This window comes from Curtobacterium herbarum (assembly GCF_016907335.1).
Taxonomy (GTDB): Bacteria; Actinomycetota; Actinomycetes; order Actinomycetales; family Microbacteriaceae; genus Curtobacterium; species Curtobacterium herbarum.
This window is the reverse complement of record NZ_JAFBBT010000001.1, coordinates 1,702,668-1,815,239: the sequence shown is the minus strand read 5'-3', so window position 1 is coordinate 1,815,239 and position 112,572 is coordinate 1,702,668. Positions and strand designations below refer to the sequence as shown.

Here is a 112,572-nt window from a genome sequence, read left to right as displayed (position 1 = left end):
CAGCCCGGTGTCCGCGGCGCTCGGCGGCCCGGCCAGGTCGTCGACCCGGACGACCACGCGGTCCCCGCCGACGATCCGGTCCTTGCTCGTGGTGGTCGCGCCGGGGACGGCCACGAGCCAGCGGGTGTCGACCCCGGCGGCCTCCAGGCGGTCGCGGAGGACCCGGCCGGTCTCGTCGTCGCCGATCAGTGCGACCATGCGGACGTGCGCACCCAGGGCCCGGGCGTTGACGGCGGTGTTGGCCGCGCCTCCCGGGACGGCGATCGTCTCGGTGACCCGGACGACGGGCGCGGGTGCTTCGCGGGACACCCGTTCGGCCGCACCGACCGTCCACCGGTCCAGGATCACGTCGCCGACCACGACGACGACCGGCTCGGCCGCGGCGACGGCGTCGACGACGCGGCGGACCATGCGGACGTCGGCGGTCATCGGACGTCCTCGGCGGTCGCGGTGTCGGTGCCGTGGCTGCCGGCGGTCGCCGGGTCGACCACGGTGCCGGTGGCCGCCGCCGTCGTGCGACGCGGGGCGGCCTCGAGGTGCACGACGGTGGTCGTCGTCATCTCGTCGAGCAGGTGCGGGCCGTACCCGAAGCCGGAGCCCGACGCGCCGCGCGGTTCGGCGCTGCCGCCGGGCGCGCCACCGAACACGGCGTTGATCTTCACGGTGCCGACCGGCAGCTCCGCCGCGGCCTGCAGCGCGGTGGCGGTGTCGCCGGTCAGGACGGTCGCGGCCAGGCCGTAGCGGTCCTCCGCGGCGAGGCGCAGCCCCTCGGCCATGTCCTCGACGACGCGGATCGGGGCGATCGGGCCGAAGGTCTCCTCGGTCAGGACGAGCATGTCGTCCGTGCAGCCGGTGATCACGGTCGCCGGGTAGAACGTGCCGGCACCCTCGGGCACCGTGCCGCCGGTCAGGACCCGGGCACCGGCCGCGACGGCCTGGTCGACGTGCTGCTGCACGGTCGCCCGGAGCCGCTCGTCCACCAGCGGTCCGAAGTCGGCTGCCGCCGACGCGGTCTTCCGCTCGGCCGCGCGCACCAGGGCGGCGGTGAACTCGTCGGCGACGTCGCGGTGCACGTAGACCCGCTCGACGCTCGTGCAGATCTGGCCGGTGTTCGCGAACGCGCCGAGCGCGACCTGGTCGGCGGCCCACTCCGGGTCGACGTCGGCGTCCACGACGGCGGCGTCGTTGCCGCCGTTCTCGCGGATGACGTGCGCGCGGGTCCGGAGTGCGGCCTCGGCGAGCCGGTCACCGGTCGCGGTCGACCCGACGTGTGCGTAGACGGCGATGCCGTCCTCGGCCAGCAGCTGCTCCCCGGTCGTGGCGTCGCCGTCGACCCCGACGAGCACGCCCTCGGGCAGTTCGGCGGCGAGCAGGCGGTTGAGCAGGGCGATCGTGCCGGGACTCCGTTCGCTGCCCTTGTGGACGACGGTGTTGCCGGCGGCGATGGCTGCGCCGAGGATCCCGCACGCCACGGCCACCGGGTCGTTCCACGGGGTCAGGGCGAGGACGACGCCCCGGGGGTGCGGCACCGCGAAGTCGGCGGCACCGTGGTTGCCGCGCAGGGCCTCACCGCGGTGCAGCGGGCCGAGCTCGGCGTACTGGATGAGCGTGTCGATGCCCGCCGCGACCCCGCCGCGTGCGTCGCCCGGGACCTTGCCGGTCTCGCGGGTGTTCATCGCGGCCAGCTCGTCCGCGTGCTCACGCAGCCGTTCTGCCGCGGCCCGGAGGAGCGCGCCACGCTCGCCGGGCGCCGTCCGTGCCCACCCGGTCGCCGCTGCCCGCGCCCGCGCGACCGCGTCACGCACCTCGTCCGCCGTGCTGCGACGGGTCTCCGAGGCCACCTCGCCGGTCACGGGGTCGAGCACCGTGATCGTGTCCGCGGACGACTCGTCCGACGGGCGAGCGGTGGTGGTGGGGGCATCGAGCGTCATGTGTGTCCTTCTCGTGAGCGGGCCGGTCGCGTGCACCGGGGCTCCCCACGCTGCACTCCTGCTGCTGGACGCACCCACGGGTCGCGTCGTGGTGTCCACGGGGCGCAGCAGCACCGTCGGATCGGCACCCGCACGGGCGCCCGTCGGTAGGAACGAGGGGAAGGACCGACGGACTCGCGGGCGCCGTCGGACACGAGGAGGACGACAGGCGTGGTGCAGATCGGACGTGGCGGCGAACGGTTCGAGGGGGTCCGTGAGATCGCGGTGCTCCGGGGCGGGGGACTCGGCGACCTGATGTTCGCCATGCCGGCGATCGAGGCCCTGGCCGCCGCCTACCCGGAGGCCCGCGTCACCCTGCTCGGGACGCCGATGGCCCGGGCGCTGCTCGCCGGCCGCACCGATGCCGTGCACGCCGTCGAGGAGCTGCCGGTCTCGCCCGGGGTCCGCGACGGCGGCGAGGGCGCCCCCGACCTCGACGACTTCTTCGCTCACCTGCACGGCCGGTTCGACCTGGCGGTGCAGCTGCACGGCGGCGGCCGGAACTCGAACCCGTTCCTGCTCCGCCTCGGTGCCGCGCACTCGATCGGTACCGCGACCGAGGACGCCACCACCACGGAGCGCTGGGTCCGCTACGTCTACTACCAGCACGAGGTGCTCCGTGCCCTGGAGGTCGTCGGGCTCGCCGGCGCGGAACCGGTCACGCTCGACCCACGCCTCACCGTCACCGACGACGAACGTGCGGCCGTCCGGGAACGGCTCGGCGTCGCCGGCCGTCTCGTCGCGATGCACCCCGGCGCGACCGACCCCCGTCGCCGCTGGAGCCCGGAACGGTTCGCCGCGGTCGCGGTCGCACGGCTCGCGGCCGGCGACGACGTCGTCCTGGTCGGCGACGAATCGGACCGTCCGGCCGCCGTCGCGATCCGGGCATCGGTCGCCGAGGCCGTCGGACCCGAGGCCGCCGCACGTCTCCACGACCTGACCGGCACCCTGCCGCTGCCGGAGTTGCCCGCGGTGCTCGGCGCGGCCGACGTGATGGTCGGGGACGACTCCGGCCCGCGGCACCTCGCCGTCGCCGTCGGCACCCCCACCGTCGGCGTGTTCTGGTTCGGCAACGTCATCAACGCCGGACCGCTCGACCGCGGTCGGCACCGGGTCCTCATGAGCTTCGTCACCCGGTGCCCGGTGTGCGGGATCGACGTCACCCAGGTCGGCTGGACCGCCGAGCGGTGCGAGCACGACCCGTCGTTCGTCGACGAGATCACCGCGGACCAGGCGCTGGCGGACGTCGAGGACCTGCTCGCCACCACCTGACGGCGGCGGGTGGGCCGGCCGGCGGCCCGGTGGACGGTCACCGCAGACGGACAGGAGGCCCGGTACCAGCTGGTACCGGGCCTCCCGTCCGTCAGGCGCGTGCGCCGGGCATGCGCGCCGGGCGAGTGTCCCGATCAGGGCCAGCTGGGCTCCGTCGCCGGCATGATCGACAGCTCGCGGATCTCGCACCCGGCCGGCTGCGAGAGGGCGAAGATGATCGAGTTCGCGACGTACTCCGGCTCGATGAGCTGCGCGTCCGGGCCCGGCTTGTACTGCTCGGTGCGGTCGGCGAAGAAGTTCGTGCGCATGCCCGCCGGGATCACGTTGGTGACACCGACGCGGCCGGCGGTCTCGGCGGCCAGGGCCTGCGAGAACCCGCGGACGCCGAACTTCGACGCCGAGTAGGCGGTGCCGTGGCCGACGCCGCGCAGGGCGAGCGACGACGAGATCGTGACGACGCGGCCGTGGCTGGCCTCGAGCGCGGGCAGTGCGGCGCGGACGGTCGACGCGGTACCGATGAGGTTGACGCCGACGATCTTCTCCCAGTTGCCGGACGAGATGGCGTCGATCGGGGCGGGGGTGTCGATACCCGCGGCGGTGACGACGGCGTCGAGGCCGCCGTGGCGCTCGGCCGCCTCACGGACTGCCTGCTCGACGGCGTCGGTGTCCGAGACGTCGACCGCGACGGCGTCGACGCCCTCGGGGACGGCGTCGATGCGCAGGTCGAAGACGATCGGGGTGCCGCCGGCCTCGGTGACGGCGTCCACGACGGCTGCGCCGAGTCCGGAGGCGCCGCCGGTGACGAGGACGCGGCCGATGGGGGTGGTGGGGACGGGCATGGATGTCCTTTGCGTTCTGGTGCTGTGGAGAGGAGGGAAGACGGGGTGCGGTTCAGCCGACGCGTTCGATGGCGGCGGCGAGCCGGGTGGTGGAGCGGCCCGGGTGGAACGGCACGGTGACGACCCGGCCACCCCACTCGGCGAGCGTCACGGACTCGGGCAGTTCGTCGGCGGTGTAGTCGCCGCCCTTCGCCCAGACGTCCGGACGGAAGCGGCGGAGCGCCTCGTCGGGGGTGGACTCGTCGAACACCACGACGGCGTCGACGCAGTCCAGTGCGAGCAGGAGCTCGACGCGGTCGTCCTGGCCCATGATCGGCCGGTCGGGGCCCTTGAGTCCCCGGACGGACTCGTCGGAGTTCAGGCAGACGACCAGGCAGTCGCCGAGCGCCCGCGCTGCCGAGAGCGTGCGGGCGTGGCCGGCGTGCAGCAGGTCGAAGCATCCGCCGGTGGCGACGACCACCCCGCCGGCGGCCCGGACCTCGTGGACCACGCGCAGGGCGTCGCGGTCGGCGCCCGGGACGGCGATCGGTGCGGGCGGCGCACCCTCGACGAGCGAGGCGACCCCGCCGGCGGCGAGGTACGCGGACGCGGCCTCGACCCCCGCGGTGACGGCGTCGGCGACCTCCGCGCCGGCGGCCAGGGCGACGGCGACACCGGCGGCGAGCCGGTCACCGGCACCGCACGGGTCGCCCGCGGTGACGGACGGCGCGGGGACGAAGCGGGAATCGGCACCGCGCGGGGTCCGGCTGCCGACCAGGGCACCGCGGTCGCCCATCGTGACGGCGACGGCCTGGACGTCCCAGCGGGCGACGAGGTCTGCGGCGGCGTCGGTGGCGAAGGCGACCCCGCTGCCGGCGATGCCGGTGAAGCGGTGTGCCTCGCTGGCGTTCGGTGTGGCGACGGTGATGCCGGCGACGGGGGTGGCGCCCTTCGGGTGCGGGTCCCAGACGACCGGGGTGTGTGCGGCGACGGCGCTCAGCGCTGCCCGCATCTCGGCGGCCTCGGTGAGCCCGCGGCCGTAGTCGGCGACCACCACCGCGTCGGCGCCGTCGAGGGCCTGGCGCATCGCGGGCGTCACGGCGGGGACGGGCGGGGTGTCGCAGCCCTCGTCGATCCGGACCAGGGCGTGCTCGCCGACGCGGACCCGGGTCTTCACCGGGGTCGGTGCACCGGAGGGCCCGTCGACGATGCGGACGCCGGGCAGCAGCGAGCGGAGCTGGTCGGCCGGGGCGTCGTCACCGAGGACGGTGACGAGTGTGACGTCGTGGCCGTCCTTCGCGAGCATGGTCGCCACGAGCCCGGCACCACCGGCACGGCGCTGGTCCGAGCGGACGTCGACGACGGGCACCGGGGCGTCCGGGCTGAGCCGGTCGCTGGTGCCGCTGACGTCGACGTCGAGCAGGGTGTCGCCGACGACGACGATGCGGAGCTGCCGGTCGCTCATCGGGTGCCGCCACGGCGGAGTGCGGGCTCCATGGCCCGGCAGAGGGCGTGCACGAGGACGAGCTGCGCCTCCTGCACGTTGGCGGACGGGCCGTCGACGGCGATCACGTCGTCGACGGCGTGCGCGAGTGGGTTCGGCAGCGCACCGGTCATCGCGATCGACCGGGCTCCGGCGTCACGGGCGGCGGCTGCGGCGGCGAGCAGGTTCGGGCTCCTGCCGCTGGTGCTGAGGAGCACGACGACGTCGCCGGCGCGGGCGTGGGCGCGCACCTGACGGGCGAAGACCTCCTCGAAGCCGTAGTCGTTGCCGATCGCGGTGACGGCCGAGGTCTCGGCGTGCAGCGAGATCGCCGAGTACGCCGGACGGTCCCCGTCGAAGCGGCCGGTCAGCTCGGAGGTCAGGTGCTGCGCCTCGGCCGCGGAACCACCGTTGCCCGCGGCGAGCAGCCGGCGTCCGGCGACCAGGCGCGCGGCGATGTCGTCCGCCCACGCGGCGATGTGGTCGCCGTGGTCGACGAGGGACGCGATGACCGGCACGGAGGCGGCGATGTGGTCGAGCACCGTGCGGGTGCTCGTCGGGGTCTCGGTCGTGCCGATCCCGGTCTGCTCGATGGTCATCGGGCGTTCCTCTCGGTGGTGGGGACCGCGGCGTCGGCCAGCGCGTCCTCGGCGGGGCGGACGGCGTCCGGGATGCGGGTGGTGGTCGGCGTGACGGTGGTGCCGCCGACCGGGCGGACGGGACGGACCCGGCCACCGGCGACGAGCCGCTCGTAGACGCGCTCGGTGTCGGTGGTGACCTTCTGCCACGTGTAGCGGGACTCGGCCCGGCGGCGTCCGGCGCGGCCGTAGGCGGCCCGACGCTCGGGGTCGTCGAGCAGGCCGGCGAGGGCCACGGCCAGGCCGTCCTCGTCCCGGGGCTCGACGTGCAGCCCGGTGGCGTCCTCCACGACCGTGTCGATGAGTCCGCCGACGCGGGAGGCGACCACGGGCACGCCGCACGCCATCGCCTCGAGCGGGACGATGCCGAACGGCTCGTACCAGGGTGCGCACACGACGACGTCGGCGCTCCGGTACACGGCACCCATCGCCTCCTGGGCGAGCTGCCCGCGGAACGAGACGTGGTCGCGGATGCCGAGGTCGCGGGCGAGCGCGTCGAGGCGCTGGTACTCCGGGTCGTCCGGCAGGTCGGCACCGGCCGTGCCGGCACCGCCGACGACGACGAGTTCGACGTCGCGGCCGGCCGCGACGAGCTGCGCGACGGCGGCGATGGTCGTGCCGACGCCCTTCCGCTGCACGAGCCGGGAGGCGGTGAGCACGCGGAAGGTCCGCCCGCGTTCCTCGACGGGGCCGTCGGGTCGGAACAGCTCGACGTCGACGCCGCAGGGGACGACGGAGATGGAGCGGAGGGGGACGCCGAGGCTCTTCAGCTCGAACGCCTCGTCGGAGCACGTCGCCACGACCTGGTCGGCGCTCCGCCCGACGGCGGGCTCGAGCCACTCGCGCTCGGCGGGGCTCGTGTCGGCCGTGCCCTGGTGGCGACGCTTCACGACACCGAGTGCGTGGAAGGTCTGCACGACGGGGATGCGGGTGCCACCGGTGCGCGCCTGCACCTGGTTCACCGCGTCGACGGTCGCGTGGCCGGACATCCAGAAGTGCCCGTGCACGACGTCGGGTCGGTCGACGAACCACTCCGACGCCAGCACCTGCGCGAACGTGCTCATGTAGGGGAGCAGGTCGTCCTTCGGGACGTGCCGCGCGGGACCGGCGTCGACGTGCACGACGTCGACACCCGGCCGGAGCGGCACGCGGACCGGCAGCGAGGCGTCGTCACGACGCGTGTAGACGGTGACGGTGTGGCCGCGGTCGGCCAGGGCGGCGGACAGCGCGGCCACGTGGACGTTCTGACCACCGGCGTCGACGCCGCCGAGGGCCGCGAGCGGGCTGGCGTGTTCCGAGACCATGGCGATCTTCACCGGGCGCTCCTTTCCCGCGGTGCCGCAGCACCCGCACCGACGGTCGCGGTGCCGGTCGTCGACCGGTGTCGGGACCGGACGTCGTCCAGCAGCTCGTCCCAGTCGGCGAGGAACCGGGGCAGCGCGTGCCGCGCGAGCACGGCCTCCCGGGCGACGAGGCCGCGTCGGCGCGCCTCGTCCGGGTCGTCCAGCAGCGTCCGGGAGGCCCGCACCAGCTCCTCGACGTCGGTCCCGATCGCGCCGGCCTCCGCTGGCACGGTCCGGGCGGCGTCGGTGGTCGCGAGGACCAGCGCCGGCATCGCCATGTGCATCGACTCGATGAGCGAGAGACCGAGCGAGGTCCACCGGTTGGCGTGCACGTAGGCCCGGCGCTGCGCGAGGGCCGCGTGCATCGGGTCGGGCTTGACGTCGCCCAGGCCGACGAGCAGGTCGCCGTGGCCGAGTCCGTCGAGCTTCTCGGTGCCCATGCCGAAGACGTCGACCGGGGCTACGGCGCCGAAGCGGGGGAGCAGGTCGGTCCCGACGACGCGGTTCCGTCGGACGGGTTCGTTGATGACGGCGCCGAACCGCTCGAGCTCGCCGGTGTAGAGCGGGCCGGGGTCGACGACACCGTGTTCGACGACGGTGGTGCGGGTGGTGCCGCAGTCCCACATCAGGGCGTTCCAGTGCGTGACGTGGGCGATGGTCACGTCGTCGCGGTCCCGGAAGGGGTGCACGCTGTCCGGCACGTCGATGCGCGGGGCGTTGTGCTCGACGAAGACGACGGGCACGTCGCGACCGCCGAGCAGCTCGCGGGCGACGTCGAGTTCCTCGGGCCGCTGCAGGACGACCAGGTCCACGTCGGCGTCGGCGACGTCCTCGGGTGCGATCTCGATGGCGTTCGTGCCCCAGCTCCGGCCACCACGACCGAGGCCCCAGCCGTCACGGGCGGGGGTCGAGGGGATGAGGTAGTCGTGCGGGCCGCGGACGAAGGCGTCCATCCAGCCGCCGTGCACGTGCCACACGAGGATCCGCATGCACTGCCTTTCGGTCGCTGTCGATCAGGAGGAGAAGGAGAAGGAGAAGCAGTGCCGCACGCTACGCACGGGCTTCTGGCGCTCCTCGCAGGGAGTCGTCGTTCGTCCGCAGAGCGCATCCGGTGAGTCGTTCGTGGGCTGCGAGGACCTCGTCGACCTGCACGCCGGCCAGGCACGGGTGGCCCGGGACGGGGCATTCGCGGGCCCGGGAGAGCCGGCACGGGGCGTCCTGGTCGCCGAGCAGTTCGACGTGCTCGGCGTAGGGCGCCCACTTCACCGCGGGCACGACGGGGGAGAACAGCGAGACGATCCGGGCCCCGACGGCCGCGGCCAGGTGCGCGGGTCCGGTGTTGCCGACGACCACGACCTCGGCGCCGGCCAGGACGGTCGCGAGCACGGCGGGGCTCGTCCGACCGCCCAGGTCGATGCCGGTGGTGCCCGCGACGTCGGCGGTGAGGTCCCGCTCGCCGGGCGACCCGGTCACCACGACGGGGACGCCGAGCCGGTCGTACGCGGCCACGAGGGCACGGTGGGCGGCGGGCGGCCAGGAGCGGGCCTCCACGCTGGCGCCGGGGTGCACGACGACGTACCGGTCGAGCGCGGCCACCGCGTCGGGCAGCAGCGCGGTGTCGTCGTGGCGCACCCGGAGCCGGCCGTCGTCGTCCTCGGGCAACGCGAAGCCCGCGGCGGTGGCGATGCGGAGTGCCCGTTCGGGTTCGGGGAGGTCCTCGGGCAGGTCCTCACCGGGCCGGAGCCGCACGTCGAGCAGCGAGCCGGGGTGGTCGACCGAGGCGCCGGAGACCCGGGGGACCCCGGCGAGCCGCAGGAGCATCGCGAGGGGCAGCGGCGACTGGTGGAAGGACGTCAGGACGACGGCCTCGTCTGGTCGTTCCTCGGCGACCAGCGCGCGGAACTCGGCGAGCACGGCGTCGTCGAGCGGGCGGGCGGTCTCGGTGACCCACGGTGCCGCCCAGGTCCGGAGCGTGTCGACGCCCGGCAGCAGCGCCCCGGCCGGTGCCCCCTGCGGGCCGCAGAGCAGCGTCACGTGGTCCGCACCGGCGGCGACCGCCCGGACGGCGGGGCCGGCGACCAGGACGTCCCCGAACGAGTCGAGCCGGGCGACGAGGACCCGGCGGCCGGGGCGCACGGCCTTGTCGGAGCGGGTGCGGCTGCCGTTGCCGGTGCCGGCGCCGTCGGTCATGCGGGAGACCCCGCGGCCCGGGCGAGGACGAGCGCCACGGCCTCCTCGATCGAGCCCGCGACGGTGGCTGCCGCCGCGACCTCGGCGGGCATCGTCCGCGCGGTCGGCACGAGGATCCCCTGCGCTCCCGCGGCGACGGCCGCACCGACGTCGGCGCCGATGTCCCCGATGACGACCAGGTCCGCGGCGTCCAGCCCGAGTCGTTCGGCCGCGCTGAACACCATGCCGGGCCGGGGCTTCCGGCAGGCGCAGCCGTCGCCGCGGTCGTGCGGGCAGACCTCCCACACGTCGAACGGTCCGACGAGCTCGTCGACGCGGGCGTTCGTCGCGTCGACCTGGTCGCCGGTCGCCAGGCCCTTCGCGATCGCGGACTGGTTCGTGACGACGCCGACGGCCAGTCCGGCAGCGCGGGCAGCGGCGACCGCGGCAGACGCTCCCGCCACCGGCACCACGAGGTCCGGGTCGGCGTTGTAGGGGACGTCGACCACCAGGGTGTCGTCACGGTCGAAGAGGACGCCGCGGAGCGGACGATCGGAGAGGGCCACACCTCTCTCTACCGGCCGGGCCGCGTCCACGACCAGTCGGCACCCGGCCCGTGGCGCGCCGTGGACAGGGAACCGCCCTGCGGCGGACGCCGTGGTGCCGCGCCGGTAGCGTCGGGCCACGTGACCGCCGTACCCACCCTGCCCCCGTCCGACGGCCGACCCGAGCTCGTCGTGCTCCGGGCGATCAAGCTCGGCGACCTGCTCGTCGCCGTCCCCGCGCTGCACGCCCTCCGCCGGACCTTCCCGGGGCACCGCATCACCCTCGCGACGACCGCCTGGCTCGCCCCGGTCGTCGAGCTCGTCACCGACGTCGACGTGCACCTCGCCCAGCACGGCCTGGACCACCCGATCCAGGTGCCGACCGGCGTCGTCGACGTCGCCGTCAACCTGCACGGTGCCGGCCCCGAGTCGGGCGACCTGATCGACGCGCTGCAGGCACGCCGGGTGATCGGCCACGGCGCCCCCGACGGGCCCGAGTGGCAGCACGACGTCCACGAGCGGGTCCGCTGGGCCGGGCTGGTGACCGCCCACGGCATGCCCGCCGACCCGGACGACGTGTCGATCGCCGTGCCGGCCGTCCCCGCCGTCGTGGCGGGCGCCGCGGTCGTGCACGTCGGTGCCTTCCACGGAGCCCGGCACTGGCCGGTCGACCGCTTCGCCGACGTGGTGCGCGGACTCGTCGCCCGCGGGCACCACGTGGTCCTGACGGGAGGCGCGGACGACGTCGAGCGCGCCCTGGCCGTCGCCGAGCTGGCCGGCCTCGACGACGCTGCGGTCCTCGCCGGACGGCTGGACCTGCAGCCGTTCGCCGCGGTCGTGGCCGCTGCGAGCCTCCTGGTCACCGTCGACACGGGTGCGGCGCACCTGGCCTCCGCCTACGGGATCCCGTCGGTGGTCCTGTTCGGCCCGGCGCCGCCCGAGGCGTGGGGCCCGCCGGCGTCCGGTCCGCACGTGGTGCTGACCGACACCTCCGTCCGCCGCGGCGACGTGTTCGCGGAGGACCCGGACCCCGCGATCCTCGCGGTCAGCGCCGACGACGTGCTCGAGGCCGTCGACGGACTCGGTGTGGCACCCGCGGTCCCGGTCCACGACAGCGACCGGTAGCGCGCTCCACAGCACGAGTGGGTAGCGTCGTCCCGACGGCACGGACGGTCCGGCCGTCGGAGGGAGCCGCCGTGTTCGAAGCAGCCAACATCCGGGACTGGATCGGCCTGCCGGTCGTCGACGCCAACGAGGACAAGATCGGCAACCTCGAGAGCATCTACTACGACACCGCGACGCAGCAGCCGGCGTTCGGGTCCGTGACCACGGGTGTCGTCGGCAAGAAGCTCGTGTTCGTGCCGCTCGTCGGCTCGACCGTGGCGCCGAAGCACCTGCTCGTGGCGTTCGACAAGAAGACCGTCAAGGACGCGCCCTCGATCGCGACCGACGGCGAGCTCGACGCGGCCACCGAGCCGGAGCTCTTCCAGCACTACGGCCTCGACTACCAGGCGGGCTCCGGCGGCGAGCGCCGTCTCGGTCGTCGCTGAACCGGTCGGAGGACGGGTCGAGCGGGACCGGCTAGCCTGGTCCGCTCGACCCTGACCTCGGTACCCCGACCCGACCATCCCGGAGCCCACCCTGCGCCGTCCTTCCCGCGCTCGCCAGCGCGCCAGCCGCGTGCTGCACACGATCGTGGCGACCGTCGTGGTCGTCGGCGTCGCCCTGGTCGGCGGTCCGGGCGGGACGCCGTTCGCGCCGCAGGCCGCGGTCGCTGCGCCGCAGTGGCCGGTGCCGCAGCCCTTCCCGGCCACGGACGACCCGCCCGAGCGCCTCGCAGACCTGCCGCCCGGCAGCGAGTACGTGGCCCTCGGTGACTCGTACTCGGCCGGGTACGGCCTGGCGAACCCGACGGGCCTGCCCGTCGCCGCGTGTGCGCAGTCCGGCCGGGACTACCCGCACCGGATCGCCGCACGCTTCGGACTGGACCTGCAGGACGTCACCTGTGCCGGCGCGACCAGCGAGGACGTCCGCGACCGTACGCAGTGGCGGGGCGCTCCGCCGCAGATCGAGGCGCTCTCGGACCGTACCCGCCTCGTGACGCTCACCATCGGTGGCAACGACGCCGACCTGTTCGGCACCGCCGCCTCGTGCATGGCGCTGTCGTCGTCCGGACCGGTGTTCTCCGGCAAGAACGCGCCGTCGTGCCGGAGCACGCTCGACGTCGACGGGGTCGACACGCTCGGGGCGAAGATCGAGAGCCGGGTCGCACTCGGCATCGCGGACACCCTGGCGGACATCCGGCAGGCGGCACCGAACGCGACCGTCCTGCTGCTCGGGTACCCGGCGATCTTCCCCGACGCCGCGCACACGCCCGACCGCGGGTGCTTCCGTCCCGCCGTCGACCTCGGCACCCTCACCGGACAGTTCCCCTCGGACACCTACCCGTTCACGGACACCGACGTCCGCTGGCTGCACGGCATCCAGGAGCAGCTCGACGAGGTCGCACAGGACGCCGCCCGAGCCGCCGGGGTCCGGTTCGTCGACGTCTTCGCGACGACGCAGGCCCACTCGGCGTGCGCCCGGTCCGGCGCCTACGTGTCCGGGGTGTCCCTCGACTCGTTCGGCGGGTTCAGCAGCATCGACCTCGAACCGGGCGCGCTGCACCCGAACCCGGCGGGGGTCCGGTACCTGACCAGGCAGTTGGACGCGGAGCTCCGGGACCTGCTCGGCTGATCCCGGCTCGCGGGTCGACTCAGCCGCGCAGGACCGCCGCCAACCGGTCCAGCACCGACGGCACCGTCGACAGCACCGCGATGTGCCCGTCGTCCGGCCGCTCCTCGTAGGTCGCGCGCGGCATCGCCTCGGCCAGCGCCCGGCCGTGCGCCACCGGGACGACCCGGTCGCGGGTGCCGTGCACCAGGAACGTCGGGACCCGCACCGCGGACAGCGCGAATCCCCAGTCCGTCACGAACGCCACGTCGTCGTCCGCTGCGCCCTGGAGGCCCGGCCCACCCGCCGCCGCCGCGTCCTGACCCAGGGCGGCCCAGTCCCCGTCCAGTGCGGCCCAGTCCGTGTCGACGAACTGGGCCGGGTCGAAGTCCGCCGTCGCTGCCCAGGTGAGACGTGCCTCCCGTCCGACGGTCGCCGCGCGGAGGCCGCCGTCGTCCGCCATGCCGTCCCACCAGGCCGGCGTGTCGACGAAGGGTGCAGGGGAGGCGAGGGTCGCGAGCGCGGCGACCCGGTCGGGCAGCAACGCCGCAGCGGCGAGGGCGTGCGGGCCGCCGCCGGAGCCGCCGAACACGGCGACGCGGCCGATGCCGAGCGCGTCGAGCACCTGGTCGAGGTCCTGTGCGCCGTCCGCGACCGAGCGTCCCGGCAGCGGGTCGGCACCGCCGTAGCCGGGTCGGGTCACGGCGAGCAGGCGCAGGCCGCGGTCGGCGGCCATCGTGCGGAGTGGCTCGACGAGGACGCCGGTGTGCGGCGACTCGTGGTGCCAGACGAGTGTCGGTCGGTCCTCGGCGTCAGCACCGCCGGCTGTGGTGTCGTCGACCAGGACGACGCGGCCGTCGCGGAGCTCGATGGTCTGCATGCGCCGGAGGGTAGTCTCCGGCCGTGCCCCCTCGTTCGTCCGGTCTCCTGCTGCACCGCGGCACCGGACCGTCGCTCGAGGTCCTCATCGTCCACATGGGCGGACCGTTCTGGCGGCACCGACCGCGTGCGTGGTCGATCCCGAAGGGCGAGCTCGAGGCGGGCGAGGACCCGCTGACCACGGCGCTCCGTGAGTTCGGCGAGGAGATCGGCACCCCGGCGCCCGCGGGGACGACCGTCCTGCTCGGGGACTTCCGGCAGGCGTCCGGGAAGGTCGTTACCGTCTGGACCCTCGCCGCACCCGACTTCACGGTCGAGGCCGTCCGGAGCAACACCGTGTCGCTCGAACTGCCGCGCGGGTCGGGGCGCTTCGTCGAGGTGCCCGAGGTCGACGATGCCCGCTGGGTCCGGCTCGACGAGGCGAGAGGGCTCGTCGTCGCGGGACAGGTCGCGGCGCTCGACGCCCTGGCGGCACGGGACTGACGACGCGGCTGCCCGACTGAGTAGCCGTCCGACTGCGCATCCGTCCGACTGTGCGGTCCCGCGGCCGTCCGGCTAGCGCTCGCGGACCGTCCGCACCGAACCCGTGGCGGTCCGGATCGATCCGGTCGCAGCCCGGTGCACCGTGGCGACGGACCCGGTGATGGTCTGGATCGCCCGGCTGACGGTCGGGATCGAGCTCGTGACGACGGCGAGCGAGGAGGTGAAGACCTCGATCGACGACGTGCTGAGGTGCGGCTGCGCGGTGGCGTGCACCGGGAACCCGCGCTTGGCGAACGCGACGACGGACAGCCCGGCGACCAGGACGAGTGCGCCGGCGAACGGCAGCGTCTGCAGTCCCGACAGCCCGAGGACCTGGCCGCCGATCGCTGCTCCGCCCGCGATCCCGATGTTCGACGCCCCGTTTACCAGGGCGCCCGCGATCTCCGGGCTGACGCCACCGGTGCGGATCGCCGCGGCCATGAACAGCGTGCCGGTCGTGCCGTTCGCGGCCATCCAGATGCCGGCGACGACCATGGTGCCGACGAGCGAGCCGTGGGCGAAGGGCATCGCGACGAAGGCGGCGGCCATCGCGGCGATCGCCACGAGCAGCGTCTGTCGGGGTGCCCGGTCGACGAACATCCCGGCCAGCCAGAGGCCGATCACGCCGGTGCCGCCGAGGACGAGCAGCGCGCCGGACACCATGCCGGCGTCGAGCCCGGCGTCGATGACGTAGGGGCCGATGTACGTGTACACGATGTAGTGCCCGGCGAAGAGCAGCAGGTCGGCGACGACGACCGACAGCAGGCCGGTGCGCGCCCAGGCCTTCGGCGACCCGACGTGCGGCGAGGCAGCCCCACGGACGGCGGGCAGGCAGACCGCGGCGACGACGGCGAGCAGTGCGGCGCAGGCGGCGACACCGCCGACGGCCGGACGCCACCCGACGGACTGGCCGACTCCGGTGGCGAGCGGGACGCCGATCACGAAGCCGAGCGAGCTGCCGGAGTAGACGAACGCGATCGCCCGGCCGGCGAGGCGCGGCGGCACGATCCGGGTGGCGTAGGCCGACGCGACCGAGAAGAACAGGGCGTGTGCGATGCCGCCGACGACCCGGCCGACACAGACGACGGCGAACGACGGCGCGAGTGCGACCAGCGCGTTCGACACCGTGTAGCCGACGAGGGTCGCGACGAGCACAGTCTTCCGCGGCAGCTTCGCGGTGAGGGAGGTCAGGGGGAGGGCCAGCAGCGCGACGGCTGCCGCGTACACGGTGATGACGATGCCCATGGTCGACTCGGTGACGCCGAGGTCCTGGCTCATGGTGCCGAGCAGGCCGACCGGCATGAGCTCGGTCGTGATGGCGAAGAACGTGGCGAGGCCGAGGACGGCGATCCCGATCACCGACGACGTCGTGACGGTGATCGGCGTCGTGTGCGGGTGCACGGTTCGGTTGCTGGTGGTGGACACGGCGGCTGACCTCCTCGAGGACGTACGAGGAGCGCGCGGGAACGACGAACTGTTCGACCGGTCGGAGCGCGCTCGGGTGGTGGACTAAGGATGTGGAGATGTGGTTCTGGCCACTCCACGGCGAGTGCGCTTCATCCAGTGTTGCACGACGCACGGCGATCGCGCGAGGGCTCTCGGGCCGTTCTCGCGATGCTCTCAGGAGCGCTCCAATGCCGTCGTGGCGGGGAGCGGCCCGAACGGACGACCGCGGGTCAGTACAGCGGCGGCGGCGAGCTGGTCACGGTGCCGCGGACGGCCCCGCCGACGACCCGGATCCAGAGCGTGCCGCTCAGCGAGGTCGCGGACAACGACACCACGCCGTGCAGGACGTCGTCGCGGGGGTAGCAGGCGCTCGTGCCCTGCAGCCGGTCGGCCGTCGCCACCAGGCAGAGCGTCGAGGTGTCCCGGCCGACCCCGGCCCAGACGTTCCACGGCGTCGCGGCGTCGTCGCCCGCCAGCGACCGGTTCGTGAACACGAGCCGGGTGGTGTGCAGTGACACCGGCGCGTCGATCCCGCCGGGCAGCTGGTCGGCGTAGGTCTGCGGCAGGTCGAGCATCTGTTCGAGCGTCACGGTCCCGGCAGCGGGCGTCGTCACCGCGGACGCCGGCTCGGCCGTCGTGCGGGTGCCGATCGACAGACCGACACCGGTGCCGGCCACGAGGCCGATCACGACCGCGGCGCCCCCGAGCGCCCAGAGCACGGTCCGGTCGGTGTGCCGGATGCGCCCCAGCAGCACGCGCGTCCGACCCAGCACCCGCCGGCTGCCGGCCAGGAGGCCCGCCCCACCCCCGCCGGCACCACTCGCCTCGGGCGTCTGGTCGCCGTCCTCGACGCCACCGCCCGGTACGGGGTCGGGTCGGCTGTCCGGAGCGCCGTGCACCGGCTCGGCGCGCTCCACCGGCACAGCGGGCCCTACCGGCTGCGCCGATTCCTCCGGCTGCACTGGCGCCGCGGACTCCACCTCCGGAACGGACGACGCCGCACCTGCCCGGCGCCCGCGACGCGACCCCGCGGCGGCGGTGACGGCCGTGGCGGGCCGCGTGCGGGCCTCCCGGTCGAGGTCTGCCAGCGCGATGCGAGCGCGCGCCGCCTCGGCCGGGGACGCCCCTGCGCCCCAGGCGATGCGTTCGAGACGGGCTCGTGCTGCCGCGTCGTCGTCGGTCCGGCTCATCGCGCTCCTCGTCGTCACGCCTGCCCTCATGCTGCCACCGGTGCGGCGACGGCGCGCACCCAGACCGGGGGGAGTACGCCCGAGGGATGACCGATGCGCAGAACGACCAGGCCGCCGACCCGACCGACCCCGCCGACGCCGCCGACGCGACCCCGCACGAGGTCGACGAGGAGACGCTCGAACCGCTCAGCCACGACACCCAGTCCGGCGAGGCCGACTACGTGGCGACGAGCCCGGGCGGCAGCGGCACCGAGCGGCACGTCCCGCTGCCGGAGGAGGAGCAGGGCCGCGGCACCGAGTACGACCCGGTCGACCAGGGGCCGCAGCAGGAGGGCCAGGGCGGCTAGTCCGAGGACGAGCACCCCGACCGCCCCGCGCTACCGCAGCACCCGCCGCAGCACCGCCCGTTCGCCGAGCGTCCACACCGCACTCGTCACGACGTACAGCGCCGCGGCCAGCGGTGCGATCGCGGCGAACCCGACCGAGACGAACGGCACCCACCGGGCGATGCCGCTCACAGCCGCGGCGCCGGGCAGGCTCGGGTCGGTCGGCTCCGCGGGGACCGGGTTCCAGTGCAGCTGCGCCCGCCGGGTCAGCTCGACGACGACGGCCATGGTGGCGAGCAGCAGGAGCACCAGCCAGCCGTGCACCCACAGCGGCGAGGTGACGACCACCACCGCGGACTGCGCGAGCGGTATGCCCGCCAGGGTCGCCCGCAGCAGGGTGTTGACCGTCCCGTCGATGCTCGCGTGGGTGAACAGCGTGTACAGCAGCGACACGACCGGTGCCTGCGCGAGCACCGGCAGGCACCCGGCGAGTGGCGACACCCGTTCGCTCGTGTACAGCTCCTGCAGGGACCGCTGGAACCGGGCGGTGTCCTTCCCGGCCCGCCGCCGCAGTTCGGCGATCCGGGGCGCGAGGCGGCGCCGGTCCCGCTCCGCGCGCACCTGCAGGACGGCGAGCGGGACGAGCAGCACCCGGACCGCCAGGGTCAGCAGGACCACGGCGAGCGCCGCGGCGGCCGTCCCAGCGAGCGGGGTGAGCAGGTCGGTGAGGGTGGTGACGAGTGCGGTGCCGGCGTGCAGCAGCGTGCTGAGGCCGGGCAGGGTGGTGATGTCCATGACGGAGGTCCTTCGATCGCGGGTCGGGAGCGTCTGCGGCCCGACACCGATCGGTGTCAGACCGCCGGGACGGCTCCCGGTGCCCGCGGTCGCGGGTGCCCATCGGCGTCCGGGTCGCTCCAGGCGATCCGGGTCACGAGGTCCGGTGCCGTCCGGGAGGCCCGTCCCGCGTCCGCAGCGTCGGCTCCGGTCAGCAGGGCGACGAGTCGCAGCACGAGCAGCGCGGCGGCGACGGCCCCGACCGCGGCGACGGTGATGCCGAGCGCGCCGAGCCCGAGGGCCGCGATGGTCAGCCCGGGCAGTGAGCCGAGGGCGGCCGGGTCGAGGCCGTGCAGGGCGGAGACCCCGCGGAGCAGCACCTCGATGACGGTCATGGTGCGGCTCAGCGTAGCGCCCGCGAGCCTCCCGGGGCGGGACGGTCGGCCGGGGGAGGATCGGTGCATGAGCGCAGCATCCCCGAGCACCCCGGCGACGCTCGCACTGGAGCGGGCCGGCGTGCCCTTCACCCCGCACGTGTACGAGCACCACGAGAGCGCCACGAACTTCGGCGAAGAGGCGGCTGCTGCGCTCGGACTGCGCGAGGAGCAGGTGTTCAAGACGCTGGTGGTGTCGGTGGACGGCGACCTCGCGGTTGCGATCGTGCCGGTGGCCGACCGTCTCGACCTCAAGGCGATCGCGGCCGCCGTCGGTGGCAAGAAGGCCTCGCTGGCGGATCCGACCCTGGCGGAGCGTCGCACCGGGTACGTCGTCGGCGGCATCAGCCCGGTCGGGCAGAAGACCCGGATCCGCACGGTCCTCGACGCGTCGGCCGCCGAGCACGCCACGATCTTCGTGTCGGGCGGGCGCCGCGGGTTCGACATCGAGCTGTCGCCGGCGGACCTGGCCCGGGTCACCGACGCGAGCACGGCAGCCATCACCCGGAGTTGAGTCGGCCCGCCGCAACTTCTTCCGCCGAGCGGGAATGAGGACGGCACCCCTGCGTTGCATTGAGTCGAAGGCACTCAAGTTCCTCAGGAGGTCCCTTTGCCACAGACGTTCGGCCCGACCGGCGGCAACGACTCGTTCGACGAGTTCCTCGCTCGACTGCTTGCGGCTTCACAGAACCCCGGCCAGTCCCAGCGGTCCGTGCCGTTCGGGCGACCGGTCGACATCACCCGGCTGCTCAGCCGGCGGACCCACGAACTGCTCCAGCAGACGTCCGAGTACGCCGTCGAGCAGGGGCAGCACGAGATCGACGCCCTGCACGTGCTGCACGTGCTCGTCGGCACCGAGCCCTTCGCGGCCGTCCTGCGGTCCGCGGGCGCCGACCCGGAGCGCTTCGCCGCCGAGGTCGAGCAGCGCCTGCCGATGCCCTCGGGCGACACCGTCGAGGGCCGCCCCGCGCTGACCCCGTCCGCGCAGCGCATCCTGCTCGAGGCCACCCAGGCCGCGCGCGGGTTCGGCAGCACGTACACCGACCCCGAGCACGTCTTCTTCGCGCTCGTCACGGACCAGGATACCGTCGCCGGTCAGCTGCTCGCGAGTGCCGGCGTCACCCCGCAGGTGATGCAGTCGTACGCACAGGAAGCGGCCGAGGCCGCACGGGAGGGGCGTCCCGTGCCCGGCGCGACCGACCGGCAGGAAGAGCGGTCGGAGACCCCGACGCTGGACCAGTACGGCACCGACCTCAGCGCCCGCGCCCGCGAGGGTCGCATCGACCCGGTCATCGGCCGCGCGGACGAGATCGAGCAGGCCGTCGAGATCCTGCTCCGGCGCACCAAGAACAACCCCGTCCTCATCGGCGAGCCCGGTGTCGGCAAGACCGCGATCGTCGAGGGCCTCGCCCAGCGCATCGTCGACGGTGACGTCCCCACCCTGCTGCAGGGCAAGCGGGTCGTCGCCCTCGACCTGCCCGGCATGCTCGCCGGCACCCGCTACCGCGGGGACTTCGAGGAGCGCCTGACGAACGCGATGGACGAGATCGCCGCGCACGCGGACGAGCTCATCGTCTTCGTCGACGAACTCCACACCGTCGTCGGCGCCGGTGGCGGTGGCGAGGGCGGCTCGATGGACGCGGGCAACATCCTCAAGCCGCGTCTGGCCCGCGGGGACCTGCACCTGGTCGGTGCGACGACGCTCACCGAGTACCGCCGCATCGAGAAGGACGCAGCCCTCGAGCGCCGCTTCCAGCCCGTCACGGTGGGGGAGCCCGGTGTCGAGGACGCGGTCGCCATCCTCACCGGACTGAGCCCCCGCTACGCCGAGCACCACGGCGTGACCTACGCCGACGACGCCATCCGCGCGTCCGTCGAGCTGTCGCACCGCTACGTGACCGACCGGCACCTGCCGGACAAGGCGATCGACCTGATCGACCAGGCCGGTGCCCGCCGCCGTCTCGCCCGCTCCGGTGACGTCGACGTCGAGGCGCTCCGGGCCCAGGTCGCGGAGCTGAGCGCCCGGAAGGACCACGCGGTCGCCGAGGAGCAGTACGAGGCGGCGTCGGGCCTGCGCGACGAGATCGCCGGACTGGAGGCGCGGATCACCGCCGCCTCCACCGGTGACGCCGAGCGGGCCTCCCGTCCGGCGGCCGCGGACGACGTCATCACGGAAGCGGACATCGCCGCCGTGGTGTCCCGGGCCACCGGCATCCCGGTGGCACGCCTCGGCTCCGCCGACAAGACCCGCCTGGCCGCCCTGGAACCCGAACTGCACGACCGTGTGGTCGGGCAGGACGACGCGGTGCGCGCCGTCGCGAAGGCGGTCCGCCGCAGCCGCACCGGCATGGGGGACCCGCGTCGCCCAGTCGGCAGCTTCCTGTTCCTCGGCCCGACCGGTGTCGGCAAGACCGAGCTCGCCAAGGCCCTGGCGGCGTCGCTGTTCGGTGACGAGTCGGCGATGCTGCGCTTCGACATGAGCGAGTTCGGCGAACGGCACACGGTGTCCCGGCTGGTCGGTGCCCCTCCGGGGTACGTCGGCTACGACGAGGCCGGGCAGCTCACCGAGCGCGTCCGTCGGAACCCGTACTCGGTGATCCTGCTCGACGAGGTCGAGAAGGCCCACCCCGACGTGTTCAACCTGCTGCTGCAGGTGCTCGACGACGGGCGACTCACCGACGGGCAGGGGCGCACGGTCGACTTCCGCAACACGGTCGTCATCATGACCTCGAACATCGGCTCGGAGTTCCTGGCGTCCCGGACGGGTGCGCTCGGGTTCTCGGTGTCCGCGGACGGTGGGTACGCCGAGGACGACCTGCGCAACCGGGTGATGGGCAAGCTCCGCGAGTCGATGCGGCCGGAGTTCATCAACCGCATCGACGAGATCGTGCTCTTCCGCAAGCTCGAGCGCGGGCAGCTGCGGTCCATCGTGTCGCTGCTGCTGCAGGACACGGCCTTCCGGGTCGCCGCGCAGGGCATGGTCCTGTCGGTGTCCGAGGCCGCGACGGACTGGCTCGCGCAGCACGGCTACGAGCCGGAGTACGGCGCCCGTCCGCTCCGTCGGCTGATCCAGCGCGAGGTCGACGACCGGATCGCCGAACTCGTCGTCGACGGGTCGGCGCACGAGGGTGAGACCGTCCGGATCGACGTCGCCGACGACGAGCTCGTCGCGGTGGTCGACGCACCGGTCGTGGTCTAGTCAGCTGTTCCTCGAGAAGCCCCCGGTACTGCGGTACCGGGGGCTTCTCGTGTGTTCGCGAGTGCAATCTCGGAGAAATGCGGGAAAAGGGTTGCGCGTCTGTTCTCGACCTGGATAGTGTTCTCTCGACGCGAACGGATCGCCGATCCGCCGTCGAGAACCAGCAACCCGTGCCGAAAGGGGGCCGACAATGATCACCACGCAGACGCCGTTCCGAGCAGTCCGTGGGACCGCCGGCCTCTTCGCCCGGTCGTGCTGATGAACACCCCGTCCTGAACCACGACCAGGGCTGACCGGTTCGCCTGGCGAGCCAGGCTGGCTGGTCCGACAAGCTCGTCTGGTCAGCCAGGCTCGTCTCGTCAGCCAGGCTCGTGCCCCAGTCGACGTCGTGCCGCGGGCATCCGCGTTCCGCAGCCGGTTGCCGATCTGCCGCTCGTGTCCGACCCGCCTGTCCGTTCGGATGGACCGGATCGGCGCTCATCGGTCCGGCCGGGGCTCGTCGCTGGTGCGGCTCGTCGTCCACACGGGCTGGTCGGCCGCGCTGATTCCTCGGCCGCGCTGGCTCCTCGGCCGCGCTGACCGGGCGGTTCGTCACGCGACGGTTCCGCACCTTTCATCATTTCCGTCGAATGCGCACGCATTCATTCGGGCATTCATCCGAACGCATTTCCGCCTGCGCTTCGTCGCGGATCATCCTGTCGCGCCATCGATCGATCCACGGCGTGTCCCGGGTCGATCCGTCGACCCCGATTCCCGTGTTGTACGCCATTCTCCGAACAGGAAGACACCATGTCGTCGAAGACCCTCCTCCGCCCCGTACGGCCACCGACCGGACGACCCTCCCGGGTGTCGCTGCCGGACCGGATCGCCCTCCGGATCGGACTCGCCCTGATCGTGTGGAGTCGCCGCACCCGGCGCCAGCCGCACGAGATCGACCCCGCCGCCGAGCTCCGGCGGCACCGCGAAGAGCAGGCCCGCCTCGCCCGCGAAGCCGAGTGGGTGATCCTCGGCGCCGCCATGCACATGTGGCGGTGACCGACGTGGGCCCGCGCTCGCGAGCAGCGCCGGACGGCAGGCGCGGCACCGACCGGTGTCGCGCCTCCCGTCCGGCACCACCCGCACGCCCGCCCGCGGAACGGCGGGACCCGGTCAGCCCCGTACGGTTGAGGGCATGACCGACTCCGCCGCTGCCCTCGTCGAGCGCCTCACCACGATCGTCCCCGACTTCCCGAAGCCGGGCGTGCTCTTCCGCGACGTGACGCCGGTGTTCGCCGACCCGATCGCCTTCGGACGCGTGTGCGAGGCCCTCGCCGCGCCGTTCGCCGTGGGTGCCGGGTTCGCCGCCGTCGCCGGCATCGAGGCGCGCGGGTTCGCCCTCGCCGGCGGGATCGCCGCGCAGCACCAGGTCGGCGTGCTCACCGTCCGCAAGGCCGGCAAGCTGCCGGGCGAGGTCCTCAGCGAGCAGTACGCGCTCGAGTACGGTGAGGCCGAACTCGAACTCCGCCCGGGCCAGCTCGAGCCCGGCACCCGGGTGCTCGTCGTCGACGACGTCCTGGCCACCGGCGGCACCGCGGCCGCCACCGTGACGCTGCTCGAGCGCGCCGGGTACCAGGCCATCGGCTTCGCCGCGCTGCTCGAACTCGACGGGCTGTCCGGCCGCGAACGCATCGAGCCGCGCCTGCCCGTCACCACGCTCGGCCGCGTGCCCGCCTGACCCGGCCCGCCACTACCATCGACGTACCACCAGACCGAGGGAGCCCCACCATCGTGACCGAGTCAGTCGCCGCCGAGTCCGCCGAGCCCGACGCCGTGCCTCAGGCACCCGAGCCGCGCACCGCGACGACCACCACGACGGGCACCGAGCTGTTCGACGGCGTCCGCGGCGTCGTCGCCATCCGTGTCGACGGGGTCCTGAAGGACCTCGCCGCGGACGTGCAGGCGGGCGAGACCGCCGAGCCGGTGACGCTCGACGAGCAGGACGGCCTGGACATCCTCCGCCACAGCGCGGCCCACGTGCTGGCGCAGGCCGTGCAGCAGATCAACCCGGACGCCAAGCTCGGCATCGGGCCGCCCGTCACCGACGGCTTCTACTACGACTTCGACGTCGCCGAGCCCTTCACGCCGGAGGACCTCAAGGCGATCGAGAAGGGCATGGACCGCATCGTCAAGCAGGCCCAGCGCTTCCGCCGCAGGGTCGTGACCGACGACGAGGCGCGCGAACTGATGGCGGGGGAGCCCTACAAGCAGGAGCTCATCGGCCTGAAGGGCGCCGCGTCAGAGGGCGACTCGGGTGAGAGCGTCGAGGTCGGCGCCGGTGAACTGACCGTCTACGAGAACGTCGACCCGAAGTCCGGCGACGTCCTCTGGCAGGACCTCTGCCGTGGCCCGCACGTCCCGCACACCCGCTGGATCGGCAACGCCGCCAAGCTCATGCGCGTCGCCGCGGCCTACTGGCGTGGCTCCGAGAAGAACCCGCAGCTGCAGCGCGTCTACGGCACCGCCTGGCCCGACAAGGACCAGCTCAAGGCGTACCTCGTCCGTCTCGAGGAAGCCGCCAAGCGCGACCACCGCAAGCTCGGTGCCGAGCTCGACCTGTTCTCGTTCCCGGACGAGATCGGCTCGGGCCTGGCGATCTTCCACCCCAAGGGCGGCATCATCCGCCGCGAGATGGAGGACTACTCGCGCCGTCGGCACGAGCAGGAGGGCTACTCGTTCGTCTACACGCCGCACATCACCAAGGGCGACCTGTTCGAGCAGTCCGGCCACCTCGGCTGGTACAAGGACGGCATGTTCCCGCCCATGCACATGGACGAGGCACGCGACGAGGACGGCAACATCACCCGCCAGGGCGCGGACTACTACCTCAAGCCGATGAACTGCCCGATGCACATCCTGGCGTACCGGTCGCAGGCCCGCTCCTACCGCGACCTGCCCCTGCGGATGTTCGAGTTCGGCACGGTCTACCGCAACGAGAAGTCCGGCGTCATCCACGGCCTCACCCGGGTGCGCGGCCTGACCCAGGACGACGCCCACATCTTCACCACGAAGGAGAAGATGAAGGAGGAGCTCACCACGACCCTGCAGTTCGTGCTGTCGCTGCTCCGTGACTACGGCCTCGACGACTTCTACCTCGAGCTCTCCACGAAGGACCCGGAGAAGTACGTCGGCGACGACGACGTCTGGGACGAGGCGACGAACACCCTGCGCGAGGTCGCCGAGGAGACCGGACTCGAACTCGTGCCGGACCCCGCCGGAGCGGCGTTCTACGGCCCGAAGATCTCGGTGCAGGCCCGTGACGCCATCGGCCGCACCTGGCAGATGTCGACCGTGCAGCTCGACTTCAACCTGCCGGAGCGCTTCGGTATCGAGTACGCCGCTGCCGACGGCACCCGCCAGCGCCCGGTGATGATCCACCGCGCCCTGTTCGGCTCGATCGAGCGGTTCTTCGGCGTCCTCACCGAGCACTACGCCGGTGCGTTCCCCGCGTGGCTGTCGCCCGTGCAGGTCGTCGCCATCCCGGTGGCCGAGGAGTACGGCGACTACCTCGACCAGGTCGTCGCGAAGCTCCGTGCCCAGGGCGTCCGCGCCGAGGTCGACCACTCGGACGACCGCATGCAGAAGAAGATCCGCACGCACACCAAGGCCAAGGTGCCGTTCCAGCTCATCGCGGGCGGGGACGACCGCGACGCCGGGGCCGTGAGCTTCCGCTTCCGTGACGGCCGACAGGACAACGGCGTGCCCGTGGACGAAGCGGTCGAGCGCATCACCACCGCCATCCGCGACCGCGTGCAGGTCTGATGCCCGGCCCGCTCGACGACGAGGGCGACCCGCTGGAGATCCGGGACGCCGCCACCCAGGCGGCGGTCCCGGACGCCTTCCAGCGCCTGTGGAACCCGCACCGGATGGCGTACATCGACGCCGGCCGTGCGGGGGAGGGCCGCGGCCACCGCGACGACTGCCCGTTCTGCGAGGCACCGCGGAAGTCCGACGAGGACGCCCTCATCGTCGCGCGGGGCGAGCACGCCTACGTCCTGCTCAACCTGTACCCGTACAACAACGGCCACCTGCTGGTCTGCCCCTACCGGCACGTCCCGCTCTACGACGAAGCGACGCCCGAGGAGCTGCAGGAGATCGGCGAACTCACCCAGACGGCGATGCGGGTCCTGCGGGAGGTCTCGCACTGCGACGGCTTCAACATCGGCATGAACCAGGGTGAGGTCGCCGGAGCCGGCGTCGCCGCCCACCTGCACCAGCACATCGTGCCGCGGTGGCAGTCGGACGCGAACTTCTTCCCGATCATCGCCCGGACGAAGTCGCTCTCCCAGATGCTCGGCGACACCCGTCGACTCGTCGCCGAGGGGTGGCCGTCGGACTAGACTGAGGGGATCATGAGCGACAGCACCCCCAGCACCGTCAACGCCACTTCGACCACCGGGTCCTCGCGTGTCAAGCGCGGTCTCGCGGAGATGCTCAAGGGCGGCGTCATCATGGACGTGATCGACGCCGACCAGGCACGCATCGCCGAGGAAGCCGGCGCCACCGCCGTCATGGCCCTCGAGCGCGTCCCCGCCGACATCCGCGCCCAGGGTGGTGTCGCCCGCATGTCCGACCCGTCGATGATCGAGGAGATCATCGCCGCCGTGTCGATCCCCGTCATGGCGAAGGCCCGCATCGGCCACTTCGTCGAGGCGCAGGTGCTGCAGGAGCTCGGCGTCGACTACATCGACGAGTCCGAGGTCCTCTCGCCGGCCGACTACGTGAACCACATCGACAAGTGGAAGTTCACGACCCCCTTCGTCTGCGGTGCCACCAACCTCGGCGAAGCGCTCCGTCGCATCACCGAGGGCGCGGCCATGATCCGTTCCAAGGGCGAAGCCGGAACCGGTGACGTGTCCGAGGCGACGCGCCACATCCGCACCATCTCGAAGGAGATCGCGGCACTGCGCAACCTCAAGGAAGACGAGCTCTACGTCGCCGCCAAGGAGCTGCAGGCGCCGTACGACGTGGTGAAGGAAGTCGCCCAGACCGGCAAGCTGCCCGTCGTGCTCTTCACCGCCGGTGGTGTCGCCACCCCGGCCGACGCCGCGATGATGATGCAGCTCGGTGCCGACGGTGTGTTCGTCGGCTCCGGCATCTTCAAGTCGGGCGACCCCGCCAAGCGTGCCGCCGCCATCGTCAAGGCCGTGACCTTCCACGACGACCCCAAGGTCATCGCCGAGGTTTCCCGCGGTCTGGGCGAGGCCATGGTCGGCATCAACGTCGCCGACGTCCCCGCACCGCACCGCCTCGCCGAGCGTGGCTGGTAGGCCCTCGCCCCGGATCGGCGTCCTCGCCCTGCAGGGCGACTTCCGTGAGCACATCGCCTCGCTCACCGGACTCGGTGCGGACGTCGTCCCGCTCCGCCGCCCGGAGGAGATCGACAGCCTCGACGGTGTCGTGATCCCCGGCGGCGAGTCGAGCGTGATGGACAAGCTGTCCCGTGCGTTCGGGGTCGCCGAGCCGCTGGGCGCTGCCATCCGAGCAGGGCTGCCGACCTACGGCACCTGCGCTGGCATGATCATGCTCAGTGCGCGGATCACCGACGGCATCGCCGGGCAGCACACCCTCGACGTCCTCGACACCACGGTGCGCCGGAACGCGTTCGGCAACCAGAACGACTCGTTCGAGATCGACATCCCGATGCCCGACCTCGGCGCCGAGCCGGTGCACGCGGTGTTCATCCGCGCACCGGTCGTCGAGCAGCACGGGTCCGGCGTCGACGTCATCGGGGCGCTGCCCGACGGCCAGGTCGTCGCCGTGCAGCAGGGCAACGTGCTCGCGAGTGCGTTCCACCCCGAGGTCGCGGGCGAGGACCGGTTCCACCGCCGCTTCCTCGACATCGTCCGCCGCGCTTGACCAACCCTCCCGCAGAACGCAACCGTGGCGCTTGCCCGCCGGGTTGTACCGCTGCGAGCAGGCGCTGCCCTTGCGTCTTGCGGGGGAGCGCGCGAGGCGGACGCACACCGCGCCTCCCGGGCCGGTAAACTGTCGGAGACTTTCCGCACGACGCAAGGAGATCCGTGTCCGGGCATTCCAAGTGGGCGACGACGAAGCACAAGAAGGCCGTCATCGACGGTCGCCGTGCGAAGTCGTTCGCCAAGCTCATCAAGAACATCGAAGTCGCGGCCAAGATGGGCGGGGCCGACATGTCGGGCAACCCGACCCTCGTCGACGCGGTCCAGAAGGCCAAGAAGACCTCGGTGCCGAACGACAACATCGACCGCGCCATCAAGCGCGGTGCCGGCCTGACCGGTGAGTCGATCGAGTACACGACCATCATGTACGAGGGGTACGGCCCGAACGGCGTCGCGCTCCTGGTGGAGTGCCTGACCGACAACAAGAACCGTGCCGCGGCCGAGGTCCGGACGGCGATGAACCGCAACGGCGGCACCATGGCCGACCCGGGCAGCGTCGCGTACAACTTCAACCGCAAGGGCGTCATCTCGGTCACCAAGACCGACGCGCTGACCGAGGACGACGTCATGACGGCCGTCCTGGACGCCGGTGTCGAGGACGTCATCGACCAGGGCGGTGGCTTCGAGGTCATCACCGAGGCGAGTGACCTGGTCGAGGCGCGCACCGCCCTGCAGGCAGCCGGCATCGACTACGACGCCGCGGACGCCGAGTTCGTGCCGAACCTCAAGGTCGAGGTCGACGCGGACACCGCCCGCAAGGTGTTCAAGCTGATCGACGCGCTCGAGGACAGCGACGACGTCCAGAACGTCTACGCCAACTTCGACGTGCCGGCGGACGTGCAGGCCGAGCTCGACGAAGACGAGGACTGATCACGGCCAGGGCCGGCGCGCTGCGGGTGCTCGGGGTCGACCCCGGGCTCACCCGCTGCGGCGTCGGCGTGGTCGAGGTCACGCCGGACCGGCGCGCGCGCCTGGTGCACGTGACCGTCGTCCGCACCCCCGCCGACATGGCGCTGGAACTGCGGCTCCTCGCGATCGCCGAGGGCATCGCCGAACAGATCGACGCGCACCGGCCGGACGCCGTGGCGGTGGAGCGGGTGTTCGCGCAGGCGAACGTCCGCACCGTGATGGGGACGGCGCAGGCGTCCGGTCTCGCCCTGCACGCCGCCGCCGCGCGCGGGCTGCCGGTCGGGCTGCACACCCCGTCCGAGGTCAAGGCCGCGATCACCGGCTACGGCAACGCCGACAAGCGCCAGGTCCAGGCGATGGTCGCCCGGGTGCTCGGACTCGCCGAGGCGCCGAAGCCCGCGGACGCCGCGGACGCGCTGGCCCTGGCGGTCTGCCATGCCTGGAGGCTCGGCTCACCCGACGCGGTCAGCTCCGGCCCCGGGACCCTCACCCCGGCGCAGCGGGCGTGGCGGGACGCGCAGGCTGGTGCGGCCGGACGCAGCGCCGCGTCGCCCCTCGTGCGGAGCGGCGGCGCGAGGACGTCCCCGGCCCGCCCTAGGCTCGGGGCATGATCGCGAGTCTCCGGGGCACCTGCATCGACGTCGCCGGGTCGACCGCCGTGATCGAGGTCGGCGGGGTCGGGTACGCCGTCACGGTGACGCCCGCACACGCCCTGACGATGCGGCACGGGTCCGAGGTCTTCGTCCGGACGGCACTGATCGTCCGCGACGACGCGTTCGAGCTGTTCGGCTTCGAGTCGACCGATGCCCTGCGCGTCTTCGACCTGCTGCGGAGCGTCTCCGGCGTCGGGCCGAAGTCCGCGCTCGGCGTGCTCGGGCAGATGACCGCCGCACAGGTCGCGAACGCCGTCGCGCACGACGACGACGGGGCGTTCCGCAAGGTCTCCGGCATCGGCCCGAAGACCGCCAAGCTCATCATCGTGGCCCTCGCCGGCAAGCTCGCCGCCTTCGAGGCGCCCACGAGCACCGGCGCCGCCGCCGCGGTCGCCCACCCCGCCACCGAGGACGTCGTCATCGCGCTGGTCGGCCTCGGCTGGCGCGAGGACGCGGCCCGCAGCGCGGTCGACGACGCCGTCGCGAACGAACCCGGCGTCGAGCAGATGGGGACGCAGGCGCTGCTCCGCGCCGCGCTCGGGACCCTCCGACCCACGGGTGCCGGCCGGTGAGCGGCGGGATCACCGCCGCCGACGCGCAGTCGCCGGAAGAGCTGGCGTTCGAGGGCGCGCTCCGCCCGAAGTCGCTGGACGAGTTCGTCGGGCAGCGCAAGGTCCGCGGGCAGCTCGATCTGCTGCTCAAGGCCGCGGCGATGCAGGACCGGACGCCGGACCACATCCTGATGGCCGGGCCTCCCGGACTCGGCAAGACCACGCTGGCGATGATCGTCGCGCACGAGTCCGCGCGGCCCCTGCGGATGTCGAGCGGGCCGGCGATCCAGCACGCGGGTGACCTCGCCGCGGTGCTGTCGTCGCTGATGCCCGGTGACGTCCTGTTCATCGACGAGATCCACCGCATGGCGCGTTCGGCGGAGGAGATGCTCTACCTGGCGATGGAGGACTTCCGCATCGACGTGATGGTGGGCAAGGGCGCCGGGGCGACGAGCATCCCGCTCGACCTGGCGCCGTTCACCCTCGTCGGCGCGACCACCCGTGCCGGGCTCCTGCCGAACCCGCTCCGCGACCGCTTCGGGTTCACCGCGCACCTCGAGTTCTACGAGCGCGACGAACTCGAACAGGTCCTGATCCGGGCCGCACACCTGCTCGAGCTCGACTTCGACCGGTACGCGCTGCGTGAGATCGCCGGGCGTTCCCGCGGCACCCCGCGCATCGCGAACCGGCTGCTCCGCCGGGTCCGGGACTTCGCGCTCGTGCACGGCACCCGGGACGGCATGGCCGCGGTCCAGGGGGCGCTCGAGCTGTACGACGTCGACGAGTACGGCCTGGACCGGCTCGACCGCGCGGTGCTCGAGACGATGCTCACCCGCTTCGACGGCGGCCCCGTCGGCCTGAACACCCTCGCGGTGTCGGTGGGCGAGGAGTCCGAGACCATCGAGTCCGTCGTGGAGCCGTTCCTGGTGCGGATCGGCCTGGTGACGCGGACACCGCGGGGCCGGATCGCGACGCCCCAGGCCTGGCGCCACTTCGGTCTGACCCCGGGTCAGGCCGCCGCGCAGCCCGGACTCTTCGCCGCCGACGATGCGTGAAGTACTGCACATGTGCGTGCTCTAGACTGCTCGCGCCCGAAACCGCTCGACCGACCGAAGGCTCCCATGGACCAGTACTTCCTCATCATCATCGTCGTGGCGTTCGCGGCCTTCATGTTCTACAGCAGCCGCAAGCGCAAGAAGCAGCAGACCGAGACCGCCAGCCAGATGGTCCCGGGCGCGCGCGTCATGCTCTCGTTCGGCCTGTACGGCACGCTCGTGTCGGTCGATGACGAGAAGGTCACCGCGGACGTCGAGATCGCGCCCGGCACCGTCATCACCGTGCACCGCCAGACCCTGTCCCGCGTCGTCCCGGACGAGACCACGGAGGCCGTCGACACCACCGTCACGACCGAGACCGAGTCGGACTCCCACGTCACCGAACTCAACGGCGAGCCGATCTACGGCGAGCGTGTCGAGGACGTCGACAGCACGAAGCGCAAGACCGAAGACTGACCTCCGACGCCGCCGGCTGACCGGTGGTGCGACACCATGAGCCCCGTGCGTTGCGACGTGCGGGGCTCACGACAGAAAGACGAGACGACCGGTGGCACGATCGACACCCGTCAAGAAGGCGCTCCGCTCGCTCACCTGGTTGGTGATCCTCATCGCGGTCCTCGCGGGGCTGAACACCGCCGCATCGGTCCTCGCGGGCAGCACCAAGGACACCTCCGACAAGTGGTACGCCGGCGCGAGCTGGGTCCCCGAGCTGGCGCTCGACCTGCAGGGCGGCACGCAGATCACCCTGGCGGCGCAGAGCACCGAGGGCTCGGCAGTCACCTCGCAGCAGCTGCAGCAGGCGGTGAACATCATCCGCCAGCGCATCGACGCCACCGGTGTCTCGGAGTCCGAGATCAACACCCAGGGCGCCAACAACATCGTCGTGTCGATCCCGGGCAAGCCGGACCAGCAGACGATCCAGCGCATCGAGGCAGCGGCGAAGCTGACCTTCCGCCCGGTCCTCTACACCGAGGCCGCGTCCGACAGCGCCGTGGGGGACTCCGGCAAGGGGTCCACGGCCTCGCCGACGCCGTACTCGCCGCCCGCATCGCTGCAGGCGACGCCGAGCTCGAAGCCGACGAACGGCAGCGACCTGGCCTGGGTGACGCCGAAGCTGCAGGACCTGTACACGAACTACAAGTGCTCGGCCCCGGACGACGTCACGTCGGCCCCGGACGACGAGCCCCTGGTCACGTGTGACAACGACGGTGCCGCGAAGTACATCCTCGGCCCGGTCGAGGTGTCGGGTGCCGACATCAGCAACGCCACCTCCGGCCTCGCGTCGAACTCGCAGGGCACGACCACCGGTGAGTGGGCGGTCAACCTGTCCTTCAACGGTGCCGGCACGAAGGACTTCGGTTCGGTCACCAACCGCCTGGTCAAGCTCACGCAGCCGCAGAACCAGTTCGCGATCGTCCTCGACGGGACCGTCATCACGGCGCCGACGACGAACTCCGCGATCACCAACGGCAAGGCGCAGATCACCGGCAACTTCACCGCCGACTCCTCGAAGACCCTCGCCGACCAGCTGAAGTACGGCGCCCTGCCGATCAACTTCCAGGTGCAGTCGAACGAGGTCATCTCCTCGACGCTCGGGACCGCGCAGCTCGTCGGCGGTCTCGTCGCCGGTCTGATCGGTCTGATCCTGGTCGTCATCTACTCGGTCATCCAGTACCGGTCCCTGGCGTTCGTCACGGTCCTGTCCCTCGGTGTCGCCGCCGCGCTGACGTACCTGGTGATCGCGATCATGTCGTGGCGCGTCGACTACCGGCTCTCGCTGGCGGGGGTCGCGGGGCTGATCGTGGCGATCGGCATCACGGCGGACTCGTTCATCGTGTACTTCGAGCGCATCCGTGACGAACTCCGTGACGGTCGTGCCCTCGAGAGCGCGGTCGAGTCCGGGTGGAAGCGTGCACTCCGCACGATCCTGGCGTCCGACTCGGTGAACTTCCTCGCCGCCGTGACGCTCTACGTCCTCGCGGTCAGTGACGTGAAGGGCTTCGCGTTCACGCTGCTCCTCACCACCCTGATCGACGTCGTCGTGGTCGCGCTCTTCACGCACCCGATGATGCAGCTCATCGCCCGCACCCGCTTCTTCGGCGAAGGGCACCGCTTCAGCGGACTCGACCCGGCCGCCCTCGGTGCGGTGTACCGCGGTCGTGCGCAGTTCCGCGCCCCGATCGTGGACGGCAAGCGGCAGCGCAGTGCGCGTGAGGCCGCGCGTCGCCAGACCATCGCCGAGCGCAAGGCCGCCGGCTCCGACAACGGCACGGGCAACGGCACCGGCAACGGGAAGGACAGCTGATGGCGAGCTTCAGCCAGTTCGGCAGCGACCTCTACACGGGCAAGCGGTCCTACGACATCGTCGGGCGCCGCAAGACCTGGTACATCGTCGCGATCGTCTGCATCGTGCTGTCGCTGGCGATCCCGTGGCTCCGTGGTGGGTACCAGCTCGGCATCGAGTTCACCGGTGGTTCCGAGTTCACGATCTCCGACGCGAAGTCGACCGACCAGGGCATCGCGACCGAGACGGTGGAGCGGGTCGTCCCGGACGTCATCCCGCGTGTCTCGCAGCTCGGCCAGCACGGCATCCGCGTCCAGACCGGGCAGCTGACGAACAAGCAGACCGACGAGATCGCGTCCGAGCTCGCGACGGCGTACAAGGTGCCGGCCGAGAAGGTCGCCGCGACGTTCATCGGCGCGACCTGGGGTGCCGACGTCCTGGCGCAGGCGATCCGGGGTCTCGTGATCTTCCTGGCGCTGGCGGCCGTGTTCATGGCGCTGTACTTCCGCACCTGGAAGATGTCGCTGGCCGCCATGGTCGCTCTGATCCACGACCTGCTCATCACGGCGGGTGTCTACGGCATCGTCGGGCTCGAGGTCACGCCGGCCGCGGTGATCGGATTCCTCACGATCCTCGGGTACTCGCTCTACGACACCGTGGTGGTGTTCGACAAGGTGCGCGAGAACACCGCGATCGAGTCGATCCGCACGTTCCAGCAGTCGGTGAACCTCGCCGTGAACCAGACGCTGGTCCGGTCGATCAACACCTCGATCGTGGCGCTGCTGCCGGTCGCGGCGATCCTGTTCATCGGGTCGTACGTGCTCGGCGCCGGGACGCTCCGCGACATCTCGCTCGCCCTGTTCATCGGCATCATCGTCGGCACGTACTCCACGATCTTCCTGGCGTCGCCGATGTACGCGCACCTCCGCGAGAAGGAGCCGAAGATCATCGCCGCCGACGCCAAGAAGCAGCAGGCCGCCGCGAAGAAGCGTCCGGTCGAAGCCGGGGCGGACGTCTGATGGGGGCCGCCGAGGTCGACCTCACCGAGGCGCTCGCCCGTCTCGAGGCCGGCGCGCCCCTGATCGACGTGCGCGAGCAGTCGGAGTGGGACGAGGTGCACGCACCGCAGGCCACGCTGCTGCCGATGTCCGAGCTGCAGGCTCGGTGGGCCGAGGTCCCGGCCGACGACGAGCACCCCGCCGTGGTCGTCTGCCACAGCGGGTACCGCTCGGCGCAGGTCGTCGCGGCACTCGAGCGGGCCGGCGTCCCCGCGGTCAGCCTGGCGGGCGGCATGGTCGCCTGGGAGCAGTCCGGCGCCCCCGTCGTCCGTGCCGGTGCGGACGCCGCCGCTGACGGCGAACGTGGTCACGAGCACTGACGCGACGCGCGTACTGTTGACGGATCGAGTCCCGGGAGGCGCAGCATGACCGACACGCGTGAGTCCTCGCAGCCGGATGCCGGCGCAGCTTCCCGGCCCGGAGACGGTGCGCTGCCCGGATCGTCGCCGCGGCCGTCGAGCCCGCCGCTCGGGACGAACACCACGGGCAACCTCGGGTCGCTCCGGTCCCTGCTGCCGCGGCTGTTCTCGCGCGCGCAGCCCGCTGGGGCCGTCGACACCCTGATCCGCACGGTCCGCTCGCACCACCCGAAGGCGGACACGACCCTCATCGAGCGTGCGTACTCCGTCGCGGAGCGCGCGCACGACGGGCAGAAGCGGAAGTCGGGGGAGCCGTACATCACGCACCCCGTCGCCGTGGCGCAGATCCTGGCCGACCTGGGCATCGGCACGATCACCATCGCCGCCGCACTGCTGCACGACACGGTGGAGGACACCGACTACCAGCTCGACCAGCTGCGCGAGGACTTCGGCGACGAGATCGCCATGCTCGTCGACGGCGTCACCAAGCTCGACAAGGTCAAGTACGGCGACAGCGCGCAGGCCGAGACCGTCCGCAAGATGGTCATCGCGATGTCGAAGGACATCCGTGTGCTCGTCATCAAGCTCGCGGACCGGCTGCACAACGCCCGGACGTGGGGCTTCGTGGAGTCCGCCTCCGCCTCGCGCAAGGCGAAGGAGACGCTCGAGATCTACGCGCCCCTGGCGCACCGCCTCGGCATCCAGATGATCAAGCTCGAGCTCGAGGACCTGTCCTTCGCGGTGCTGCACCCGAAGCTCTACGTCGAGATCGACAGCCTGGTCAAGGAACGCCAGCCCAAGCGCGAGCAGTTCGTGCAGGACGTCACCGGGACCCTGAAGAAGGACCTGAAGGCCGCCAAGATCCGCGGCGACGTCATGGGGCGTCCGAAGCAGTACTACTCGATCTACCAGAAGATGATCGTCCGCGGGCGTGAGTTCGACGAGATCTACGACCTGGTCGGCATCCGCGTCCTGGTCCCCACGGTCCGTGACTGCTACGCCATGCTCGGTGCCGTGCACGCCCGGTGGACACCGCTCCCCGGCCGCTTCAAGGACTACATCGCGACGCCGAAGTTCAACCTGTACCAGTCGCTGCACACCTCGGTGCTGGGACCCCAGGGCCGTGCGGTCGAGATCCAGATCCGCACGCACGAGATGCACCAGCGCGCCGAGTTCGGTGTCGCCGCGCACTGGAAGTACAAGCAGCGGATCACCGGCCGGGACGCCGAGACCTCCACGCAGTCCGACCAGGACATGGCGTGGCTGGCGCACATCACCGACTGGCAGGCGGAGACCAGCGACCCGGCGGAGTTCCTCGACTCGCTGCGGTACGAGATCGGCGCCAAGGAGACCTACGTCTTCACCCCGCAGGGCAAGGTCATCGGTCTGCCCGCCGGCGCGACCCCGGTCGACTTCGCCTACGCCGTGCACACCGAGATCGGGCACCGGACGATGGGCGCCAAGGTCAACGGGCGCCTGGTGCCCCTCGAGAGTGCGCTGTCGAGTGGTGACGTCGTCGAGATCTTCACGTCGAAGAACCCCGACTCCGGGCCGAGCCAGGACTGGTTGACCTTCGTCCGCAGCCCGCGCGCGCGGAACAAGATCAAGCAGTGGTTCACGAAGGAACGGCGCGAAGAGGCGATCGAGCAGGGCCGCGACGCCATCGCCCGGGCGATGCGGAAGCAGAACCTGCCGCTCCAGCGGATCATGAGCCAGGACACCATCTCCGAGGTGGCCTCGGCGATGCGGTACGACGACGTCGCCGCGCTGTACGCGGCGGTCGGCGAAGGCCACGTGTCGAGCCAGTCCGTCATCGAGAAGGCCCTCGGCAGCATCCAGACCGAGACCGAGACGGACGAGCCGGAACTGTCGTTCCCCCGGCACGTCACGAGCCGCCAGCTGCGCAACAGCGACAGCGGTGTGCTGGTCCGTGGTGCGCCCGACATCCTCGTGAAGCTGGCGAAGTGCTGCACCCCGGTGCCGGGGGACCAGATCGTGGGCTTCATCACCCGCGGTCAGGGCGTCTCCGTGCACCAGGCGGCCTGCACGAACGTCAAGTCGCTGATGAACGAGCCCGACCGGATGATCGAGGTCGAGTGGGCGCCGTCGTCGAAGTCGGTGTTCCTCGTGCAGATCCAGATCGAGGCGCTCGATCGGTCGGGGCTGCTCAGCGACGTGACGCGCGTCCTCACCGACCACCACGTGAACATCCTGTCCGCCACGGTCTCGACCTCGTCCGACCGGCTGGCGCTGTCACGGTTCGTGTTCGAGATGGGTGACACCACGCACCTCGACCGCGTGCTCAACGCGGTCCGCCGCATCGACGCCGTCTACGACGTCTACCGGGTGAGCGCGGGCTGAGCCCGGGTCGGCGGGCTGAGCTCTGGGGCAACCGCCGGCAGGAAGCTCGTCAGGGGCGGCTCAGGGCGTGGCGAACCCGGCGTCGCGGAACCGACGCTGCGCCTGCCGCCCCATCGGCACCCGCTCGCTCTGCTCCAGGCAGCGTGCCAGCTCTGCCGGGTCGACCCCGGCGGTGACCACGAGCCCACGGAGCGCATCGGCGTCCCGCGGACCGAAGCGCCGACGCACGCGGAGCAGATCGAGTGCCGTCGCGCCCGGTGTCAGCACGCGCGCCCCGACACTGGTGGTGACGTCGTCGTCCTCGAGGGCGATCTCGCGCACCGCCGTCCACGCTCCACGGCTCCGGAAACGCTCGTCCGCCGGGACACAACCGTCGTGGGGGACCGGCGGGCGCGAACACGCCCCCCAGATCCACGCCGCGCTCAACCCGCCGGCGACGATCCGGGTGTCCCCGACGCTCCAGGCGAAGGACGCAGCTCGAAGGCCGGCGTCCTGCGGCTCCGCGATCGACGCCCAGCAGGCACCGACCGCGACCAGGTCACCGGCGAGGACGGCTGCGTGCAGTTCCGCCGCCGGCCAGTCGTCCGTCGTCACGAGGCGGGAGGAGTGCACGACCACATGATCCCGCACCCGGCGTGAGCGAGCACGCCGGTGTGGACAAGCCGTGCACCTCCCGGGCGGGTCAGCGCAGGACGTCGGCCCGGTGCACGAGCGCCGCCGCACCGATGAGCGGCCCGTCCTGCGACAACCCGGTCGGCACGATCCGCACCTTCGTCACGAACGGGAACTCGACCCGCTCCGCGACGGCCTGCCGGGCGTACTCGAACAGGTCGGGGGAGACGTGCGAGAACCCGCCGCCGATCGCCACGACCTCCAGGTCGACCAGGCTCGTCGCCGCCGCGATGGCCTGACCGAGCGCACGCCCGCTCCGCTCGACGGCAGCCACGGCGACCTCGTCCCCGGCGGCGTAGGCGGCCGCGAGGTCCTCGCCGGTGCTGCCGGCGAACCCCTGACGACGCGCCCAGGCGACGGTCTTCGGACCGCTGGCCACGGCCTCCAGGCAGCCGGTGCCGCCGCAGGCGCACGGGTCGTCGTACCCGCCGCACTCGACGTGGCCGATGTGACCGGCGTTGCCGGTCGGCCCGCTGACGGTGCGGCCGTGCAGGATGAGCCCGCCGCCGACGCCCGTGGACACGATCATGCCCATCACGTGATCGGAGCCCTGCGCGGCACCGACCCAGTGTTCGGCGAGGGTGATCGCCAGGCCGTCCATGCGCAGCGTGACCGGCACCCCGTCGGGGACGTGGGCCGCGACACGGTCACGCAGCGGGTAGTCGCGCCAGACCGGCATGTTCAGCGGCGAGACCAGGCCGTGCTCCTCGTCGACCGGGCCGGCGGAGCCGATGCCGACGCCGACCAGGGTCGCGTCCGACGGCAGGGTGGCGAGGGTGGCGACGACGACCTCGTCGACCGCGGCCTGCAGTTCCTCGGACGTGCGCCCCGCACCGGTCGGGCTGCGGTGCCGGGTGGCCGGCAGGACGACGCCCTGGTCGGTGACGAGGGCCGCTTCGACCTTCGTGCCACCGAGGTCGACGGCGAGGGCCAGGTCCGCGGGCGCGGACGGGGTGGTGGGGCTGGACATGCGCACTCCGGTGTGGCGGTCGGGAGGCCCGGCAGCGGTCCCGGACGTGACGTCACGTCCGGACGCGGCCGGCCTGGTTCAGGTCGGGCGGGGGAGGGACGTCAGTAGGACGAGGTGTCGTCGCCGCGGTCCGAGGACGCACCCGTGGCGACGCGGTGCGCGACCTCGTCGAGGATGCGCGCGGAGGCGCTGGTGCCGATGCGGGTCGCGCCGGCCTGGACCATCTCGAGCAGCGTGTCGAGCCCGCGGACGCCGCCCGAGGCCTTCACGCCGGTGTCGGGGCCGACGGTCTCGCGCATCAGGCGGATGTGCTCGGCGGTCGCACCACCACCGGCGAACCCGGTCGAGGTCTTCACGAACGCGGCACCCCCGGCGACGGCTGCACGGCTGGCGGCGACGACCTCGTCGTCGGTCAGGTACGCGGTCTCGAGGATCACCTTGACGATCGTGTCGCCGGCGGCGTCGACCACGGCACGGACGTCGCGCTCGACCCGCTGCCAGTCGCCGGACTTCGCGGCACCGATGTCCTGCACCATGTCGAGCTCGAAGGCGCCGTCGGCGAGGGCCTGCAGCGACTCGGCGACCTTGGCCGCCGTGGAGGTGGTGCCGTGCGGGAAGCCGATCACGGTACCGACGCCGACGCCGGTGCCCTGGAGGCGCTCGACGGCGTGCAGCACGTCGCCCGGACGGACGCAGACGCTGAACACCCGGTGCGCGGCGGCCTCGTCGAGCTGCGCGTCGACCTGGGTCCGACTCAGCTCGGGCTTGAGGATCGCGTGGTCGATGAGTCGACGCACCGCGTCCGCATCGACGGCGGCTGAGGTGTCGGAGTTCGCTGCGTTGTCCACCGTGCAAGCCTACAAGCAGGCGTGGGGCGTACCGTTCGGAGCATGCGCGTCCTCGTCACCGGGGCCACCGGCTACATCGGTGGTCGACTGGTCCCCAGACTCCTCGATGCCGGTCACGACGTCCGGGTCCTCGTCCGCAACCCCCGCAAGCTGCAGGACGTCCCCTGGAGCGACCGTGTCACCGTCGCCGAGGGTGACCTGCAGGACGCCGACGCGGTCGCCACCGCCGTCGACGGCACCGAGGCGGTCTACTACCTGGCGCACGCGATGGGCGCGGACGGTGACTTCGAGCAGGCCGAACGGGACGCCGCGCAGACGATGGCCCGAGTCGCCCACGACGCCGGGGTCCGGCGGTTCGTCTACCTCGGCGGTCTGCACCCGGACGGCGAACTCAGCAAGCACCTGCGCAGCCGGAAAGAGGTCGGGGAGATCCTCCTCGGCTCCGGCGTCCCGACGATCGCACTGCAGGCCGGCGTCGTCATCGGGTCGGGCAGCACCTCGTTCGAGATGATCCGCCACGTCACCGACGTCCTGCCCTGGATGCCGGCACCCCGCTGGGTCCGGAACCGCATCCAGCCGATCGCGGTCCGCGACGTCCTGTACTACCTCGTCGAGGCACTCACGATCCCGGCCGACGTCAACCGTACCTTCGACATCGGCGGCCCCGACGTCCTGCGGTACGGGCAGATGCTCAACGGGTACGCGGTCGAGGCGAAGCTGCCCCAGCGACCGATCACGGTCCTCCCGGTCCTGACCCCGCGGCTCGCCGCGCACTGGTTCAACGTCGTGACGCCGATCCCGCGCAAGCTCGCGACACCGATCATCGAGTCGCTGCAGTTCGAGTGCGTGCAGCGCGAGCACGACATCGACGACGTCGTCCCGCAGCCCGAGGGTGGACTGACCTCGTACCGCCGAGCTGTCCGGCTCGCCCTGGCGAAGATGCGCACGGGCGAGGTCCTGACCAGCTGGCGGAACGCGACACTCTCGAGCGGTTCGGCCGACCCGCTGCCGAGCGACCCGGACTGGGCCGGCCACACGGTCTACGTCGACGACCGGAAGCGGCACTCGTCCGCCCCGCCGGAGGCCGTGTGGAGCGTCGTCGAGTCGATCGGCGGCGAGAACGGCTGGTACTCGTTCCCGCTCGCGTGGGTTGCCCGCGGGTGGCTCGACAAGATCGCCGGTGGTGTCGGCCTCAGCCGTGGTCGTCGTGACCCGAAGCGGTTGGAACAGGGCGACGCGCTCGACTGGTGGCGGGTCGAGCGGCTGGTCCGCGGCCGGTACCTGCGCCTCCGTGCCGAGTTCAAGTCGCCGGGCCGCGCCTGGCTCGAGATGACCGTCACGCCGGCCGACGACGGTGGCAGCGACTACCACCAGCGGGCGATCTACTTCCCGCAGGGACTGGCCGGACGGCTCTACTGGTACGGCATCCTGCCGTTCCACGGGGTGATCTTCCCCGGCATGGTCGAGCGGATCACCGCCCGTGCCGAGCGGGAGGCGCACCACACCGACTCGACGCAGCGCAACTCCACGTACCAGAATGACGACGCGCAGCCAGCGCACGAGGAGGCCGCATGAGCGACGACGACACGAAGACCGGCGGCGCCGGTGACGGCGGTGTCCTGTTCCTCGGTGACAGCATCACGGCCGGCGGCGACTGGGGACAGTGGCTCCCCGGCGAGCACACGATCAACCTCGGCATCGACGGCGACACCACCGACGGCGTCCTGGCACGCCTGGACGAGGTCGTGCAAGCGGCACCCGAGGTCATCGTCCTGCTGATCGGCACGAACGACTTCGGCCACCACCGGGCGAGCGCCGAGCACGTCGTCCGGAACGTCGAGTCGACCCTCGTGCAGCTGCGTCGGGCGCTGCCGGGCGTCCGGCTGCTGCTGGTCTCGATCCTGCCGCGCCAAGCGGAGTACGCGTCGAAGACCGAGCAGGCGAACCGGCACCTCCGCCAGTTCGTCGCGACGTGCCACGCCCAGTACCTCGACGTGTGGCCGGCCCTGGCGGACGGCGACCACCTGGCCGAGCAGTTCACGAACGACGGCCTGCACCTCAACGAGGACGGGTACCGCGCCTACGTGGGCGAGCTCGTCCCCGCGCTCGAGCGGGTCCGGGAGCTGCCGCCGATGTCGCGGCCGATCTCCCTGGCCGACCTCCGCGACGCGCAGGACCGATGACGGCACGGAAGGGGCGGCCCGCGATCGGGTCGTCACAGCAGGCGTCGTCGGGCGCGCCGGCGTCGTCCCCGCGACCGTCGTCCCGCGCCGGGGCCGCTCGTCCGGCGCTGCCGGACTTCACCCGACCGGCACTGGCACCGTCCCTGCTGGCCGCCGTGGTCCTCCTGGCCTGCGTGGCGTTCCTCGACTCGTCGGCCTTCGTCTTCGCACGCTGGGGCGTCACGGTGCTGGCGCTCATCGTGCTGGTCTTCGCGATCCGGGGGCGCGCCTGGTGGGCGGCGGTCCTCACCGCAGCCGTCGCGGTCTGCTGGAACCCGGTCGTGGTCCTCCCGATCCCGGGCCAGCTCTGGGCAGCACTGCAGCTCGTGGCGGCGGCGCTCTTCATCGTCGTCGGCATCGCGGTGAAGGTGCCGCGCGCGGCGGACTGACACCGCGCCTCCCGGTAAGATCGCACATGCTGTGCATCGCGCACGGCAGCGTGACCTGGAAGGCATGGATGAGCAACGAGACCGAGCCGGTGACCGAGAGTCCTCTGCTGACCCCTCGACCGTCCTCCGGCGGTCTCGACCGTCCTGACGTCGTCCTCCGCAAGGGACGGCTCACCCTCATCAACGGGCACCTCACGCCCCAGCAGTCGATGATCGAGGACCTGCTGTTCCTCGACGACGCCCTCACCGCGGCGGACGTCGACCACCTGCTCATCCGCGGGAACGACCAGCGGCCGGTCGTCGCCGTCGACGAGCGCGACCGTCAGCGTGCCGAGAGCGCCGTGATGGACGCCGCCGCGGGGGAGCCGTTCTACGCGAAGCCGCCGGGCAAGGCTGCCCTGCTCGTCGTCGACGACGGCTTCGGTTCGGCCGACGAGCCCGTGCTCCGGCTGTTCCGTCCGCGCCTCGAGCCGATGGGGCGCCTGCGCTACGGCGCCGAGACGAGCGTGCAGCTCGAGTTCTGGCGCGTCACCGAGACCGAGGTCCTGGCGCCCGTCGAGAACGCCCTGATGCGCCGCAGCCTGCCGATCGAGGAGTTCGTCCTCGTCGACATCGAACGCTACGGTCGCGGCTGGTCCACCGTCGAGCACATGTTCGACGACCACGTGTCCGACATCCGCTTCCCGATCGACATCGTGTTCTCGTGGGTGGACGGCAACGCGGTCGAGTACCAGCGTGCCCGCCAGGCCGCGCAGGCGACGGCCGTGCTGGGGGAGGGCGACGACGCCCCCGCCCGCTTCCGCCAGATCAACGAGCTGAAGTACGCGCTCCGGTCGGTCCACATCTTCGCCCCGTGGATCCGTCGCATCTTCATCGCCACCGATTCACCGGCGCCGGAGTGGCTGGCGGACCACCCGAAGGTGCGGATCGTCCGCAGCGAGGAGTTCTTCGCCGACCCCTCGGTCCTGCCGACGCACAACTCGCAGGCCGTCGAGGCGCAGCTGCACCACATCCCGGACCTCAGCGAGCACTTCATCTACTCGAACGACGACATGTTCTTCGGGCGTCCGGTCGATCCGTCGATGTTCTTCAGCCCGGGCTCGGTGACGAAGTTCATCCTCGCGATCACGCGCATCGGCCTCGGCTCGAACAACCCGGCACGCAGTGGGTTCGAGAACTCGGCACGCGTGAACCGGAAGCTCCTGCAGCAGCGGTTCGGAGCGGTCACGACGCGGCACCTCGAGCACTCCGCGACCCCGCTGCGGAAGAGCATCATGACCGAGATGGAGCACGAGTTCGCGGCGGAGTTCGCGGCCACCGCCGGCTCCCGGTTCCGTGCGGCGGACAACATCTCGGTGACGAACTCGCTGTACCACTACTACGCGCTGCTCACCGGTCGGGCGATCATCCAGGAGAACGCCACCGTCGGCTACGTCGACACCACGATGGAGGCCGGGCTCCGCGAACTCGACGAGCTGCTGAAGAAGCGGAACGTCGACATGTTCTGCCTGAACGACGGCAGCTTCCCGGAGGTCAGTGACGAGGAGCGGACCGAGCGCGTCACGGACTTCCTGGAGCGGTACTTCCCGTTCCCTGCGCCCTGGGAGCGACCGGGCGCCTAGGACGCGCTCAGGAGGGCCCCTGGAGGCCCTCCTGGGTCGTCACCGGTGGATCGGGGACACCGGCACCGAGTCGAGGGTGAACACCGGCATCGAGGCCGTGACGGGCGCCGGCTCGACGGCTGCCGGGATGACGACCCCGGCGGCGGCCAGACGGGCCTCGGTCTCGATCGACGAGACGGGTTCGCCGACGGTCGGGTAGGTGCCGATCGGGACGACCGAGTGCACGACCTGGTGGCCGTACACGTGCATCAGGTTGAACGACTGTGCACCGTCGCGGCCGCGGGTGCCGCCCTGGAACTCGTTGAGGTCCTGCGTGTAGCACGTGGCGCTGGCGACCGAGACCGGGATGCCGGCGAACACGGCACTGGTCGAGTAGTGCAGGTGGCCGGCGATGATGGTGAGGATGTCGCTGCCCTCCACCACCTCGGCGAGGGCCGGCTGGTCGCGGAGTTCGACGAGGACGGTGAGGTCCTGCACGCTCGGCACAGGCGGGTGGTGCATCGCCAGGATGGTGCCGTGCGGGGCCGCTTCGGAGAGGACCTCGGCGAGCCAGTCGAGCTGTTCGGGGGAGACCTCACCGTGGTGGTGTCCGGGGACGCTGGTGTCGAGCGTGATGACCCGGAGCCCGTTGACGTCGTAGACGAAGTCGACCGGACGGTCGGTGGGCTGCAGGCCGAAGAGCTGCTGTCGGAAGGCGCCGCGCTCGTCGTGGTTGCCCATCGCCCAGATGACCTGCGCGCCGAGGCGTTCCGCAGCCGGTTCGATGATGTCGCGCACCTTGACGTACGCACCGGCTTCGCCCTTGTCGGCGACGTCACCGGTGATGATGATCGCTTCCGGGCGGGATCCGGAGGCTTCGATCTCGGCGATGATCTGGCCGAGACGTGCGGCGGAGTCGACGGCTCCGTAGAGCGCGCCGTCCCCGGCGACGAGGTGGGTGTCGCTGAGGTGGAGCAGGAAGTGGTTCGGCCTGGGGTGTTCAGCCGTCCGGGCGTCCATCGGGTCTCTTCTTCCGTTGGCAGCGGGTGCGTGGTGCAACACAGTGCCACACCGTCCTCGACGATTCCAGCACCGGTGTCTGAACGCCCCGTGAACTGGGGCGGCGTGTCCGGTGTCCTGAGGCGAAACGACATGAGGCGAACACACGAGCCCCCGTTCGCGAAGCGAACGGGGGCTCGTGTGTTCTTGCCGAGAAGTGTTACCGCGTACCGGCACCGACCTGCGGGGCCTGGTGGGTCCCCTCGAGGTCCGGACCGTGGTGGGCGGCGTGTGCCGCTTCGAGCTCGTTCTTCGACACCGGTTCGATGCGGTCTTCGAAGAAGAAGCGGGAGGCGCGTGCACGGGCCTTCTGCAGCGAGGTGATGCGGCCGCGGGAGTCCGGGCGGATCATCAGCGGCTTGTAGTCGTTGAACTCCAGCAGACGCCAGCGCTCGTACTCGTCGAGCTGCTCGTGGACCTCGATGTACTCACCGTGCGGCAGTCGGACGATGCGGCCCGACTCGTACCCGTGGAGGACGATCTCGCGGTCCTTCTTCTGCAGCGCCAGGCAGACACGCTTCGTGATCCAGAACGCCACGAACGGACCGAGGACCGTCGTCGCCTGGAGCACGTGGATCACGTGGTTGATCGACACCATGAAGTGGGTCGCGATGAGGTCCGACGAGGCCGCGGTGAACAGTGCGCCGTAGAGCGTGATGCCGGCGACACCGATCGCGGTGCGGGTCGGGGCGTTGCGCGGGCGGTCGGCGATGTGGTGCTCACGCTTGTCGCCGGTGACCCAGGCCTCGATGAACGGGTACACGAAGATCGTCACGATGAGACCCATGAGGATCGCGATCGGCACGAGGATGTTGAACGAGACCGTGTAGCCGAACCAGTTGACCTCCCAGTGCGGCGGCACCAGACGGAGCGCGCCGTCCGCGAAGCCGATGTACCAGTCGGGCTGGGTACCGGCGGACACGGGGGAGGGGTCGTACGGGCCGTAGTTCCAGATCGGGTTGATCGTGAAGAACGACGCGATGGCGGCCAGGATGCCGGCGACGATGAAGAAGAAGCCACCGGCCTTCGCGGCGAACGCCGGGAGGATCGGGACACCCACGACGTTGTCGTTGGTCTTGCCCGGACCTGCGTACTGGGTGTGCTTGTTGATGACGACGAGCACGAGGTGGACACCGAGCACCGCGACGAGGATCGCCGGCAGCAGCAGGATGTGCAGCGTGTACAGGCGGCCGACGATGTCGGTCCCGGGGAACTCGCCGCCGAAGAGCAGGTAGGCGATCCACACGCCGATGACCGGGACACCCTCGATCATACCGACGATGATGCGCAGACCGTTGCCGGAGAGCAGGTCGTCGGGGAGCGAGTAGCCGGTGAAGCCCTCGGCCATCGCGAGGACCCAGAGCACGAAGCCGAAGACCCAGTTGAGCTCACGCGGCTTGCGGAACGCGCCGGTGAAGAAGACGCGGGCCATGTGCAGCATGACGGAGGCCACGAACAGCAGGGCTGCCCAGTGGTGGATCTGTCGGACGAACAGACCGCCGCGGATCTCGAACGAGATGTTCAGCGTCGACTGCAGCGCCACCGACATGTCGACGCCCTTGAGCGGGACGTAGGTGCCGTTGTAGACGACCTCGGCCATGGACGCCTGGTAGAAGAACGTCAGGAAGGTCCCCGAGAGCAGGACGACGACGAAGCTGTAGAGCGCGACTTCACCGAGCATGAAGCTCCAGTGGTCGGGGAAGATCTTGCGACCGACCTCCTTCACCAGGCCGGAGATGCTGGTGCGCTCGTCGATGTAGTTCGCGGTGTAGTTGATCAGGCGCGAACCACGGTCAGGAGTCGGCTTGTTCGTCGACTCGGTGGTGGGGGATGTGGTCGTTGTGCTGCTCATGAGCGGGCACGCTCCCAGAAGGACGGGCCGACCGGCTCGTGGAAGTCGCTCTGTGCGACCAGGTAGCCGTCGTCATCGACCGAGATCGGAAGTTGGGGAAGGGGGCGGGCCGCCGGTCCGAAGATGACCTCGCAGTTGTTCGAGACATCGAAGGTGGACTGGTGGCACGGGCACAGCAGGTGGTGCGTCTGCTGCTCGTAGAGCGCGACCGGGCATCCGACGTGGGTGCAGATCTTGGAGTACGCGACGATGCCGTCGTAGCCCCAGTTCTCGTGGCCCTTGGCGGGGTTGAGGTCCTTCGGGTCGAGGCGCATCAGCAGGACTGCGGCCTTGGCCTTCTCCTCGAGCATGTCCTCGGAGTCGAGCATGCCCTCGGGGATGACGTGGAAGACCGAGCCGATGGTGACGTCGGAGGCCTTGATCGGCAGACCCGTCGGGTCCTTGGTCAGGCGGAGGCCCGACTTCCAGAAGGTGTGACGGAGCAGCTCGTTCGGGTCGTCCTTCGGCGCGAGGTCGCGCACCAGGACGATGCCGGGGAGGGGGAAGGCGACCAGGGCGCCGATGAGGGAGTTGCGGATCAGCTTGCGACGGCTGAAGCCGGACTCCTTGTCGGCGAGCTGGAACGCTTCGACCGCCTTGGCGCGGGTCGCGTCCGTGCCACGTGTGGTGTGGCGCATCTCGGTGATCTCGCGGTCGGAGACGAGCGTCTTCGACCAGTAGACGGCACCGATGCCCAGGGCCAGGAGCGCGAGGGTGATGGAGAGACCGAGGAAGAGGTTCGCGGTACGGACCGTCCCGAAGTCGTTCGGGTCGATCGGGAAGGCGATGTACGCGGCGATCGACAGGACGCTCGCGACGATCGACACGTAGAAGAACGTGGCGACCTGGCGCTCGGCCAGACGCTGCTTCTTCGGGTCGACGTCGGTGCGGCGGGCACGGTGCGGCGGCTCGCCCGGGTTCTCGAACGGCTCGTGCGGCAGGACAGCGGTCCCGACCGGCTCCGTGGCGCCGTGCTTCTCGACAGCCGAGGACGAGCTCAGCGCGTCGTCGTCGTGCTCTGCCATGGTGTTCCCTTCAGTGTCGTGCGACACGGACGATCAGTTGGTCTTCGCGGTCAGCCAGACGGTCATCGCGACGACCGCTCCGAGACCGAAGATCCAGATGAACAGACCCTCGGCGACCGGGCCGAGGTCACCCAGGCCGAAGCCACCGGGTGACTTGTTGTCCTGCACGTACTTGAGGTACGTGATGACGTCGGCCTTCTGGTCGGGGGTCAGGTTCAGGTCGTTGAAGACCGGCATGTTCTGCGGGCCGGTGAGCATGGCCTCGTAGATGTGCTTGCCGGAGACGTCGCGCAGGTTCGGCGCGTACTTGCCCTCGGTCAGTGCGCCACCGGCGCCGGCGACGTTGTGGCACATCGCGCAGTTGATGCGGAAGAGCTCGGCGCCTTCGGCTGCGTCACCCTCGGCACCGTCGGTGAGCTTCGACGAGGGGATCGACGGGCCGGGGCCGAGCGAGGCGACGTAGGAGGCCATCGCGTCGACTTGCTGGTCCGTGAACTGCGCGGGCTTCTCTTCACCCTGGGGACCCTGGGCGGCGAGCGGCATGCGGCCGGTGCCGACCTGGAAGTCGACCGAGGCGGCGCCGACACCGATGAGGGACGGGCCCTCGCTGGTCCCCTGGGCCGACAGTCCGTGGCAGGTGGCGCAGTTCGACGCGAAGAGCTTCTGGCCCTCGTTGACCTGCGACTGGCTGGATGCGGCCAGGGTCGTGTTGGTGCTGTCGTCGGCGTTGGCCGAGGTGCTGAACAGTGCGTAGGCACCACCCGTCGTCATGAGGGCGACGGCGAGGAGGGACACGGTCGCCAGGGGGGAGCGACGGCCCTTCTTGTTCTTCTTCGATGTGTTGAACATGCTGTGGGGGTGCCTGATTCTCACTTGAGGAGGTAGATGACGGCGAAGAGACCGATCCACACGACGTCGACGAAGTGCCAGTAGTAGGACACGACGATCGCCGTGGTGGCTTCCTTGTGGCCGAAGTTCTTCGCGGCGAACCCACGCCCGAGCGTGAGGAGGAAGGCGATGAGACCGCCGGTCACGTGCAGACCGTGGAAGCCGGTGGTCATGTAGAACGCGGAGCCGTAGGCGCTCGAGGAGAGCGTCATGCCCTCGTGCCAGAGGTTGGCGTACTCGAAGATCTGCCCACAGACGAAGATCGCGCCCATGCAGTAGGTGACGAAGAACCACTCCGTCATGCCCCAGTCCCGGGGGTTCCAGCTGGTGCGGTGCACCTGGAACCGCTCGGCGGCGAAGACCGCGAACTGGCAGGCGAAGCTCGACAGCACCAGGACGATGGTGTTCACCGACGCGAACGGCACCTCGAGCTTGGCGCTCTCGGTTGCCCAGAGCTCGGGGGAGGTGCTTCGCAGCGTGAAGTAGATCGCGAACAGGCCGGCGAAGAACATGACCTCGCTGCCCAGCCACACGATCGTCCCCACGGCAACGGGGTTCGGCCTGTTCAGGACCGGACCGCTGACGGATCTGGAGAGAGGGGTGCTTGTCACGTCTTCCATTATGGCGGAAACCCCCGACAGTGTTTTCGCAGGCAACTGGCGGGTCCTCCAGAATCAGTACGATCGAGCCATGTCTGACGCACTCTCCTGGCCGGCCGTGATCAGCGCGCTCATGGCGCGCGAGGACCTCTCGATCAGGCAGTCCACATGGGCCATGGAGCAGATCGTGCAGGGGAAGGCCACCTCCGCACAGATCGCCGCCTTCGCCGTGGCCCTCCGCGCGAAAGGCGAGACCGTCGACGAGGTGGTCGGGTTCCGCGACGCGATCCTCGACGCCGCGGTCCCGCTCGACGTCGACCCGATGGCCCTCGACATCGTCGGCACCGGTGGTGACGTGGTCGGCACGGTCAACGTCTCGACCATGGCCGCGATCGTCATCGCCGCCGCGGGCGTCCCCGTCGTCAAGCACGGCAACCGCGCGAGCTCCTCGAAGTCCGGCTCCAGCGACGTGCTGGCCGCGCTCGGCCTCGACCTCACGATGGACGCCGCGCGTGTCGCCGAGACGTTCCGGCGTGTCGGTCTGACCTTCGCGTTCGCCAGCGCGTTCCACCCCGGATTCGCCCACGCAGCCCCGGTCCGGCGCGAGATCGGCGTCCCCACGGTGTTCAACTTCCTCGGCCCGCTGGTGAACCCGGCACGGTGCGAGGCGAACGCGGTCGGCGTGGCGCAGCTCGAACTCGTGCCGATCATCACGGGCGTGTTCCAGACCCGTGGGGCGACCGCGCTCGTGTTCCGCGGCGACGACGGGCTCGACGAACTCACCACGACCGGCCACAGCCACATCTGGGAGGTGTCCGGCGGGCGCATCACCGAGCACGACCTCGACCCGCGCGACCTCGGCATCGCCCGTGCCCGGACCGAGGACCTGCTCGGCGGCGAGCCAGCGGAGAACGCCGCGATCGTCCGCCGGGTCCTGGCGGGGGAGACCGGCCCGGTGCGCGACATCGTCCTGCTCAACGCCGCGGCCGGCCTGGTGTCCTTCCGGCTCGCGCAGGACCCGACCGAGGCCGACCGTCCGATCCTGCAGCGGTTCCGCGAGCAGCTCGTCGTCGCGTCGGACTCGATCGATTCCGGGGCGGCCATGCGCAAACTGGACGAGTGGGTCGGCGTGCCGCCGGCCTCCACCCCGTCCGCCGTCCCGGCCTGAGCCTCGGCGTCCGCTCCGGACGTTCCCACCACGCGACGACGGGAGGCCCGTACCGGTTCCGCAGAACCGGTACGGGCCTCCCGTCTGTCGCGTGGTCGGTCAGGCGACCTGGGTCAGCGGACGTCCTCGTCGACCCAGTCGAAGGTCTTCGTGACGGCCTTCTTCCAGAGGCGCAGCGTGCGCTCGCGCTCCTCGGCGTCCATGGACGGCGTCCACCGCTTGTCCTCCTGCCAGTTGGCGCGGAGCTCGTCGAGGTTCGCCCAGAACCCGACGGCCAGGCCGGCGGCGTAGGCGGCGCCGAGGGCCGTCGTCTCGGCGACGACCGGGCGGACCACGGGGACGTCGAGGATGTCGGCCTGGAACTGCATGAGCGCGTCGTTGGCGGTCATGCCGCCGTCGACCTTGAGCTCGGTGAGCTCGACGCCGGAGTCCGCGTTGACGGCGTCCAGGACCTCACGGGTCTGGAGGGCCGTCGCCTCGAGGGCGGCACGCGCGATGTGGCCCTTGTTGACGTAGCGGGTGAGGCCGACGAGCGCGCCACGGGCGTCCGGACGCCAGTAGGGGGCGAAGAGGCCCGAGAAGGCGGGGACGAAGTAGACGCCACCGTTGTCCTCGACCGACTTGGCGAGGGTCTCGACCTCGGGCGCGCTGCCGATGATGCCGAGGTTGTCGCGGAGCCACTGGATGAGCGACCCGGTGACGGCGATCGACCCCTCGAGTGCGTAGTGCGTCTCCTGGTCGCCGAGCTTGTAGCCGACGGTGGTGAGCAGCCCGTTCTCCGAGCGGACGATGTCGGTGCCCGTGTTGAAGATGAGGAAGTTACCGGTGCCGTAGGTGTTCTTCGACTCGCCCTGGTCGAAGGCCGCCTGGCCGAACGTCGCTGCCTGCTGGTCGCCCAGGATGCCGGCGATCGGGACCTCGCGGAGGAGGCTCGAGGACTCGACGTGGCCGTAGACCTCGGAGGAGCTGACGATCTCGGGGAGCATCGACTTCGGCACCCCGAAGTCGGCCAGGATGTCGTCGCGCCACTGCAGCGTCTCGAGGTCCATGAACAGGGTGCGCGAGGCGTTGGTGACGTCGGTCTTGTGGACGCCGCCGTCGGTGCCACCGGTCAGGTTCCAGAGGACCCAGGTGTCGGTGGTGCCGAAGAGCAGGTCGCCCGCCTCGGCCTTCTCACGGGCACCCTCGACGTTCTCGAGGATCCACATGATCTTGGTGCCGGCGAAGTACGTCGCCAGGGGCAGGCCCACGATGGCCTTGTAGCGGTCGGTGTCGCCGTCGGCGAGCTTGTCGACGAGCGCCTGGGTGCGGGTGTCCTGCCAGACGATGGCGTTGTAGACGGCCTTGCCGGTGGTGCGGTCCCAGACGACGGCGGTCTCGCGCTGGTTCGTGATGCCGACGGCGGCGACGTCGTGACGGGTGATGTCGGCGCGGGAGAGTGCCTGGCCGATGACCTCACGGGTGTTGTCCCAGATCTCCGCGGGGTCGTGCTCGACCCAACCGGCGCGCGGGAAGATCTGCTCGTGTTCCTTCTGACCGACGGAGACGATCGACCCGGAGTGGTCGAAGACGATCGCTCGCGTGCTGGTCGTGCCCTGGTCGATGGCGACGATGTAGTCGGCCATTGGTGCTCCTTACGACGGTGTTCGGTGCTGCGACCGGGACGGGTCGACCCGGTCGCTCAGGTGGTTCGGGTGGTGCGGTGTTCGGGTGGTGCGGTGCGCGCCTGGACGCGCTGGGTGGGACGCGGCCGCCACGTGGGAGGTGCAGTGCGGCGGCCGCGCGGGCGGTGCTGGTCGTGCGTGGTGCTGGTGCTGGTGCTGGTGCTGGTGCTGCGCGGCCTACGCCAGCGGGAGCAGCGGGCCGGAGAGCAGCGCGGCGAGCGCACCACCGACGAGCGGGCCGACGACCGGGACCCAGGCGTAGGACCAGTCGCTGGTGCCCTTGCCCTTGATCGGCAGGAAGGCGTGCGCGATGCGCGGGCCGAGGTCACGGGCCGGGTTGATCGCGTAGCCGGTCGGGCCACCGAGCGAGACACCGATCGCGATCACCAGGAAGGCGACCGGGATGGCACCGAGCTCGGACGGGGTCTTGCCGTTCGTGAAGGCGAGGACCACGAACACGAGGACGAACGTGCCGATGATCTCGGTGACCAGGTTCCACGCGTAGTTGCGGATCGCGGGCCCGGTCGAGAAGACGCCGAGCTTGGCGGCCGGGTCGGGCTCCTCGTCGAAGTGCTGCTTGTAGGCGAGCCAGACGATGACGGCACCGATGATCGCGCCGATGAGCTGCGCGAGCCAGAAGAGGAACATCTCGCCGACGGTGATCTTGCCGAGGATGGCCTGCGCGATGGTCACGGCCGGGTTCAGCTGGCCGCCGGACTTGTACGAGACGGTGACGCCGGCGAAGACCGCGAAGCCCCAACCGATGGTGACCATGAGGAAGCCTGCGCCGAAGCCCTTGGACTTCGTGAGCGAGACGGCGGCGACCACGCCGCCACCCAGGATGATGAGCATCGCCGTGCCGACGAGCTCAGACAGGAATTTGACGCCGATGTCGTCCACCGGTACCTCCGATTTGCTGTGGTCGGGGACCCGGCTGAGCACCGGCACTCCCCGTCGAGTGATTGAGCCCGAGCATAGTGCTGGGGATTTCCGGTGGGTGCTGGTCACGAACCGCAATCGCGCGAAAGTGAACGGACGTGCACCGGTCGTGGATGCGCGAGGACGCGGGGGCCGGGCCGAGCCACCCGGCCGTTGCACGAACGTGCAGAACGGTGGCACAGGCACCCGGAGCTGCCCTGGCGCGGACGGGTCCCGGCGGTACAGTGAGCCGACTCCGGACGACGTCGGCGGTGTGCAGACGGTGGACCGGTGCCGGACAACGGTGTCGTACCCGCGTCACCCCCACGTCGCTCTGCCGGAGGCGCAGCATGAAGAAGCTCATCAACGACCCGCACGACGTCGTCATCGAGACCGTCCGGGGGTTCGCCCTCGCCCATGCCGACCACGTGGTGCTCGTCGAGGACCCCGTGCACCTGCACCGCCGAGACGCCCCCGTCCGCGGCAAGGTCGGCATCGTCAGCGGTGGCGGCAGCGGACACGAGCCCCTGCACGCCGGCTTCGTCGGGTTCGGCATGCTCGACGCCGCGGTCCCCGGCCCGGTGTTCACCAGCCCGACACCCGACCCGATCGTCGCCGCCACGAAGGCCGTCGACGGGGGAGCCGGTGTCCTGCACATCGTGAAGAACTACACCGGCGACGTCCTGAACTTCGAGACCGCCGCCGAGCTCGCCGCGATGGACGACGTCCGGGTCGAGAGCGTCGTGGTGGACGACGACGTCGCCGTGCAGGACTCGCTCTTCACCGCCGGCCGTCGTGGTGTCGCCGGCACCGTCGTCGTCGAGAAGTGCGCGGGCGCCGCCGCCGAGCGGGGCGACGACCTGGACGCCGTCGCGGCCGTGGCCCGGCACGTGAACGACGTGACCCGGTCCATGGGACTCGCGCTGGCCTCCGGCACCGTGCCGCACGCCGGGGAGCCCTCGTTCACGCTGGCCGACGATGAGGTCGAGCTCGGCATCGGCATCCACGGCGAGCCGGGCCGTGAGCGGATCCCGATGGCACCGGCCGACGAACTGGTCGACCGCGTGCTCGAGCCGATCCTGACCGACCTGCAGGCACCCGCCGGCTCGCAGCTGCTCCTGCTCGTCAACGGCATGGGCGGCACGCCGCAGTCTGAGCTCTACATCGCCTACCGACGCGCCGCCGAGGTCCTGTCGGATCGCGGCCACACGGTCGCGCGTAGCCTGGTCGGCAACTACGTCACCTCCCTCGAGATGCAGGGGTTCTCGCTCACCGTCACGGTGCTCGACGAGGACCTCACGGCACTCTGGGACGCGCCGGTGGAGACGCCGTCGCTCCGCTGGGGACGCTGACACCGCACGACGACTCCGCTCACGACGCCGACCCACCGGTCGGCCGCACGAAGGGACACACCTTGTCGCTCGACACCGCCTGGGCCATCGACTGGGTCCGCCGGACCGCCGCCACCATCGACGAGCACCGGGCGGAGCTGATCACGCTGGACCGTGAGATCGGCGACGGCGACCACGGTGAGAACCTCGACCGCGGGTTCCGGGCGGTGCTCGTCGCGCTCGACGACGCGGACCTCGAGTCCCCGGGTGCGGTGTTCAAGCTCGTCGCGACGAAGCTCATCTCCACCGTGGGCGGTGCGGCCGGCCCGCTCTTCGGCACCGCGTACCTCAAGGCGGCCCAGGCCGCGGGTGACGCCACCGAGCTCGACGCCGACACGCTGGTCGCGGTCCTCACCGCGGCGCGCGACGGAGTCGTGTCGCGTGGCAAGGCCGAGGTCGGCGACAAGACGATGATCGACGCATGGACTCCGGCCGTCGACGCGGCAGCAGCGGCCGCCGCCGCGGGGGAGACCCCGGAGCGCGTGCTCGCCGCCGCCGCCGACGCCGCCGCCACCGGTGCGGAGTCGACCGACGCGCTCGTCGCCCGCAAGGGTCGTGCGAGCTACCTCGGCGACCGCGCCGTCGGGCACCGCGACCCGGGCGCACAGTCGAGCGCCTACGTCCTGCGCGCGGCCGTGGACGCGGCATGAGCGTCGGCATCCTGGTCGTCTCGCACAGCGCCGCCGTCGCCCAGGGCACGGTCGACATCGCCCGGCAGATGGCCGGCGACGTGCAGCTCGTCGCAGCGGGCGGCACCGACGAGGGCGGCATCGGCACGTCCTTCGCGGCGATCACCGCCGGCATCGAGGAGCTGGCCGCCGCAGACGGCATCGTCGTGCTCTGCGACCTCGGATCCGCCTACCTGACGACGGACACCGCGCTCGACTTCCTGGACGACGAGCTCCGTGCCCGCGTGCACGTCTCGGACGCGCCGGTGGTCGAGGGCACGGTCGCCGCGGCGGTCGCCGCCCAGACCGGCGGTGACGTCGACGCGGTCCTCGCTGCGGCCGCGAGCGCTGCCGGTGCCGGGACCGACACCGGTCCCGACGACGCGACCACGGGCCTCCCGGGAGGCGCGACCGACGTCACCGACGCCGCTGCGGCCGACGGGACCCACGCCTCCGCCACCGTCGAGCTGGTCAACGCGTCCGGCCTGCACGCACGTCCCGCCGCGGAGTTCGTGAAGACCGCCGCGAAGCACGACGCGTCGGTGCGGGTCAACGGGGTCGACGCGAAGAGCCTGCTGGCGATCATGGCCCTCGCGCTGCCGCAGGGTGCGACCGTGACGATCGAGGCCTCCGGCCCGGACGCCCGCGACGCGGTCGACGACCTGGCGGACCTGGTCCGTTCCGGCTTCGGCGAGTAGTCCTCCCGCAAGACGCAACGTGGGCGGTTCCTCGCGGCGGTACTCCGTTGCGCCGTGCCGCCCACGTTGCGTTTCGCGGAGGGTCAGACGCGCTGGAGGCCCGTGACGCGCAGCAGGTCGAGTCGCGACGCGTCCTCGCTGCCGGGCACCACCGTGTAGACGACGATGCGCAGGTCACTGCCGGGCACCGAGAGGGTGTCGCAGTCGACCTCGATCGAGCCGACCGGCGTCCGCAGGGTCTTCCGGCTGGTCCGGTGCTCGGCGATCCGGGCCTCGCCCCAGCGCCGCTCGAACTCCGGGCTCGTCGCCCGGAGGTCCCGCACGAGCTCGACGAGGTGCCGGTCGTCGGGGTAGCGGCCGAGGGCACTGCGGAGGTCCGCGGCCAGGTCGGACGCGAACGCCTCGGCGTGCTCGTCGTCGAACTCCACCCCGGCGTGGCCCTCGGTGAAGAACTGCCAGACGAGGTTCGCGGAGCGCCCCTGCCACCGGTCGCCGTCACCCGTCGCCGCGGCCCACAGCTCGTTGCGGTGCAGCAGGTCGTGACTGGCGGTGAACACGGCCAGCGGCACGTCGGTCAACCGGTCGATGATGCGCTGCACACCGGGCGTGATGTGCCGGGGGACGAGCCCGCGGGACGGGGGAGCGGCACCGGCGACGCGGAACAGGTGGTCCCGCTCCTGCTCGGTCAGACGGAGCGCGGTGGCCAGGGCGGCGAGCAGCTGCGGTGACGGGTTCGTCGCGCGGCCCTGCTCGAGCCGCACGACGTAGTCGACGCTGACCCCCGCGAGGGCCGCCAGCTCCTCACGCCGGAGGCCCGCGGTCCGTCGCCCGGCACCGGCGGGCAGGCCGACCTCGGCGGGACTGACCCGGTCACGCCAGGACCGCAGGACGTCCGCGAACTCGCTCATGGGCCCATCCTCGCGCGGATCTGCAACCGGAGGCTGGTACTCGCAGTCCCAGGGTCCGTCGGACAGCACGTCGAACGAGGCCTGGGGGAGTCCGGGCGGAGCGAGCACGATGGTCCCCATGACCACCACACTCATCACCGGGGCGAACCGCAGCCTGGGACTCGAGACCGCCCGCCGACTCATCGAGGCCGGCCACACCGTGTACGCCGGCGTCCGCAACCCGGACGACGCGGCCGAGGTGCGTGCCCTCGGCGCCACCGTCGTCCGGATCGACGTCACCGACCAGTCGAGCATCGACGAGGCGTTCGCGTCGATCCCCGCTCTCGACGTCCTCGTCAACAACGCCGGCGTGCTCGGCACCTCACACGGTGTCGACGACCTGACGGCGGACGCGATGGCATCCGTCCTCGATGCCAACGTCACCGGCATCGTCCGCGTCACGCAGGCCGCCCTGCCGCTGCTCCGCGCCTCCGGGAACCCCGTCATCGTGAACGTCGCCTCCGGCGTCGGTTGGCCGCGGTTCCTCAGCACCCCGGGACACGACGAGTTCCCCGTGCCGAGCATCCCGTACGCCGCGTCGAAGGCCGCCGTCATCACCCTCACCGTGCAGTACGCCAAGAACCTGCCCGGGTTCCGCGTGAACGTCAGCGACCCGGGCTACACCGCGACGGACTTCAACGGGCACTCCGGCCACCAGACGGTGACCGAGGGGACCGACGCCACAGTTGCGCTCGCGCTCCTCGGACCGGACGGGCCGACCGGGGAGTTCCACAACCGGCACGGGCGCGTCGACTACTGACGTCGCCGGCCGGCGGACGTCGCCGGCTGACGGACGGGAGGCCCGTGGCGGATCCGCCATGGGCCTCCCGTCCGTCAGCGGGTCGCGTCGGGTTCCGGTGCGTCGGGTTCCGGTGCGTCGGGTCGGGGTGCGTCGCGCTGCGTCGTCGACGCACCGAGTGGTCCTCCGGCCGTTTCGTCACGCGGCCGTGCCGTCGTCCGGCCGTGTCGTCGACGGGCTGCGGCGCGGTGCGGAGCGCGATCGTGCGGGTCAGCCCGCCCAGTGGGACGGCCGCTGGAAGCCGTCGTCGAGGCGGGTCCGTGCATCCCCTCGAGCCGCGTTCACCTGCATCTGTGTCAGGTAGACCGCGCCGCGGAGGTCGGCTCCGGAAAGGTCGGCGTCGCGGAGGTCGGCACCGATGCACTCGCACCGGCGGAGGTCGGCACCCATCAGGTCGGCATCGATGAGGAGCGCACCGCGGAGGCTCGCACCCTGCAGGTCCGCGCGCCGCAGGTCGGCTCCGAGCAGGTCCGCGCCGGGGCCGACGCGCAGGCGGCCGATGCGCCGGTCGTCGCCGCTGCCGTCATGAACGCTGCCGTCGCGGGCGCGGGCATCCCGGCTCGCGCCGAGCAGGAGCGGCCGGGCGGCGTCGTACTCCGCGTCCACGTCGGCAGCCAGCAGGGTGTCCGGATCGGCGTCGCTGAGGGCGCGCACCCGGTCGAACCGCTCCGTCAGCGGTGCGGCTGCGTGGGCGTCGTGGGCGTCGTGGGCGAGGGTGATCGCCTCGTCCAGGTAGCGGAGCAGCTCGTGCAGCCGGCGGACGACGGGGAAGACCGCGAACATCGCGTCGCGGGTCGCCGTGTCGTCACGCCAGGACCGGCCGGCGAAGGTGTGCCGGGACACCTTCTGCCCGGCGCCCGAGCAGTCGAAGACCGTGCAGCCGCGGAACCCCTCGGACCGCAGGCGTGGGTGGATCGTGCAGCCGTCGGTAGGGTCGAGGTTCGCGCACGGGTCGCCGGCGTCCTTGTCCACCGGGAAGTCCACCGAACGGGTGAACGCCAGTGCGACGCAGCACAGACCGAAGCAGTTGGCGCAGTCGGCCCCGAGGTCCTCGCGGCGGCCGAGGGTGACCCGGGTTCGTGTCGTCATCGCGGTCGAGGCTAGCCCACCGCGAGACGTGGCTCAGCGGCGCTTGCGGAGTGCGTTGGTGGCCCAGAGGGCGACGGCGATGAGCACCGGCTGGAACAGCAGACGGACGAAGCGCTTGGTGTCGGTGTCCAGCCCGAAACCGTCGCGGTGGTGCATCCACTGCGCGATGTTGCCCGGGAAGATCGCCGTGAAGAACACCGCGGCGACCCAGCCGACCGTCGCCTGGCGACGCACGAGCAGCATGAGTGCGGCGCCGAGGGAGATCTCGGCGATGCCGGAGGCCAGGACCGTCACGTCGGGGTCGAGCGGCACGAACTTCGGCACCTGGGCGCGGAACTCCTCACGGGCGACGGTGAGGTGGCTGATGCCGGCCCAGGTCATCGTCGCGCCGAGCAGGATGCGGACGACGGTGCGGGGGACGGAGGGTCGGGCGGAACGGCGACGGGACATCGGTTCGGGTGCCTTTCATTGGAGGGGAGCGGGAGGGGAAGGAGGTCGATCGGGTCAGCGGGCCCGGAGCACGCGACGTCGGCGGACGAGTTCGAACACGACGACGGTGCCGATCACGGCGAGGAGTCCGACGCGCAGACGGCCTCGGGTGGCGCGGACGGCAGCGCTCAGCCCGGCGACGGTCAGGCCGGCTGCAGCAGCGGTGGCGGTGGTCACCGTGCGGTCCTCGACGTCCGCACCGACGCGGACTGCACCGAGCGCGGTGGCCGCCCCGGCTGCGGCAGCGCCGACCAGTCCGGTGCGGGGGAGCAGCGTGCCGGACGCGACCTCGAGCAGCGGGACGAGGACCGCGTGCGGGACGCCGGGGGCGAAGCCGCGGTCGGCCATCCGGCCGGCGCGCTGGCGGAGCGGGTCGGCGACGAACGTCGCCGTGCCGTGCGCGGTGAGGGCGGTACCGACCGCGCGGGTGATCCTGCTGCGTGCAATCATGTTGCGCACAACCTAACACGTCGGGACGCGGAACGGCCGGGAGGCCCGTGGCGGGGTCGCCACGGGCCTCCCGGCCGGTTCACTGGTCGCGTTCCGGCGTGCCCTCAGGGGGCACTGTCGACCACCGTCGTCGTCACGGCGGTCGAGTCGAACACCGTGCCCTCGGGCAGCGTCGGGTTGCCGGCCCCGACGAGCGTGCGGGTGCCGATGAAGTCCCCGGACTGCGGGTCGATGACGATCTCCGAGTGCTCGCCCTGTCGCGCCGCCTCGTCACGGCCGATGCCGATGCCCGTGCGCCCGTCGAGGGTCACCGCGTCGTGGGTGATCGTCGTGCCCGGGATCTTCGCGAGTACCTGGTACATCGCGCTCCGGAGGTCGGCCGGGACCATCCCGGTGCCCAGGTCGTCGGTGATCAGGGTGGTCATCGCCTCCTCGTGGCTGGCCGAACCGGTCGCGTGGTCGGACACCCACCCGTAGAGCGCCGCCGGGTCGCGGGGCATCTCGGCGAGCTCGGCCGGGGTCCACGGCGTGCCGTAGAAGGCGCCGCCGGCCGCGTGCAGGGTCTCCACCGGGTACCCCTGCGGGTCACGGTTCCAGACCGACTCCGCCTCGGCCGCTTTCGCTGCCGGGAAGTACTGGGTCGGCTGTCCGGAGTCGCGGACGAGGGTCCACTGGGCCGACGGGTCAGCCGGCTGGTACACGGTGATCGAGTAGGGCACGAGCGCGGACATGTCCTCGGTGAAGAAGGCCTGGCTGGCCTCCTGCACCTCCACCTTGCGGAACTGGCCGGGGACGACGACGGGGTCGCTCGTCCGGACCGTGACGTCGGCGGCACGCTGGAGCACCTCGGCGGCGGTCGCGGCCTGCGGTCCCGAGCCCACGATCGGCACCGAGTCCGAGGCCCCGGTGACGTTCCCGACGACGAGCACGGTGGCCGTGACCGTCACGGCGGCGACGGTGCCCAGCGCGCCGAAGGTCCAGCGCGAACGGGTCCGGCGGCGGGCGACGGTCTGCTCCAGGACCGCTCGGCGGATCGGCGTGATGGCGGCGTCGAGGGCAGCACCCTCGGGCGGCGGCATGGTGATCATGAGATGTTCTCCATCCCCTGCGCTGCGCGGTTCGTCCGGAGCCGGGCGCGGGATCGTTGGATGCGCTTGCGCGCGTTGACGGGGGAGAGGCCGAGCACGGCGGCGGCCTCGTCGTAGGTCCGGTCCTGCAGGAGGCAGAGCTCGCAGAGTTCCCGGTCGGGGGAGTCGAGCGCGGCGATCTCGTTCTGCACCCACCGCAGCTGCTGTGCGGCCTCGTCGTGCTCGACCTGCCGGTACCACGCGTCCGATGCACCCGTGTGTTCGTCGATATCGTCGATGCGGTGCGACCGGCGTTGACGGTTCGTGTTCATCGCGATGTTCCGGGCGCTGGTGAGCAGCCAGGGGAGTGCGCTCGACCCGACGATCCGGATGTCCTTCCGACGGCGCCAGGCGACGAGGAACGTCTCCTGCACGATGTCGTCGACGTCCGACCGTTGATCGGCGAGCCCCCAGGCGTACCGGAACACCGCGCGGCTGTGTCGGTCGAGCATCTCGGTGTACGCCTCGGCGTCACCGCGCCCGATCGACGTGATGAGTTCTGTGTCCGGGATCTCGCCCGGCCCCCTCGGTCTGTTCACGACCACCTCCGATCATGAGGTGTCGTCGACCGCCCCCGTGTGACAGATCCGTTCTGCTGTCGTCGGCCCGATCGTGCCACAGCGACGACGAGGGGAGCGCGGGGCCCGTCGAGGTGGTGGATCACCACCTCTCGGATCCGTCCGAGCTGACATAATATGCATTATCGGCGCGCTGGTTTGGCTGGTGCCGACCGGGCCCACGAGCCGCCCGCCGGCCAGCACGAGATGCCTGCGCCCAACAGCAACCCGTCCGAACCGTGGCATCCCGTGGTTCGAGCGGGTTCCTGTTGTGCGGCGGCGGCCGGAACCACGGGAGGCCGAGCGGCGGCGGACGGAGCCTCGGCCCACACCACGGCCGGACGCCGGGCGCGTGCGGCACGATGGACGCATGACCGACGCACCGGATCCGCACGCGCCCGCCGACACAGCCGACACCGCCGCCACGCACGAGCGCCGGCCGTCCGTCCTCTTCGTCTGCGTGCACAACGCCGGCCGCTCGCAGATGGCAGCCGGGTTCCTCCGCGCGATCGCCGGTGACCGCGTCGACGTGTTCTCCGCCGGGTCCGAGCCCGCTGACCAGGTGAACCAGGTCGCGGTGGCCGCCATGCAGGAGGTCGGCATCGACATCGTGGGCCAGACCCCCGCGATCCTCACCACGGATGCCGTCCGGCACGCCGACGTCGTCGTGACGATGGGGTGCGGTGACGCCTGCCCGGTGTTCCCCGGCAAGCGCTACGAGGACTGGGAGCTCACCGACCCCGCGGGACTGCCGCTCGAGGCCGTGCGCCCGATCCGCGACGACGTCCGCGGACGCGTCGAACGCCTGGTGTCGACACTCGTCTGAGTGCCGTCACCAGGCGTCCGGCGTGGTGTGCGAGCGCGCTCGCGTCAGTTCGACGAGTCGTCGGACGTCGTCGGGACGTCCGAGCTGTCGATCTCGAGGGCTGCGTGCTCCCCGCCCTGCTCGCCGACGGTGGACTGCTCCGTGTCGGGCTGCTCGGGCGCTGCCTGCGTGGTCTCTTCTGCCGGATCCGGCTGGCTGTAGGTCATGGCCGGGACGCTACGCCCGCGGCGGGTCGCCGCTCGCAGGGACGCTGCCAGCCGTCGGACGGGAGGCCCGTGGCGGCCCGGCACCGTGCCTCCCGGCCCGTGGTCAGTCGCGGTGGCGACGCACCAGCTCCGGCAGTTCCGCCGGTTCGAAGGGCTCGTCGGTGGCGTCGAGCTCGTCGGCCGTCCACCAGCGGGAGGCGAGGATGTCGACCCGCTCGTCGTCGGTCCACCCGGCGTCGGACAGCGCGAAGCCGGGCGTCCGGACGACGTAGAACTCGGCGTGACCGCGGTCGTGGTCGGCCTGGTCCCAGTCGACGGCGAAGTCCCACGACCAGACCGGCTCGCCGGGTTCGTCGATGACGATGCCGGTCTCCTCGCGGAGCTCCCGGATCGCGGCGTCACGGTGCGACTCCCCCGGGTCGACACCGCCGCCGGGCGTGATCCAGCGGTGGGCACCGTCGGACGACGGGGCCTTCGTGTCCATCAGGAACACGCGGCCGTCGGGGTCGAGCAGCAGGATCCGGGAGGTCCGGCGCAGGCCGGGTGCGGCGGTCACGTCCGTCAGGCCGTGAAGGAGCTGACGTCGCCGACGAGCTTGGTGTGGTCGGCGGGGATCGGCTCGACGGCGGCGAGGGCGATCTCGGCCGCGAACTCGGAGACGCTGTAGAGCTTGCCGACGGCGTCCCGACGACCCTCGATCGCGCCGGGGTTCAGCCGGTTCAGCAGGGTCGCGGTGATGGTGCCCTCGATCATGTCGCCGGAGACGGTGACGAACTCGATGCCCGCCGCCTCGAGCTGGGGCAGGAGCTCGCGCAGTGCGAGTTCACCGGCGCGCTTGCTCTTCGCGACCGGGACGTACTCAGGCATGGTCTCGGCGGTCTCGACGAAGTGGGCCTGGTGGCTCGTGACGAAGACGACGCGCGAGCCCGACGGCATGTGCGGCACCGCGGTCTGCAGCATGTCGACCTGGGCGTCGCGGTTCAGGCGGAGCGCGTAGTCCTCGCCCATGCCGGACTCCATGCCGCCGGACGCGTTGAGGACGAGCAGGTCGATGCCGCCCCACTCGGCGACGACCGCGTCGACCATGGCCTGCACCGAGTCGTGGTCGGTGAGGTCGGCCTGCAGTGCCAGGGCCGCTCCCCCGGCGGCGACGACCTTCTCGACGATCTGCTCGGCGCGACGGGCCTTGTTGCGGTAGTTGACGACGACCTTCGCGCCGGCCTCGGCAAGGTACCCGACCGTGTCCGCACCGATGCCGCGGGAGGAGCCGGTGACGAGGGCGCGCGTGCCGTCGAGGGATCCGGGGGCGAGGGGGCTGCTCACAGTGCTGTCTCCTGTCATGGGGCGGCGCCGGTCCTGGTCGTCCCGGGCGGCATCGAGCCTAGCAAGCGCGCCCGCCCGCGGCGGGGCGGTGCCACGTGCCGGGCAGGACGGCCTGCCGCCTGCCGTGTCCCGCGCGCCGCCTGCCGTGTCCCGCTCAGTGGTCGCTGATACGTTGGACGCAACAGGACCGGACATCGCGATGCTGCGAAGGCCGTGCGCGGTGCAAGGGGAGGGAGATCGCGTGAACGTCTCGGATTGGACCCAGGTGATCGTGTGGATCGCCCTGGTGCTCGTGCTGGGGGTGGTCGAGGTCTTCACGCTCGACTTCATCTTCCTGATGCTCGCGGCCGGTGCCGCCGGCGGGCTGATCGCCGCGCTGATCGGCGCCCCGTGGTGGCTCAGCGCGATCATCGCAGCGGTGCTCGCTCTGCTGCTGCTCGCCGTCGTCCGTCCCCGGGTGCTGCAGGCGCTGAACCGCGGTGCCGACCCGCACCGCACCGGCGTCGAGGGACTGGTCGGCATGGCCGGCACGGTCGCCCTCGCGTTCACGCCGTCCGCCCCCGGCCAGGTCCGCCTGGCCAACGGTGAGACCTGGAGCGCCCGGTTCGCGCCCGGCGCCGTCGACCGCACGCCGCCGCTCGGCACGCGTGTCGTCGTCGAGTCCATCGAAGGTTCCACCGCCGTCGTCCGCATCGAACAGAAGGCAGCCCAATGACGCTCTCCACCGGGACGGTCGTGCTCATCGTCCTGATCGTGGTCATCGTGATCTTCGTGATCACGGTCCTCGCGAAGGCCATCCGGATCGTCCCCCAGGCCACGGCCGGTGTGGTCGAACGGCTCGGCAAGTACCACAAGACCCTCAACCCGGGGTTGAACCTGCTGGTGCCGTTCATCGACCGGCTCCGGCCGCTCATCGACATGCGTGAGCAGGTCGTCTCGTTCCCGCCCCAGCCCGTCATCACCGAGGACAACCTGGTCGTCTCGATCGACACGGTCGTCTACTTCCAGGTCACCGACGCCCGCGCGGCGACCTACGAGATCGCGAACTACCTCGGCGCCGTCGAGCAGCTCACGACGACCACGCTCCGCAACGTCGTCGGTGGTCTGAACCTCGAAGAGGCGCTGACCAGCCGCGACAACATCAACGGCCAGCTCCGTGTCGTCCTCGACGAGGCGACCGGCAAGTGGGGCATCCGCGTCGGCCGCGTCGAGCTCAAGGCCATCGAGCCGCCCGTGTCGATCGTCGACGCGATGGAGCAGCAGCTGCGCGCGGAGCGGAACCGTCGTGCGGCGATCCTGCAGGCCGAGGGCACGAAGCAGTCGCAGATCCTCGAGGCCGAGGGCCAGCGGCAGGCCGCGATCCTCGGTGCCGAGGGTGACGCGAAGGCCCAGGTCCTCCGGGCCGAGGGTGAGGCACAGGCCATCGCCACCGTCTTCGACGCCATCCACCAGGGCGACCCCGACGAGAAGCTGCTGTCCTACCAGTACCTGCAGATGCTCCCGAAGATCGCCGAGGGCAACTCGAACAAGCTCTGGATGATCCCGAGCGAGTTCACCGAGGCACTGTCCGGCATCGCGAAGGGCTTCAGCGCCCAGCGGACCGGGTCCGGTGGCTCGGCGGCCGGCGGCGCTGCGGGATCGGACTTCCTGTCCCGCATCTCGAAGCTCGCCGACGAGAGCCTCGCGAACACCCAGGCACGGGACGGTGCCGGACGCTCCGGCTCCCCCGCGGCCGACGCCTCGGTCGCGGACATCGTGCCGCCGTCGGAGCTCGACGACCGCCTGGCGCAGTCGGACCGCAGCATGGACGAGCGCATGTCCGCGGCGGACCGTGAGGCCGACGCAGCGTTCGGGACGGACCCGACGCGCGACTGAGCCGTCCTGCGCCGAACACGACGACGGCCCGCTCCCCTGCTGGGGAGCGGGCCGCTCTCGTCCGTACCGGTGTTGCTACGCGCCGCGACGGGCGCGGAGGACCTGCAGACGTTCCTCCAGCAGTTCCTCGAGCTCTTCGCGGGACCGCCGTTCGAGCAGCATGTCCCAGTGGGTACGCGGTGCCTTCACGTCCTCCGCAGCGATCTCGACGGGCTTGCCGTCCTCACCGAGGAGACGCCCTTCCCACCCGCTGCGTGGGTCCGACCACATCTGCGGGACCTCGGCGTCGGCGGAGAACACCACGTCGAAGGTCTCGCCCGATGCCGCCTGGTAGACGGCGCGCTTCCGCTCGGAGAGCTCGACACCGTCCTCGCTCTGGAGGCTCTGGCTCCCGAGCCGCATGCCTCGGAGACTCCGATCAGCCATGTCCGACTCCTCTCGCTCGTTCCCCCGGTCCAACCCACACCACCCGGGTTTCGTTCCGGTGGGGTTGCATTCACAGTCCCTTCCCAGTGCGCAGCGTCCGACGGGCGGGCTCCGAACGGGCTCAACTGCGGCGTCGACGCCCCGGAGCGCAGGCCAGCAGCACGAGCAGCCCACCGAGCGACAGCACCAGCGTGACGCCGCCGGAGGCCACCGTGGCGGGGGTCGTCGAGGTGCCGAGCGGGACGTCGGTCACCATCGAGGTCGCCGTGTACGCGGGCACCCGGTCGATGGTGCGTCCGTCCGGGTCGATGACCTGCGACGCGCCGACGGTCGAGACGTTGACGAGCGACCGGCCGGTCTCGACGGCCCGCATCCGCGCGATCTCGAGCTGCTGCAGGTTCTCATCGGTGCCGTCGAAGTCCGCGTTGTTCGTCTGCGCCAGGATCACCTGCGCTCCCCCGCGTGCCAGGTCGGCGGTCAGGCCGTCGTCGACGACGTCGAAGCAGATCATCACGCCCGCCCGGATGCCCGCGACCGGCAGGACGTTCGGCTTGGTCCCCGGCGTGTAGTCGCGCTGCAGCAGGCCGATCAGCGAGGGCGCGAGCTTCGAGTAGAGCCAGCGGTCCGGCACGTACTCGCCGAACGGCACCGGTCGCTTCTTGTCGTAGGAGGCCTGCCAGCCGTCCGCGCCCCAGACGAACGAGGTGTTGTGGAGCACGCCCGACGAGGTCTGCGTCACGGCGCCGGCGACGATCGGGGCGCCGACGCTCTGCACGACCGCGTCGAGGGCCCCGGCGATGACCGGCTGACGGCGCGGGTCGTACTCGGCGCTGGCCTCGGGCCAGACGACCAGGTCCACCCCGCGGGCGTCGACGTCGGTCGCGGCGACCTGGGACCGCAGCACGTCGCCGGGCTGCGCGCGGTCGAAGTACCCCGCCGGACCGTTGCCCTGCACCGACTCGATGCGGACGGTGCCGTGGACCGCGGTCGGCCAGGCCGGCACGGCGAGCACCGCGGACACCAGCAGTCCGGCGGTCGCGATGCGCATCGGCAGCCGGACGCCGGCGACCAACCCGAGCGAGACCACCACGGCGACGCAGTACACGACGACGAAGCTCAGCCCGAGCACACCGACGTACGCGACCAGGTGGGTGAAGGGTCCCTGCGACTGCGACAGGCCGACGCGCCCCCAGGCGAACCCGCCGTACGGCCAGCTGCCGGAGAACCACTCGCGTCCGGTCCACAGTGCGGCCACCACGGACGGGAGGCCCCACACCCGCCCGGCGGTCGAGGTCACCACACGCGGCACCCAGCGGTAGGCCAGGGCGATCGCGACCGTGCCGAGGGCGAAGAGCGCCGCCTCGAGGAGCGCCAGCGCGAACCACGGCACCGGTCCGAGGTACCGCCCGGCCCACGAGATCGCGGGCACCCAGAACACGGCACCGGCGAGCAGCCCGAGCCAGGACGCGCGACGGGCGCGCTGCCCCATCGCGGCCAGCAGCAGGCAGGCCACGGCCGGGTAGGCCAGGAACCACCAGCCGGGCGACGGGAACGACAGGGCGAAGAGCAGTCCGCCGATCACCGACAGCGGGATCGCCTGGCCGAGCGGGAGCGCGGCGAAGACGGACGCCGACGCCGGGACGTCCGGCACCGACGGCCCGTGCGCGCGCGGGACGGCCGCCCGTGTCGGGCGCACGGCTGTCCCGAGGACCGACACCGGGCCTCCCGTCAGACCGTCGCGTACGCGACGATGCCGCGCCGGACCGCGTCGGTGGCACGTCGGGCGACCTGCGCCAGGTCCGGGTCGCCGGCGTTCCGGATCTGGTCGAGGAGGTCGATGACCTGCTTCGACCAGCGGACGAAGTCGCCGGCGGCCAGGTCGAGCGAGCGCAGCACGTCGTCGAGCGGCGAGCCGGACGCCCAGCGGAACATGCCGAGTGCGATGGCCGGGGTCGGCGGCTCGGACCCGGCGAGCCGGGCGTCGCGCTCGACGTCGTCCAGGCGCGACCAGATCGTCAGCGTCTCGTCGAGCGCCGGACGGAAGGCCCCGCGCGGGACGGCGTGCTCGGTGCCCGGGGCGTCCTCACGACGCGGCTGGTAGACGATCGTGGCGGCCATGCCGGCGAGCTGTGCGGGCGTGAGCTCCTTCCAGACCCCGGCCTCCAGGCACTCGGCGACCAGCAGGTCCCGGTCGCCGTAGATGCGTTGCAGCCGGCGGCCACCGGCTGCCACCGTGACGTCGCCCTGCGCGTCCTGCACCAGGTAGCCGAGTGCCAGCAGCACGTCGGTCACACGGTCGAACGTCGTCGCGACCGCACCCGTCCGGGAGCGGATCTGCTGCACGAGCTTGTCGTTGGTGCGCTTGAGCTTGTACCAGCGCTCGGCCCAGCGGGCGTGTGCCTCGCGGTCCGGGCAGGCGTGGCAGGGGTGCCGCTGGAGCTGACGGCGGACCTCGCTGATCGCGGCCTGGCGCTCCTGCCGGGCACCGTGCGACGCCTCACGACCGCCGGGGACGTTCGTGCGCTCGAGGTCCGAGAGCTGCCGACGGAGCGCCGCGTACTCGGTGAAGTCGCCGAGGTGGCACTGCATGGCGTTCTGGTAGCCGTCGAGCGACTCCTGCTGCGAGCGGACCTTGCGCGCCAGGTCGACGACCGACCGGTCCGCCTGGAACTGCGCGAACGAGGTCTCGAGGACCTCGCGCGTCCGGTCCCGACCGAACTGCTCGATGAGGTTGACGGCCATGTTGTACGTCGGCTTGAACGACGAGTTGAGCGGGTACGTCCGACGGCTCGCGAGCGAGGCCACCGCCTGCGGCTCGAGTCCGTCCGTCCACTGCACGACCGAGTGGCCCTCGACGTCGATGCCACGGCGGCCGGCGCGACCGGTGAGCTGCGTGTACTCCCCCGGCGTGATCGGCACCCGGGCCTCGCCGTTGAACTTCTCGAGCTTCTCGAGCACGACCGTGCGCGCGGGCATGTTCACGCCGAGCGCCAGGGTCTCGGTGGCGAAGACGACCTTGACGAGCTTGCGCTGGAACAGGTCCTCGACCACCTCCTTGAAGGCGGGCAGCAGGCCGGCGTGGTGCGCGGCGACACCGCGCTCCAGGCCCTCGAGCCACTCCCAGTAGCCGAGCACGGCCAGGTCCTCGTCGAGGAGCGTCCGGCAGTGGTACTCGGCCGTCTCGCGGATCTCACGACGCTCGTCGGACGTCGTCAGGGAGAGCCCGGAGCGGACGACGTGGCGGACACCCTGGTCGCAGCCGTTGCGACTGAAGACGAAGAAGATCGCGGGCAGCAGCATCCGTTCGTCGAGCATCTTCGCGATCTGCTCACGGTGCGCCTTCTCGGTGCGCGGGCCCCGACGTTCCGGGAACCCACCACGACCGCGTCGGCCGCGCGGACCGCCGGACCCCCGGGAGGCGCTACCCACCAGACGGAGCAGCTCCGGGTTGACGCGGTTGGTCGCCGCCGCACCCGACGAGTCGAACAGGTCGACCATCTTGTTGCCGACGAGGACGTGCTGGTCGAGCGGCACCGGCCGGTCCTCCGACACGATGACGTCGGTGTCGCCCCGGACCGTCTGCAGCCAGTCGCCGAACTCCTCGGCGTTCGACACCGTGGCGGAGAGCGAGACCAGCCGGACCTCGGTCGGCAGGTGCAGGATGACCTCTTCCCACACGGCACCGCGGAACCGGTCCGCCAGGTAGTGCACCTCGTCGAGGACGACCCAGGCCAGGTCGTCGAGCAGGTCGGAGTCGGCGTAGATCATGTTCCGCAGCACCTCGGTCGTCATCACGACGACGCGGGCCCGCGGGTTGACGTTCGTGTCGCCGGTGAGCAGACCGACCTCGGTCTCACCGTAGGCCTGCACGAGCTCGGCGTACTTCTGGTTGCTCAGCGCCTTCATCGGCGTCGTGTAGAACACCTTCGCGGTCGGCTGTCGCATCGCCAGCCAGATCGCGAACTCGGCGATGATCGTCTTGCCGGCGCCGGTCGGCGCGGCCACCAGGACGCTCCGGCCCTGGTCGACGGAGTCGCACGCCGCCAGCTGGAACGGGTCGAGGTCGAAGCGCAGGTCGGTCCGGAACAGCTCGAGGTTGCGCGAGCGGGACCGGACCTTCGCGGCGGCGAACCGCTCGGCGGGGCTCAAGCTCGTCTCGGTCACAGGCCGTACTCCTCGTCGAGCTTCGCCTGGCGCTTCGCCGCACGGCGGTCGTGGATCCACGTGACCAGGCAGGCCGCGAAGTACAGCACGACCATCGGGATCGCCAGGATGAACATCGACAGGATGTCCGCCGACGGGGTCACCACGGCGGTGAAGATCAGGATGAGGACGATCGCCACCCGCCAGGAGCGGATGATCGCCGCGGCCGTCAGGACCCCGACGAAGTTCAGCAGCACCAGGAACACCGGCAGGACGAAGGCGATGCCGACCGCGACGATGAGCTTGATGACGAAGTCGTAGTACGCCTTCGCGTCGACGATCGAGGTGTCCTGCGCGGAGACGAAGCTGCCGAGGATCCCGACCACGTGCGGCAGGACGTACCAGCCGAACGCACACCCGGCGAAGAACAGCGGGATCGCAGTGCCGAGGAAGCCCCACACGTACTGCTTCTCACGGCGGACCAGGGCCGGGACGATGAAGGCCCAGATCTGGTAGAGCCACACCGGGCTGGCCAGGACGACGCCAATCGTGATCGCGATCTGCAGCCGGAGGTCGAACGCCCCGGTGATCATCGGGAAGTTCAGCTCGGCGGTGTGTCCGCCGACCCGGGCCAGCTGGGTGACCGGAGCACGGAGCGAGTCGAGCACGAAGGGCGTCAGGAACCAGCCGCCGACCGCACCGATCAGGACCGCGACGACGGCCTTGAACAGGCGGTTGCGCAGCTCGATCAGGTGCTGACCGAGTGACATGCGGCCTTCGGGCTCCTTGGGACGGCGCCCTTGCCGCTTCTCTCGCCCGCTCGCGGTCGTCGAAGCCATGGTGCGATCCTACGGCAGCGCTCCGTCAGTGGATGTCGAGCGCGGCCGCGGCGAAGTCGTGCACGGCCTGGCGGGCCGCCGGCGGGTCGAGCACCACGGCCCGGCCCGGCAACCCGGCGACCAGGCGGACGACCCCGTCGAACCCGGCCGACGCGGCGAGCCGGATGCGCACCCGGCCGCCCTCGTCCGGCGCGTCCGCGGTGTCGGCCAGGAAGTCGGCGACCAACGGCAGTGACGACCCGTCGAGCTCGACGGTGACGATGACGTCCTGGGCACTCTGCTGGAACAGCGTGTCCGGCAGCACGACGTCGTCGAGGGTCCGTTCCGCGGGCCGGTCGTCGACGCGGACGCCGGACATCCGGTCCAGGCGGAACGTCCGGACGGCGGCGCGGTCGAGGTCCCAGGCACGGAGGTACCAGTCGGCGTCGATCGACTCCACCCGGAGCGGATCGACCCGGCGGGTGCTGCCCTGGGTCCGCGGTCCGACGTACTCGAACTGCAGCCCGCGGCGGCCGGACATGGCCTGCCGGATCACGGTCAGGGTGGCATCGTGCAGGTCCTGCCCGACCGCGACGTTGCCGGATGCGCCCCCGGCGCCGCGGGACAGCTTCGCCATCAGGGCACGGATGGCGTCCTTGTCGGCCGCCTCGGGCAGCGCCGAGAGGTACTGCAGCCCGGCGATGAGCGCCGAGGCCTCGCGGGCCGACAGCCGCGGGGCGTCGTCGATCGCCACGAGGTTCGTCAGGACGATCATGTCGTTCTGGTCGAAGTCGTCCCAGGCGATGTCGAACAGGTCACCGTGCTGGTACTGCATGGTCTCGCCCGGGACGCCGGAGACCGCGATCAGCTCGACGGCTCGGCGGATACGGGCCTCCGGCACGCCGAAGTGCCGGGCGGCCTCGGACACCGAGACGCGCTCGCGGTCGATCAGGTACGGCACCAGGGCCAGCAGGAACGCGAGCTTGTCCTGTGCCTGCAAGGGTTGCGCGTCAGCCATGTGTCGCTCCGTCGTTCCCCGTGGTGTCGTGCACGGCACCGCGGTCCGCGGCGCCGGTGTGGTCCTCGACCAGCACCCGGAGGCGGTCGACCACGCGCTGCCGCAGGTCCTCGGGCTCGACGACCCGGAGCTCGGGCCCGAAGGCGGCCAGTTCCTCGGCCAGGATCTGCGGGTCGACGTGGTGGATCACCAGTTCGCCCTCGGTCGTCGAGGTCGTGTCCCGTCGCCGCGTGAGCCGTCGCTCGGCGTCGGAGCCCGGGACGACGTGCACGGTCGCGGTGCGCTCGGCCCAGACCCGGTCGAGTCCCGCCAATGCCCGGTCCCCCGCTTCCGGGGGCGCCGGGTGCTGTCCGACCTCGTACTGCGTCACCGGCCCGACGATCCGGGCGAGCAGGTAGTTCTTGTCGGAGTCGGTCGCGAACTCGTGCGCGGCGAGCATCCACCGACCGCCGTGCTGCACGAGCGCGAGCGGTGCGAGTTCGCGGACGCGGGCCTCGTGGTGCCCGGGCGTGATGTACGAGAACCGGACGGCGGCCGCCCGGTCGAGCGCCGAACGCAGCGGCTCGAAGGCGGCGTCACGGGTGCGCAGCCGCGGGGCGTACGCGCCGATGGCGGAGGCCCCGTCGCCGGCGTCGTGCTCCGACCCGTCGTCGTCGGACCCGGCGGAGCGGACCTTCAGCAGCCCGCGGCGGGAGTCGGCGGAGAGCGCGCCCTCACGCCAGGCCATCGCGGCGAGGGAGAGCAGCGCGGACTCGTCCGGGGTGAACCGGACGTCCAGGGGCAGGTCGTACTCGCCCTTCGGGATCCGGTAACGCAGCGTCTGGTTGTTGCCGGCCGCGCCCGGGGTCTCGATCGTCTCGAGCGGGATGCCGAGTTCGCGGACGTCGTCCTTGTCGCGCTCGAACTGTCGCTCGAGCGAGGCGTTGTCGCCGCCGGAGCTGTAGCGCTGCCGGTAGCCCTGGACGTTCGCCAGGATCTCGGACTTCGTCAGCCCGGACTCCGTCGACAGGAGCGCCAGGACCAGGCTGAACAGCCGTTCCTCAGCGGGCACACGGGGAGCACGAGTGGTGGGCACGTGCCGATCCTACGCAGCCTGGGGTGCGCGTCAGCGCGGCATCACGCCGAGCACGTCGATGACGTACGCCGACGCGGCACCCTGCTGGTGGTCGATGGCCAGGACCTGGTCGCCGACGTGGCGCCCGAGGAGGGCCTTCCGGATGCCCTCGGCGATCTGGCCCTTCGCCAGCGGCAGCGGCTGTGCGCCGGAGCCGTCGGTCCAGCTGGAGCCCACGACGGCCGAGTCGGCCGTGGTGCTGCCCCACGAGACGGCGGTGTACTTCACGACGACGGTGTCCTTCGCCGTGAGTGTCACGCCGTCGCCCTTGCGGAGCAGGTGCTGCTCGTCGTCCTTCGGGGCCGACCAGGACGGGATCGTGATGCCGGGCGCGCCGTTCGGTGCGAGCACGACGGCGGGCATGCCGTCGCCCGCGAGCTGCGGCGTGCCGGTGGCGCGGGAGTCGAAGGCCCGCTTGACGTCGATGACGAAGACGGCGGCGTCCTCGGCCTTGGACTTTGACGACCCCGAGTCGGCGGTGGCGGCCGTGCCGGAGAGCGCGGACTTCGGCAGGGCCACGGCCAGGCGGTCGCCGACCCGGGCGCACTCGAGCGCCTTGCCGAGCGCGCCGGCGTTGGTCGACCCGACCGTCACCGGGGCGGTGCTGCCGGTGTACCCGGTGGTCTGCGCGACCGCACCGGTGGCGCCGTCGACGAGCGTGTACTCGATCAGCACCGGGGTGCCGTCGCCGATCGTGCGACCGTCGCCCTGGCGGAGGACCGACACCTGCGTGCCGCGGACGGTGAGGCCGGCGGGCACGCTGACCTTCGGCTCCGAACCGAAGGCGCCCGTCGCCGACACGGACCCGGACGCGGCACCGGAGGTGGCGCACGTGCTGGCCGATCCCGCTCCGGGCGTGGCGCACGCGGTCAGCGACGCGAGGAGTCCGATGGTGACGACGAGTGCGGGGATGGCGCGCACGGATCCTCTTTCCGGTCGATGCAGGGCGGGCACGGTGGGAAGCCTACCGGTCGTCGTCGGCGGGGTCGGACGCTGCCGACGACGCTTCGGCAGCGGCGACCTTGCGGGCCTGGGCAGCCGCCTGACGGGCGACCTTGCGGAGCTTCTTGTCGCTGGCGCCGCGTTCGCCGACCGCACCGGGCGTCCAGGCCTCGACGTCCTCGTCGGAGAACTCGGCCTTGCCGGCACGACGCTTGAGGTTCGGCAGCACGACCCCGTCCGCCAGACGACGGGCGGTGATCAGGAAGCCGGTGTGCGCCACCATGCGGTGGTCCGGGCGGACCGCGAGTCCCTCGACGTGCCAGGTCCGCACCAGGGTCTCGCTCGACTGCGGATCGGTGAAGCGTCCGGTGTCGCGGAGCGCCTCGGCGGTGCGGGAGAGCTGCGTCACCGTGGCGACGTAGCAGACGATGAGGCCACCGGGTGCGAGGGCGTCGGCCGCCTCGTCGACGCACTCCCAGGGCGCGAGCATGTCGAGCACGACGCGGTCGATGCTCTGCGGCTCGACGGCGTCGGGCAGTTCCTCCACCAGGTCGCCGACGGTGACGGACCAGTTGTCGGGGACCGCGCCGAGGAAGGTGCCGACGTTGCCCCGGGCGATCGCCGCGAACTCCTCGCGACGCTCGAAGGACTGCAGGCTGCCGGTCGGGCCGATCGCGCGGAGCAGCCAGAGCGACAGCGCGCCCGAGCCGACGCCGGCCTCGACGACACGGGCTCCGGGGAAGACGTCCGCGAAGGCGACGATCTGGGCCGCGTCCTTCGGGTAGACGATCGCGGCACCGCGCGGCATCGACATGACGTAGTCGTTCAGCAGCGGGCGGAGCGCCAGGTACTCGTCGCCGGTGCTGGCCCGGATGACCGAGCCGTCGGGCTGCCCGATGACGTCGTCGTGCGCGAGCATGCCGCGGTGCGTGTGGTAGACCACGCCGGGCTCGAGCGAGAGCGTCGTGAGCTTGCCCTTCGGCCCGGTCAGCTGCACCCGGTCGCCGGCGCGGAACGGTCCGCGCGGCGGCGTGTGCGGTGCGCCGCCGGCGGTGTGCGGCAGCTCGACCTCCGCAAGGGAGACGGTGTCGTCGTGCGCGCCGCTGTCGGGCGTCGTGGTGGTGTCGTCGCTCATCGCGCGTCCCCTTCGGTGACGGGGGCCGACGTCGGGACGGAGGCCGGGCCTCCCTGGCGTTCGGCGGCACGCGCGCTGAGCGCCGGACCGGTGAGTTCGAGCAGGCGGTCGACGTCGACGCCACCGAGGGTGGTGAGGTGCACGTCACCCGCGCCCTCGGCGATCGGCACGATGTGCTCGACCGCGACGGTGACGGCGCCCGAGGCGCGAGCCGAGGCGACGCCGGTGGCGGAGTCCTCGATCGCGATGCAGGCGGTGGGCTCGACGCCGAGCTGTGCGGCGGCGGCCAGGTACGCGTCGGGGTGCGGCTTCGGACGATCGACGTCGTCCCCGGCCACGACGACCCGGAAGCCGCGGGCGCCGAACGCCTCGGCGGTCACGAGCGCCATCGCCCGCCGGGACATCGTCACGAGCGCGGTCGGGATGCCGCGGTCGTGCAGTTCCTCGACGAGTTCACGGGCGCCGGGACGCCAGGGCAGGTCGTCGCCGTGCAGCCGCTCGACCACGTAGTCGGTCATCCACTGGACGATCTCCTCGACCCCCATGTCGACGCCCTTGTCGCGGAGGATCTCGCCCGAGCGCTCGAGCCCGCTGCCGACGAGCGACAGACCGTCCTGGTGGGTCCACTCGGCGCCGTAGCGGGCGGTGAGGACGACCTGCGACTCCTGCCAGATCGGCTCGGTGTCGATGATCGTGCCGTCCATGTCCCACAGCACGGCATCGGGCAGCACGCTCGTGGGCTGGGCGGGGGCAGGAGGTTGCTCGGTCACGGGCGACGAGTCTACCGGCGGCACCGTCCGCGGCGCTCCGGCCCCGCAGGCTTGCCCGTCGAGCGGTCAGGACACCCCGCTCACTCCCGCCGACCGGTCACGGACTGTCGGTCTGGAGGCCCGTACCCGACAGGACGTGACCGGTCGCCGCCGCCGGGCGGGCGCGTCGGAGGCCCGCCGCCGCCAGCCCCGTGGAGGGCGGCGGGTCGACGGCGGGACTATCGTGGATGCCTGATCGTGTCCGGTCGGCGCGCGCGCGAGCGCGGCGGACCACTCCACCACCAGGAGGCCCTGCCGTGCCACAGCACTCCCCCTTCAACGACGGACGGCTGCTCGTCGTCGCGTTCGAGGGCTGGAACGACGCGGGAGAGGCCGCGAGCGGTCTCGCCCGGCGCATCGTCGACGCTCTCGAGCTGTCCGAGCTCCGTGAGATCGACGGGGAACGCTACGTCGACTACCAGTTCAACCGGCCCGAGGTCGGTTTCGACGACGAGGGCGAACGCGGCGTGCAGTGGCCGCGGATCGTCCTGCACGGCCCCAGCGCCGAGGGTCGCCCGGTGATCGGTGCGACCGGCGCTCCGACCGAGCGTGACGTCTTCGTCCTCGTCGGACCGGAGCCCTCGCGCACCTGGCGTGCGTTCTGCGCCGAGATCATCGACCTGGCCGACGTCTACTCGATCGACGCGGTGGTCTTCGTCGGCGCGATGCTCGCCGACGTGCCGCACACCCGCCCGATCTCGGTGTTCGTCTCGAGCGAGAACGCGACCGTCCGCGCCGCGTTCGACGTGGACAAGTCGACGTACGAGGGGCCGACCGGCATCCTCGGGGTCCTGGCCGACTCGATGGACAAGGCCGGCCTGACGACCCTGTCGCTCTGGGCGTCGGTGCCGCACTACGTCCACAACGCCCCGTCGCCGAAGGCCACGCTCTCGCTCCTCGACAAGATGGAGGAGCTCACCGACGTCACCGTGCCACGCGGCACCCTGCTCGACGACGCCGCGCAGTGGGAGGAGGGCATCGACGCCCTCGCCTCGGACGACGAGGACATGGCCTCGTACATCGGGCAGCTCGAGCAGGCACGCGACACCGTCGACTCCCCCGAGGCCTCCGGCGACGCCATCGCGCAGGAGTTCGAGCAGTACCTCCGGCGCCGCGAGCACAAGGACGGCAAGGACGGCAACGGCGCGGCCGGTGAAGGGCCGTGGCGTCCGCCGCAGCCGCCCCAGTAGGCGCGAGCCGCGTCGGGGACGCGAGCACCTGACGGACGGGAGGCCCGGGACCAGCTGGTCCCGGGCCTCCCGTCCGTCAGCGGCGTGCCGGTGACGGTTCTGCGTCAGCCGATGCGGATGCCGAGGAGCGCGTCGACCAGGTCGACGAGCTCCGGCGTCGCCGTCGTGCCGGCGGCGATCGCGGTGTCGACGACCGCGACTGCACCGGGCGTGTCGAGGTCGTCCGCGACGCGGGCCCGGAGGCGTGCAACCACGTCGGCGGCGGGCTGCTCCCCCTCGGGCTGCTCGGCGTCGCTCCGGGCGGCGGCCCAGGCGTCCCACGACGCCAGGCGGCGCTCGGCGTCCTCGAGGTCGCCGTCGAACCACTCCCAGTCGTCCGAGTACCGGTGCGACAGCAGCGCCAGGCGGATGGCGCGCGGGTCGGCGCCGTCGTCGAGGAGGCCGCGGACGGTGACCAGGTTGCCGAGCGACTTCGAGATCTTCGTGCCCTGGTACGCGACCATGCCGGTGTGCACGTAGGCGTTCGCGAGCGGCTGCTGGGCCAGGGCCGCAGCGTGCCCGGCGCTCATCTCGTGGTGCGGGAACACCAGGTCGCTGCCGCCACCCTGCACGCTGATCGGCAGCCCCAGGCGGTCGCCGGCGATGACGCTGCACTCGATGTGCCAGCCGGGACGACCCGGTCCGATCTCGGTGTCCCAGCTCGGCTCGCCCTGCCGCTCGGCGCGCCACAGCAGCGGGTCGAGGGGGTCGCGCTTACCGGGTCGGTCGGGGTCGCCGCCGCGCTCGGCGGAGAGGGCGAGCATCGTGTCGCGGTCCAGGCGGCTCTCGTCGCCGAGCGTCCAGACGTCGTTCGCCCGCAGCACGTCGAAGTACAGGTCCTCGCCGTCGGAGTCCGGCGTCGGCACGGTGTAGGCGTAGCCGGTCTCCTCCAGGTACGCGACGGCCTCGGCGACGCGGTCGACCTCGTCCGTGACGGCCACGTAGTCGTCCGGCGGCAGGACGCGCAGGGCCTCCATGTCGCGGCGGAACAGGTCGATCTGCGAGGCGGCGAGCTCCTGCCAGTCGACGCCGTCGCGGGTGGCGCGCTCGAGCAGCGGGTCGTCGACGTCGGTGGTGTTCTGGGCGTACTGCACCTGCAGGCCGGCGTCGCGCCAGACCCGGCCGAGCGTGTCGAACGCCAGGTAGGTGGCGGCGTGGCCCAGGTGCGTGGCGTCGTACGGGGTGATGCCGCAGACGTACAGCGCCGCGCGGTCGGCGCCCTGGGTCGGGTCGACGGGCTTGCCGGTGGCGGTGTCGTGGACGACCGGGCGGGGGCCGGTGCCGGGGACCTCCGGGACGGACGGTGTCGACCAGGCCCTCATGCCTGCACCACCCCGAGCGAGAGCAGCACGATGAGGACGATCCCGAGCAGGATCCGGTAGACGACGAACGGCATGAAGCTCCGCTTGCTGATGTAGTTCATGAACGCGGCGATGACGACGAAGCCGACGACGAACGCCACCACGGTCGCGATGAGGGTGTCGGCGAGGCCGAACGGTGCGCCGGTGTCCCCGAGGCTCGTCGCGGCCTCGTACAGGCCCGACAGGAACACGGCGGGGATGGCCAGGAGGAACGCGAACCGCGCCGCGGCGGGGCGGGTGTACCCGAGGGCGAGGCCCATCGACACGGTGGCCCCGGAGCGGGAGACACCCGGCACGAGCGCCAGGACCTGCGCCAGGCCGATGAGGATGCCCCCGCCGAACGTCATCTGCTCGATCGGACGGACCTTACGGCCGACCCGGTCCAGCACGCCGAGGACGACACCGAAGACGATGAGGACGATCGCGACGATCCACAGCGACCGGAACGTGGTCTCGATGGTGTCCTGCAGCAGCAGTCCGACGACCCCGATCGGGATCGTGCCGATGATCACCAGCCAGCCGACCCGGACGTCCGGGTCGTTGCGCGGGACCTTGCCGGCCAGCGCGCCGAACCACTTCCGGACGATCCGGACGATGTCCTTCCAGAAGTAGATGAGCACGGCGGTCTCGGTGCCGAGCTGCGTCACCGCCGTGAAGGCCGCGCCGGGGTCCTGCGCGTCGGGCAGGAACAGTCCGACGATGCGCAGGTGGGCGCTGGAGGAGACCGGCAGGAACTCCGTCAGCCCCTGGACGAAGCCGAGGAAGATCGCCTCGAAGATGTGCACGTGTGCGGCCTTTCGCCGGTGCTGGACTCGGTTGTGCCGTCACCGACGACGACTATGCACGGTATCAGTAGGTCGCGAACAGGTCCCCGAGGACGCGGCGGCCGAACGCCAACGACTCGAGCGGGACGCGCTCGTCGACGCCGTGGAACATGGCCGGGAAGTCCACGCCGGCCGGCAGCTGCAGCGGCACGAAGCCGTACCCGGCGATGCCGAGCCGCGAGAGCGCCTTGTTGTCGGTGCCGCCGGACAGCAGGTAGGGCAGCACCGGAGCACCCGGGTCGTGGCGCTCGAGGACGTCCCGCACGGCGTCGACGAGCGGGCCGCCGAAGTCCTGCTCGAGCCCGACGTCCTGGTGGGTCATCGTCAACTCGACGTCGTCGCCGGCGAGTGCACGCACCCGGGCCAGGACCTCGGCCTCGTCGCCGGGCAGGCAGCGGATGTCGACGAGGGCCGTCGCCTGGTCCGGGATCACGTTGTGCTTGTACCCGGCGGTCAGCACGGTCGGGTTCGTCGTCGTGTGCAGGGCCGCGTGGATGAACCGGGCGGCAGACCCGGTGGCGAGGGCGACCTCGTCCGGACCGGTGACGACCGGGTCGACGCCGAGGAACCGGGCGACCTCGGCGACCATCGCGGTCGTCGTGTCGGAGAGCCGGACGGGCCAGTCCTCGCTGCCGATCCGCGCGACGGCGGCGGCGATCTTCGTGACCGCGTTGTCCTTCATGACGTGCGAGCCGTGCGCCGCCGTCCCCCGCGCCGTGAGCTTCACCCACATCAGGGCCTTCTCGCCGGTCTGCAGCAGGTACGCGCGCCGGTCCCCGAGGGTGATCGAGTAGCCGCCGACCTCGCTGATCGCCGCGGTGGCGCCGTCGAAGACCTCGGGGTGGGTGTCGACGACGTGGTGGGCACCGAGGACGCCACCCGCTTCTTCGTCGGCGAAGTACGCGATCACCAGGTCCCGCTCCGGGGCGCCCTGCTGGTCCACGACGTCGGAGAGCGCGGTGAGCATCATCGCGTCCATGTTCTTCATGTCGACGGCGCCGCGACCCCAGAGGGACCCGTCGCGCACCTCACCGCCGAACGGGTCGACGGACCAGTTCTCCGGGTCCGCCGGCACGACGTCCAGGTGCCCGTGCACGACGAGGGCCGGCTTGCTGCGGTCCCGACCGGGCACCCGGGCGACGACGCTGACCCGGTCCGGTTCGGACTCGAACAGCTGCGGCGTGAGCCCGAGGTCCTGCAGTGCCGACTCGACGTAGTGCGCCGCCTCGGTCTCGCCGCGGGACTTGCCCTCACCCCAGTTCGTGGTGTCGATCCGGATGAGGTCCCGCGCGATCGCCGCGGTGCGTTCGAGCTCGGACGTCATGCGCCAACGCTACCGGCGATGGTCCCGCGCCTGCGCCGCGCCCGGGATGCGCATCGGTGTTCAGCGGGCGTTCACGGCCGTGCTAGTGTCTTCTCTCGGCAGCAACGCAGGGGAAACCCGGTCGAACGGCCCGATGTCAGCACCAGGTGCACGGCATCACACCCAGTCCGGGTGGCGGAATTGGTAGACGCGCTAGCTTGAGGTGCTAGTGCCCGTATTAGGGCGTAGGGGTTCAAGTCCCCTCTCGGACACGCAGTACCTGCTCTTCGGAGCACGTGCTCGAAGACTTGTGTTGAGACAAGCGGCGAACGGCCCTCCTTCGGGAGGGCCGTTCGTTTTTGCGCGCCCGCTCACGCGACTGCCGCACTCGGCCGCCACGTGCCTCCCGTCGGGTCGCGCCCAGCGACACGGCTCGCAGTCCGCAAGCCGAACGGTGTCGCCAGCCGCGAAACGCTCCGCGGCCGCGCGCCGGACCAACCGGACCGGCGCCACGACGGACGGGAGGCCCGGTACCAGCTGGTACCGGGCCTCCCGTCTGCAGGCAGTCGCGTCGGGACGCGCGCGCTAGCTCTTCGCCGCGTCGACGAAGGTGCGACGCGGGTCGGTCTCCTTGATGAGGGAGGTGGCGTCGCGGCCGGACACCGCACCGGTGACCCAGCCGATGACGATCCGCGCCTTGCGGTTCAGCGTCGGCATCGCGTAGACGTGGTACGCACGGTGTGCGAGCCAGGCCAGCAGGTTCGTCATCTTGATGCCCTTGATGTTCGCCGCGCCCTTGGCGACACCGTACGAGGCGACCGTGCCGATGGACGGGTGGCGGTACTCCGTGAGCGGCTTGCCGGTGATCGTCGCCACGATGTTGTCGGCGACGACGACGGCCTGGCGGACGGCGTTCTGGGCGTTCGGCGGGTAGTACGCCGGCTGCTTCTCGGCGGTCAGGTCGGGGACCTGCGCGACGTCACCGAGGCCCCAGACGCCGGCGACGACCTCGTGGGTGTCCTCGGCCTCGACCTGGAGCTTGGCGTTCGCGGCGAGGTGCCCCTTCGGCCCGCGCGGCAGGTCGGTGGCGTCGAGCAGCGGGTTCGGCTTGACGCCGGCGGTCCAGACGAGCAGACCGGTCGCGAACTCGTCGCCGTCGGAGAGCTTGACGACGCCGCCCTCGCAGCTCGGCATGGTCGTCTTCAGGCGGACGTCGATGCCGCGGGCGCGGAGGGACTCGAGGGTCCACTTCGACAGCTCGGGGCCGACCTCGGGCGCGACCCGGTCCAGCGCGTCGATGAGCACCCAGCGGGGCTGCTCGCCGGCGAGCGACGGGTAGGTGGCGATCGCGGCCTGGGAGACGTCGAACAGCTCACCGATCGCCTCGACGCCGGTGTAGCCACCGCCGATGAAGATGCTGGTCAGGAGACGACGACGCTCGTCCTCGTCACGGGTGGCAGCGGCCTTCGCGATGTTGTCGAGGAGCTTCGCGCGGACGTACGCCGCTTCCTCCACCGTCTTGAAGCCGATGCCGACCTCGTCGAGGCCGGGGGTCGGGAACGTGCGGGTGACCGAACCGAGGGCGACGATGACGTGGTCGTACGCGAGGGTGCGGTCGTCACCGCCGGCCGTGGCGATCTCGACGGTCTTGTCGGCCGAGGAGATCCCGGTCACCTTGCCCTGGATGACCCGGGTCTTGCGGAGCGCGCGTCGGAGTTCGACGGTGACGTCCTTGGGGGCGATGTGACCGCCGGCGACCTCGGGCAGGAACGGCAGGTACGTGTAGTACGTGTTCTGGTCCACGAGGGTGATGCGCATCGGCACCGTTGCGGCGTGCTTCTGCAGCTGCTTGACGGCGGTGTAGCCGGCCGAGCCGCCGCCGAGGACGAGGACGTGAGGGATGGAGTCTGCCATTCCTCCGGTCTACCCGATCCTGCCCGTCCCCGTCATCAGCGCCGCACCTGTCCGGGCGATCCGTCGCGGAACCTGGTCACTTCCCGCCGTCGACCGTCACCTGCCGTCGCGGAGGCGCCACCACGCGGTCTCGGCGATCTCGCGTCCGGTGTAGACGCCGTACTGGGTCCGCCGGGACTCGTGCAGCGAGAACCGCCGCAGCCGGTACCCGCCGCCGAACCGGTCGATGATCGCCTCGGGCGAGGAGTCCGCGTCGCGTTTGACGTACCAGGTTCGGTCCTCGTCCACGGGCTCGATCACGCGCGGGCCGTGCTCACCGGCGGTTGCCGATCCGGCCGCGCAGGATGTCGATGCGCTTCTGGATCTGCTCGATGCTCGCCTGCGCCACGGCCGGGCCACCGCTCATCCGTCGGAGTTCGGCGTGGATCGAGCCGTGCGGTTCGTTGGCGTGCCGGGACCAGATCGACACCAGGCGCTGCAGTTCGGACCGCTGCTCCTTGATGGTCTGGTACATCGGGCGGTTCTCGGGCTCCGGGGCTTTCGGCATGCCGTCCTTGAGCACGCGGCCCTTCGACCGCTTCGCCTGGGTCGCCTGCCGGGCACGGAGCAGGTCCCGCACCTGGTCGGGGTCGAGCAGGCCCGGGATGCCGATGAAGTCGAGCTCCTCGAGGGATCCGACCTCTCCCCCGGTACCGAACTCGCCGCCGTCGTAGAGCACCCGGTCGAAGGACGCCTGCGAGTCGAGCGCCTCGAACGGCTGCACGTCGAGCAGGCTCTCGGACGCCCGGTCCTCCTTGTTGGCCTCGGCGACCATGGCGTCTTCGGGGTTGTACATGCCGTCCTCGGCGTCCTTCGGACGGTCGAGGGCGTGGTCGCGCTCCAGCTCGAGGGTGGCGGCGAGGGCCATCAGGCCGGGGACGCTCGGCAGGAACACCGACGCGGTCTCCCCACGGCGGCGGGCCCGGACGAAGCGGCCGATCACCTGGGCGAAGAACAGCGGCGTGCTGGCGCTCGTCGCGTACACCCCGACACAGAGCCGGGGCACGTCGACGCCTTCGGACACCATCCGGACGGCGACCATCCAGCGCGAGGTGTCCTCGGCGAAGGACTGGATGCGGCTGGAGCCGGCGGCCTCGTCGGAGAGCACGACGGTCGGCCGCTCCCCCGTGATCCGCTGCAGGATGCGCGCGTACGCCCGGGCGGTCGTGGTGTCGGTCGCGATCACCAGGCCGCCGGCGTCGGGCACACCACGGCGGACCTCGGTGAGGCGCTTGTCGGCCGCCGACAGCACGGCGGGCATCCACTCACCCTCGGGCGACAGCGCGGTACGCCAGGCCTGCGCGGTGATGTCCTTCGTGACCGGGTCGCCGAGGGACGCCGACATCTCGTCACCCATCCGGGTCTTCCAGCGCATCTGCCCGGCGTACGCCATGAACAGCACGGGCCGGACGACGCCGTCCTTCAGCGCGCGGCCGTAGCCGTAGTTGTAGTCGGAGATCGAGGTGCGGATGCCCTGCTCGTCCGGGGCGTACTGCACGAACGGGATCGGTGCGGTGTCGGAGCGGAACGGGGTGCCGGAGAGCGAGAGCCGCCGGGTGGCCTTCGAGAAGGCCAGGCGGATGCCCTCGCCCCAGGTCAGGGCGTCACCGCCGTGGTGCACCTCGTCGAGGACGACCAGGGTCTTGCCGCCGGCGGTGATGCGCTCGTGCACCTCGGGGTTCATGCCGACCTGGGCGTACGTGATCGCGACGCCCTGGTAGTGCCGGCCGAACATGCCGTCACCGTTCTTGAACATCGGGTCGAGCCGGATGTTCACGCGGTCGGCGGCGTCGGCCCACTGCCGCTTGAGGTGCTCGGTCGGGGCGACGACGACCAGCCGGTCGACCGTGCCACGGGCGAGCAGCTCGGTCGCCAGGCGCAGCGCGAACGTGGTCTTGCCGGCGCCCGGGGTGGCCGCTGCGAGGAAGTCGCGCGGCTCCTTCTCGAAGTACTTCGTCAGCGCTTCGACCTGCCAGGCGCGGAGCTTCGACGCGGTACCCCACGCGGCGCGTTCCGGGAAGGCCGGGGACAGGTGTTCGGCTGCGGCGTTGCCCGCGACCTCGGCGATCGCCGCCGGTTCGATCGGTGCGTCGGACAGCCCGTCGATCGGGAGTTCGGCGGGTTCCTGGTGCTCGATGTTCTCCGCTGCGCTCACTCCACCCGAGTGTACCGGCACGCTCAGTCCTGCCGGGCGTGCGGGGCACGCTGCTCGGGCGTCGCACGGACGAGCGATGCGGGTCGCAGCACGCCGGCGCCGAAGCGTGCGGTGACGGCGTCGACGGTGGTCTCGGTCTCCCGCCACGGCGCGTCGTCGTCCCACAGCGCGTTGCTGGCGGCCGCGGGCACGAGGTTCTCGCCGCGGACGCCGATCAACCGGATGCGGTTGCCCGGCCGGTGCAGGACGTCGTAGAGCTCGACGGCTTCGCGGTGGATCCGCTTGGCGACGTCGCTGGGTTCGGCGAGGGTGCGGGACCGGGTCAGGGTGGTGAAGTCGGTGTACCGGACCTTGAGCGCGACCGTGCGGGCCTGCACCTCGGCGCGGCGGAGACGGACGGCGACCTTCTCGGCCAGGCGCAGGAGCTCGCGGGCGACGTCGTCGCGTTCGGTGAGGTCGCGGCCGAACGTGACCTCGTGCCCGATCGACTTCTCGCCGACGCCGGCCTCGACGCTGCGCGGGTCGCGGCCCCAGGCGAGGTCGTGCAGTCGCTGGCCACCGGCGGGGCCGAGCAGCGCGACGAGGGACGGCAGTGGCGTGGTGGCCAGGTCGCGGACGGTGTGGATCCCCCGGTGTTCGAGCGTCTCCTGCGTCTTGCCGCCGACGCCCCAGAGCGCGGAGACGGGCTGCGGGTGCAGGAACTCGATGGTGTACGCGTGCGGGACGACGAGCAGGCCGTCGGGCTTGGCACGGCTGGACGCGAGCTTCGCCACGAACTTCGTCGACGCGGCACCGACCGAGCAGTGCAGGCCGGTCTCGGCGAACACGGTCCGGCGGATCTCGGTGCCGATCTGCCACGGCGTGCCGTACAGCCGGAGGGCGCCGGCGACGTCGAGGAACGCCTCGTCGATGCCGAGTCGTTCGACGCGCGGGGTGAACCGGTCGAAGATCCGCATGACCTGGGCCGAGCGGGCGCTGTACTTCTCGAAGTGCGGCTCGACGATCACGGCCGCGGGGCAGCGGCGTTTCGCGACGGCCATCGGCATCGCGGAGTTGATGCCGTACTTGCGCGCCTCGTACGTGGCGGCGGTGACGACCGATCGGTCCGAGTCGTGGCCCACGATGACCGGCAGTCCGACCAGGTCCGGGCGGTCGAGCAGTTCGACGGAGGCGAAGAAGGCGTCCATGTCGACGTGCAGGACCGTCGCCGTGGCGTCGTCGACCGGCGCGTCGGTGACGAGTCGGTTCCGTCCGTCCTGCTTGCTCACCGGGTCATGCTCGCACGGACCAGCGACACCGGGCCCGACGACACCGAGCCCAGCGGCACCGGGCCGGGCGACGCAGAGCCGGGCGACACCGGACCCCACCGCGGTCAGCGCGGCAGGGGTCCGAACTCCGCCGCCGCGATGGTCCGCATCGCCGAGTCCCGTGTCGACGGGTGGTACTGGCCGGCGCGGACGTCCCGGGCCAGGCGGGCGAGCTCATCGGACGCCCGGAAGGCCGATCCGCCCACGACCCGCAGCGCCTCGTCCACGACGTGCTGCGCCGTGTCCACCGCCCGCGTCTTCGTGCCGACGAGCAGTGGGAACCACCGGTCGTGGTCGACGAGTTCGTCGACGTCCCGGGCCAGCGCGTCGACCTGCAGCGCGATCGCGTCGGTCGCGCTCCGCATCGCGGCGACCGCCCGCCGGACGTCCGGGTCGGCCGAGCGCGGCGTGCCGTCCATCGCGACGCGGCCGGAGACCCGCTCGACGGCCAGGGTCACGGCCCGCGAGGCGATCCCCACGTACACCGACGCCACGAGCAGCTCGAACGCCGCGAAGATGCCGAACACGAACGGGTCCGCCACGGGGCCGACCGGCAGCACCCGGACGATCCGCTCCGCCGGCACGTGCAGCCCCTCGAGGATCGTCGTCCGGCTCTGGCTCGCCCGCATGCCGAGCGTGTCCCAGTCGTCCAGGTGCCGCACCCCGCCGTCGGCACGCACCGCGAACCCGTGCACGAGCCGTGGCTCCGGCCCCGAGGTGTCCTTGCCGAAGACGCTGAGCAGGTCCCACGCGGGAGCGAGCGAGGTCGACACCTTCGTGCCGGTGAACCGGTACCCGCCCGCACCGTCCGGCTCGGCCGTCGTCAGCGAGTCGAACAGCACGGCGTCGTTGCCCGGCTCGCTCACCCCGAAGGCCAGCAGCCGGTCCGCCGCGGCGGCGTCGGTGACGGTCTGGAGGAACGTCCCACCCCGCGCGGCGACGCTGCGGGCCGCCTGCACCCACACCTGGTGCATGCCGAGCCCGAGCGCCGTCGCCGGCGCCGCGGTGGCGAGGGTCCGCTGGACCGCAGCGGTCGCGCGGAGACCCAGCCCCGAGCCTCCGTCCCGGACCGGCACCCCGATGCGGAGGTACCCGGCCTGCCGGAGTTCGTCGAGGTCCTCGGCGAGGAAGGCGTTGTCGGCGTCGTAGCCGGGAGCGCGCGCGGCGATGCGCGCCAGGAGGTCGTCCGGGACGGTCCAGGGACGTCGCGTGCCGGGAGTGGACTCGGTCATGGGACGAGAGTACGGTCGCGTGTCGTGTCAGACGAGCATCCCTGGACCCGGTACGTCGCGATCGGTGACTCGTTCACCGAGGGGATCGGTGACCCGGACCCGCAGTCGGTCGGCGGCCACCGCGGGTGGGCCGACCGTGTGGCCGAGACGCTGGCCGGCCGGACCGACGAGGACTTCGGCTACGCCAACCTCGCCGTCCGCGGGCGTCTGCTCGGGCAGATCATCGACGAGCAGGCCGAGGCCGCCGTCGCCCTCGGACCGGACCTGATCACGGTGTCGGCCGGCGGCAACGACATCATCCGACCGGGCTCCGATCCGGATGCCCTGGCCGAACGCTACGACCGGATGATCGAGACGCTCCGCCGTGACGGCGCGACCGTCGTGCTGTTCACCGGCCCCGACGTCGGCATGACCCCGGTCCTCGGCATGGTGCGTGGCAAGACGGCGATCTACAACGAGCACCTGCAGGCGATCGCGCTGAAGCACGGGGCGCTCGTCACGAACCTCTGGGCGCTCCGGGTGCTCCGGGACCCGCGGATGTGGGCTGCCGACCGGCTGCACCACTCCCCGCTCGGTCACGCCACGGTCGGGGCGGCCGTGCTCGACACCCTCGGGGTCGACCACGAGCTCGGCGCGGCGGTGCCCGAGCCCCTCGCGGCGCGGCCCTGGCGGGAGGCCCGGGTCGAGGACCTCGGCTGGGCGCGGGAGTACCTCGTGCCGTGGGTCGTCCGGCGTGTCCGGGGGACGTCGTCCGGGGACGGCATCACGGCGAAGCGGACGTCGCTGCAGCCGATCGCACCGCGGAGCTGAGCGCCCCGCCCGGTCGCACGAGCGTCCGGGCGGGTCGCTCAGCTCCCGGCGGGTCAGCCGACGAGCGCCCGGTCGAGCTCCACGCCACGGAACGGGTTCGACCACCGCCACCAGACGCCCGGGTCCTCGATGGACCGGTCGAGCTCCAGCGGCACCGTCACCGGGTCGTGGTGCGACACCGTGAACCGCACCGACCCGACGCGCTCCCCCGCTGAGCCGAACGTCAGCGGCTCGAGCGATGTCTTCGCGGTCACGTCCGTGGGACCCCAGACCAGCAGCGAGGCCGCGCGGCTGGCGGTCGCGTCGACCTCGTCCTGCCACGGCGCCTGGTAGGTGCCGAAGGTCTGCCCGGCGTTCGTCAGCGTGATGGTGTGGAAGTCGTCCGCGACCGAGTGCAGCAGCTTCCGCACGTCACCGTCGAGCGAGTCGTGGTCGACCCCGCCGAGCATCGCCCCGATCACCGTCACCGTGCGGCCACCGCGCTGGTAGGTCGCCGCGAAGAGCAGGCAGGCGCCGGCCTCGTCGAGGGTGCCGGTCTTGATGCCCTCGACACCGTCCATGCCGAGCAGCTTGTTCGAGTTCTCGATGTCGCCGACACCCGGCACCGTCGCCTTTGCCGTCCCCACGACCTGCTTCACCAGCGGGTCCGCCAGCGCCAGCTTGCCGAGGTCCACCAGGTCCGTCGCGGTGCTCGTGTTCCGCGGGTCCAGGCCCGTCGGCTCCATGATCGTGGTGTCGTCGAGCCCGTGCGCGTCGAGCCACGTCGCCGCGGCCTTGCGGTAGCCGTCCATCGAGCCGAACGCCCAGAGCGCCAGCGAGCCGGCGTAGTTGTTCGCCGACTTCATCAGCATCACCTGGAACGCCCGGTACTCCGACAGCCGCAGGTCCGTGGGCAGCGGCGCGACCTCGCCGTTCTGCGCCGCGTACTGGCCGTACAGTGCCGCCATCTCAGGGGTGAACCGGATGTCCGGCCCCTGTTCGCCCGGCCGCAGCGGCTTCCGCTCGAGCACGACCAGGGCCGTGACGACCTTCGAGATGCTCGCGATCGAACGGGGCTTCCGGTCGCCGCTCGTCGTCAGGCTCTCCGGGAAGCCGTCGGCCTCCACCGCCGTGGCGCCGTAGTCGGGGAACCGGACGTCCGCGGCGCTCGCGGTCGGCGGACGGTACGTCGCCGTGCTGGCCGTCGCCGGGGCGAACGGCACGACCGCGGCGGCCACCAGGAAAGCGACGACGAGCAGGAGCACCGCGATGACGGCGACCGTCACGGGTCTCCGGATCGCGGAGCGGGGGCGGCGGACGACGTTCGGCACGAGACCGGATCGTACTGGAGGCCCGGGCTGGGTCCCTGGGACCGGCGCGGCTCGTCGCGGGGCCGGGGCGGGCCTCCCGGGCGGTGCCGCGGCCTCGTCGCGGACCCGGCGTCGCGGTCCGCGTGCCGGGCGCGGGCGTGTCACCGGCCGCCGTTCGGCGCCGACGGCACCGTGTCCCCCGGCAGGCCGTGGTCGTGCGCCCACACGACCAGGTGGACGCGGTCGCGCAGGTCGAGTTTCTGGAGGATGCTGCTCACCTGCGTCTTGACGGTCGACTCGCTGACGTACTCGGCCGCGGCGATCTCGGCGTTCGTCTCACCACGCGCGACGCGGGCGAAGACGACGACTTCGCGAGGGGAGAGACGGCCGAACTCCGCCGGTGGCTCGACGGTGGGCGTGCCTCCCGGTTCGTGCCGGTCGAGGAGCCGCGAGAGTTCGCCCGGTGCGAGGACCGCGTTCCCGTCGTGCACGGTGCGGATCGCGGCGGTGAGGAACGCCGGCGTCGTGTCCTTGAGCAGGAACCCCTGCGCTCCGCTCCGGATCGCGTCCATGGCTGCACGGTCGAGGGCGAAGGTGGTCAGCACGATCACCCGCGGGCGGACGTCGTCGGCCCGGCGGTCGGCGGCCAGTGCGCGCATGGTCGCGAGTCCGTCCATCACCGGCATCCGCATGTCGAGCAGGACGACGTCCGGGTCCTCCGCGTGGATGAGCACGAGACCGTCGGCGCCGTTCGCGGCTTCCCCGACGACGACCATGTCCTCCTGCGCGTCGAGGACCACCCGGAGTCCGGACCGGAAGAGCTCCTGGTCGTCGACCAGGGCGACCCGGATCACTCCGGTCCGCCCGGGGTCGTCGCGAGGGGGTTCTGCGCCTGGACGAGGGGGATCTGCGCCCGGACGCGGAAGACGTCGTCGCCTCGGTCGACCGCCAGGTCGCCGCTGATCGCGGCGAGCCGGTTCTGCATCCCGACGATCCCGCGACCACCACCCCCATCGCTCGGTGCGGCCGCGATCTGGTTCTCGGTCTCGATGGACAGGGTCGTGGCACTCCAGTGCTCGCGGAGCAGGACCGGGGTCTCCGGAGCCCCGTGGCGGACGGCGTTCGTCAGCATCTCCTGCACGACGCGGCGGATCACGAGTGCGCTGCGGGCCGGCACCGGGACCGGGGAGCCCTCGGCCGTCCGACGGACGTCGATGCCGGCAGCCCGGGCTTCGTCCACGAGCGCTTCGACCGCCCCGTGGTCGTTGGTCGATCGCACGGTGTCGTCGGTGTCGTCGAGGACGTCGCGGATCTCCGCCATCGACGACCGTGCCGCCGCTCCGATGGTGGCCGCCATCGCGTGCAACCGATCGACGTCGTCGACGAACGCCGCCGCGTCCGCCTGGGCGATGACCACCGTCAGCGCGTGCCCGACGACGTCGTGCACGTCTCGCGCCATCTCCGCGCGGAGCCGCTCGGATCTCGCGGCTTCGCCGGATCGTTCCGCGCTGACCTGCGCTCCCTCGCGCAGCGCCGTCTCGATCCGGGTCGTCCGACGGAGCCGGACGAGCAGACCGACGAGCCACGCCGACACGAGGACCAGCGCGGGTGCGAAGAGTGCCACCGCCTGGAGCTCGGTGGGTTCGTTGAGCAGTTGCGCGTAGCGCCCTCCGCCGAACGACAGGTCCCAGGCGGCGTAGAAGCCACCGAACGCGGCACCGAGCCCGGCGAGGACGACCACCGGGCGGGACCCGCGCGCCGCCGCTGTGGCGAGGACGATCATGTACGCCAGAGCGAGTGGGCTCAGGCGGTCTGCGTACACGTACGACTCGAGGCCCCCGAGGACGACGAGCAGCCCGAGGGAACCGGCAACCCAGGTGCGCCGGAGCGTGATCGCGACGAACGCGACGACGAGTGCCCCGGTGCCCGGCGTGACGAAGACGTGCACCGGGACCACGAGTTGCGCCAGCGCGGCGGCGACGACGACCGCGGCGAGCAGGGCGTCCTGCAGCAGGTGCCGACGCGACTCGGACCGCCGGAACGGCATCTGGGTCGACGCCAGCCGTCGTCGCGTCGCGGTGGTCAACAGCACGGCCGTAGCGTACGCGGCTGCCGCCCGCTCCGGGCAGCGTGTTCGATGGGGGCCGGCACGGGTGCGGCCCGTGGTTCCGGGTGGAGGACGACACGGTCGGCGGCGACGTCGCCCGGCCACCACGCGACGAACCAGCCCGCGGCGACCGTCGCCACCACTGTCGGCAGGTGCGGGACGTCGGCGGTCAGCGTCGTCGTCCCGGGCAGGACCCGTCCCGCGATGAAGGTCAGCGCGACGTGGTGCACGTCGTCGACGAGCCCGCCGCCGACAGCGCTCCGTGCTGCGCCCCGAGCGGTTCCGTCCGGCTGGGACAACCCGCGGAAGAGCAGCAGACGGTCCCGCACGAGCAGGCACAGGCGCGGCCCGGACCGCGTGGCCATGACGACGGACGTGATGTCTCCACGGGTCTCTGCCAGCTCGGTCGACGCCGACGTCAGGTCTCCGGTGCCGTCGTCGTCACCCGCCGCGCACCGACGTCGTGCCTGGTCGCTCGGCGCGCCGGAGGTCGGGGTCGCGGTCGGGGTCGGGGTCGCGGTCCACCCGTCGAGGTCCCGCTGCGTCGGCGACGTGACGACGACCGGTCCGGACCGTGGCGCCGTCGCCGCGCCCTGCCGCATCGTCTGGGGCGGCAGCAGTGCGACTCCGGCGAGCCAGACCGCGATCGCGACGGCGATCGACAGGGTGAGGCTGAGCGCGGTGCCCGCCAGCAGCACCGCGCCGGGCTGCGCGTGTGGACGGGTCATGCCGGCAGCGGCAGTCGTCGGGCGCCGTCCCGTGAGAGCGCCAGCATGGTGACGATGATGACCGCCGCGGAGATCAGCAGGGATTCGCGCCACAGCGGAGCGACGGCGAGCAGGGCCGGAGCATCACTGCTGATGAAGTCCGCGAAGCTCGGCCCCGGGATGGTCAGGCCGAGGACCACGACGGCGAACCACGCGCGGTGTGCCCGACGCTGCAGCTGTCCGAAGACGAGGACGGCGCCGGGGAGGATCCACACCCAGTGGTGGATCCAGCTGATCGGCGACAGCATGGGCGCGACGAGTCCGATGGCGATGACGGCCTCGGTGCCACGGCCCCGTCGGTGCAGGACCCTCGCCGCCATCAGGCCGATCACCGCGACGATCGCGATGACGACCGATGTCCAGGGGACGAGACCCGGAGCGAGCCCGGCGATCGCGCCGGTGACGGAGTTGTTGCCGGACGATGCGATGGCATGCCCCGTGAGGTCGACGCGGTCGGACAGGTGGAAGACGGTGTCGGTCCAGAAGTGCATGCTCATGTGCGGCAGGACGAGGAAGCCGAGCGCCGTCGCCGCGGTGAAACCGCCGGCGGACCAGGCGCACCGTCGCCACTGCCCGGTGACGGCGAAGAAGACGATGAACAACGCCGGGGTCAGCTTGATCGCGGCAGCGAGACCGATCAGGACTCCGACCGGTCGGTTCCGTCCGGCGATCCGTCGAGGTCCGAGGACATCGACCAGGACGAGTGCCATCAGCATCAGGTTGACCTGGCCGTAGACGAGGTGCTGGATCACGATCGTCGTGCCGCAGGCGAGGACGAGCATGACGACCTGGCGAGGCCGGACGGTTCCCCGCTCGGAAGACCCGTCGAAGAACAGGACGACCATCGCGATCAGGGCCACGCTCAGCACGGTCCACCCGAGGTACGCCCCCTGCCAGTTCAGCAACGCCGTGGGGAGGAGTGCGATGGCGGCGAAGGGTGTGTACGTGAACGGCATCCCGCCGGGGCCCAGCTTCGGGTCCAGCACGTTGCCCGCGTACAGATCGCCCCCGTGGAGGAGGACCGGCACGCTCGATCTGTACACCAGGAAGTCGACCGGCAACATGTGTGGCAGGGCCGAGAGCACCGAGAACACCACCGTCACCACGGCGGCCACAGCGACGAACGCGACGGTTGCGCGTCGAGTCCACCACCGCCTATCGGGAGGCACGATCGTGCTGACAGGGAAGGTGTCGGTGGTCATGTTTCGACGCTATGGCGCACCTGTACCGCCCCGGATCGGCTCAGGACCGAAGGCGATGGGTCCCGAGACCGAAAGGGGATTCGTCCTCCCGGCCGATGCGCGAGGTCAGTCGTCGCGCCCGTCCAAGGGCGACAACTCGTCCATCGTGACGAGCCCTCGCAGCATCGGGAGTCGTGCGCGCGCCGCCCGGCTCGCCTCGTCGACGACCACCGCGACGCCGACCAGGTCCGCTCCGGCATCGGCGACCAGGTCCGCGACCGCGAGGGCCTGGCTGCCGGTCTCGATCCAGTCGTCGACCAGGACGACCCGCTGCCCGAGAGCGAACAGGTCGCGGCGCGCCGACAGGGTCCGCCGGTTCCCGCGGTAGTCACGGTCCGTCGTCCGCTCGACCAGCGGTCCGGGGAACAGCGCGCCGTCCTTCCGGACCGGGGCGAAGCCCACTCCGAGCGTCAGCGCGACGGCCGGAGCGAGGACGAAACCGCGGGACTCGATGCCGATGACGAGGTCCGGCCGATCATCCTCGACCAGTGCGGCGAGCCCCGCGACGATCCCGGCCAGCGCCTCGGACGACCGGAACATCGACCAGGTGTCGGCCGCACCGTCGATCCAGCGGAAGTGCTCGAGGACGAGTGCTCGGCCGCGGTCGACGGCGTCGTGGTTGGTCACACCCCGACGCTAGGGCAACGCTGTGCTGCCTCGCCGGATGCCACGATGGTGCCGTGACCGACGTCCTCGAACCCGCACTCGTCCCGGAGCTCCTCGTCGCCGATCTGGACCACAGCCTGGCGTTCTGGTGCGGCCTCTGTGGCTTCACCGTCAGCTACGCCAGGCCCCACGAGCGCTTCGCGTACATCGTGCTCGGCTCGGCGCACCTGATGCTCGAGCAGGCCGGGGTCGGCCGCAACTGGGTGACGGGGCCCCTCGACCCTCCGCTCGGCCGTGGCGTGAACCTCCAGATCAGCGTGTCCGACAGCGGGGCGCTCGCCGCGGTGCTGCGCGACGCCGACTGGCCGCTCTTCATGGAGCCGGAGACGAAGTGGTACCCGGTCGGCGACGGAGAAGCCGGAGTCGAGCAGTTCCTCGTGCAGGACCCCGACGGTTACCTGGTGCGGTTCCAGTCCTCGCTCGGGCGGCGCTGACCGTCGGCTGCGACCTCGAAGACGATCTCTCGGCCGTCTTCCTCGTCCCACTGCTCGCCGTTCTCGACGAAGCCGTACGCGGCGATCAGGGCGAGTGAGGCGGCGTTGTCCGGGCTGACGGTGGCGCGCACCGTCTGCACGTCGGGATGGTCTCGGGCGACCGCCAGGAGGATCTCGAGCGCCCGCCTGGCGTACCCCTCGCGTCGATGGGCAGGGTCCACGCGGTACCCGACCTCGACCATGCCGTCCGCGTCCGGAGGCCCGTGGAAACCGGCGGCACCCACGGGCACGGTGACCGCCGGATCGACGATGAACCGCGTGACCCAGGGCGCGTCGCCCGGGCTCTCGCGGATCTGCTCGCTCCTCATGCGCCACAGCGAGGCGCACTCGGGGCCGGCGAGCCACGGCGACACGGCCCGACGAATGGTCCGACGAGTGGTGGCGTCGGTCCAACCCGCGGCGAGCACGTGCAGCACGGCCTCCGGCACGACGTCGAGGTGGACGGCGGACTGTCCGGGTTGCGGATGGTGCCACGGTGCGTTCGTGATGGTCATCAGTCAGCAGAGTGGCACAGCCGGTGCGCGCCTGCGGCCCTGATCTCCCGGACCGTCGGCTCACCGGACGAGTCGCACCGTCGTTCCGAGCGGCCCGAAGCTCGAGGTCGCGCCGTCGGCGGTGAACCCGTTCCGGCGGTAGAAGGAATGGGCTCGAGGATTGTCCGCTGCCACCCAGAGCGACGCAGGACGTCCGCCGAGCACCCGGTCCAGGAGCGCTCGACCGGCTCCCGTTCCCTGTGCGCGTTCGAGCAGGTAGAGCATGGCGAGTTCCTCGGGGCGGACCGCCTCGGGCTCGACGGTGCGTCGGGCGGCCGCGAACCCGACCACGCCGGTCGGATCCTCGGCCACGGCTGTGGAGAAGACCCCGTCTTCCAGGTACGTCCGCCACATGCCGATCCGCGGGTCGACGTCGAACCAGGGGTTCGTGTCCGGATCGTCGATCAGCCTGCCGTACGTCTCGCGCCAGGAGGTCGCATGCACGTGGGCGATGCTCACGGCGTCCTCGAGACGCGCGGGTCGGATCACCATCGAATCCGTCGGTCCCATGTGGCGACGCTAGCAAAGGGTTCGACGAGCGCGTGGGTCTGCACTGACGGACGCGGAACCCGGCGCAGTGTCGATGGCTGGCTGGTCGACTACCGGACGCTCAGGTCGATCGCTGTCCGCAGCAGTGAGGCTCGACGGCCGGATCTCGTCCACGCACGCTCCGCCCACACCTCGCCGGTCAGGTCGTCCCCGCTGTACAGAACGTGGCCGTACCGGACACCCCGGAACCGCGCGACGGCAGCGAGGGAGGCGGCTTCCATCTCGACAGCGACACACCCTTCCGCCCGCCGGCGCGCGGTTCGTCCTCGGGTCTCACGGAAGTCCGCGTCGGTGGTCCAGGTCACACCGGCCGCCGCTGGTAGACCAGCGTCGACGTGCCCATCGACGAGGCGTCGGACCTCGTCCTCGTCGAACTGCAGCATCCGGCTGGCCGGGACGTAGTGGAAGGACGTCCCCTCGTCCCGGAGGGCAGCCGAGACCACCAGCACGTCGTCCTTCCCGAACGACGGAGCGATCGCGCCCGCACCGCCGACGGCGATCGCCGCACGCACGCCCGACGCGATGGCCTGTTCGAAGCAGTGGGCGCTCAACGGACCACCGACACCTGGATGGAACACCGCGACGTCCCGGTCCGGCGTTGCACGGATCGCCATCCCACCGAGCTGAGTACTGAAGGCCCCGATCCGTTCGAGCTCCCCGTCACGCTCCATGGTGTCGATCGCTTCGGGGAAGAAGCAGAGGACCGCGGCGGACGGGAACCGCCCGTCCACGTGGACCGGAGACGGCCGCAGGACCGGCTCGTCGTCGTCGAGTTCCTCCAGCGGCAGGCGCACGAGTTGCACGCTAGCGGATCGGACGACAGCCGGAGTGGGGTGTCCAGCGGTGGGGCGAGGAGACCGGGAAGGCCGACGGTCGCGGTTCCGAAGCGGACCGTCAGGAGCGTGCGATGACCCGACCGGATCGTCGCGCAACCGCCGCGAGGACGGGTTGCGCAGTGGCGAGCGGGACGCAGAGCAGGCCGAGGACCCACCAGGTGCAGGCGACGTGCAGGTGTGCGATCAGCTGCGTCCCGACGAGTGGTCCGATCGTGGCGGCGATGCCCCAGCTGATGCCGAAGACGGACATGTACCGAACGCGCGACGCTGCCGGAGCGATCGCCGCGACGAGTGCGGAGGCGTGTCCGAGGAGCACGAGGTCGCCGAGGCTCCACACGGCCGTCGCGGCGATCAGCCCGGGCAGGTCGGCGGCGACGCCGTTGAGGACGAAGCCGACGCCGAGCACCAGGAAACCGATCGCCAGCGCGGCGAAGTGGCTCAAGCGGGTGAGCGGGCCCCGCACGACCAGCGGCTGCCCGAGGACGATGACCAGGGCCGAGACGGCGAAGAGCACACCGACCAGGGACGGCTGGATCCCGTCCGCGCGCAGTGTCAGGGGAAGCGCGACCTCGAGCTGCAGGTACAGCACGGCGAAGCCCGTGCCGGTGACCAGCAGGCCGATGAGTATCGGGTCCAGCCACGGACTCCGCACCACTGCGGGCGGAGCCGACGCACGATCCTCCGGCTCGTGTCCCCCGCGACGCGGCCGCAACCCGACGAGGACGAGGGTCGCGCACCCCAGGCACGTCACCGCGTCGGCCACGAACAGCAGTCGGAGGTCGACGCCACCGACGGTCGCCGCGAGGACGCCGGCGAGCACCCCGGCGACGGCGAGTGCAGCCGAGTACAGCCCGTACGCGGCGACCCGCTCGCGGTCGCCCTCGACGACGTCGGCGACGAGTGCCTGGGACGGCGGTTCGTAGATCTCGAACGACAGGCCGATGAGCACCGCTGCCGCCGCCGCGGTCACGACGCCGGGCGCCGCCGCGAGCAGGAGTTGGAACACCGCGGTGAGGGTGAGGCCCCAGACGATGGTGGCGCGGTGGCCGATCCGGTCGCTGAGGAGGCCGCCGATCAGTCGCGAGGGGATCGTCGCCACCCCGAAGAGGGCGACGATCGCCCCGGCGGTCTGCACCGGGACGGAGAAGTCGTCGACCAACACGACGGCGAGGAAGGGCAGCGTGAAGGCTCCGAGGCGGTTCACGGTCCGGGCGGCGACGAGCAGCCAGACCGCAGGCGGCAGCGCTCGCCACCGTGACGGCACCGCCCGACCCCAGCTCAGACCCACGCGGTCACGGTACCGAGTACCGGAGACAGGCCGGACCGCTCGCGCGACCGGTTCGACCGTCAGCGCAGCGGCACCAGGTCACTCCCCCGGGTGCAGGCTCGTGTCGGCGGCCCCGGTCCGCCAGGCGGTGAAGTGCACGGTGAGGTCGTCCCGCGACGGCGCGCAGCACATCGGCCCGGCGCCGACCTCGGCGTCCGGGTCCAGGGGTGCCACGCGGACCAGACGCCACGGTTCGTCGTCGACCCGGGCTCGGACGGTCAGGGCATCGCCGGAGCGGCTGGCGCGGATCGTGACGAGGCGGCCGTGCCACTCGGGGACGGGCGCGAGCGACCAGTCGGAGACGCCGCGGGTGACGACGGCGCCGAGGCTGTCCTGGTCGTCACTGCGTTCGACGCCGGCCTTGGTCCAGGTGCTGTCGTCGACCTTGACGAAGATGCCGGCCTGGTCGAACTGGGCGGAGAAGTCCAGGTGGAACGACACCTCCATCGCGGTGTCCTGGGCGAACGGGGCGAGGAGGGCGTGCTCGGTGTCGTGCACGAAGCCGTACGAGGTGATCCGCCAGGCGTCGCTCTCCTCGACCGCGGTGACGCGCATCCCGTCGCCGGACACCTGCACGTGTGCGGGGGCGGTCGTCCAGCTGCCCGCGTTCCAGTCGATGTCGTTCATGCCACCGAATGTACGGCGTCGGCGAGGACGACCGGGTTCCGGCTCCGTACGATCGACGTGTGCCGTCGATCCGCTCCGCCCGCCCCACGGACACCGCCACGATCGAGGCCATCGAGGACGACGCCGACCAGCTGCTCGTCGAACGGCTCCGCCCCGGGTCCTGGCCGCCCGCCGCATCCGGTGCCGACCGTCTGGCCCAGCCCGGCTTCCTGCTCGTCGTCGCCCTCGACGACGGTGACGTCGTCGGGTTCGCCCACGTGGTCGAGGTGGACGGCCTGTGCCACCTCGAGCAGCTCTCGGTGCGCCCGGAGCACTCCCGCCGGGGGCTGGGACGGAGGCTCGTCACGGCCGCGGCGGACCGTGCCCGGCGGCTCGGGCACGAGCGCATCACCCTGCGGACGTACGCGGACGTCCCCTGGAACGCCCCCTTCTACCGATCGGCCGGCTTCGTCGAGGAGCAGCCCGTCACGGCGTTCCACCGCTCGCTCGTCGAGACCGAGCACCGTCTCGGCCTCGACCGGTACGGACGGCGCGTGCAGATGGCCGCCGACCTGACCTGACGCGCCATCGGCGCACCCGGCCGCCCGCCCGTCAGGGCTCGGGGCCGGGTGCCGGTGCCGAACGTTCCGCCCGCGCGCTACGCCTTCTCGTCCACGAGCGCCACGAACCGGCTGCCGACGCCCTCGACCTCGTGCCGGACGAAGCCCGCGGTCGGCTCGGGTGCCTGGTACGGCGCGTGGTAGTCGCACATCAGGTGGTCCCAGTCCGGCCACCACTTCTTCGGCCGCGCCTCTTCCGAGTACCCGCAGACCACGCAGTCCAGGCGCACCCAGACCTTCTTCGCCCCGGTGCGGTTCGCGCGGGACTGCACCAGCCACGCGGGCGGGTCCTGCTCGATCGCCGTCAGCTCGGCCTCGCTGAGGCGCGTGGGGATCCCGTGGTGGGTCGCCATCTCGAGCGTGATGTCGAGACGGACGGCGGCGTCGCGGCGGGAGAGCATCCGACCAGCCTAATCCCGGCCGCGCGGACCGGGCAGCAGGTCAGCGTGCCCGCTGCGCGTGCGCGACCGCCCACAGGCCGACGGCGCTCGCCGCGGCCACGTTGAGCGAGTCGACGCCGTGGTGCATCGGGATCCGCACCGTGGTGTCGGCAGCGGCGACCGCGGCCGGGGTCAGGCCCTGTCCTTCCGTGCCCATGACCAGGGCGACGCGTTCCGGCACGTCGGCGACGAACGCCTCCAGGTCGACGGAGCGGTCGGTGAGCGCCATCGCGGCGACGTGGAAGCCCTGCGCGCGGAGGTCCTCCCCCGCGGCCGGCCACTCCCCGATCCGCGTCCACGGGACCTGCAGCACGGTGCCCATGCTCACGCGGACGCTCCGTCGGTAGAGCGGGTCGGCGCAGCGCGGGCTGACCAGGACGGCGTCCGCCCCGAGACCGGCAACGCTGCGGAAGACGGCTCCGACGTTCGTGTGGTCGACGATGTCCTCGAGGACGACGACGAGCCGGGCGTCGCGCACGACGTCGGCGACCGAGGGCAGCTCCGGCCGGTGCATCGCCGCGATGGCCCCGCGGTGCATCCGGAACCCGGTGAGCTGCTCGAGCAGCGCGTCGGAGCCGACGAAGACCGGGCCGTCGTGCTCGGCGACCAGGGGCAGCACGCTGTCCAGCCACTTCTCCTGCACCAGCACGCTCCGCGGCGCGTGCCCGGCACGGACGGCGCGCTCGATGACGGTGTTCGACTCGGCGATGTAGAGCCCGCCCTCGGGCTCCGTCACGCGGCGGAGCGCCACGTCGGTGAGCCGGGCGAAGTCGTCCAGGCGCGGGTCGTCGAGGGAGTCGATGCGGACGGGGTGCACGGTGCTCGTTCCGGTCGGGAGGATCGTGGTCGGGTCGCCGACGTCGGCCCGGGGAAGGACCGGGGACGCTCGGCGGTTGAGGGTACCGTGGACACGATGGCGACGAGCGACGGCACAGGGACGACCGTGGGGACCGACGGGACCGTGACGGACGCGACCGCCTCCGACGTCGACCGGGCGGTCGCGGTCCTCCGCGGCAAGCGCATCGCCGTCCTGACCGGCGCCGGCGTCAGCACCGACTCCGGCATCCCCGACTACCGCGGCGAGGGCCGTGTGGTCCGGAAGCCGATGACGTTCCAGGAGTTCCTGGCCGACCCCGCGAAGCGCCAGCGCTACTGGGCCGGCTCGCACCTGGGGTGGCGGACCTTCGCAGCGGCGCGGCCGAACGACGGCCACCGGGCGCTGGCCGCACTCGAGTCCGCCGGGGTCGTCGGCGGCATCGTCACCCAGAACGTCGACGGCCTGCACCTGCGCGCCGGTTCCCGTCGGGTGGTCGAGGTCCACGGCTCGATGGACCGTGCCCTCTGCCTGACCTGCGGGCAGGTCTTCTCGCGCGCCGACCTGGCCGCCGTGCTGGACCGCGAGAACCCGTGGATCGACGAGCCCGGTTCGGTCCAGCTGCAGCCGGACGGGGACGTCGAGATCACCGACGTCGAACGGTTCCGGGTGCCCGACTGCACGGTGTGCGGCGGGGTGCTGAAGCCCGACGTGGTGTTCTTCGGCGAGTTCGTGCCCGCCGAGAAGTTCCGCGAGGCCGTCTCGATCGTCGCCGAGGCCGACGCCCTGCTCGTCGTCGGTTCGTCGCTCACCGTGAACTCCGGCGTCCGGCTGCTCGACCACGCCACCCGTCGGAAGCACCCGGTCGTCATCGTCAACCGCGGCGCGACCCGGAGTGACCGCCGGGCCGCGGTGAAGATCGACGCGGGCACGACCGAGACCCTGGTGGAGCTCGCGGCGCGTCTGACCGCGTCTGCGATGATCGACGGGTGACGACGCTCCTCTACCTGGTCCGCCACGGCGAGACCGACTGGAACCGGCAACGACGCATCCAGGGGTCGACGGACGTGCCGCTGAACGACACCGGTCGCCGGCAGGCCGCCGAGACCGCCGAGCTGCTGACGCGCCGCCGGTTCGACGCCGTCGTGTCGTCGCCGCTGTCCCGGGCGCTCGAGACCGGCACGATCATCGCGACGCGGCTCGACCTGCCCGAGCCGTCGACGTACGACGGACTCCGCGAACGCTCCTACGGCGACGCCGAGGGGCTCACGCACCCGGAGATCGAGTCCCGGTGGCCGCACGACGCGGTGCCGGGGCGCGAGTCACGGGCGGCGCTGCTCGACCGGGTCACCGAGACCCTGGCCGAGATCGCGGTCCGGTTCGATGCCGGTGCGGTCGTCGTCGCGACCCACGGCGCGGTCATCCGGACCGTGGTCGACGCCGCGGCGCCGGGCACCATCGAGCGCTCGACCGTGCCGATCCGGAACGGTTCGGTGCACTCGTTCCGCTGGGACCCGGAGCGCTTCCGCGCCGAGCTCGTCCGCTCCGACGACCCGATCGAGGACGTCTCGGACGCGCCCGGCCGCTACGCGTTCGAGTACCAGAACCCGCTCGAACGCCGCAGCTGAGCCGCGTCAGACGCCGGAGCCGCCCGTGTAGCCGGTCCCACCCGCGGTGCGGGCGGCCTGCGCCTCGGCGACGCGCAGGTCGTGGTCGGTCGCGCCGCTGCCGTGCGGGACGCCCGCGTCCGGCAGGTCGCGCAGCAGACGTGCTCGGCGGCGGTCGGCGACCGCCATGCCGCCGGCGACGGCCACGATGACGACACCCACGGTGATGAGCGTGATGAACATGGTTCCCCCGTCCGACGGGAGGCCCGTGCCCCCGTCCCCTCCACCGTAGCGTCCCCGAGACCGACCGACCAGGGCGCGGACACCGCGCTCAGCGGTGACGCGCCTCCCGGTCCGCGACCGCGCGCTCGACGGCACGGACGACCTGTTCGGCGGAGTCCTGCCATCGGAACCGGGCCGCCTGCGCGACCGACGCCTGCGAGGCGGCGTCCCACCGGGCCTCCAGTCGGCGGACCGCGGCTGCGACGGCGGACGGTGACGACGGGTCGAAGTACTCGGCGACGTCGCCGCCGATCTCGCGGAAGATCGGGATGTCGCTGACGACGACCGGCGTGCCGACGCCCATCGACTCGACCAGCGGGATGCCGAAGCCCTCGTCGTACGAGGCCGTCGCCAGGGCGGTCGCCGACCGGAGCACCGCGCGGTACTCCTCGTCGCTCGCGCCGTCGTGGAAGACGACCGCACCGGCCGGGGCGAGCCCGCTGAGACGCGCCCGGTCGGCGTCGGACACGCGCGACATGCAGTGCAGCGTCCAGTCCGGGCCGAGCAGAGGCAGGGCGGCCGCCAGCGTCTCGACGTTCTTGTACGGCATGAACGAGCCCATGTAGACGAGCGACTTCTGCCGGGGGGCGTCGGCGTCGCGGGGCTCGGCCGGGTCGGCGGCGTTGTACGCCACCGTGACGGGACGGTCCGTCAGACGGTGCTCGGCGATCAGCCCGGCGGTCGTCTCGGAGACCGTGACCACACCGTCGGCACCGTTGAGCAGGAACCGCTGCGGCCACCAGGCCAGGTGGAACGCCCGCCACCCCAGCCGGAGCGGCCACGAGAACTCGCGCGGAGGTGTGCGGTTCCGGTAGTAGATGAGGTCGTGCAGCGTGAGCACGAGGGCGTACCGGCGCCCACGGGAGCCCATCGTCTGCATCGGCGAGAACACGGCGTCCAGGCCCAGGCGGTTGACGTGCCGGGCGACCAGGGGCTCCCCCGCGTCGGTCGGCGCCGGCACGAGCTCCCACGGCATCCCGGCGGGCAGGGAGTCGAGCTGGCGTTCGTCGGAGACGAGCAGCACGGCGTCGTGTCGGTCGGGCAGGTGGGCGGCGACGCCCGCCGTGAAACGGCTGATCCCGTCGTGCCGGCCGATGCGGACGTAGCGGCAGTCGATGCCGATCCGGAGCCGGGTCACGAGGTCTGCATCCGTCGGAGGACCGCGCTCGCGGCGGCGGCCGGGGTCTCGTAGTGCACCAGGTGGCCGACGCCGGGGACGACGACGAGTTCCGCGTCGGCGAGACGCTCGGCCAGGGCGCGCTGCTCCGGGACGGCGGTGATGTCGTCGTGCTCGGCCGCCACCAGCAGGGTCGGCACGCTGATCCGGTCGGCGAACTGGGCGACGTCGTGCGTGACGGAGGTCCGGAACGCCTCCAGCACGCTGGTGCGGTCCGCGAAGGCCGAGAAGTACCGGTCGTGCTGGTCGTGCACCCACCGCCGGAGCGACGGCCGACGCGACTTCAGCATCGCGATGCTCATCGCCCGGACGATCGCCCGGTTGCGCAGCAGACCGAGTCCGAGTGGCCGGGGCAACCAGGCGCCGAGACGGTAGTACGCGATGGCGATGCCGGTGCCGACCGCTCGCGGCCCCTGCAGCGCGGGTGCGGCGATCGGGTTCACCAGGACCAGCAGTCGGGTGTCGAGTCCGGCGGCGACCGCGGCCGACACGACGATCGACCCGAACGAGTGGCCCAGGACGACGGTGTCACGATCGAGCCCGAGTGCGTCGCGGAAGCCCTCGAGCCAGTGCACGTAGCCGTCGAGGTCGGACGTCGGGAGCGGGTCGGACACGCCGAAGCCGGGCAGGTCGGGCACGATCACGCGGACGCCGGTCGGGTGTCCGGCGACCAGGTGTGCGGCGATCGACTCGAGCCCGTGGTGGTCGCCGCGGAACCCGTGCACCGCCAACACGGTCGCCGGGGAGCCTGGTGCGGCTCGGCTGCCGGCTGCTGCCGTGGCGGGGCCGTACTCCCAGAAGTGCGTGGTCCGGTCCTGGACCTGGACCGTGCGGTGCACGACGGGGGTGGCCGCCATCAGCGACTGGTACGGGGACAGCACGGGCGGTTGCATCCGCGTCAGTCTAGGGAACCTCTCCGCCGCCGAGGTGTGCACGTCGGGGGTGCCGCCGCTAGCGTGTCCGGGGCGGCCTTCCTGCTCTGGCGGGCCGTCGACGACCTTCGAGGAGCACGGTGTCCTTCACAGCCCCGATCCAGCAGCCCGGACTGACCCTCGACCCGCTCTGGTACAAGCGCTCGGTGTTCTACGAGTGCATGATCCGCTCGTTCGTCGACTCGAACGGCGACGGCACCGGCGACCTGCAGGGCCTGATCAGCCGCCTCGACTACCTGCAGTGGCTCGGCGTCGACGCGCTCTGGCTGCCGCCGTTCTTCCGCTCCCCGCTGCGCGACGGCGGCTACGACATCTCCGACTACCGGGCGATCCTGCCCGAGTTCGGCACCCTCGACGAGTTCCGCGAACTCGTCACGAAGGCGCACGAGCGGAACATGCGCATCGTCATCGACATGGTGATCAACCACACGAGCGACCAGCACGAGTGGTTCCAGCAGTCGCGCGAGGACCCGGACGGCCCCTACGGCGACTTCTACGTCTGGCGGGACACCGACGAGGAGTACTCCAACATCCGCGTCATCTTCGTCGACACCGAGGAGTCGAACTGGACCTTCGACCCGGTCCGTCGGCAGTTCTTCTTCCACCGGTTCTTCTCGCACCAGCCGGACCTCAACTACGAGAACCCGGCCGTGGTCGAGGCCGTCTACGACGTCGTCCGACACTGGCTCGACCTCGGTGTGGACGGGCTGCGGCTCGACGCCATCCCCTACCTGTTCCAGTCGGAGGAGGGCAACGGCGAGGGTGAGCCGGAGACCCACGAGTTCATCAAGAAGCTCCGCACGATGATCGACGACGAGTACCCGGGCCGCGTGCTCATCGCCGAGGCGAACCAGTGGCCCCGCGAGACCGCGGCGTTCCTGGGCACCGACGAGGAGCCCGAGTGCCACATGGCGTTCGACTTCCCGGTGATGCCGCGCATCTTCTACTCGCTCCGGGCCCAGCACGCCAAGGAGTTGCAGGCGATCCTCTCCGAGACGCTCGACGTGCCCGAGACCGCCGCCTGGGGCGTCTTCCTCCGCAACCACGACGAGCTCACGCTCGAGATGGTCAGCGAGGAGTACCGGCAGGCGATGTACGGCTGGTACGGGTACGACCCCCGGATGCGCTCGAACATCGGCATCCGTCGTCGCCTGGCACCGCTGCTCGACAACTCCCGTGCCGAACTCGAACTCGTGCACGCCCTGCTGTTCTCGCTGCCCGGTTCCCCGTTCCTGTACTACGGCGACGAGATCGGGATGGGCGACAACATCTGGCTGCCGGACCGTGACTCGTCCCGCACCCCGATGCAGTGGACCCCGGACCGGAACGCCGGGTTCTCGTCCGCCGACCCGGGCAAGCTGTTCCTGCCGGTCGTCCAGTCCCTGGTGTTCAACTACGCCCAGGTGAACGTCGAGGCCCAGCTGGCACAGTCGCGGTCCCTGCTGCACTGGATCCGCAACGTCATCCACGTGCGGAAGGCCCACCCGGTGTTCGGGATGGGGTCGCTCGCGGTGCAGCAGACGTCGAACGACAGCGTGCTGGCGTTCGTCCGGTCCTGGGCGGGCTCCGGCTCGGACCAGCAGTTCGGCCCGAGCGCCGAGGACGTGCTGTGCGTGTTCTCGTTCGCCCACAACCCGACCTCGGTGACGATCACCGCTCCCGAGTACGCGGGCCGGCCGCTCGTCGACCTGTTCGGCGGCGGTGCCTTCCCGTCCTTCGACGCGGACGGCACCGTCACCCTGACCCTCGGCACGCAGGCGTTCTACTGGCTGCACGTCGGACAGGGTGCAGAGAACGCGAGCGCGCCTCGCGGGGCTGTCGGTGCCGTTGGCTAGCCTGACCGCGTGACCTCCCCCGCTGCCGAGCTCGACACGGCGACCCGGCCCCCGCAGGACCTGACCACCCGACCCTGGTGGCACGCACTCGGGGTGTTCGACCTCGAGACGACCGGCATCGACGTCGAGACGGCACGCATCGTCAGTGCGCACGTCGGCCTGATCGACATGACCGGGCGCTCGATCGTCGAGGGCACCTGGCTCGCCGACCCGGGCATCGAGATCCCCGAGCAGGCCGCGGCCGTGCACGGCATCACGACCGAACGCGCCCGGGCCGAGGGACGACCCGCCGGTGAGGTCGTGGCCGAGATCGTCGCCGCGGTGGAGGCCGTGTTCGCCCGCGGGATCCCGCTGGTGATCTACAACGCCCCGTACGACCTGACGCTGCTCGACCGGGAGGCCAAGCGCCACGGCATCGCGTCCCCCGTGATCGGCAACGTGGTCGACCCGCTGGTGATGGACAAGGCGCTCGACACCTACCGGAAGGGCAAGCGGACGCTCGAGGTCGCCTCGCAGCTCTACGGCGTGCAGCTCGACGACGCGCACGACGCCGGCGCCGACGCGATCGCCGCCGGCCGGGTCGCCCAGGCCATCGCCGTGAAGTACGCCGACGAGCTCGACGTCAGCGCCGAGGAGCTGCACCGCAAGCAGGTCGCGTGGTGCGCCGAGCAGGCCGCCTCGTTCCAGGAGTACATGCGGAGCAAGCGCGACCCGACGTTCACCGCCGACGGCCGTTGGCCCCGTCGGCACTCGGCCCCGAGCATGTAGCATTCCGAGAGGGGGAGGGCCGGACAGCGCCGTCCCCTCGACGACCGCACTGCAGGCACCGTCTGCACCGCACGCTCAAGGGGAGATCCGCGCACGTGTTCCTGAAGACCTTCGGGTGGTCCCTGGCCATCACCGTGCTCGCACTGGCCATCGCGCTGGTCTACGGCGGATGGAGCGCGGTCATCATCACCGCGATCCTCGGCGTGCTCGAGATCAGCCTCAGCTTCGACAACGCGGTCGTCAACGCCCGCATCCTCGAGCGGATGAACCCGTTCTGGCAGAAGATGTTCCTCACCGTGGGCATCGTCATCGCGGTCTTCGGCATGCGCGTGCTCTTCCCGCTGCTGATCGTCGGCGTCACGGCGTCGCTGAACCCGGTCGAGGCCGTGCAGCTCGCGCTCGAGAAGGGCCCGATCGACGAGCCCGGCACCTACGCGTACCTGCTCCACGAAGCGCACCCGCAGATCGCTGCCTTCGGTGGCATGTTCCTGCTGATGATCTTCCTCGACTTCATGTTCGAGGAGCGCGACATCCTCTGGCTGCGCTGGCTCGAACGCCCGCTGCTCTTCATCGGCAAGCTCCCGATGGTCAACGTCATCGTCGCCCTCGTCCTGCTGGCCGTCGCGGGCACCACCGCCGGCGACCACCAGTCGACGGTCCTGATCGCCGGCATCGCCGGACTGGTGACGTACTTCCTGGTCACCGGGCTCGGCGGGCTGTTCGACGTCGACGACCCGGAGGACGACGGCAACTCGTTCGAGAGCACCGGCGAGATGGTGGCCGAGGCGAACCGCATCAGCAACAAGCGCCGCGTCGGCAACGTCGCCGGCAAGGCCGCGTTCCTGCTGTTCCTGTACCTCGAGGTCATCGACGCGTCGTTCTCGTTCGACGGGGTCATCGGGGCCTTCGCGATCACCGCCGACCCGATCATCATCGCCCTCGGACTGGGCCTCATCGGTGCCCTCTTCGTCCGGTCTCTCACCGTCTTCCTGGTCCGACAGGGCACGCTGGACGAGTTCGAGTACCTCGACCACGGTGCGCACTGGGCAATCGGTGCACTCGCGGCCATCCTGCTCGTCACGATCACCACCGAGGTGAACGAGGTCGTCACCGGCCTCATCGGCGTCGTCTTCATCCTCGCCGCGTTCATCTCGTCGGTGGTGCGCAACAAGAACAAGGCCGACGACCACGAGTCGGCCGACGACCACGCAGCCGTCGCCTCCTGACGGTCGCGACCAGGACTGCACCACGACGAAGGGTTCACCGCAATGGGTCTCAGCCTCCAGAAGGGCCAGGCGCTCTCGCTCACGAAGACCGACGGCAGCGCACTGTCGCGCGTCCGTCTCGGTCTCGGGTGGGACGCCGTGGCGACGAAGCGCGGACTGTTCGGCGGCAAGAAGTCCGCGGACGTCGACCTCGACGCCTCCGCGATCTTCTTCGGTGCCGACGGCCAGCCCGTCGACTACGTCTGGTTCAACCAGCTCCGCAGCAAGGACGGCTCCGCGCAGCACACCGGTGACAACCTCACCGGGGACGGCGACGGCGACGACGAGGTCATCCGCATCGACCTCAGCGCGGTGCACGGCGCCGTGCAGCAGATCGTCTTCGTGATCAGCAGCTACAGCCGCCAGACGTTCGACAACGTGCAGAACGCCTTCTGTCGGGTCGTCGACGACTCCACCGCCGGTGCCCCCGAGGTCGCCCGCTACCAGCTGACCGATGCCGGCCAGCACACCGCGATGGTCATGGCGAAGGTGTCCCGCACCGGAGCAGGATGGACCTTCACGGCGATCGGCGAGCGTGCCGACGGCCGCACCGTGCAGGACCTGGTCGGCCCCGCAGCCGCCGCGCTCTGACGGCACATCCCAGACGGAAGGACGATCGATGGCGACCCTCTCGCTCTCGAAGGGCAACAACCTCTCCCTGACGAAGACCGACCCGGGCCTGCAGCGGGCCATGATCGGTCTGGGCTGGGACCCGCGCACGACGGCGGGCGAGCAGTTCGACCTCGACGCCTCGGCGCTGCTGGTCGGGGCGAACGGCAAGGTCCGCTCGAACGACGACTTCATCTTCTACAACCAGCTGCAGTCGGTCGACGGTTCGGTCGTGCACCAGGGCGACAACCGCACCGGCGAGGGTGACGGCGACGACGAGCAGATCCTCATCGACCTGGGCCTCGTCTCGCCCGACGTCTCGCGGGTCGTCATCGTCGTCACGATCGACCAGGCCGACGCCCGCCACCAGAACTTCGGTCAGGTCCGCGGTGCCTTCTGCCGTGTGGTCAACGACGAGACCGGCAACGAGGTCGTCCGCTTCGACCTCACCGAGGACGCGGCGTCCGAGACCGGCATGATCTTCGCGGAGATCTACCGGTACGACAACGAGTGGAAGTTCCGCGCCGTCGGCCAGGGCTACGCGACCGGCCTCCGCGGCGTCGCCACCGACTACGGCGTCGTCCTCGACTGACGGTCACCCGACACACCCGAGGCACGCGACGCACCCCGCGTCACCGACGACGCTCCCCCACCACGAAAGGACCCGATCATGGCCGGACTCTCCCTCAGCAAGGGCGGCAACCTCTCCCTCACGAAGACGAGCCCCGGGCTCACCGTCGCCACCGTCGGCCTCGGCTGGGACCCGCGTACGACGGCCGGCGAGGCCTTCGACCTCGACGCCTCGGCGCTGCTCGTCGGCCCGGACGGCAAGGTCCGCTCGGACGCCGACTTCATCTTCTACAACCAGCCCAAGAGCGCCGACGGCTCCGTCGAGCACAAGGGCGACAACCGCACCGGCCAGGGCGAGGGCGACGACGAGCAGATCGCCATCGACCTGCAGGCCCTGCCGGCCGACGTGGACCGCGTCGTCGTGGTGGTGTCGATCGACCAGGGCGAGGCGCGCCGGCAGAACTTCGGCCAGGTCCGCAGCGCGTACTCGCGCGTGCTCGACCAGGACGGCGCCGAGATCGTCCGCTTCGACCTCTCTGAGGACGCCGCCCCCGAGACCGCGATGATCTTCTCGGAGATCTACCGCAGCGGTGCCGAGTGGAAGTTCCGCGCGGTCGGGCAGGGCTACCAGTCCGGTCTCGCTGGCGTGGCCACCGACTTCGGCGTCAACCTCGGCTGACCCCAGCCCGACCAGAACGACCAGAACGACCAGAACGACCAGCAGCAGCAGCACCACCCAGCACCACCCAGCAGCATCCAGCAGTTCCACCTCGTCACAGGAGACCACCGATGCCCGGACCGCTCGCTCCGCCGGAGCCCACCGACCCGTCGCAGGACGCCCTCGTCCTGCGCGCTGCCGACGCCGCCGACGTCGTCACCCCGGACGACGCTCCGGGCATGGTGCCGGTGGATGCTGACCGACAGGCGCAGATCGCGGCCCAGGCGCGGGAGTTCGTCGACGAGGTCGCGAGCCTCGACCCGCGCTCCCCCGCGTTCACCGAGAAGGTCGACGGCATCAACGCCATCGCCGGCTCGGAGATCGCCCGCTCCGGTGGGTTCTCGTCGCGGATGCTCGAGCGGTCGCAGTCGTCGGTCGCCGGCGCCAAGCGCTCAGGTGACGACGCACAGGTGAAGGTCGCCACGACCCTCGGCGACCTCCGCTCCACGGTCGAGGACCTCACGCCGAACCAGGCCGACCTCAGCACCGGTCGCAAGATCCTCGGCATGATCCCCGGCGGCAACAAGCTGGCGAAGTACTTCCAGCGCTACGAGTCGGCACAGACCCAGCTCGACAAGATCATCAAGTCGCTGATGGCCGGGCAGGACGAGCTCCGCAAGGACAACGCGACGCTCGCGGACGAGAAGGTCCAGCTGTGGGAGACCATGCAGCAGCTGAGCGAGTACGCGGTGTTCGCGAAGGCGCTCGACGCGGCGACGGTCGCGAAGATCGAGAGCCTGCGGAACGGCGGCCGGGTCGAGGAGGCGCAGAAGCTCGAGGCCGACGTGCTGTTCCCGGTGCGCCAGCGCCACCAGGACATCCTGACCCAGCTCGCGGTGTCGGTGCAGGGCTACCTGGCGATGGACCTGGTCCGGAAGAACAACACCGAGCTCATCAAGGGTGTCGAGCGTGCCCGCACGACGACCATCGCGGCCCTCCGCACGGCCGTCGTCGTGGCGCAGGCCCTGGCCAACCAGAAGATGGTCCTCGACCAGATCGACGCCGTGAACAACACCACGAACGCGATGATCCTGCAGACCAGCGAGATGCTCCGCGACCAGACCACGCGGATCCACGAGCAGGCCACGAACTCCGGCGTCAGCGTCGAGACCCTGCAGAAGGCCTTCGACAACGTGTTCCAGACGATGGACGCGATCGACTCGTTCCGCTCCCAGGCCGCGCAGAACATGTCCTCGACGGTCGCGGCGCTCGAGTCCGGCATCCAGCGCGCGAAGCCGTACCTCGAGCGCGCACGTCAGACCGACGACGACCCCCGATCGGTCACGCGATGACGCCTGCGGTCGACTGCCGTGCGTGATCGTCTGCGCGCACTGTTCGGCCGCGACGACGACGACCAGGACCGCCGGGTCGCCGACCCGGACGCCGAGACCCCGGCGTCCGCAGCGGCCGCTGCGGCGGCCCGCATCGACGTCCGCGGCTCGGGCGGCGCGGCCGACGACGCCGCGGCCGCAGCCGGCCTCGACGACCTCCGGACGATCGTGCGCGCAGCCGGGGCCGACCTGCCGACGGTCGTGTCCTCGCGCGTCCGACACGTCGAGGACCTCCTGCGCGAGGCCGCCGGCACGGTGATCGCCCGGGGCGCCTCGACCGAGCAGCGGTACCTGTTCCAGGCGATCGTCAACGACTACCTGCCCACGCCCGTTCGGACCTACCGGTCCCTGCCCGCAGCGGACCGGACCCCGGAGAGCGCCGCCACGGCGACCCTCGCCGGCCAACTCGACGTCGTCGCGGAGACGGTGGAGGACATGCACGAACAGATCAGGAGCGGTGCAATCGCCGAACTCTCCTCGCACGGCCGGTTCCTGCGGGACCGCCTGGGTGACGGCGACGAGGGCCTGCGTCTCCGCGGAGCCGACTCGTGACCGGGCAGCTCGTCCCGGGCGCGAACGCTGCGCTGACCGCAGAGAACCCCGGCCTCACGTCGGTGGTCGTCGGCATCCACTGGGACCAGATCGCCAGCCGGGGCCCGTCCGCCGAACTCGTCCCGATGGCGATCGTCTGTGGTCCGGACGGCCACGTGCTCTCGGACGAGGACCTCGTCTTCTTCAACCAGATCGAGAGTGCCGACGCGTCCGTCCGGTACCTGGACGAGTCCGACCAGGAGGAGATCGACGTCGACTTCGCGTCGATCCCGGAGACCGTCGACAAGATCGTCTTCGCGGTCTACCTCGACCCGGATCCGCGCTCCCCGAAGGACCTCGGATCGGTCCGGTCGATGTCGGTCCGCGTCTGCGCCCCGGACGGCCGCGAGCTCGTCGCGTTCCCGCTGCCGTCGGAGCGGAACCACCTGATCGACGCGGTGATCCTCGGTGAGCTCTACCGCCACCGCTCGGAGTGGAAGTTCCGCGCCGTGGGCCAGGGCTACACGACGGGTCTGACCGGCCTGCGCGCCGACCACGGCATCGGCCGCGCGCGATGACGTCGGGGCACCCGTTCCTCCGCCGTCGCGTCCGTCCGACCCCGCCCGGCCAGGAGGCCCGCCCGACCGCCGCCTCGCACGGCACCGCCGCCTCGTCGAGCCCCGGCGCCTCGTCGAGCCCCGGCGCCTCGTCGAGCACCACCGCCGCCCACGGCGGGCCGATCTCCCGCCCGGCAGCGCCGGCAGCGCCGGCACCCGCCGCACCGACGAGCTCCGCGCCGGCGAGCTCCAGTGGTGG

Annotated in this window: 117 protein-coding genes and 1 tRNA gene (2 of these 118 running past the window's edge); 52 read left to right on the top strand and 66 right to left on the bottom strand. The window is 71.7% G+C overall.

Annotated elements, in window-relative coordinates; translation table 11 throughout:
- Together rfaE2 and JOD51_RS08670 are read right to left on the bottom strand one after the other, a co-directional pair.
- Positions 1–429, bottom strand: the beginning of a protein-coding gene (gene rfaE2 / locus JOD51_RS08675; RefSeq protein ID WP_204607889.1) for a D-glycero-beta-D-manno-heptose 1-phosphate adenylyltransferase. Its footprint begins 1,170 nt before the window's first position; 429 of the gene's 1,599 nt are visible here — the first part of the coding sequence; its start codon is at positions 427–429; its stop codon lies beyond the left edge, outside the window.
- On the bottom strand, positions 426–1,931 hold the full coding sequence (locus JOD51_RS08670) for an aldehyde dehydrogenase family protein (protein ID WP_204607888.1): 1,506 nt from the start codon (positions 1,929–1,931) through the stop codon (positions 426–428). The genes rfaE2 and JOD51_RS08670 overlap by 4 nt, the downstream gene beginning before the upstream one ends.
- A gap of 210 nt (positions 1,932–2,141) precedes the next feature.
- Between JOD51_RS08670 and JOD51_RS08665 the strand changes: the two genes are divergently transcribed.
- Positions 2,142–3,242: a glycosyltransferase family 9 protein gene (locus JOD51_RS08665; protein WP_259556848.1), complete on the top strand. Its 1,101-nt coding sequence runs from the start codon at positions 2,142–2,144 to the stop codon at positions 3,240–3,242.
- Positions 3,243–3,376: 134 nt separating this feature from the next.
- Here the strand turns inward: JOD51_RS08665 and JOD51_RS08660 are convergent, their stop codons facing one another.
- The 7 genes from JOD51_RS08660 to JOD51_RS08630 form a co-directional block, all read right to left on the bottom strand.
- On the bottom strand, positions 3,377–4,081 hold the full coding sequence (locus JOD51_RS08660) for an SDR family oxidoreductase (protein ID WP_204607887.1): 705 nt from the start codon (positions 4,079–4,081) through the stop codon (positions 3,377–3,379).
- A gap of 52 nt (positions 4,082–4,133) precedes the next feature.
- Positions 4,134–5,525, bottom strand: coding sequence for a PfkB family carbohydrate kinase (locus JOD51_RS08655; protein ID WP_204607886.1), 1,392 nt, complete (start codon positions 5,523–5,525; stop codon positions 4,134–4,136).
- Complete coding sequence (locus tag JOD51_RS08650; RefSeq protein WP_204607885.1) at positions 5,522–6,142, bottom strand: D-sedoheptulose-7-phosphate isomerase; 621 nt, start codon at positions 6,140–6,142, stop codon at positions 5,522–5,524. The genes JOD51_RS08655 and JOD51_RS08650 overlap by 4 nt, the downstream gene beginning before the upstream one ends.
- On the bottom strand, positions 6,139–7,497 hold the full coding sequence (locus JOD51_RS08645; protein WP_204607884.1) for a glycosyltransferase: 1,359 nt from the start codon (positions 7,495–7,497) through the stop codon (positions 6,139–6,141). Before JOD51_RS08645 ends, JOD51_RS08650 begins: the two co-directional genes overlap by 4 nt.
- Positions 7,494–8,513 (bottom strand): glycosyltransferase, encoded by a 1,020-nt coding sequence (locus JOD51_RS08640; RefSeq protein WP_239539819.1) that lies wholly within the window; start codon positions 8,511–8,513, stop codon positions 7,494–7,496. Before JOD51_RS08640 ends, JOD51_RS08645 begins: the two co-directional genes overlap by 4 nt.
- Positions 8,514–8,574: 61 nt before the next feature.
- Positions 8,575–9,714, bottom strand: coding sequence for a glycosyltransferase family 9 protein (locus tag JOD51_RS08635; RefSeq protein WP_204607883.1), 1,140 nt, complete (start codon positions 9,712–9,714; stop codon positions 8,575–8,577).
- The gene (locus tag JOD51_RS08630; RefSeq protein WP_204607882.1) at positions 9,711–10,259 is read right to left on the bottom strand and encodes an HAD-IIIA family hydrolase; all 549 of its coding nucleotides are present in this window, start codon (positions 10,257–10,259) and stop codon (positions 9,711–9,713) included. Before JOD51_RS08630 ends, JOD51_RS08635 begins: the two co-directional genes overlap by 4 nt.
- Before the next feature lie 120 nt (positions 10,260–10,379).
- Between JOD51_RS08630 and JOD51_RS08625 the strand changes: the two genes are divergently transcribed.
- The 3 genes from JOD51_RS08625 to JOD51_RS08615 all read left to right on the top strand — a co-directional run bounded on the left by JOD51_RS08625 (position 10,380) and on the right by JOD51_RS08615 (position 12,974).
- Positions 10,380–11,363 (top strand): glycosyltransferase family 9 protein, encoded by a 984-nt coding sequence (locus tag JOD51_RS08625; RefSeq protein WP_204607881.1) that lies wholly within the window; start codon positions 10,380–10,382, stop codon positions 11,361–11,363.
- 71 nt (positions 11,364–11,434) lie between these two features.
- A complete protein-coding gene (locus JOD51_RS08620) occupies positions 11,435–11,788 on the top strand; it encodes a PRC-barrel domain-containing protein (protein ID WP_204607880.1) in 354 nt (117 codons plus the stop codon).
- A 130-nt stretch (positions 11,789–11,918) separates the two neighbouring features.
- Positions 11,919–12,974, top strand: coding sequence for an SGNH/GDSL hydrolase family protein (locus JOD51_RS08615; protein WP_204607879.1), 1,056 nt, complete (start codon positions 11,919–11,921; stop codon positions 12,972–12,974).
- A 19-nt stretch (positions 12,975–12,993) separates the two neighbouring features.
- Here JOD51_RS08615 and JOD51_RS08610 read toward each other — a convergent pair whose 3' ends face one another.
- A complete protein-coding gene (locus JOD51_RS08610; protein WP_204607878.1) occupies positions 12,994–13,830 on the bottom strand; it encodes an alpha/beta fold hydrolase in 837 nt (278 codons plus the stop codon).
- A gap of 23 nt (positions 13,831–13,853) precedes the next feature.
- Between JOD51_RS08610 and JOD51_RS08605 the strand changes: the two genes are divergently transcribed.
- Positions 13,854–14,312, top strand: a complete 459-nt coding sequence (locus tag JOD51_RS08605; protein ID WP_204607877.1) for an NUDIX hydrolase — start codon at positions 13,854–13,856, stop codon at positions 14,310–14,312.
- Positions 14,313–14,384: 72 nt separating this feature from the next.
- Here JOD51_RS08605 and JOD51_RS08600 read toward each other — a convergent pair whose 3' ends face one another.
- Entirely contained in the window at positions 14,385–15,776 is a 1,392-nt protein-coding gene (locus JOD51_RS08600; RefSeq protein ID WP_204607876.1) for an MFS transporter, read from the bottom strand.
- 251 nt (positions 15,777–16,027) lie between these two features.
- Complete coding sequence (locus JOD51_RS08595) at positions 16,028–16,987, bottom strand: hypothetical protein (RefSeq protein WP_204607875.1); 960 nt, start codon at positions 16,985–16,987, stop codon at positions 16,028–16,030.
- Between the two features lie 86 nt (positions 16,988–17,073).
- Here JOD51_RS08595 and JOD51_RS08590 point away from each other — a divergent pair, with 86 nt between their 5' ends.
- On the top strand, positions 17,074–17,334 hold the full coding sequence (locus JOD51_RS08590; protein ID WP_204607874.1) for a hypothetical protein: 261 nt from the start codon (positions 17,074–17,076) through the stop codon (positions 17,332–17,334).
- A 30-nt stretch (positions 17,335–17,364) separates the two neighbouring features.
- Here the strand turns inward: JOD51_RS08590 and JOD51_RS08585 are convergent, their stop codons facing one another.
- Positions 17,365–18,108: a YidC/Oxa1 family membrane protein insertase gene (locus tag JOD51_RS08585; protein ID WP_204607873.1), complete on the bottom strand. Its 744-nt coding sequence runs from the start codon at positions 18,106–18,108 to the stop codon at positions 17,365–17,367.
- 56 nt (positions 18,109–18,164) lie between these two features.
- A complete protein-coding gene (locus tag JOD51_RS08580) occupies positions 18,165–18,482 on the bottom strand; it encodes a DUF6412 domain-containing protein (protein WP_204607872.1) in 318 nt (105 codons plus the stop codon).
- Positions 18,483–18,549: 67 nt separating this feature from the next.
- Here JOD51_RS08580 and ybaK point away from each other — a divergent pair, with 67 nt between their 5' ends.
- The 17 genes from ybaK (at position 18,550) to JOD51_RS08495 (ending at position 36,904) form a co-directional block, all read left to right on the top strand.
- Positions 18,550–19,035 carry a Cys-tRNA(Pro) deacylase gene (ybaK, locus tag JOD51_RS08575; protein WP_204607871.1) on the top strand — a complete coding sequence of 162 codons (486 nt, stop codon included), beginning with the start codon at positions 18,550–18,552 and terminating at the stop codon, positions 19,033–19,035.
- A 96-nt stretch (positions 19,036–19,131) separates the two neighbouring features.
- Entirely contained in the window at positions 19,132–21,720 is a 2,589-nt protein-coding gene (locus JOD51_RS08570) for an ATP-dependent Clp protease ATP-binding subunit (protein ID WP_204607870.1), read from the top strand.
- A 789-nt stretch (positions 21,721–22,509) separates the two neighbouring features.
- Positions 22,510–22,755 carry a hypothetical protein gene (locus JOD51_RS08565; RefSeq protein ID WP_204607869.1) on the top strand — a complete coding sequence of 82 codons (246 nt, stop codon included), beginning with the start codon at positions 22,510–22,512 and terminating at the stop codon, positions 22,753–22,755.
- Between the two features lie 136 nt (positions 22,756–22,891).
- The gene (locus JOD51_RS08560) at positions 22,892–23,434 is read left to right on the top strand and encodes an adenine phosphoribosyltransferase (protein ID WP_204607868.1); all 543 of its coding nucleotides are present in this window, start codon (positions 22,892–22,894) and stop codon (positions 23,432–23,434) included.
- 95 nt (positions 23,435–23,529) lie between these two features.
- Positions 23,530–25,518: a threonine--tRNA ligase gene (gene thrS, locus JOD51_RS08555; RefSeq protein WP_204611020.1), complete on the top strand. Its 1,989-nt coding sequence runs from the start codon at positions 23,530–23,532 to the stop codon at positions 25,516–25,518.
- Entirely contained in the window at positions 25,518–26,096 is a 579-nt protein-coding gene (locus JOD51_RS08550; protein ID WP_204607867.1) for an HIT family protein, read from the top strand. The genes thrS and JOD51_RS08550 overlap by 1 nt, the downstream gene beginning before the upstream one ends.
- Before the next feature lie 12 nt (positions 26,097–26,108).
- Positions 26,109–27,026 (top strand): pyridoxal 5'-phosphate synthase lyase subunit PdxS, encoded by a 918-nt coding sequence (pdxS, locus tag JOD51_RS08545; RefSeq protein WP_111073444.1) that lies wholly within the window; start codon positions 26,109–26,111, stop codon positions 27,024–27,026.
- Complete coding sequence (gene pdxT / locus JOD51_RS08540) at positions 27,016–27,615, top strand: pyridoxal 5'-phosphate synthase glutaminase subunit PdxT (RefSeq protein ID WP_204607866.1); 600 nt, start codon at positions 27,016–27,018, stop codon at positions 27,613–27,615. The genes pdxS and pdxT overlap by 11 nt, the downstream gene beginning before the upstream one ends.
- 164 nt (positions 27,616–27,779) lie before the next feature.
- Positions 27,780–28,544, top strand: a complete 765-nt coding sequence (locus JOD51_RS08535; protein ID WP_111073446.1) for a YebC/PmpR family DNA-binding transcriptional regulator — start codon at positions 27,780–27,782, stop codon at positions 28,542–28,544.
- A 26-nt stretch (positions 28,545–28,570) separates the two neighbouring features.
- On the top strand, positions 28,571–29,194 hold the full coding sequence (ruvC, locus tag JOD51_RS08530; protein ID WP_181439114.1) for a crossover junction endodeoxyribonuclease RuvC: 624 nt from the start codon (positions 28,571–28,573) through the stop codon (positions 29,192–29,194).
- The gene (gene ruvA, locus JOD51_RS08525) at positions 29,191–29,808 is read left to right on the top strand and encodes a Holliday junction branch migration protein RuvA (RefSeq protein WP_204607865.1); all 618 of its coding nucleotides are present in this window, start codon (positions 29,191–29,193) and stop codon (positions 29,806–29,808) included. The genes ruvC and ruvA overlap by 4 nt, the downstream gene beginning before the upstream one ends.
- Positions 29,805–30,842 carry a Holliday junction branch migration DNA helicase RuvB gene (gene ruvB / locus JOD51_RS08520; RefSeq protein ID WP_204607864.1) on the top strand — a complete coding sequence of 346 codons (1,038 nt, stop codon included), beginning with the start codon at positions 29,805–29,807 and terminating at the stop codon, positions 30,840–30,842. Before ruvA ends, ruvB begins: the two co-directional genes overlap by 4 nt.
- A gap of 66 nt (positions 30,843–30,908) precedes the next feature.
- Entirely contained in the window at positions 30,909–31,298 is a 390-nt protein-coding gene (locus JOD51_RS08515; RefSeq protein WP_204607863.1) for a preprotein translocase subunit YajC, read from the top strand.
- A 91-nt stretch (positions 31,299–31,389) separates the two neighbouring features.
- Complete coding sequence (gene secD, locus JOD51_RS08510) at positions 31,390–33,147, top strand: protein translocase subunit SecD (protein ID WP_204607862.1); 1,758 nt, start codon at positions 31,390–31,392, stop codon at positions 33,145–33,147.
- A complete protein-coding gene (gene secF / locus JOD51_RS08505; protein ID WP_204607861.1) occupies positions 33,147–34,145 on the top strand; it encodes a protein translocase subunit SecF in 999 nt (332 codons plus the stop codon). The genes secD and secF overlap by 1 nt, the downstream gene beginning before the upstream one ends.
- Positions 34,145–34,504, top strand: a complete 360-nt coding sequence (locus tag JOD51_RS08500) for a rhodanese-like domain-containing protein (RefSeq protein WP_204607860.1) — start codon at positions 34,145–34,147, stop codon at positions 34,502–34,504. Before secF ends, JOD51_RS08500 begins: the two co-directional genes overlap by 1 nt.
- Positions 34,505–34,549: 45 nt before the next feature.
- Complete coding sequence (locus JOD51_RS08495; protein ID WP_239539818.1) at positions 34,550–36,904, top strand: RelA/SpoT family protein; 2,355 nt, start codon at positions 34,550–34,552, stop codon at positions 36,902–36,904.
- Positions 36,905–36,964: 60 nt separating this feature from the next.
- On the opposite strand, the gene JOD51_RS08490 is transcribed toward JOD51_RS08495, so the two are convergent.
- The 3 genes from JOD51_RS08490 to deoC form a co-directional block, all read right to left on the bottom strand.
- On the bottom strand, positions 36,965–37,516 hold the full coding sequence (locus tag JOD51_RS08490; RefSeq protein ID WP_204607859.1) for a type IV toxin-antitoxin system AbiEi family antitoxin: 552 nt from the start codon (positions 37,514–37,516) through the stop codon (positions 36,965–36,967).
- Positions 37,517–37,586: 70 nt separating this feature from the next.
- Positions 37,587–38,546, bottom strand: coding sequence for an ROK family protein (locus JOD51_RS08485; protein ID WP_204607858.1), 960 nt, complete (start codon positions 38,544–38,546; stop codon positions 37,587–37,589).
- 101 nt (positions 38,547–38,647) lie between these two features.
- Positions 38,648–39,394, bottom strand: a complete 747-nt coding sequence (deoC, locus tag JOD51_RS08480) for a deoxyribose-phosphate aldolase (protein ID WP_204607857.1) — start codon at positions 39,392–39,394, stop codon at positions 38,648–38,650.
- Between the two features lie 42 nt (positions 39,395–39,436).
- On the opposite strand from deoC, the gene JOD51_RS08475 reads away from it, so the two are divergent.
- The 4 genes from JOD51_RS08475 (at position 39,437) to JOD51_RS08460 (ending at position 43,627) form a co-directional block, all read left to right on the top strand.
- Complete coding sequence (locus JOD51_RS08475) at positions 39,437–40,969, top strand: SDR family oxidoreductase (protein ID WP_204607856.1); 1,533 nt, start codon at positions 39,437–39,439, stop codon at positions 40,967–40,969.
- Positions 40,966–41,577 carry a GDSL-type esterase/lipase family protein gene (locus JOD51_RS08470; protein ID WP_204607855.1) on the top strand — a complete coding sequence of 204 codons (612 nt, stop codon included), beginning with the start codon at positions 40,966–40,968 and terminating at the stop codon, positions 41,575–41,577. The genes JOD51_RS08475 and JOD51_RS08470 overlap by 4 nt, the downstream gene beginning before the upstream one ends.
- Positions 41,574–42,005, top strand: a complete 432-nt coding sequence (locus JOD51_RS08465) for a DUF6804 family protein (protein ID WP_204607854.1) — start codon at positions 41,574–41,576, stop codon at positions 42,003–42,005. Before JOD51_RS08470 ends, JOD51_RS08465 begins: the two co-directional genes overlap by 4 nt.
- A 68-nt stretch (positions 42,006–42,073) precedes the next feature.
- On the top strand, positions 42,074–43,627 hold the full coding sequence (locus JOD51_RS08460; RefSeq protein WP_204607853.1) for a stealth family protein: 1,554 nt from the start codon (positions 42,074–42,076) through the stop codon (positions 43,625–43,627).
- 39 nt (positions 43,628–43,666) lie between these two features.
- Here JOD51_RS08460 and JOD51_RS08455 read toward each other — a convergent pair whose 3' ends face one another.
- The 5 genes from JOD51_RS08455 to ctaE all read right to left on the bottom strand — a co-directional run bounded on the left by JOD51_RS08455 (position 43,667) and on the right by ctaE (position 49,089).
- Positions 43,667–44,626: a phosphodiesterase gene (locus tag JOD51_RS08455; protein ID WP_204607852.1), complete on the bottom strand. Its 960-nt coding sequence runs from the start codon at positions 44,624–44,626 to the stop codon at positions 43,667–43,669.
- 199 nt (positions 44,627–44,825) lie between these two features.
- On the bottom strand, positions 44,826–46,517 hold the full coding sequence (gene qcrB / locus JOD51_RS08450) for a cytochrome bc1 complex cytochrome b subunit (RefSeq protein WP_204607851.1): 1,692 nt from the start codon (positions 46,515–46,517) through the stop codon (positions 44,826–44,828).
- On the bottom strand, positions 46,514–47,581 hold the full coding sequence (gene qcrA / locus JOD51_RS08445; protein ID WP_204607850.1) for a cytochrome bc1 complex Rieske iron-sulfur subunit: 1,068 nt from the start codon (positions 47,579–47,581) through the stop codon (positions 46,514–46,516). Before qcrA ends, qcrB begins: the two co-directional genes overlap by 4 nt.
- 33 nt (positions 47,582–47,614) lie before the next feature.
- Entirely contained in the window at positions 47,615–48,430 is an 816-nt protein-coding gene (gene qcrC / locus JOD51_RS08440; protein ID WP_204607849.1) for a cytochrome bc1 complex diheme cytochrome c subunit, read from the bottom strand.
- A 20-nt stretch (positions 48,431–48,450) separates the two neighbouring features.
- The gene (ctaE, locus tag JOD51_RS08435) at positions 48,451–49,089 is read right to left on the bottom strand and encodes an aa3-type cytochrome oxidase subunit III (RefSeq protein ID WP_204607848.1); all 639 of its coding nucleotides are present in this window, start codon (positions 49,087–49,089) and stop codon (positions 48,451–48,453) included.
- 70 nt (positions 49,090–49,159) lie between these two features.
- On the opposite strand from ctaE, the gene trpD reads away from it, so the two are divergent.
- Positions 49,160–50,236 (top strand): anthranilate phosphoribosyltransferase, encoded by a 1,077-nt coding sequence (gene trpD / locus JOD51_RS08430; protein ID WP_204607847.1) that lies wholly within the window; start codon positions 49,160–49,162, stop codon positions 50,234–50,236.
- A gap of 113 nt (positions 50,237–50,349) precedes the next feature.
- Here the strand turns inward: trpD and glpK are convergent, their stop codons facing one another.
- Positions 50,350–51,861 (bottom strand): glycerol kinase GlpK, encoded by a 1,512-nt coding sequence (gene glpK / locus JOD51_RS08425; RefSeq protein WP_111073464.1) that lies wholly within the window; start codon positions 51,859–51,861, stop codon positions 50,350–50,352.
- A 216-nt stretch (positions 51,862–52,077) separates the two neighbouring features.
- Complete coding sequence (locus tag JOD51_RS08420; RefSeq protein WP_239540348.1) at positions 52,078–52,752, bottom strand: MIP/aquaporin family protein; 675 nt, start codon at positions 52,750–52,752, stop codon at positions 52,078–52,080.
- Positions 52,753–53,168: 416 nt separating this feature from the next.
- Between JOD51_RS08420 and dhaK the strand changes: the two genes are divergently transcribed.
- From dhaK to dhaM, 3 genes are all read left to right on the top strand, one after another.
- Positions 53,169–54,170 carry a dihydroxyacetone kinase subunit DhaK gene (gene dhaK / locus JOD51_RS08415; RefSeq protein ID WP_204607845.1) on the top strand — a complete coding sequence of 334 codons (1,002 nt, stop codon included), beginning with the start codon at positions 53,169–53,171 and terminating at the stop codon, positions 54,168–54,170.
- Between the two features lie 62 nt (positions 54,171–54,232).
- Entirely contained in the window at positions 54,233–54,859 is a 627-nt protein-coding gene (dhaL, locus tag JOD51_RS08410; RefSeq protein ID WP_204607844.1) for a dihydroxyacetone kinase subunit DhaL, read from the top strand.
- Positions 54,856–55,575 (top strand): dihydroxyacetone kinase phosphoryl donor subunit DhaM, encoded by a 720-nt coding sequence (dhaM, locus tag JOD51_RS08405; RefSeq protein ID WP_204607843.1) that lies wholly within the window; start codon positions 54,856–54,858, stop codon positions 55,573–55,575. Before dhaL ends, dhaM begins: the two co-directional genes overlap by 4 nt.
- Before the next feature lie 83 nt (positions 55,576–55,658).
- Here dhaM and JOD51_RS08400 read toward each other — a convergent pair whose 3' ends face one another.
- The gene (locus tag JOD51_RS08400) at positions 55,659–56,483 is read right to left on the bottom strand and encodes a helix-turn-helix domain-containing protein (RefSeq protein ID WP_204607842.1); all 825 of its coding nucleotides are present in this window, start codon (positions 56,481–56,483) and stop codon (positions 55,659–55,661) included.
- Between the two features lie 118 nt (positions 56,484–56,601).
- Between JOD51_RS08400 and JOD51_RS08395 the strand changes: the two genes are divergently transcribed.
- Positions 56,602–57,282 (top strand): SDR family NAD(P)-dependent oxidoreductase, encoded by a 681-nt coding sequence (locus JOD51_RS08395; protein WP_204607841.1) that lies wholly within the window; start codon positions 56,602–56,604, stop codon positions 57,280–57,282.
- Between the two features lie 249 nt (positions 57,283–57,531).
- On the opposite strand, the gene JOD51_RS08390 is transcribed toward JOD51_RS08395, so the two are convergent.
- The 5 genes from JOD51_RS08390 to JOD51_RS08370 all read right to left on the bottom strand — a co-directional run bounded on the left by JOD51_RS08390 (position 57,532) and on the right by JOD51_RS08370 (position 61,015).
- Positions 57,532–58,410, bottom strand: coding sequence for a pentapeptide repeat-containing protein (locus JOD51_RS08390; RefSeq protein ID WP_204607840.1), 879 nt, complete (start codon positions 58,408–58,410; stop codon positions 57,532–57,534).
- A gap of 33 nt (positions 58,411–58,443) precedes the next feature.
- The gene (locus JOD51_RS08385) at positions 58,444–58,860 is read right to left on the bottom strand and encodes a DoxX family protein (protein ID WP_204607839.1); all 417 of its coding nucleotides are present in this window, start codon (positions 58,858–58,860) and stop codon (positions 58,444–58,446) included.
- A gap of 54 nt (positions 58,861–58,914) precedes the next feature.
- On the bottom strand, positions 58,915–59,349 hold the full coding sequence (locus JOD51_RS08380) for a hypothetical protein (protein ID WP_204607838.1): 435 nt from the start codon (positions 59,347–59,349) through the stop codon (positions 58,915–58,917).
- A 104-nt stretch (positions 59,350–59,453) separates the two neighbouring features.
- The gene (locus JOD51_RS08375) at positions 59,454–60,437 is read right to left on the bottom strand and encodes a CU044_5270 family protein (protein WP_204607837.1); all 984 of its coding nucleotides are present in this window, start codon (positions 60,435–60,437) and stop codon (positions 59,454–59,456) included.
- The gene (locus tag JOD51_RS08370; RefSeq protein ID WP_204607836.1) at positions 60,434–61,015 is read right to left on the bottom strand and encodes an RNA polymerase sigma factor; all 582 of its coding nucleotides are present in this window, start codon (positions 61,013–61,015) and stop codon (positions 60,434–60,436) included. Before JOD51_RS08370 ends, JOD51_RS08375 begins: the two co-directional genes overlap by 4 nt.
- A 388-nt stretch (positions 61,016–61,403) precedes the next feature.
- Between JOD51_RS08370 and JOD51_RS08365 the strand changes: the two genes are divergently transcribed.
- Complete coding sequence (locus JOD51_RS08365) at positions 61,404–61,859, top strand: arsenate reductase ArsC (RefSeq protein WP_204607835.1); 456 nt, start codon at positions 61,404–61,406, stop codon at positions 61,857–61,859.
- A gap of 44 nt (positions 61,860–61,903) precedes the next feature.
- On the opposite strand, the gene JOD51_RS08360 is transcribed toward JOD51_RS08365, so the two are convergent.
- From JOD51_RS08360 to JOD51_RS08350, 3 genes are all read right to left on the bottom strand, one after another.
- On the bottom strand, positions 61,904–62,065 hold the full coding sequence (locus JOD51_RS08360; RefSeq protein WP_204607834.1) for a hypothetical protein: 162 nt from the start codon (positions 62,063–62,065) through the stop codon (positions 61,904–61,906).
- Between the two features lie 103 nt (positions 62,066–62,168).
- The gene (locus JOD51_RS08355; RefSeq protein WP_204607833.1) at positions 62,169–62,621 is read right to left on the bottom strand and encodes an NUDIX hydrolase; all 453 of its coding nucleotides are present in this window, start codon (positions 62,619–62,621) and stop codon (positions 62,169–62,171) included.
- A gap of 5 nt (positions 62,622–62,626) precedes the next feature.
- On the bottom strand, positions 62,627–63,388 hold the full coding sequence (locus JOD51_RS08350; RefSeq protein WP_204607832.1) for an SDR family oxidoreductase: 762 nt from the start codon (positions 63,386–63,388) through the stop codon (positions 62,627–62,629).
- A gap of 241 nt (positions 63,389–63,629) precedes the next feature.
- On the opposite strand from JOD51_RS08350, the gene JOD51_RS08345 reads away from it, so the two are divergent.
- Positions 63,630–64,103 (top strand): NfeD family protein, encoded by a 474-nt coding sequence (locus JOD51_RS08345; protein ID WP_259556792.1) that lies wholly within the window; start codon positions 63,630–63,632, stop codon positions 64,101–64,103.
- Positions 64,100–65,263, top strand: a complete 1,164-nt coding sequence (locus JOD51_RS08340; protein WP_204607830.1) for an SPFH domain-containing protein — start codon at positions 64,100–64,102, stop codon at positions 65,261–65,263. The genes JOD51_RS08345 and JOD51_RS08340 overlap by 4 nt, the downstream gene beginning before the upstream one ends.
- 75 nt (positions 65,264–65,338) lie before the next feature.
- On the opposite strand, the gene JOD51_RS08335 is transcribed toward JOD51_RS08340, so the two are convergent.
- The 9 genes from JOD51_RS08335 to JOD51_RS08295 form a co-directional block, all read right to left on the bottom strand.
- A complete protein-coding gene (locus JOD51_RS08335; RefSeq protein WP_204607829.1) occupies positions 65,339–65,689 on the bottom strand; it encodes an RNA polymerase-binding protein RbpA in 351 nt (116 codons plus the stop codon).
- A 121-nt stretch (positions 65,690–65,810) separates the two neighbouring features.
- The gene (lnt, locus tag JOD51_RS08330; RefSeq protein WP_204607828.1) at positions 65,811–67,340 is read right to left on the bottom strand and encodes an apolipoprotein N-acyltransferase; all 1,530 of its coding nucleotides are present in this window, start codon (positions 67,338–67,340) and stop codon (positions 65,811–65,813) included.
- A 77-nt stretch (positions 67,341–67,417) separates the two neighbouring features.
- Positions 67,418–69,853 carry a DEAD/DEAH box helicase gene (locus JOD51_RS08325; protein ID WP_204607827.1) on the bottom strand — a complete coding sequence of 812 codons (2,436 nt, stop codon included), beginning with the start codon at positions 69,851–69,853 and terminating at the stop codon, positions 67,418–67,420.
- Positions 69,850–70,602 (bottom strand): twin-arginine translocase subunit TatC, encoded by a 753-nt coding sequence (tatC, locus tag JOD51_RS08320; protein WP_204611016.1) that lies wholly within the window; start codon positions 70,600–70,602, stop codon positions 69,850–69,852. The genes JOD51_RS08325 and tatC overlap by 4 nt, the downstream gene beginning before the upstream one ends.
- A gap of 94 nt (positions 70,603–70,696) precedes the next feature.
- The gene (locus JOD51_RS08315) at positions 70,697–71,668 is read right to left on the bottom strand and encodes a helix-turn-helix transcriptional regulator (RefSeq protein ID WP_204607826.1); all 972 of its coding nucleotides are present in this window, start codon (positions 71,666–71,668) and stop codon (positions 70,697–70,699) included.
- Positions 71,661–72,743, bottom strand: coding sequence for a helix-turn-helix transcriptional regulator (locus tag JOD51_RS08310; RefSeq protein WP_204607825.1), 1,083 nt, complete (start codon positions 72,741–72,743; stop codon positions 71,661–71,663). Before JOD51_RS08310 ends, JOD51_RS08315 begins: the two co-directional genes overlap by 8 nt.
- 30 nt (positions 72,744–72,773) lie before the next feature.
- The gene (locus JOD51_RS08305; RefSeq protein WP_204607824.1) at positions 72,774–73,703 is read right to left on the bottom strand and encodes an FKBP-type peptidyl-prolyl cis-trans isomerase; all 930 of its coding nucleotides are present in this window, start codon (positions 73,701–73,703) and stop codon (positions 72,774–72,776) included.
- Positions 73,704–73,746: 43 nt separating this feature from the next.
- Complete coding sequence (locus tag JOD51_RS08300; RefSeq protein WP_239539816.1) at positions 73,747–74,859, bottom strand: tRNA (adenine-N1)-methyltransferase; 1,113 nt, start codon at positions 74,857–74,859, stop codon at positions 73,747–73,749.
- Positions 74,856–75,629 (bottom strand): HAD family hydrolase, encoded by a 774-nt coding sequence (locus JOD51_RS08295; RefSeq protein WP_259556784.1) that lies wholly within the window; start codon positions 75,627–75,629, stop codon positions 74,856–74,858. Before JOD51_RS08295 ends, JOD51_RS08300 begins: the two co-directional genes overlap by 4 nt.
- A 296-nt stretch (positions 75,630–75,925) precedes the next feature.
- Here JOD51_RS08295 and JOD51_RS08290 point away from each other — a divergent pair, with 296 nt between their 5' ends.
- Positions 75,926–76,858 carry a proteasome assembly chaperone family protein gene (locus JOD51_RS08290; protein ID WP_204607823.1) on the top strand — a complete coding sequence of 311 codons (933 nt, stop codon included), beginning with the start codon at positions 75,926–75,928 and terminating at the stop codon, positions 76,856–76,858.
- Between the two features lie 104 nt (positions 76,859–76,962).
- On the opposite strand, the gene mshC is transcribed toward JOD51_RS08290, so the two are convergent.
- From mshC to JOD51_RS08275, 3 genes are all read right to left on the bottom strand, one after another.
- On the bottom strand, positions 76,963–78,219 hold the full coding sequence (gene mshC / locus JOD51_RS08285; RefSeq protein ID WP_204607822.1) for a cysteine--1-D-myo-inosityl 2-amino-2-deoxy-alpha-D-glucopyranoside ligase: 1,257 nt from the start codon (positions 78,217–78,219) through the stop codon (positions 76,963–76,965).
- Entirely contained in the window at positions 78,216–79,043 is an 828-nt protein-coding gene (locus JOD51_RS08280) for an undecaprenyl-diphosphate phosphatase (protein ID WP_204607821.1), read from the bottom strand. The genes mshC and JOD51_RS08280 overlap by 4 nt, the downstream gene beginning before the upstream one ends.
- A gap of 64 nt (positions 79,044–79,107) precedes the next feature.
- Positions 79,108–80,406 (bottom strand): M20/M25/M40 family metallo-hydrolase, encoded by a 1,299-nt coding sequence (locus tag JOD51_RS08275; protein ID WP_204607820.1) that lies wholly within the window; start codon positions 80,404–80,406, stop codon positions 79,108–79,110.
- A 165-nt stretch (positions 80,407–80,571) separates the two neighbouring features.
- On the opposite strand from JOD51_RS08275, the gene JOD51_RS08270 reads away from it, so the two are divergent.
- Positions 80,572–80,657 (top strand) — tRNA-Leu (locus JOD51_RS08270).
- A gap of 313 nt (positions 80,658–80,970) precedes the next feature.
- Here the strand turns inward: JOD51_RS08270 and JOD51_RS08265 are convergent.
- The 5 genes from JOD51_RS08265 to JOD51_RS08245 form a co-directional block, all read right to left on the bottom strand.
- Positions 80,971–82,299, bottom strand: coding sequence for an NAD(P)/FAD-dependent oxidoreductase (locus tag JOD51_RS08265; RefSeq protein ID WP_204607819.1), 1,329 nt, complete (start codon positions 82,297–82,299; stop codon positions 80,971–80,973).
- A gap of 96 nt (positions 82,300–82,395) precedes the next feature.
- A complete protein-coding gene (locus tag JOD51_RS08260) occupies positions 82,396–82,599 on the bottom strand; it encodes a hypothetical protein (protein ID WP_204607818.1) in 204 nt (67 codons plus the stop codon).
- A gap of 13 nt (positions 82,600–82,612) precedes the next feature.
- Entirely contained in the window at positions 82,613–84,436 is a 1,824-nt protein-coding gene (locus tag JOD51_RS08255) for a DEAD/DEAH box helicase (RefSeq protein WP_204611010.1), read from the bottom strand.
- Positions 84,437–84,516: 80 nt separating this feature from the next.
- Entirely contained in the window at positions 84,517–85,761 is a 1,245-nt protein-coding gene (dinB, locus tag JOD51_RS08250; RefSeq protein ID WP_204607817.1) for a DNA polymerase IV, read from the bottom strand.
- A 104-nt stretch (positions 85,762–85,865) separates the two neighbouring features.
- Complete coding sequence (locus tag JOD51_RS08245; protein ID WP_204607816.1) at positions 85,866–87,032, bottom strand: acyl-CoA dehydrogenase family protein; 1,167 nt, start codon at positions 87,030–87,032, stop codon at positions 85,866–85,868.
- A 24-nt stretch (positions 87,033–87,056) separates the two neighbouring features.
- Here JOD51_RS08245 and JOD51_RS08240 point away from each other — a divergent pair, with 24 nt between their 5' ends.
- Positions 87,057–87,842, top strand: coding sequence for an SGNH/GDSL hydrolase family protein (locus JOD51_RS08240; protein ID WP_204607815.1), 786 nt, complete (start codon positions 87,057–87,059; stop codon positions 87,840–87,842).
- Between the two features lie 53 nt (positions 87,843–87,895).
- On the opposite strand, the gene JOD51_RS08235 is transcribed toward JOD51_RS08240, so the two are convergent.
- The 6 genes from JOD51_RS08235 to JOD51_RS08210 all read right to left on the bottom strand — a co-directional run bounded on the left by JOD51_RS08235 (position 87,896) and on the right by JOD51_RS08210 (position 93,873).
- Positions 87,896–89,152, bottom strand: coding sequence for a D-alanyl-D-alanine carboxypeptidase family protein (locus JOD51_RS08235; RefSeq protein WP_204607814.1), 1,257 nt, complete (start codon positions 89,150–89,152; stop codon positions 87,896–87,898).
- A gap of 140 nt (positions 89,153–89,292) precedes the next feature.
- Positions 89,293–89,985, bottom strand: coding sequence for a response regulator (locus tag JOD51_RS08230; protein WP_204607813.1), 693 nt, complete (start codon positions 89,983–89,985; stop codon positions 89,293–89,295).
- Complete coding sequence (locus tag JOD51_RS08225) at positions 89,982–91,223, bottom strand: sensor histidine kinase (protein ID WP_204607812.1); 1,242 nt, start codon at positions 91,221–91,223, stop codon at positions 89,982–89,984. Before JOD51_RS08225 ends, JOD51_RS08230 begins: the two co-directional genes overlap by 4 nt.
- Entirely contained in the window at positions 91,214–91,966 is a 753-nt protein-coding gene (locus JOD51_RS08220; RefSeq protein WP_204607811.1) for a hypothetical protein, read from the bottom strand. Before JOD51_RS08220 ends, JOD51_RS08225 begins: the two co-directional genes overlap by 10 nt.
- A complete protein-coding gene (locus JOD51_RS08215; protein WP_204607810.1) occupies positions 91,963–93,207 on the bottom strand; it encodes a glycosyltransferase 87 family protein in 1,245 nt (414 codons plus the stop codon). Before JOD51_RS08215 ends, JOD51_RS08220 begins: the two co-directional genes overlap by 4 nt.
- 105 nt (positions 93,208–93,312) lie before the next feature.
- The gene (locus JOD51_RS08210; protein ID WP_204607809.1) at positions 93,313–93,873 is read right to left on the bottom strand and encodes a phosphoribosyltransferase family protein; all 561 of its coding nucleotides are present in this window, start codon (positions 93,871–93,873) and stop codon (positions 93,313–93,315) included.
- Between the two features lie 53 nt (positions 93,874–93,926).
- Between JOD51_RS08210 and JOD51_RS08205 the strand changes: the two genes are divergently transcribed.
- Complete coding sequence (locus JOD51_RS08205; protein WP_204607808.1) at positions 93,927–94,346, top strand: bleomycin resistance protein; 420 nt, start codon at positions 93,927–93,929, stop codon at positions 94,344–94,346.
- Here the strand turns inward: JOD51_RS08205 and JOD51_RS08200 are convergent.
- From JOD51_RS08200 to JOD51_RS08180, 5 genes are all read right to left on the bottom strand, one after another.
- Positions 94,307–94,900 carry a GNAT family N-acetyltransferase gene (locus JOD51_RS08200; protein WP_204607807.1) on the bottom strand — a complete coding sequence of 198 codons (594 nt, stop codon included), beginning with the start codon at positions 94,898–94,900 and terminating at the stop codon, positions 94,307–94,309. The genes JOD51_RS08205 and JOD51_RS08200 overlap by 40 nt on opposite strands.
- Before the next feature lie 60 nt (positions 94,901–94,960).
- Entirely contained in the window at positions 94,961–95,449 is a 489-nt protein-coding gene (locus JOD51_RS08195) for a GNAT family N-acetyltransferase (protein ID WP_239539815.1), read from the bottom strand.
- Between the two features lie 89 nt (positions 95,450–95,538).
- Positions 95,539–96,282, bottom strand: a complete 744-nt coding sequence (locus tag JOD51_RS08190) for a phosphorylase family protein (RefSeq protein WP_204607806.1) — start codon at positions 96,280–96,282, stop codon at positions 95,539–95,541.
- Between the two features lie 100 nt (positions 96,283–96,382).
- Positions 96,383–97,612, bottom strand: coding sequence for an MFS transporter (locus tag JOD51_RS08185; RefSeq protein ID WP_204607805.1), 1,230 nt, complete (start codon positions 97,610–97,612; stop codon positions 96,383–96,385).
- Between the two features lie 78 nt (positions 97,613–97,690).
- Positions 97,691–98,278, bottom strand: coding sequence for a DUF1349 domain-containing protein (locus tag JOD51_RS08180; protein WP_204607804.1), 588 nt, complete (start codon positions 98,276–98,278; stop codon positions 97,691–97,693).
- Positions 98,279–98,337: 59 nt separating this feature from the next.
- Between JOD51_RS08180 and JOD51_RS08175 the strand changes: the two genes are divergently transcribed.
- Positions 98,338–98,838: a GNAT family N-acetyltransferase gene (locus JOD51_RS08175; RefSeq protein WP_259556774.1), complete on the top strand. Its 501-nt coding sequence runs from the start codon at positions 98,338–98,340 to the stop codon at positions 98,836–98,838.
- Positions 98,839–98,915: 77 nt separating this feature from the next.
- Here JOD51_RS08175 and JOD51_RS08170 read toward each other — a convergent pair whose 3' ends face one another.
- On the bottom strand, positions 98,916–99,278 hold the full coding sequence (locus JOD51_RS08170) for a hypothetical protein (protein ID WP_111073499.1): 363 nt from the start codon (positions 99,276–99,278) through the stop codon (positions 98,916–98,918).
- A 40-nt stretch (positions 99,279–99,318) separates the two neighbouring features.
- Positions 99,319–100,134 carry a TrmH family RNA methyltransferase gene (locus tag JOD51_RS08165; RefSeq protein WP_204607802.1) on the bottom strand — a complete coding sequence of 272 codons (816 nt, stop codon included), beginning with the start codon at positions 100,132–100,134 and terminating at the stop codon, positions 99,319–99,321.
- Between the two features lie 96 nt (positions 100,135–100,230).
- Between JOD51_RS08165 and JOD51_RS08160 the strand changes: the two genes are divergently transcribed.
- Together JOD51_RS08160 and JOD51_RS08155 are read left to right on the top strand one after the other, a co-directional pair.
- Positions 100,231–101,124 carry an NAD-dependent protein deacetylase gene (locus JOD51_RS08160; protein WP_204607801.1) on the top strand — a complete coding sequence of 298 codons (894 nt, stop codon included), beginning with the start codon at positions 100,231–100,233 and terminating at the stop codon, positions 101,122–101,124.
- Entirely contained in the window at positions 101,121–101,759 is a 639-nt protein-coding gene (locus JOD51_RS08155) for a histidine phosphatase family protein (protein WP_204607800.1), read from the top strand. The genes JOD51_RS08160 and JOD51_RS08155 overlap by 4 nt, the downstream gene beginning before the upstream one ends.
- Before the next feature lie 6 nt (positions 101,760–101,765).
- Here the strand turns inward: JOD51_RS08155 and JOD51_RS08150 are convergent, their stop codons facing one another.
- The 3 genes from JOD51_RS08150 to JOD51_RS08140 all read right to left on the bottom strand — a co-directional run bounded on the left by JOD51_RS08150 (position 101,766) and on the right by JOD51_RS08140 (position 104,090).
- Positions 101,766–101,981 (bottom strand): hypothetical protein, encoded by a 216-nt coding sequence (locus JOD51_RS08150; RefSeq protein ID WP_204607799.1) that lies wholly within the window; start codon positions 101,979–101,981, stop codon positions 101,766–101,768.
- 88 nt (positions 101,982–102,069) lie between these two features.
- Positions 102,070–103,158, bottom strand: coding sequence for a glycosyltransferase family 4 protein (locus JOD51_RS08145; protein ID WP_204607798.1), 1,089 nt, complete (start codon positions 103,156–103,158; stop codon positions 102,070–102,072).
- The gene (locus JOD51_RS08140; RefSeq protein WP_204607797.1) at positions 103,155–104,090 is read right to left on the bottom strand and encodes an alpha/beta fold hydrolase; all 936 of its coding nucleotides are present in this window, start codon (positions 104,088–104,090) and stop codon (positions 103,155–103,157) included. Before JOD51_RS08140 ends, JOD51_RS08145 begins: the two co-directional genes overlap by 4 nt.
- Before the next feature lie 119 nt (positions 104,091–104,209).
- Here JOD51_RS08140 and treS point away from each other — a divergent pair, with 119 nt between their 5' ends.
- The 10 genes from treS to JOD51_RS08090 all read left to right on the top strand — a co-directional run.
- Complete coding sequence (gene treS / locus JOD51_RS08135; RefSeq protein WP_204607796.1) at positions 104,210–105,964, top strand: maltose alpha-D-glucosyltransferase; 1,755 nt, start codon at positions 104,210–104,212, stop codon at positions 105,962–105,964.
- 9 nt (positions 105,965–105,973) lie between these two features.
- A complete protein-coding gene (locus JOD51_RS08130) occupies positions 105,974–106,732 on the top strand; it encodes a 3'-5' exonuclease (protein ID WP_372377834.1) in 759 nt (252 codons plus the stop codon).
- Positions 106,733–106,827: 95 nt separating this feature from the next.
- Positions 106,828–107,958, top strand: coding sequence for a DUF475 domain-containing protein (locus JOD51_RS08125; RefSeq protein WP_204607795.1), 1,131 nt, complete (start codon positions 106,828–106,830; stop codon positions 107,956–107,958).
- 42 nt (positions 107,959–108,000) lie between these two features.
- Positions 108,001–108,588 (top strand): TerD family protein, encoded by a 588-nt coding sequence (locus tag JOD51_RS08120; protein WP_204607794.1) that lies wholly within the window; start codon positions 108,001–108,003, stop codon positions 108,586–108,588.
- Between the two features lie 28 nt (positions 108,589–108,616).
- Complete coding sequence (locus tag JOD51_RS08115; RefSeq protein WP_204607793.1) at positions 108,617–109,198, top strand: TerD family protein; 582 nt, start codon at positions 108,617–108,619, stop codon at positions 109,196–109,198.
- A gap of 78 nt (positions 109,199–109,276) precedes the next feature.
- Positions 109,277–109,855, top strand: a complete 579-nt coding sequence (locus JOD51_RS08110) for a TerD family protein (protein ID WP_204607792.1) — start codon at positions 109,277–109,279, stop codon at positions 109,853–109,855.
- Between the two features lie 110 nt (positions 109,856–109,965).
- Positions 109,966–111,186, top strand: a complete 1,221-nt coding sequence (locus JOD51_RS08105) for a toxic anion resistance protein (protein WP_204607791.1) — start codon at positions 109,966–109,968, stop codon at positions 111,184–111,186.
- An 18-nt stretch (positions 111,187–111,204) separates the two neighbouring features.
- Positions 111,205–111,777 (top strand): hypothetical protein, encoded by a 573-nt coding sequence (locus JOD51_RS08100; RefSeq protein WP_204607790.1) that lies wholly within the window; start codon positions 111,205–111,207, stop codon positions 111,775–111,777.
- On the top strand, positions 111,774–112,334 hold the full coding sequence (locus JOD51_RS08095) for a TerD family protein (RefSeq protein WP_204607789.1): 561 nt from the start codon (positions 111,774–111,776) through the stop codon (positions 112,332–112,334). Before JOD51_RS08100 ends, JOD51_RS08095 begins: the two co-directional genes overlap by 4 nt.
- Positions 112,331–112,572, top strand: the start of a protein-coding gene (locus tag JOD51_RS08090) for a hypothetical protein (protein WP_204607788.1). The gene runs 679 nt beyond the window's last position; 242 of the gene's 921 nt are visible here — the first part of the coding sequence; its start codon is at positions 112,331–112,333; its stop codon lies beyond the right edge, outside the window. Before JOD51_RS08095 ends, JOD51_RS08090 begins: the two co-directional genes overlap by 4 nt.

What these genes read in the sequence shown, in the direction of transcription:
- JOD51_RS08670 (WP_204607888.1), bottom strand. Translation starts at nt 1,931, where the DNA reads ATGACGCTCGATGCCCCCACCACCACCGCTCGCCCGTCGGACGAGTCG.
- JOD51_RS08660 (WP_204607887.1), bottom strand. Translation starts at nt 4,081, where the DNA reads ATGCCCGTCCCCACCACCCCCATCGGCCGCGTCCTCGTCACCGGCGGC.
- JOD51_RS08655 (WP_204607886.1), bottom strand. Translation starts at nt 5,525, where the DNA reads ATGAGCGACCGGCAGCTCCGCATCGTCGTCGTCGGCGACACCCTGCTC.
- JOD51_RS08650 (WP_204607885.1), bottom strand. Translation starts at nt 6,142, where the DNA reads ATGACCATCGAGCAGACCGGGATCGGCACGACCGAGACCCCGACGAGC.
- JOD51_RS08640 (WP_239539819.1), bottom strand. Translation starts at nt 8,513, where the DNA reads ATGCGGATCCTCGTGTGGCACGTGCACGGCGGCTGGATGGACGCCTTC.
- JOD51_RS08635 (WP_204607883.1), bottom strand. Translation starts at nt 9,714, where the DNA reads ATGACCGACGGCGCCGGCACCGGCAACGGCAGCCGCACCCGCTCCGAC.
- JOD51_RS08610 (WP_204607878.1), bottom strand. Translation starts at nt 13,830, where the DNA reads ATGCAGACCATCGAGCTCCGCGACGGCCGCGTCGTCCTGGTCGACGAC.
- JOD51_RS08595 (WP_204607875.1), bottom strand. Translation starts at nt 16,987, where the DNA reads ATGAGCCGGACCGACGACGACGCGGCAGCACGAGCCCGTCTCGAACGC.
- JOD51_RS08590 (WP_204607874.1), top strand. Translation starts at nt 17,074, where the DNA reads ATGACCGATGCGCAGAACGACCAGGCCGCCGACCCGACCGACCCCGCC.
- JOD51_RS08585 (WP_204607873.1), bottom strand. Translation starts at nt 18,108, where the DNA reads ATGGACATCACCACCCTGCCCGGCCTCAGCACGCTGCTGCACGCCGGC.
- JOD51_RS08580 (WP_204607872.1), bottom strand. Translation starts at nt 18,482, where the DNA reads ATGACCGTCATCGAGGTGCTGCTCCGCGGGGTCTCCGCCCTGCACGGC.
- ybaK (WP_204607871.1), top strand. Translation starts at nt 18,550, where the DNA reads ATGAGCGCAGCATCCCCGAGCACCCCGGCGACGCTCGCACTGGAGCGG.
- JOD51_RS08565 (WP_204607869.1), top strand. Translation starts at nt 22,510, where the DNA reads ATGTCGTCGAAGACCCTCCTCCGCCCCGTACGGCCACCGACCGGACGA.
- JOD51_RS08560 (WP_204607868.1), top strand. Translation starts at nt 22,892, where the DNA reads ATGACCGACTCCGCCGCTGCCCTCGTCGAGCGCCTCACCACGATCGTC.
- JOD51_RS08550 (WP_204607867.1), top strand. Translation starts at nt 25,518, where the DNA reads ATGCCCGGCCCGCTCGACGACGAGGGCGACCCGCTGGAGATCCGGGAC.
- pdxS (WP_111073444.1), top strand. Translation starts at nt 26,109, where the DNA reads ATGAGCGACAGCACCCCCAGCACCGTCAACGCCACTTCGACCACCGGG.
- ruvA (WP_204607865.1), top strand. Translation starts at nt 29,191, where the DNA reads ATGATCGCGAGTCTCCGGGGCACCTGCATCGACGTCGCCGGGTCGACC.
- JOD51_RS08515 (WP_204607863.1), top strand. Translation starts at nt 30,909, where the DNA reads ATGGACCAGTACTTCCTCATCATCATCGTCGTGGCGTTCGCGGCCTTC.
- secF (WP_204607861.1), top strand. Translation starts at nt 33,147, where the DNA reads ATGGCGAGCTTCAGCCAGTTCGGCAGCGACCTCTACACGGGCAAGCGG.
- JOD51_RS08500 (WP_204607860.1), top strand. Translation starts at nt 34,145, where the DNA reads ATGGGGGCCGCCGAGGTCGACCTCACCGAGGCGCTCGCCCGTCTCGAG.
- JOD51_RS08495 (WP_239539818.1), top strand. Translation starts at nt 34,550, where the DNA reads ATGACCGACACGCGTGAGTCCTCGCAGCCGGATGCCGGCGCAGCTTCC.
- JOD51_RS08485 (WP_204607858.1), bottom strand. Translation starts at nt 38,546, where the DNA reads ATGTCCAGCCCCACCACCCCGTCCGCGCCCGCGGACCTGGCCCTCGCC.
- JOD51_RS08475 (WP_204607856.1), top strand. Translation starts at nt 39,437, where the DNA reads ATGCGCGTCCTCGTCACCGGGGCCACCGGCTACATCGGTGGTCGACTG.
- JOD51_RS08470 (WP_204607855.1), top strand. Translation starts at nt 40,966, where the DNA reads ATGAGCGACGACGACACGAAGACCGGCGGCGCCGGTGACGGCGGTGTC.
- JOD51_RS08465 (WP_204607854.1), top strand. Translation starts at nt 41,574, where the DNA reads ATGACGGCACGGAAGGGGCGGCCCGCGATCGGGTCGTCACAGCAGGCG.
- JOD51_RS08460 (WP_204607853.1), top strand. Translation starts at nt 42,074, where the DNA reads ATGAGCAACGAGACCGAGCCGGTGACCGAGAGTCCTCTGCTGACCCCT.
- JOD51_RS08455 (WP_204607852.1), bottom strand. Translation starts at nt 44,626, where the DNA reads ATGGACGCCCGGACGGCTGAACACCCCAGGCCGAACCACTTCCTGCTC.
- qcrB (WP_204607851.1), bottom strand. Translation starts at nt 46,517, where the DNA reads ATGAGCAGCACAACGACCACATCCCCCACCACCGAGTCGACGAACAAG.
- qcrA (WP_204607850.1), bottom strand. Translation starts at nt 47,581, where the DNA reads ATGGCAGAGCACGACGACGACGCGCTGAGCTCGTCCTCGGCTGTCGAG.
- qcrC (WP_204607849.1), bottom strand. Translation starts at nt 48,430, where the DNA reads ATGTTCAACACATCGAAGAAGAACAAGAAGGGCCGTCGCTCCCCCCTG.
- ctaE (WP_204607848.1), bottom strand. Translation starts at nt 49,089, where the DNA reads ATGGAAGACGTGACAAGCACCCCTCTCTCCAGATCCGTCAGCGGTCCG.
- trpD (WP_204607847.1), top strand. Translation starts at nt 49,160, where the DNA reads ATGTCTGACGCACTCTCCTGGCCGGCCGTGATCAGCGCGCTCATGGCG.
- glpK (WP_111073464.1), bottom strand. Translation starts at nt 51,861, where the DNA reads ATGGCCGACTACATCGTCGCCATCGACCAGGGCACGACCAGCACGCGA.
- JOD51_RS08420 (WP_239540348.1), bottom strand. Translation starts at nt 52,752, where the DNA reads ATGCTCATCATCCTGGGTGGCGGCGTGGTCGCCGCCGTCTCGCTCACG.
- dhaK (WP_204607845.1), top strand. Translation starts at nt 53,169, where the DNA reads ATGAAGAAGCTCATCAACGACCCGCACGACGTCGTCATCGAGACCGTC.
- dhaM (WP_204607843.1), top strand. Translation starts at nt 54,856, where the DNA reads ATGAGCGTCGGCATCCTGGTCGTCTCGCACAGCGCCGCCGTCGCCCAG.
- JOD51_RS08400 (WP_204607842.1), bottom strand. Translation starts at nt 56,483, where the DNA reads ATGAGCGAGTTCGCGGACGTCCTGCGGTCCTGGCGTGACCGGGTCAGT.
- JOD51_RS08395 (WP_204607841.1), top strand. Translation starts at nt 56,602, where the DNA reads ATGACCACCACACTCATCACCGGGGCGAACCGCAGCCTGGGACTCGAG.
- JOD51_RS08390 (WP_204607840.1), bottom strand. Translation starts at nt 58,410, where the DNA reads ATGACGACACGAACCCGGGTCACCCTCGGCCGCCGCGAGGACCTCGGG.
- JOD51_RS08385 (WP_204607839.1), bottom strand. Translation starts at nt 58,860, where the DNA reads ATGTCCCGTCGCCGTTCCGCCCGACCCTCCGTCCCCCGCACCGTCGTC.
- JOD51_RS08380 (WP_204607838.1), bottom strand. Translation starts at nt 59,349, where the DNA reads ATGATTGCACGCAGCAGGATCACCCGCGCGGTCGGTACCGCCCTCACC.
- JOD51_RS08375 (WP_204607837.1), bottom strand. Translation starts at nt 60,437, where the DNA reads ATGATCACCATGCCGCCGCCCGAGGGTGCTGCCCTCGACGCCGCCATC.
- JOD51_RS08365 (WP_204607835.1), top strand. Translation starts at nt 61,404, where the DNA reads ATGACCGACGCACCGGATCCGCACGCGCCCGCCGACACAGCCGACACC.
- JOD51_RS08360 (WP_204607834.1), bottom strand. Translation starts at nt 62,065, where the DNA reads ATGACCTACAGCCAGCCGGATCCGGCAGAAGAGACCACGCAGGCAGCG.
- JOD51_RS08340 (WP_204607830.1), top strand. Translation starts at nt 64,100, where the DNA reads ATGACGCTCTCCACCGGGACGGTCGTGCTCATCGTCCTGATCGTGGTC.
- JOD51_RS08335 (WP_204607829.1), bottom strand. Translation starts at nt 65,689, where the DNA reads ATGGCTGATCGGAGTCTCCGAGGCATGCGGCTCGGGAGCCAGAGCCTC.
- tatC (WP_204611016.1), bottom strand. Translation starts at nt 70,602, where the DNA reads ATGTCACTCGGTCAGCACCTGATCGAGCTGCGCAACCGCCTGTTCAAG.
- JOD51_RS08315 (WP_204607826.1), bottom strand. Translation starts at nt 71,668, where the DNA reads ATGGCTGACGCGCAACCCTTGCAGGCACAGGACAAGCTCGCGTTCCTG.
- JOD51_RS08300 (WP_239539816.1), bottom strand. Translation starts at nt 74,859, where the DNA reads ATGAGCGACGACACCACCACGACGCCCGACAGCGGCGCGCACGACGAC.
- mshC (WP_204607822.1), bottom strand. Translation starts at nt 78,219, where the DNA reads ATGAGGGCCTGGTCGACACCGTCCGTCCCGGAGGTCCCCGGCACCGGC.
- JOD51_RS08275 (WP_204607820.1), bottom strand. Translation starts at nt 80,406, where the DNA reads ATGACGTCCGAGCTCGAACGCACCGCGGCGATCGCGCGGGACCTCATC.
- JOD51_RS08265 (WP_204607819.1), bottom strand. Translation starts at nt 82,299, where the DNA reads ATGGCAGACTCCATCCCTCACGTCCTCGTCCTCGGCGGCGGCTCGGCC.
- JOD51_RS08245 (WP_204607816.1), bottom strand. Translation starts at nt 87,032, where the DNA reads ATGACCGAGTCCACTCCCGGCACGCGACGTCCCTGGACCGTCCCGGAC.
- JOD51_RS08220 (WP_204607811.1), bottom strand. Translation starts at nt 91,966, where the DNA reads ATGACCCGTCCACACGCGCAGCCCGGCGCGGTGCTGCTGGCGGGCACC.
- JOD51_RS08215 (WP_204607810.1), bottom strand. Translation starts at nt 93,207, where the DNA reads ATGACCACCGACACCTTCCCTGTCAGCACGATCGTGCCTCCCGATAGG.
- JOD51_RS08200 (WP_204607807.1), bottom strand. Translation starts at nt 94,900, where the DNA reads ATGACCATCACGAACGCACCGTGGCACCATCCGCAACCCGGACAGTCC.
- JOD51_RS08195 (WP_239539815.1), bottom strand. Translation starts at nt 95,449, where the DNA reads ATGGGACCGACGGATTCGATGGTGATCCGACCCGCGCGTCTCGAGGAC.
- JOD51_RS08180 (WP_204607804.1), bottom strand. Translation starts at nt 98,278, where the DNA reads ATGAACGACATCGACTGGAACGCGGGCAGCTGGACGACCGCCCCCGCA.
- JOD51_RS08170 (WP_111073499.1), bottom strand. Translation starts at nt 99,278, where the DNA reads ATGCTCTCCCGCCGCGACGCCGCCGTCCGTCTCGACATCACGCTCGAG.
- JOD51_RS08160 (WP_204607801.1), top strand. Translation starts at nt 100,231, where the DNA reads ATGGCGACGAGCGACGGCACAGGGACGACCGTGGGGACCGACGGGACC.
- JOD51_RS08150 (WP_204607799.1), bottom strand. Translation starts at nt 101,981, where the DNA reads ATGTTCATCACGCTCATCACCGTGGGTGTCGTCATCGTGGCCGTCGCC.
- JOD51_RS08140 (WP_204607797.1), bottom strand. Translation starts at nt 104,090, where the DNA reads ATGCAACCGCCCGTGCTGTCCCCGTACCAGTCGCTGATGGCGGCCACC.
- JOD51_RS08120 (WP_204607794.1), top strand. Translation starts at nt 108,001, where the DNA reads ATGGGTCTCAGCCTCCAGAAGGGCCAGGCGCTCTCGCTCACGAAGACC.
- JOD51_RS08115 (WP_204607793.1), top strand. Translation starts at nt 108,617, where the DNA reads ATGGCGACCCTCTCGCTCTCGAAGGGCAACAACCTCTCCCTGACGAAG.
- JOD51_RS08110 (WP_204607792.1), top strand. Translation starts at nt 109,277, where the DNA reads ATGGCCGGACTCTCCCTCAGCAAGGGCGGCAACCTCTCCCTCACGAAG.
- JOD51_RS08105 (WP_204607791.1), top strand. Translation starts at nt 109,966, where the DNA reads ATGCCCGGACCGCTCGCTCCGCCGGAGCCCACCGACCCGTCGCAGGAC.